Raw genomic sequence first — 115,343 nt, forward strand, 5'->3', positions numbered from 1 at the left:
CACCAACACGTTTTTTGCATGAATTTTTAAGCTCTAAAAAGGTACAGAGTCAACACACTAGGCAGAGCCTCACAAGCTGCATTCCCAGGTTCTACCTGGGAACGAGAAGGTGGAACCTGGGAACGAGAAAAACGATAAAATGTCTTTATATACCAGCAAATAGTACATCAAATTCTAATCAAGCCACATGACAATAAAAGAACAACTTCTACAAGAAATTGAAAAAGTACCCGAACCTCTCTTACAACAAGTGTTAGATTTTATTCAATTTTTGCAAAATAAACGGCAACAAGAAAAATTAGAAATAACTCTCTTAAGTGAATCTTCACTACAAAAAGATTGGTTAAAACCAGAAGAAGAGGCAGCATGGCAGGATTTATAAAAGCTGATGTTGTGATTGTGCCGTTCCCTTTCTCTGACTTAACCCAAGCAAAACGTAGACCTGCTGTAGTTGTTGCTAATATAAAGGAAAATGATCTGATTCTCTGTCAAATTACCAGTCAAGCAGTAAGTGATGAATACGCTATTCAGATTGAAAGTAGCGACTTTAATACAGGTGGACTGAATAAAACTAGTAATATCCGACCTAATCGTTTATTTACGGCTGATGAATCAATCATTCTCTACAAAGCAGGTCAGCTTAAACCAGAAAAGCTCGAAGAAGTCATCTTGAAAATAATTGAGATATTACAACAGCAGTAACTTAATATTTAATCTTCTTCAATCAAGAATTTTGTGCTGCGAAATATCCAGCTATTTTTTCTGGTGTAAAAGCGCTGGTATATTGTTCTGCTAACTCTGGTGTAGCTAATTCCAGCAATACAGCATTTTCTACCCAAAACTCAATTACCTCAAAGTTACCACGGCTACAACGCACGCATCGCCATTTTTCGCGATCGGCAATAGCTTCGATTTGGGATTGGTTTAGGGGGATGGAAATTGCAGCGTGGCAAGAGATATGTGTACACCGTAGCCGGATGCGGAGAGAGGCTTTAAAAATGCTGTTTTCTTATTCCCCTTCCCTACTAGGGAAGGGGTTAGGGGTTAGGTATTTATTAAACTCCCCAATCATCAATAGCAGCCATAAATTTATTTACCAAAGGATGATCGATCAACTCCTTAAAAGTTTCCACACCACCAACTTTTAATGCACCAACAACACGGCTTTTAAACTTAGAATTATTTTCAATTTGTTCCACAGCTTGAGCAACAACCATCATTTTTTGGGAATTAGTTTGACTAGGATTATCCTGCTCTAACTGTTGTAAAAGTATTTTAATTTCATTTGCAGTTTCTACAAGATTGTGCTGTTGCTCCGGTGTATTTATATTGTGGGCATTAGTCATTGTTTGTTGGTTGTTATTTCCCTGTGACGCTTGCATTCCACCGTACATTGTGCCACCGCTAACACCTTGAGAAATACCGCTATTAGATTTAGTATATTTAGGTTTTTCTGGTTTTACTGTAGATTTTTCTGGTATCTTCTGTGCCACGGCAGACAAATTTTTCCTCGCTTTAATTTGTGGTGTTTTTGACTCCGGAATTCCCTGTAAACTAATAGCTCCACAACCGAATTTAAACGAATCCCGATAGCTGCTCCCCGCCGCCAATGCATCATAAAAACCCGTGGCAAACTCGATTGCTGCTTTATCTCCTATGGCTTGATTCATGCCAATTACGCAGTCAATATGTTGAAAAATTGCCTCAGCCTGCACTTCTGAGTAACAAGCATTCAACACAACACATTCAACTTGCTCCTCAAATAACTCAAATAAACCAGCTAAAGATTCGCTACTAACAAGCTGCATTTGTCCCAAATTGTCTTCCAAGGCTAAACCATCGCTACCCGCACCATGTCCGCTAAAATGAACAATATGGGGTAGATTATCCAAGAGCGATCGCCGTAAGTCGTTCACCCGCAACGCCGACTCAGTAACAATTTCAAACTGTTGCCGATTTTTGCTGAGTCTGAGCGCATCTTTAATTTCTCGCACCTCTCCATCCAAGCGTAGTTGGTTAGTATTCTTGGGATTTGCCGATAATATTAAGATTTTTTTCATAGTCACCATATCTAATTTGGGTTTTTGGGTAAATATCAACCCTTATTATTTATGGGTGCAGGCAAAACCAACTTATGCACTTTTATACTTATAATCTCATCTACCTATATTTAAATATACATCAAAACAAAGCAAGACGTAGCACTGCGGAGCTCTCTACAAGATTTATTTATATTTAAAGCAGTAAAACATTATACTAATACTAGCGTTAATTGTTATACAATAAAATAAAGGATCTCTTCGTCATTAAACAGATGAAAACAAAGAGATGCTGTAATCAAATACTAATTTATCAACATTATCTTTTACAATTCAAAACTTTCATTAACAATCATATCTTCCAAACTAATTTGAATGCTAAACTTTTTCCCAGATTCTCCCTTGAAAGGTTTCAATTGAATGTAATTATCTTGGATTCTAGAGGTAACTTCTTGGAGGGTTTTACCAGCTTTAGAGATCAACAGTAATTTGATATTCTGCGGTAAATATTTTTCTCCACCCATTGGATATAGCTGAGCCACAACATGAATTTTTTCTTCACTGCTTTCATCTTTACTATCAGTAGGTTTATGGGGAGATATATTGATTAGAAGGGCAACTTTTCTATTAGCTAAATTTATTCCTAAGTCGATAATTTTTGCTCTCTTGGTATCTTCAACAAAATTTCTGGTGCTAAAAGCTAAATTTAATTCTGGGTTGTAAATCGAATCTATTGTTTGCCAACCTTGATTAACTACTCCTTGGAACCATTGACTTAATTTTGTAGTAGTTGAGCGGATCGAGTTCGATAAATTTTCGCTTAAATTAACTTGATTTTCGGCAACGGGTGCAGCAAATTCGGATGCTTGTACATAACGCTGATACACTAATAAATGATTTGGTTCCATATCAAATAGAGACAGCGGCAGTTGATAACAACCTTCACTTATGGGTAATTCTGTATTGCTTTTAATCTCGATTAATTGGTTGTAAGGTAAAAAGCCTCTAATTAAAACTTCCTCCTCTTCTTCCAATACCTCAAGCAATACGTAAAAATGTGCAGAATCAAAAGGGTTTTCGATTAGAGAAAGCGGTATATTGACAATCTCCGAAAGCAAATGCTCGGTTGCGATCGCGCAAAATTTGAATTCACCAACTTTGAGATTACCCGCAGTTTCAATAGAATTAGTATCTTTAGCAATTAGTTTATCGGGTAAGCGTTCCTGTAACCAGACCTCAAAAGCAAGTAGTGCTAATGTATTCAGATAAACTTGCCAATAATCATTAGTTTTTCTTATAACTGCCGAGCTTATTTGGTTCGCTTTGATAAAATGTTCGGGTTCCAACCAAACGGTTTCTGGTAAGAAAAGTCTGAAGTCTTGTTTAGAAATTGAATTAGCCATAATTTCACCGTGTTTATATAGGTAACTAGATGTAAGCAAACAAAGCTTATGCAGCTTTGATATAAATGCAAAGTTATCGAACATATGCATTTATATCAAAATCTTGTTTGCCAAGTTCAAATTAAAATAATATCGAGAAGTTATAGGGAAGAACAACCGTCAAAACGCTTCAACTTCAGAAACTGCCCCAAAAAGTTTAATCGCTACCTATGAAGAACAAAGTTTTGGTTGGAAATTGAACGATATTATGGCAACTCAAATTGTCTTCTTTTTAAGAGTATGTTTGAAAAGTCATAAATAAAAACCGTAAATTTTGAGATCCCCCTAAATCCACGCCACTTGCTACAACGGGGGGAACCCCCGGCTCCCCTTTTTGAAGGGGGACTTTAACCCCCCTTTTTTAAGGGGGGATGGGGGGATAATCCGATAATTTCGCTAAAAACTATACTTTTTAAACATCCTCTTAACACCTTGTTTTCTAGCTCAATTAAAATTAAGTTCCTATTTTGATATTATATGCATCTGTCTATTGGAAGATAAATTTTAAGTAATGACAAATTTTACGAGCTTTTAACTTCTTCTATTCTACTTAACTCCTGATTGGGCATAAATTCTTCAATAAAACAAAGAATTTGCTTTGCATAAGCGCTGTTCATCGTGCGATTTTTTCCCGTTCTAATTTCTTCGGCAGCTTCTTGAAAAATTTCTCCATCAACATAGGATTCAATTTGTTCTGTCAAAGCTATAAGATAATTTGGTTCTGGTGGAATTTTAGTTAAACCTTTTTCTGCGGCTTTTCTCAAAATACTTTCTAACATCTGCTCTACTGTTTTACTACGCACTTGTGATAAAAGTTCTCCTGGATTCAAAATTCGTCTTGCTTGGTCCCAACTTGTCATCCCCAACTTTGGAGCAATATCTTTTAAAGACATTGCCCCAAAGTAATACAAGTGCAATCCCTGAATATATTTTGCCGCGAAAGGCGCATATTTTTTACTTTTTTGTAATCTTTGAATATTAGCTTCTGCTTGTTGCTTAATTGTTTGAGTTAAAGTTAAATAAAGATGCTCGTGTAAAAACTGCAAAAAATCTTGCTCTTCTACATCCACTTCATCCAGAGAATCTGTAGGTAAATCGCGTCTCGGTACATAGGTACTGCTTTCGGCATCATATATATCTAAAGATTCTCTAGAACTCCAAATATCGTACTTTCTCAGCTGTACGGCTATCTGCTTGAGTTCTTCGAGCAACTGTACGGGAGTGTCAACCCAAACTTGGAATTGCTGCAAATAAACCAGCATTTCCTGCAATTGAGCATTAGTTGGATCTGGACATTTTTTGACTCCCCTACTGTGTTGTTGCTTTCTGTCTCGACGATAAACAGCATGAAAAGCTTCGACAACATAACCCGATTGCGCTGATAAGCCCTGAAGTTGTTTGCTTCTAGTTCTATTTAATAAAGCCCAATCGCTCAAATGTTTAAACCCGAACTCAGCTAAAAAGTTCTTCAATTCCGGATTTTGTTTTGTTTGCAAATATGCCCAATTGTCCAAGCTCATTCGAGATTGTAAATCGGCATCAAAGGTTTGCAGCACCTTTACAGAAAAAAACTTATAATCCGATACTTTCATTGTAGAATCGTCATCTACCATTAGTTGGGTTTTACCATCTGAATCTAAAACAATTAATTTTTTTCCATCATCATTGAGAACAAACGGTAACAAATCCCGATAGGTAAATTGCTTTTCACCACTAAATAAAGAGTCAATTTTTTTACATTCTCTTAGTATTGGCTCGGAAACGTAACATCTGAGACAAAGACCTGCTTGAGCGCGATATATTGGATCTATACCAGGTTTTTTGGCGTTAAAACACGATAATAAAAGATTTTGAGCGTTTGTCGTTTCGATATCCGATTGACTAATTGCAAACTCTTGAGCAGTTGGAACCCGAATTTGTTTGTACCCCGATTTTTCCGCAGCAGGATTAATTCTCCAAATTTTCCAATATCTTGATGAGGTATTCATACCTACTAATCGTGCTATCTTCACACCTTCTAAGGACTCAGTATCAGTTATTTTTTGCTTATTATCTTGATTCGAGATTTGAGCAAATGAAACACCGCGTTCACGTTTTTCTTTATTTTTTACATTTAAAAGATTAGCCGAACCAAAATTAGCGTAACTGAGATTCGCGTCTTTTAAGTTACTATTATTTAAGTTAGCATGAAAAAAATTTGCACCACTCAAATTAGCATTGCTTAAATCAGTATCACTTAGGTTAGAATCACTTAGGTTAGCATTCCTCAAATCGGCATTATTTAAAATTGCACCACTCAAATTAGCATTGCTTAAATCAGTATCACTTAGGTTAGCATTCCTCAAATCGGCATTATTTAAAATTGCACCACTTAGATTAGTTTTGTGTAACTTAGCGTAACTGAGATTAGCACCAGCAAAATTTGCGTTACTGAGATTATCTTCGCTAAGGTCTTCATTAGCGAAGTCAGCACCGATGTAATCCTCTGCTAAACTAAGACCAGCAGCCTTAGCTAATTCAGATAGTTTTAATGATGGTTGACTATCAATTTCAAAGAAAAGCTCACCAAGTTCTTTAGAGGATAGATGCTGGCTCATATCTGATAACTACCTTGCTTACATAATTTTCTAATTCAGGTTTTAAATACTTCAATAATAGTCCAATTTTAGTTTCTTTTTGTTTTTTATTTGTTCCATCATCGAAATCTATTATTTCTATATACATTCTATTAATACTAATCTTGAAACAAGCATTTAATTCACAACATTTATTTTTATCTAACAATTCTAAAATTCCCAAATATTGATTTTTATGTAGCCCATGTAACACTTGATTACTAAATTCAGCTTCTCGATCATTATTTTTTTTTATCATGAATTCCCATATGGGATATTCTTTTTTCCCAATAGGTTCTGCCTTCCAGCTATTCTTATCTATTTCAATTAGAAATTCTTTGCGTTTATCTAATAGCATAAATCCATTTTTTATTTTGATGCCTAATTCACCACGCTTGATACCGAATTTGATGTCTGTTGTGGAACTTCTGAACAAATTTTTTTGGGGAATTTTAATTTCAGGCATACCAAATGAAATTGTAGAATTGACGAGAATGTTGTTTTCATCGTTTACAATTTGATAAAGTTTTATTTCAATAGTCACTAACCTCCCATCATACTTATGGTCTTCAAGTGTTTGTTTTCCTACCGACTTTTCTTTTACCTCCTTCTCTGGTAATTTACCCAACTGCTGTGGAGGTAAGCCATTAAGGCTTTGAATTGGTGAAAGCCGGTCTAATGGTTCAGCAGATATTGAAGAATCGCCTTTGGTGCTATTGGGTGGCTGTTTGGATTTCTCTAATACATATTTCCATGCAGTATTTACTTTAAGGACGGGGGTAAGATGTTCTCGAATACCTTCAGATTGAATTGCATTGCAACCAAACTTGTAAGCATCTTCTACAGAGCGTCCACCACCCAAAGCATCATAAAAGCCAATGGAGAATTTAATTGCAGCTTTATCTCCAATGGCTTTATTCATGCCAATCACATAGCCAACGTGCTGAACAATTGCGCTTGCTTGGACTTCCGAATAACAGGCATTAAGTACAACGCACTCAATTTGACCTGCAAATAATGAGAACAAATCCGCCAAAGCTTCTGTAGCGACTAGTTGAGTATTGCCTTGTTCATTTTCTAATACTAATCCATCTGACCCAGTTCCATGACCGCAAAAGTGAAGGATTTGGGGTTTAGTATCTAACAAAGCTCGACGCAAGCCATCAATCCGCAATGCTCCTTGCTTTTCTAGTTGAAACTGGTGACGATGCTGAGAACGCCTTAGACCTTCATCAATTTCGCGAGCTTCTTCATTCAAGCGTAGTTTTGCTTGGTCTACAGGACTAGCTACCAGAATCAAGATTTTTTGTGGCTCAGTAGCTTGTTTGTTAACCATCTCTCACCTTTATGGATGTATTAAACTTTACCAGATTGGTTCAATGTAAATACTAATTTAAAGGTAAATTTAATAATTTCGGGAAAAACTTCTCAGTCCATAGCACAGTTGCAGAGTCGATGCAGGAATGGTATCCAAGCTGGGATTGGAATGATGAAGACAAAGAAGATTGTATGAATAATTATTTTTAAAACTCTAAATTAAATGCGAAAGTACAAATAGATTGATTTACTATCTGTACTTTTTAGTTTTATTGCTGCAACATGATTTCAAACTTCTTTGTAAATTTAATAGGCAACTTAGATTTATATGCTTTGCAAATTCCTTTGTTAGTCAGTTTGCAAACTAAAGCAAATGCATCATTAAAATCTAAAGCGAGCATAGTTTCAATATCTTTTATCAATACCTCAGAGGATGTTTGGAAAGTCAAAAAAAGCTCCAGTAACGGTAATCTGTCAGTAGATAAAAATGCGACAGCGTTACAAGAGCCATGTCTAAATCATATCCAAGTGACCTGACTGATGAACAATGGGAAGTGCTATCGGTTCTGCTCCCACACGAAAATCAAGGATGTCGTCCTCGTTGTGTTGATATGCGGGCAGTGATTAGCGGCATTTTCTATATTCTCTGTGCAGGTTGTGCTTGGCGGATGCTACCTCATGATTTCCCTAAGTGGCAAACAGTGTACTACTACTTCCGCAAATGGCGAATGGATGGTACATGGGAGCATATAAATCATAAACTCCAACAGTGGGTGCGAGTCTCTGAAGGTCGGGAACCCAACCCCAGCGCGGCTGCTATAGATTGCCAATCCGTAGAAAATGGAACGATGGTGTCACAAGAAGTTGGTTTTGATTCAGGAAAGCTAGTTAAAGGCCGTAAACGCCACCTTCTAGTTGACACTCTTGGGTTGGTTTTAATGGTTGTAGTAACTTCTGCCTATGAATCTGACCAAGCGGGTGCTAAAAAATTATTTGCGATCGCACAGGAGCGCATAGGCGCTCGTCTAAACCGTTTGGTTTTGATTTGGGTTGATCTGGGTATCAGGGTAAGGGGTTTATGAAATGGGTGATGGATACTTATCGTTGGATTTTAGAGGTTGTACGTCGTCCAACTGAAACCATTCCTACTCGCGCCCCAGTTCACAAAATCGCGTTGCTCCCTTCTTGAATACACTTGAATACAAGTACGAATAGCTTCAGCATAAGCGCTATTCATTGTGCGATTTTTCCCCGCTCTAATTTCTTCGGTGGCTTCTTGAAAAATTTCACCATCAACATAGGATTCAATTTGTTCTGTCAAAGCTATAAGATAATTTGGTTCTGGTGGAATTTTAGTTAAACCTTTTTCTGCGGCTTTTCTCAAAATACTTTCTAACATCTGCTCTACTGTTTTACTACGCACTTGTGATAAAAGTTCTCCTGGATTCAAAATTCGTCTTGCTTGGTCCCAACTTGTCATCCCCAACTTTGGAGCAATATCTTTTAAAGACATTGCCCCAAAGTAATACAAGTGCAATCCCTGAATATATTTTGCCGCGAAAGGCGCATATTTTTTACTTTTTTGTAATCTTTGAATATTAGCTTCTGCTTGTTGCTTAATTGTTTGAGTTAAAGTTAAATAAAGATGCTCGTGTAAAAACTGCAAAAAATCTTGCTCTTCTACATCCACTTCATCCAGAGAATCTGTAGGTAAATCGCGTCTCGGTACATAGGTACTGCTTTCGGCATCATATATATCTAAAGATTCTCTAGAACTCCAAATATCGTACTTTCTCAGCTGTACGGCTATCTGCTTGAGTTCTTCGAGCAACTGTACGGGAGTGTCAACCCAAACTTGGAATTGCTGCAAATAAACCAGCATTTCCTGCAATTGAGCATTAGTTGGATCTGGACATTTTTTGACTCCCCTACTGTGTTGTTGCTTTCTGTCTCGACGATAAACAGCATGAAAAGCTTCGACAACATAACCCGATTGCGCTGATAAGCCCTGAAGTTGTTTGCTTCTAGTTCTATTTAATAAAGCCCAATCGCTCAAATGTTTAAACCCGAACTCAGCTAAAAAGTTCTTCAATTCCGGATTTTGTTTTGTTTGCAAATATGCCCAATTGTCCAAGCTCATTCGAGATTGTAAATCGGCATCAAAGGTTTGCAGCACCTTTACAGAAAAAAACTTATAATCCGATACTTTCATTGTAGAATCGTCATCTACCATTAGTTGGGTTTTACCATCTGAATCTAAAACAATTAATTTTTTTCCATCATCATTGAGAACAAACGGTAACAAATCCCGATAGGTAAATTGCTTTTCACCACTAAATAAAGAGTCAATTTTTTTACATTCTCTTAGTATTGGCTCGGAAACGTAACATCTGAGACAAAGACCTGCTTGAGCGCGATATATTGGATCTATACCAGGTTTTTTGGCGTTAAAACACGATAATAAAAGATTTTGAGCGTTTGTCGTTTCGATATCCGATTGACTAATTGCAAACTCTTGAGCAGTTGGAACCAGAATTTGTTTGTACCCCAATTTCTCCGCAGCAGGATTAATTCTCCAAATTTTCCAATATCTTGATGAGGTATTCATAGTTACTGCACCATTCATTGCAAGTACCTTTTTAAACGGTTCTATTATGTATATAGGTATTGGTAGACAAAATTTATGCAAATTCTAAGTGTATAGTTTTAATATTCTTTTGGCTCTTGATTACATAGTATGCTAAATCTTCATTGACCAAAAAAACGGGATTTAAGCTTCGCATACGGCGACTTTGCTTATCAAGAATTGAATGTACAAAGCACATAACATATCTCTAGAGATCCATTGTGTAAATTACTACCATAGGAACTATAAAATCTTCATGAAAGCAAAGTATCGATATCGAGTCTACTCGAGTGCCCTTCAAAAAGTAGCACTTTCCCAGTTGTTTGGCTGCGTAAGGGTAGTTTGGAATGATGCCTTAGCTTTGTGTGTGGATAGTTATAAAAGCAAATCTAGTATTTTTTGTAATTTGGTATATAGCAACCCAAAGTACTGTTTTCAAAAGACTTAAAAAATTAATCAGTAAATTAATTGAGAGAGGCATTGTTCTCTTTTTGTTTGATACATTTCCAAGCAATATACAAAGCAATCGCAATATCATAACCAATACAAACTTTTGGATACCATCGAGGAATAAATCCTGTAATTAGCTTTCATCCCCGGCTTAAAAGCACGGGGTTTTAGTTTAACGACTCACTTCGTGAACAGCATTTTACTTATTAGTAAATCCCAAGCTGGATGAATTAACCATCCTATCGCTAAAAACCAAGCTGAAAATTTTACTCCCATAAAAGCAATTACGCTTGCAGTTATCAGTGAACAATAAAGAATTATATATAACTCCTAACTCCCAACTCCTAACTTTCTTATCCTTTCCTACGGCTTAACCAATTATCCACAGAAATTAAATTAAAACTACAGCCAGCTAGCAAAAGAAACAAGACAATATTATAAATTAATTGCGAACCTGCTGTATCCCATTTCTGTAGCAAACAAACCCCAAACATCAAAGTCATCATCAGCAGAAAATTAGCTATTAATGCTTTGCGGGTTTGTAGCCCTAAAATTAATAGCAAACCTACAGCAAATTCTACAATGGGAATTAGATAAGCGGGGCCTGCAATTAATAATGGAGGAATGGCAATTTCTTTGTAAAGTCCTACTTGAGATTCTACAAAACCACCTATATTAGGAAGTCTAACTAAGCCATGTACAAACATATTGATCCCGAAAACTAGCCGTAAAAACGTGTAAGCTAAAACGATATCGGAATTACGCAATTGAACTTTGGAATTATACATTTTTTCTATTAGACTCCGTAACGTAGGTGTCATCGTAGTCATTGGTTGCTGATGCTGCATCCAAGCTAACTGGACCAGTACCGTAGTAATATATGAACAACATTGCACCTACTAAACCGAAGTTTTTCAGAAAAGCATTTAATTCGTTAGGATCGGTGAAAGGATTGTGAAAAACGAATGTTGTAGGAACTAAAAAGATAATTAATAAAATTGCTCCTATACGTGCTTTAAAACCTAATAAGATGCAAAGTCCACCGACTAAAGTACAGAAAATATTACCAAGAAGTAACAAAGGTGGTACAGGTAAACCCCTGCTAGTCATCATTTCTACAATTCCTTGAAAACCAAGAGTATTCGCAACCGCAGCTTTAAGAAAAATCGCTGCGAGAAAAGCTCTACCAATTAACGGAATATATTTTTTGAAGCCCATAATTAAGTTAGTTGTTAGTGGTTAGTGGTTAGTGGTTGGGAGTTGGGAGTTAGGAGTTAGGAATAATTGTTCATTGTTCATTGGTAACTGTTCACTGTTCACTGTTAACTGTAGAAATAATAATCCTCGATGCACCTTCACCCAAGAAATAGTATTTTAACCAATTAAAAAGTACTCCTAAGCGATTGCGAATTCCGGGGAGGTATAGCAAATGAACTTCTAACCAGAGAAACCAAGCGAGAAATCCTTTAATTGCAAATTTATCAATTTTTCCGACTCCTGCGTGTTTGCCAATTATCGCTAAACGCCCTTTGTTGAAATAATCGAAGGGTTCAGGCGATCGCCCTTTCATTTGTCTGAGAATGTTGTCTGCTGCTGTTTTTCCTTGCTGTATTGCTTCTTGTGCTACCCCGTTGAATTTTTCTTTAGTATCGACGTAGGAAACATCTCCTACACCATATACATTTTTATGTCCGCAAAGTTGTAAGGTTTGCTCAACTATAACTTTGTCTTTTGCAGCGGTTTTTACCGATCGATTGGTTTCGGGTGTCGCGGCTAATACTCCCGCAGTCCAAATTACTGTGTCTGCAAATATAGATGTATTGTCTTCTAAATAAACGGCTTCTGGAGTGACTTTACTTACTTTTGAGTTGAGATGTACCTTGACTCCCTGACGACGCAAGTATTTTTCGGTGTAGTTTCCCAATTTTTGCGGATAGCTGGGAAATAACTGTTCTCCCGATTGTAAAAGCATGACTCGCGCCAAATTAGAATTTAAGTTTGGGTAATCTTTCTTGAAAGCGTTGTGTATCAATTCGTTTAAACTACCGGCTAACTCTATACCAGTTGCACCACCACCGACTATAACAAAAGTTAATAACCGTATTATTTCTTTTTCGTCGGTAACTTTGGCTGCCTTCTCGAAATTACTTAAAACTTGATTGCGGATGGCGATCGCATCAGTCAAAGTCCTCATTGGTAAACTGTTTTCTGGCGCTCCGGTAACGCCGAGGAATTGCGATTGGCTACCCGTAGCAATTACTAAATAATCGTAATCAATTGCTACATCTGCGCTATAAATTATTTGATGATCAAAATCAACTTTATTAACGTTGGCTTGCAAAAAATTTACTGTCGGAAAACCCCTGAACAAACTACGCAAAGGATAAATGACTTGATGCGGATAAAGCACGGCAGTGGCTACTTGGTAGAGCATCGGGATAAAGGTGTGATAATTATGACGGTCAATTAATAAAACATTGACTCCATGTTTACCCAGCTTTTTGGCAGCTTCTACACCCGCGAAACCAGCACCGATTATTACGACTTTTGGCTTGTGAGAGGGCTTCATCTCTCCTTCCTTAAGTGGTTTGGTATAGCTTGCATTTTTCGCAATAACCTGGTATACGATTTATTTTGATATAGATATCTATTTTAAAGAATATATTAACTATCTTTTTGAGTAATTTTAAAGACAAATCTAAAAATATAACTTTAGACCTAGTTCTACAGGAATAATTCCTTAATAGTAGTATTTTGAGAAGATTTATCGAATTAGATTTTTTCCTATATAAATACTGTAGCGATTGTAATAACACTAACTTATATTTTGATCGTATACGGTTTAATCGCTAGATGTTGGTAATTATGTATATAAAGTTTGTGTAAAGACTGCAATGTTATTCATAAAAGTGGTCTAACTAACGGGAGAATGATGCAGGGATTATTTTTTGTCCGGTTTTTATTTATTTGCTGATAGCTAAGTTGAAAAATATACAGGACTACCCAGTAAAATGTTTTGGGATTCTTGCAGATATTTTCATGTTGTAATTGTATAAATAAAAGAATTTCGCTTGACGAATTATCGGTAAGAAATAAATTGTAAAAATCTAGAAAAAATAATATTCCTTTGAAAGTATCAATAAACCAGGGAGAATTACTATGGCTGAACAAACAATCACTAAAATACCTGTTGAACCAATAGAGAAACCAATTCCTGTCGAACCTGATTTCCCCATTGGTGGGCCAACTCCGGAAGCAACAATTATAGTAGGAGACGGCACAAAAAGAGATACACAATTAAGCACTGATTCCATACTGCCAGCACCAAATCGCATTGTCGGAACTGAAGATCCAGATATACTTTTTGGTACACCCAAAAACGACCTTATTTTAGCTAAGGGTGGCAACGATACTATCTTTGGTAGTTTAGGCAACGATACAATCGATGGTGGTAATGGATTTGATACTTTAGACTACACCCTTTTAGGGCAAAAGATTACTCTACTTCCTCAAGGTTTAATCGGTAATGGAAGTACTCAAGGAAGTCAAATTCAGGGCATAGAGAGAATTGTCGGGGCACCAAAAAAAGGTAATACTATTGATGGTTCGGGTGGTAAAGGTCCCGTATTTTTCACTATCGATTTATCGAAAAACCAGTTAGTAGTAGAAGATATCCCCAAACTTGGTTCTGTAAAATTCGTAGTTGAAAACTTCGTTAACGTTGAAGGTACACAAAATTCGGACTCTATTATCGGTGATGGAGGTAAAAATAAACTATCGGGAAACGGTGGAAACGATAGTTTGGTTGGTAAGTTAGGAAACGATACTTTAATTGGTGGTTCTGGAAATGATACTTTAACAGGTACAGATCCCGGAATACAAAATGCTGGAGTCAGTGAGCAAGACGTTTTAACTGGTGGAACTGGAACGGATAAATATGTTTTGGGTAATAAATCTGGTTCTTTTTACGATGATTTAGGAAATAAAGATTTTGCCAAAATTACCGACTTTTCTTTCGGAGAGCAAATTAATTTAGGTCAAGGGGAAACATATAACATCGAGCAAAATAAAAATGGATTCAACATATTTGTAGTTGAAAATTTTGGTAGAGATTTGATTGCTAAAGTCGTAATATCTTCAGGAATTATAAAAGGAATTTCAAGCGCGAAAAGTGTAAGTACAGATAATGCATTAATGAATTCTACTCCCGATACTTTGCCAAGCGAATTTACTGGAGATTTTATGAGTATAACTTTGGACAACCAAGGTATTCTTAAACTCGCGTAATCAAGTCACTCAAAACAGTAACTAATTAGTAGAGTGTGTTACTAGGCTGTTGACTTTGTGCTTTTTTAGCGGATTAAAATTATGCAAAAAACGTGTTTACCCCAAAGATATTGCCCTCTCCCCCTCCCCTCTCCCAAGCTTGGGAGAGGGGTGCCGGAGGCGGGGTGAGGGATTGCCGGTTGCGATTGTTACCGGCATAAAAGTTGTATGAATAAAAAGCGCGGAAATCTTATCAAAGTCAACAGCCTAGTACCGCTTCGCGGAAGTAAGAAGTAAGAAGTAAGAAGTAAGAAGTTTGATTTTCTAAGCTTTTCAGCCATTTTTAATGGTTGCCTTATTTAAGCCGTGGTGTACTAGTATGTTACGGCATCAATATTACTGTATAAAAAATATATGATTGCAAAATCGTAACGTAGCATAATATTTATCGAAGTAACCCTTAGTCTTTCTATAAAGGAAGACTTTTTATTTGGATAGAAGCCAAAAATTATAAATTATAAATTAGGCATTTGATAATTGTTAATTGTTAACTGACTCAAACACAATTCCTTCATAAAACAATTCGATTGGAATCTCAAAATCAATGCTTGATAAAGTGACAATATCTCCTGCTAAATAAGGATAATAAAGCCACATTCTTCCTTCTCCCCGACAATAACGTTCAACGGAGATTTTTTCCGAATCAATTAAGATATATTCTTGCAAAGAAGGCATACTTAAATAGTAAGTAAATTTTTCTCCTCTATCCTTAGAGCTTGTACCGGGAGAAAGAACTTCAGCAATTAATTTAGGCTTTTTATAAAATTTGCGTGCATCTAAATCTTCAGCATCGCAACTAACGATAACATCAGGATAGTAGTAAGGACTTTGAGGTGTTACCTGCACTTTCACATCTGACACATTAGCCTTACAACCTTTAGCACGTAAATGTGGTCGTAAAGCCGTGTAAAAATTTAGAGCAATATCATTATGGGGGATTGTACCACCCGTCATCGCAAAAACTTCGCCGTTAAGGTATTCGTAACGAATTTCTTGCTGAGGTTCCCATTCGAGATATTCCTCGATAGTCATTTTTTGCGCTTCTTCAGGAATAGCTACCATATCAAGATTTTTGTTAAAGAGCTTTATTAGATTTTAGCTATTTTTAGAGGGGGGAGAGGGGGAGATGGGGAGATGGGGAGAGGGGGGAGACAAGGGGAAAATAATTTTTAACTCCTAACCTCTCACTCTTCACTCCTAACTATGACCAATTACCAATTACCAATTACCAACTCCTAACCGTTCCCTATTTTCTGTTCCCTATTCCCTCTTTTATTGAATTCAATCCATAACCAAATACTTTGCCATTTCTAAATAATTGATATCCCACAAATATTAAACCTGCCGATATAAGGAGAGCTAAAAAGTTAAATGAAGTAAATAGTCTACCGGAAAACAATAGTAATGCAGTTCCCAATCCGATTGAACCCCATCCCCAATTACGATTAATTGGCTGTTGAACAAGAATAAAAACTCCTCCAATCCATAATAAAATAGTTGGAAAACCAAGACTCAAACCAATTCGAGTATTTGCAGCGAAAATCAATATTCCTGCAACCATTGATGCTAAACCAACGAACTTGCTTTTACGGTCTACAACTTGTACTTCTTGCTCGTTATTGATAGCTTGAGGTTGGATAGTTGTAGCTTGTTTCGTGACAATAGCTGTTTGCTGACTTTGCTGTTTGTATTGAAATATAAAAGTTACTTTATTCTCGTTACCAAGGTCAATTTTATCTCCCAAATTAAGTGGATAGCGTGTATGATTTTCTAACTTATTATCGTTTAAGTAAGTGCCGTTAGAACTACCGATATCTATTAAATAGTAAGTATTTTCTTCTACAATAATTTCTGCGTGAACTCGCGAAACAATATCGGCATCAGGTAAATCCAAAACATCAATATCTATAAATACTTGTTCGTTAGGTTTGCCGATGCGAATAATAGGATAATTTGGCGGAATTTCAAACGAAGTATTAGTTTGAGTATGGAACAGTTCTAAACCCAGCCCTGTGATTTGTAAAGCGCGTAAGTTTTGCATTTTCAGGGATGATACTTGTATTTATTAACCTTGATTGTAGCGAGAAAAAAGGGAGTAGGGATAGGGAACGGGGAACAGGGAATAGGGAGTAGTTATGATTCTCAACTAGTAAATCTTTAACTCCTAACTCCTAACTCCCAACTCCTAACTCAACTTCTCCCCCTCTCTTCTGATGCAAGGGAATTTCAATGATAAATTCGGTGCCTTTACCAAGTTCTGATTCGCAACTTAGTTTACCGTGATGTTTATCAACTATTATTTGATAGGTAATTGATAAACCTAATCCGGTTCCTTTCCCTACGGGTTTTGTGGTGAAAAAGGGGTCAAATAACTTGTTTTTCACTTTTTCACTTATTCCTTTCCCATTATCTGCAATTCTAACTGCTACTGTTTTGTTATCAATTAGTTCGGTGTGAATGCAGATTTGCGGATTTTGCATATCATTATCTCTTTCCTCTTCCAATACATCTATGGCATTGTTAATAATGTTCATAAATGTTTGATTTAATTGTCCGGGATAGCATTCTATTTTAGGGAGCGGATTATATTTTTTAATGATTTCGATTTCGGTGCGATTTGGTTTGGATTTGAGACGGTTTTGTAAAATTAATAAAGTACTCTCTATTCCTTCGTGAATATCAACTTCTTTCATGTCGGCTTCATCGAGACGGGAAAAGTTACGTAAAGATAAAACTATTTCACGAATGCGAGTTGCTCCTATTTTCATTGAAGTTAGTATTTTGGGTAAGTCTTCTTTTACAAAGTCTAATTCCATATTGTCAAGTTTTTCTTCTATATCATCTCCGGGATTGGGAAATTCTTGTTGATAAAGTTCGATTAATTCTAAAATGTCTTCTATATATTGATTTACGTGATTAATATTGCCGTATACGAAGCTAACGGGATTGTTGATTTCGTGGGCAACTCCGGCTACCATTTGTCCCAAACTAGACATTTTCTCGGTTTGAATTAATTGCGCTTGGGTGCTTTTGAGTTCATTTAAGGTTTGTTCTAATTCCGCTTGCGCTTGAGTGCGATCGCTAACTTCGTGTTTAAGATTTCGATTGAGTTTGAGTAACTCCCCACTACGTTCGATAATTTCACTGTATGATTCGGTTAATTTTTCCGTCATGCGGTTGAATTCGTCAGCAACTTGCTCTAATTCATCTTTTGTACGAATATTAAGCCGATAATCAAGTTTACCAGCAGCAATTGCTGATGCTCCTTCTTGTAATTTGTCTAAAGAATTAATTAGCGGAAGCATAATTATCAAAAATTGACCGATAAAAACTAATAAAATAGTAATTATTATTAAATAGGTAACTTTTTCATAAGTGTGCTGCATTTCCTTCATTTCATCCTGAGTCAGGATAATTTGCTCGTGAGCGGTATCTGTCAGATCGCTCAAGAATAATTCAATGTCTTTAGCAAAAGAATTGATTGCTCTAAAATGCTGTTGAGAATCAACTAAATACGCATCATCAGAAATATTATTACTTTTCTTTAGTTCTTTCTCTAAGTTGATTAAAAATGCATGACGACGACGAATATCGTTTATTTCCTTGGCATCTGGAATTAAAGTTTCTAATCTCAGAAGGTTAGCTTTAAATTGATTTTGATATTTTTCTACCTTTGATTTTTGATTATTAAACAAGACATCATCTTTGAGAGCATTAATTTCGTTTTTTAAATCAACTTCTAATCTTAACGCTGCTTCAATCGCTTGACCAGATTGTTCTAATTTACGATTCATATTATCAGCAACTTGATTTCGCCATACAGAAGTTCCAACCAAGACAGCAGACATTAATCCCGCAAAGCAAGCAGAAGATGCGATAAATTTTGTGAAAATTTTCATCTCAGCCTCTTCGCAGATTTTTCTAAATACTTCGCCAGAGGTTCAATCATCCGCTGTTGTTCTTTGAAACTCTGAGTTGGTAGCACTCCAATTCTTAAAGGCTGAATCTTGTCATTGCTACTAGCAACCGCCAGAGGTATTATCAAATTATCATTAATAGAAATCTTGTTAGAACAGCTTGCATTAATAAACGCAACTATCGCAACTAATAAAGCTGCTGACGCACGACGGGAACGATTGTTTTTTTGCATGGTACCAAATATGATTAAAACCCTTTATCTTCGTAGAACTGTAGATGCATAACCCCCAGAGGTTATTTGTCCAGTCCATGCCTAAGTGTAGTTTTCCCAAAAGGGTGACGAAGATAACAGTTTGTGATGAAAATCATATTTGGGCATTGGTAATTGGTAATGGAATTATTAGTTCCCTAACTCCCTACTCTTAACTCCTAACTTATAACTCCTAACTCCTAACTATTCCCCATGCCCCATGCTTATTTATGCAATACTTCCTCTCTTCCGTGCTTCTTTGTAAGAAGTTCCGACGTTTTTCAAGCCAGCTTTAATCATTTGTCGTTCCAATAAACCGAAGAAACGCGATCTGTCTCCACCTCTGACAACTGCTTGGTTGTGGGATTCTGCTAACGCTACTGGATAACCATATCCTTTGTGAACTTGCGCTAGCATTAACCCCAAGGATTCCTCGAACATTTCTGTATCTTCTACTACCCATTGTGGAAATTCTACCCGTGCTATTTCGGTGCCCACATGAACGTAGCAAAAGTAAATTTGCTGGTCTTCATATAAATCTAAAATGCGCGAATTACTTTTCCATAAAGGACTCCGCTGTCCCGGTTTGAGTTGAGTTGACCACAAAGTACTATCTCGCAATCCCTCAAAAAGTTTACAGGGAATCTTTTCCATTTGATTCGGGCAAAAACTCATACAGTCTGGTGCTTTGTGCGGACAAGCCGACAACCGGAAAAAATTCATTCCTTCAATACTCCGAGAAGCACTTAGATAACCCATGATGGGAATACCAGCTTCCCGCAAATCCTTCCAAGACTCTAAAATCGGCGGTAAAATATGTTCCCTAGCATCGTAAGGTAACTGATCTAAAAACCAGTAAATTAGTGAACCATCTACCATTGCTAGTGTAGGTATTCTTTCTGAGGTCGTGAGAGAGGGGGAAGAGTGGGAAGAGGGGGTAGAAATTTCTTCAACTTTTTCCCCTTGTCTCCTTGTCTCCCTGTCCCCTTGTCCCCTTGTCCCCCTGTCCCCCTGTCCCTTACCTGTTGCAGCAATAGCCAACTCAGATAAAACTACCGCTTCACTTGTGGTGCGTCGGTAGCTCATCCATTCCTCGGTTCTAATTCCCCATTGACGAGACATATATAAATCTTCGGGGCGGTAGAATATCTCAGGGATACTATCTAGAATAGGGTGTTTATTTTGTCCGTAATGCAGTACTACTCTACCGATATTTAGTAAATAACAATAAGCAATTTCGTGGTGGTTGGGAGCAATTTGGGAACCGTCAGTAGCAATGACAGTATGAATTTTAGGAGGAACCATGATATCAATACAGGTGTGTAGCGGTTCCATCGGAGTTGCATTCGCAAATAAAATGCGATCGCGCCATTTTTGTTGAATTTGAACTAACTCATTTTGATTATCAAAAGCATACTCAAGATGTTTCATCCCCAATTGCAAACGTTGACGATTCGCTTCAGCTTCAGCCGTCAAATGTTCACTCAAACCACGCATTTGTCCGGCAAGTTTACTTAAATCAAGCATAATCAGTTATCAGTTATCAGTTATCAGTGAACAGTTATCAATTATCAATTATCAATTATCAATTATCAATTCCAATTGTTCATTAATAATTGATAATTGTTCATTGTTCATTGAAATTTGATTCAACTTTGCCATTCATCAAAGCTTTGAGTAAATTGAGCTAGCGATATTAAGTTAATTCGCATATCTTTTTGGGCATTTTCTCTTTCTGTGGCAGTATTATAACCCCAGTCGCCGAGAAATAATTCTACGTCTTCTAAATCTTCTTGCTGTTTAACTTTTTGTAACGTTTTGATTCTATCTTCTACAAACCATAGACTAACTGATAAGTCGTTAGATTCTTGCTTTAATTCTCGCAATATTTCGTATTTAGGACGCTTTTCTTCTTTACCAAAAATAGCTTCTCTGGGTAGATCGAAGCCTGCTTTTTGTAATAGTTCTTTGACAAACCGTCCTTCTTTAGTTGTTACTATATATAGTGCAGTTTGAGTATGATATATATTTTTAATTCTTTCGACTACTCCCGGATAAAATATATGCATATCCAGCCAACCATCTAAATCGCTAGCTATCCATTCATCGCGCTGTTTGTCTAATGTCTCGGCAATTTCTTGGGCTGAAAAATCACTTTGCCGGAGAATTTTTTGAGAAATATCGCTCCATTCTTGCAAAATTTTATCTTCTTCAAATCCTTCTAATAAAGCTTTAACTAAAACAGGCATTTCCCAGCCAGTTTCAATTACTGGACGAAGACGATAAAATTGATTAGTTAATTTTTCTGTTTGACTTTGATTAGCACAAGGCCAAAACTTACAGTGAGTACGCCAAGCTACTTGAAAGTATTCTATCAAGCCGTTACAGATTACACCATCAAAGTCGAGAGCTAAAATTGTCGGGCTAATTGCGGTCATTTTCTTAATGAGTGAAACTGCTTTTGTAAGCTTATCTAATTTGCGAAGGTTTTTTAATTTATTCTTGAAATTGTACTACCAGGAAAGAAGTTAGAATTAAGATAAATTCGTCTGATAGTTTAACAAAAAGTTATGAATAACCCTTTTCCAGGAATGAACCCATATTTGGAACAGCCAGAATTATGGCATCAAGTTCACAACCGCTTAATTGTAGCAATAGCCGATGAAATTACTCCCCAAGTAGTTCCTCAATATCATGTTGCGATCGAAGAACGAGTTTATAGCAGTGTTTCCGATAATTTATTGGTAGGAATTGCAGATGTAGCAGTTTCCCGACGTAATGATTCAAGCGAGGGGGTTGCTGTGATGACACAGGAATTAGTTCAACCCACAAAAGTATCCGTACCCGTACCTGAAGAAACTACAGAAAGATTTTTAGAAGTTCGTTCGACGCAATCTGGAGAAGTAGTTTCAGTAATTGAAATACTTTCACCCAAAAATAAGCGTTCTAAACAAGGTAGAGAGGCTTACGAAAATAAGCGCAACAAGATATTAGCTTCACGTACCAACTTTATTGAAATTGATTTATTACGTATTGGTGAACCAATGCTTATTATGGGAGCATCTATTACAGATTATAGTATTTTAGTTAGTCGAGGATACCATAGACCGGAAGCAGATTTATATGGCTTTAATTTAAAAGAATCTATTCCTACTTTTCCCGTTCCGTTAAAACAAGGAGAACAAGAACCTTTAGTAGATTTACAGAAGTTATTAAATGAAGTTTATCAAAAGGCTAGGTTTGATTTAGTCATTGATTATTCACAATCGGTAAAACCATCTTTGTCTGCGGAAGATAAAAATTGGGTAGAAGAGATTTTGAAATAATATTATATTCCTCTTGTGGTGCGGGCATCCCTGCGCGCACCTTCTAAAATTACAAGTAAGTATTACAACTCTTCAGTAATCTTAACTTCTTTAGAAAGATATTTAAACCAAGTAAAATACAAGGCAATTGAAAGCATAATAAACACCGCTAACAAAATACCAAAAGTATCCCAACGCTTCATCATGAAGGTGATTCCTAACATGAATAAAGTCAATTGCCAGGGAATTGCAATTAATGTAGAAACAATATCGCGACGATTTTCATTTTTAATTTTCTGCTGAATATTAGCTGGAAGATTTTTACGCACTATTCCCCAAAAACCAAATGGTCTGGTAACTTTATAGAAGTTATCTATCACTTGTAAATTGGTTGGTTCGGTAAAAAATGTGCCGATTAAACAGCCAATAAATGAGGAAATACTAGGGATAAGAAACAAAGAAATTTCCTGATACTGCTGATTTAAACTTGCAGATACAAATAGTTTAGTTAATATAGCTGCTAACATTCCCGCAACTGTACCAGCAGCAAATCCATAACCGTTAAAACGCCACCAATACCACCGTAATACTAAAGGAATTGATAATCCCGCACCCAATCCCAAAGTTAACCATCCCCAAATTTCGTTAATATTTTTTATCTGGTAACTAAACAGCATTCCTACAACTACAATTACCACCGATGCTAAACGACTTTGGGTAATTAACTGTTGGTTTGTTGCTTGGGGCTTTAGATATGCTTGATAAATATCTTTCACCCAATAAGCGGCGCTGGAATTTATAATAGAATCAAAAGTAGACATTGCTGCTGCCAGAAAACAAGCTATCAACACTCCTTTAATTCCTACCGGCACGTATTCGCTAATTACCGTGGGTAAAATCAATTCTGGATCTGAGATAACACCTTGAGTTGCGCCGTAATGAATGCCTAACATTGCAAAAGCAGTCACAAGTGGCCATCTGAATGAAAGTAAAAGAATCCAAAACAAGGAAAGTAAACCCGCTTCTCGATCGCTTTTAGCAGCAAAGTAACGTTGCACCATATAGCCGCCACCACCTCCAACACCTGCCATACATTCTTTTACTAAATAAAAGAAAATCACCCCACCGAATAAGTTAAATATAGAATAGTCTCCCGGTAATTCTAAAGTTAAGGATGGTGAAATACTGCTCCAATCTGCAAAATTCCACTGCTTTAATTCAAAACCATCGCCAGAAGGAATAGAAACTGAAAATGTTTCGGGAATAGTTGCGATTTGCAGCGCCAAAACACAAACGTAAATTATCGCCACAAAAATCAAAATGCCTTGAAAAACATCAGTCCAAACAACACCGTAAAAACCGCTAGCTGCCGTGTATATTAAAGCAAGACTAACTAAGGCAATCGAAGCAAGTTCATCGTTAATACCGAGAAATTGACCTAGAAATTTACCCCCAGCAACAGTAAAATAGCTCATCGCACCCACTGCAAACATTAAATTTGCGATCGCGCTGATAATTCGAGCCGTATTTCCTTCCCTTCCTTCACCGAAACGAAACCGCATCCATTCAGCTAAAGTCATCACCTGAGCGCGACGATTCCATTTACCCATAAAAATCATCAAAATCGCCATGATTAACACCACACCACCGCGAATTTCGATAAAAAAGCCTTTGGCACCCACAGCGTAAATCAAAGCGCTAATCACCATCGTACCCGCCAAATCGGTATTCGATGCCATTCCCGAAGCACCCAACACCCACCAAGGCATATTGCGGTTTCCCAAGAAATAAGAATCGATACCCGTAGAAGCTTTACGCTCCAAATAAAGCCCAAAGATTACTATAGAAATTAAGTAAACACCAATAATAAGATAGTCAACTAGCTGTAGCATGAATTTTTTAGCTTAACGCGAAAATAAGTAATAACAGGGAAGATACAGCAAACCCCTGTTTGCATCAAGTCTGTTATTTGACGGCTTGGGTTTCCGTGGGTTTAGAATAAAATGTCCTCACCCTCTACCTGAGACGCAAAATTATTAACATTCAAAAGGGTATAAGTATGGCGATATATGGCACGGCATCCCAAGTCACAGGTTTAGACTTGCTAAGAAGCGATAATCAGCAAACTACTACCTTTGATGGAACCTTCGACGGTGGAAGTATTTTAGCTTCCTTCATGGTTGTAGATGGAACTGTAGATGAAGCAATCAACAACAACGCAGAAGTTTACCTAAATGTTGGGTTTAAAGCCCCGCCGTTTTAGGGCGGCTTTTCTGGTATGCTAAGTATAGTGGAAAGGTAATTAACCACTTAAAAAACCTAGCCGTCGAAAGACAAAGCGCTGAACCTTGAAAATTAAATCTATGCGGATAAAGCTGCATTTTTCTAGTTTCCTCCTAGCAGTGGGTAAAAGATTTATAGGGGCTAGACAAACAGCATTTTGAAACTAATTTGTTTCAAGCTCAACAGGACTCGCAGTCATGCGAATAGGGTAGGGCATACCCAAATTAACGCCCTTAGAGAATCCCACCTCTGGGCTAAACGACGCAAGGAATTTAGTTTAAGTGGTTTCGTTGAGTCAAGAATCCCCGCGCCTTTAGGATGGGGAGTGTCAAACTTCTGGGTTTCCTTCCCGCTTGATTTGACGACATCTTTATATATCTAAAGATTTTGCTTAACTTAACCAAGATAGATCAAAACCTCACCTTTTGTCACCTTTTGATTGAATTGATTATTAATATTTCCGCTCCGATGTTAGTATCTTTTCTTTTCTTCCCTGCTCTGCATACCTCCGCGCAAACCTTCGTTCGGCTTTGCGTTGAAACCTTCGTACTAAAGTCCTCACTAGGAACCTATACTTCTTATATTCTTCTTTAAACAGCAGCAATCAGTTAATTAACTTTTATCTTTATAAATATTGCTACGATGCCCAACTTCGACAACACTAATTAATAAAACATCATCAAAAATATCATATAAAATACGATAATCGCCTACTCGAATACGATAACCGTTTTCTCTACCTTTAAGCTTTTTAACTTTATCTGGACGGGGTTCTATAGCTAACTCATCAATTTTATTTTGTATGCGCTCTTGTAATTCTGATGATAACTTTTTGATTTGTTTAGATGCACTCTTGGAAATTTTAATTTCGTAACTCACGCAACATCCTTTTTCATTCCTGATAACTCTTTCTTAACTTCTTCCCAAGATACAATGCCATTCTTTCGTATATCTTCCTTAGCTTCATCATAAGCTTTCAAATCATCTTCATCTTCCTCATCTTCAATTTTTTTTAGTAATCCAAAAATTTCGTCTAGGGTACTGTCGTATGCTTGATTTAACAGTACATTAATAGCATCAATTATTTGTTTTCTTTCGTTATCGGTTTTCATGTTTATATTTATGACTAAATTAAATTATTTTAATATTATTACTTTACCATCGAATCCCCAAAGCAGTTAGTAGATTGGCTCGCGGTGCATGAAAAATCGAAATATTCAACTAGAAATTAATCTGGGCACCGTAACCCAACATTAAATTGACGACACATAAAATATTTCAAGAAGATTCAAAGCCCACCAGACATCAAAGGGGATTCTTATATTAAAATGATGCAATCGAACACTAGTACTATTGTTGATGCTTTGCGGGAATGAGTGGAGATGGGGTAGATAATTTTGAATTCCTAACTTATAACTCCTAACTGATAATTGATAACTGTTAACTGAAAATGCGTCCTATTGCTGTAGATTTATTTGCGGGTGCGGGGGGGATGACTCTCGGTTTTGAACAAGCTGGTTTTGATGTGCTTGCTGCTGTAGAATTAGATCCGATTCACTGTGCTATTCATGAATTTAATTTTCCGTTTTGGTCTATTTTATGTGCAAGTGTAGAGAATATTTCGGGAAAGAAAATTAGAAGGCGCTCTTTAATTAAAAATAAACCAATCGATGTTGTATTTGGTGGTTCACCTTGTCAAGGATTTTCGATGATTGGGAAACGGGCTTTAGACGATCCCAGAAATGCTTTAGTATTCCATTTTTTACGATTAATTTTAGAGTTACAACCGAAATATTTTGTATTTGAAAATGTACCGGGATTGACTGTAGGAGAACATAGAAAATTTTTATTGGAAGTTATCGAAGAATTTGAAAAAAATGGTTATCAAGTAGAAGCAAATTATCAAGTTCTCAACGCAGCAAATTACGGAGTACCGCAAGATAGAGCCAGATTATTTATTTTAGGATGCCGTCAAGATTTAAAGTTACCAAAATATCCCCAGCCCCTGACAACACCAAAAATATCTAAGAAATCAAAATACATTGTAAATAATTCAGATTTACCCGCAACACCTACAGTTTGGGATGCTCTCGGCGATTTACCAGAAGTGGAAAATTATTCGGAATTAATGGATCGAGATTGGATAATTGCCGAATATGCTAAACCTAGCGATTACAGCAGTAAATTGCGCGGTATTTTAGCAATTGAAAATGACTACTCTTACGAGCGCTTATTTGATAATTATTTTCTAACTTGCAGTACACGTACAAAACATAGTCAGCAATCTATCGAAAGATTTCAAAAAACCGAACCCGGTAAAACCGAACCTGTCAGCCACTTTCATAAATTAGCCAGATATGGTGTTTGTAATACTTTGAGGGCTGGAACAGCTAGTAACCGGGGTGCTTTCACCTCTCCGCGTCCAATTCATCCTATAACCCCAAGATGTATCACCGTTAGGGAAGCAGCACGTTTGCATTCATACCCAGACTGGTTTCGTTTTCATGTCACAAAATGGCATGGATTTCGACAAATAGGAAACTCAGTTCCACCTTTACTAGCTAAGGCGATCGCTACAGAAATTATTCACGCCTTAGAAATAATTCCAGCAAAACCACAGCGAACACGGGAATTAGGCGATGATAGTTTATTGCAACTAAATATGTCTCAAGCTGCTGAAAGATTTGGTGTTGATGAAAATATTATTGAACCCAGGAAAAGGAAGAAAAGGGGGAGACGGGATGAGGAGGTGAGGAAATAACTTTTATTCCCATTACTCCATTACTCCATCATTCTCCTCCCAACTCTTAACTACTTCCTACTCCCTACTCCCTTCATTAAACAACCGCGACAACTGACTTAAAATTCTAGCCCTGCCATCTGTTGAGCTATTTTTTAAACCGTACAAATTAAGTTTAAGTAAAACAACCTCGATAATATTATCTTCCCAAAGATACTCTAATAAATCGCCAACAATATCTTCGTTGTTTTCTTTATTTGTAAGGTCATAAACATCTGTAAAATAATAAATCTGTTCTATGCCTTTTGATTCAAAGTACTGTACGAGTCGCCATGCATCAAATGCTTGTGGATAATCTACGAATCCAGAATGAATATCAACTATAATATAAGATTTTTCCGATTGAAAATAAACGCCAACTCCATGTTTGTCAAACGTCCATTTTTCTTCTTGTAGCGATAATAAACCTTGACGGGGACAATTCGCGGAGAAAGATTTACTTACATTAGGATATATCTGGCGAAATGCTAAATTAAGATTGTTTTGCAGCTCTACAAATTCTGAAATGATTTGTACTGCCTCAGCGCTTTTTATTGACGACTTCATTTACCGTACTCCTAGCCTTGATTTTGCCGATATATAGCCCAGAGAAGCTATTTTCAATAATAATAAGATTTTTTCCTTTTAGCTGTATCTTTAAGAATAATCAAATAATCTTGGGTGATACAAGAAGGCCGTAATTTTCTCCAAAAATCAAACAGGTGCTGCATACCTTATGCTCTGCAACGTCTCTACAATATTTATATATACCATATGTCTTTGCAAAACCGTGCAGGACAATTATTTTATATAATTTTACTAAAAATAACTGATTCTAAAAATATTTTTTATTGTTGTTAGCTGATAAAACCTAAATCAATATTTTCATTAAGTCTAAAATAAGGATTATCTATCAGCTATCAGATCGTAGTTGAAAAACACAGTGGAAAACTTCATTGTTATTCTCAACCAGGGAAAGGTACCGAATTTATAATTGGAATACCACTTTTTCAGTGAGCAGTTACCAGTTATAAATTTATTATTACCGATTACCAATTCCCAATTACCAATTCCCTATGGCTAATAATCAGCAAGAAACTCATTTAAACCGCGCTCGTGCTAGTCTCAGACAGGCTTTGTCATGGTATGGCAATTTGCGTAAACCGGGATTTGATTCTGAGTTAGCGGGTTTGGTTAAGCCGGAAATACAGCTTTTAACCGCTAATTTGAATAAACTCGATTACAACGTGATTCGTATCGCTGCTTTTGGGTTGGTAAGTCGCGGCAAATCGGCGGTTTTGAATGCGCTGATGGGACAAAAGATTTTGGAAACGGGGCCGCTTAATGGTGTTACTCAATACCCGCGCTCTATTCGCTGGAATCCTGGCGGTAAGGTAGAAGTAGAATTAATTGATACTCCTGGTCTAGATGAAATTGCTGGGGAAGCTAGAGGACAAATGGCGCGGGAAGTTACCCGGCAAGCCGATTTAATTTTATTCGTTGTCTCCGGTGATATTACTCGTACCGAATATGAAGCATTGCTTGATTTACGAAAGGCTCAAAAACCGTTAATTTTAGTGTTTAATAAAACGGATTTGTATCCAGATACCGATAAAACAGCGATTTACAAGAATTTACAACAATTAGCTGCGGGTAGCTCGATGAAAAGTTTAAAACCCGACGAAATAGTTATGGTAGCAGCAGAACCCGCACCGATGGAAGTTAGAGTTGAATATGCCGATGGTAAAGAAGATTATGAATGGGAAACTTTACCACCGCAAATAGAGCAGCTTCAACAAACTATTTTGAAAATTCTCAATCGTGAAGGGCGTTCCCTTTTATCGCTTAATGCTTTAGTACAAGCAAGAGATGCTGAAGAATCTATTGCATATAAAACAGTGGAATTGCGAGAAAAAGAAGCAGAAGATTTGATTTGGCAGTATACAAAATATAAAGCATTAGCTGTAGGTTTGAATCCGATCGCCTTCTTTGATATATGTGGGGGAATTGTCGCGGATTTAGCTTTGATTCGCTCCTTATCTCGACTTTATGGTTTACCTATGACGGGTTATAAAGCCGGAAAACTGTTAAAAACTATTATGGTAAGCTCCGGTGGTTTACTTTTAGGGGAATTAGGAAGCAGCTTTCTTTTAGGTTTTGGAAAAAGCGCGATCGCAATCTCTTCCGGTGAAAATCCCATGAATATTACCGGGTTTGCAGCAACCGCCGCCACGCAAGCAGGTATCGCCGGTTACGGCGCTTATTCCGTAGGAAAAGCTGCTCAAGCCTATTTAGAAAAAGGCTGCTCTTGGGGTGAATTAGGCGTTAGTAATGTAATAGAAGAAATATTGCGCGAAGTAGAACCGGATACTATTTTGTATCGTTTGCAGCAAGAATTAGGGAAGAATTGGTAATGGGTAATTCAGCTTAAAATAGTTATGCTCTAAAAATCTTGCACAATATTGCTTTAAGTAAGTAGTCAGGCGTAATTAAATATAAGATAGAGAACCTCACCCTGCCGACCGCTTCCCTCTCCTTACTAAGGAGAGGGATTGAGGGTGAGGTTTTATATTTAATTTGAACCACTTACTTATTACGTTATTGCTGTAATTAAGATTATTGTTTTAAGATGAAAATAAAATCAAGAAAGAGCAAATTTTGAATAACACATCAACACTGAAAGAAAAGCTACAAAGTCTCTTAGAGAAAATTACATCCGAAGATGACTCTCCCGTAACAAATTTGACTTTAGAGCAAAGCTTAGTTGAAGAAATTGAGCAATTAACAATAGAAGTAGAAGGAGTTAACCCCAATCCACAGCCTTTAATTAACGCAACTGCTTTATTAAATGGAAAATGGTTGTTGCAATACTCCACAGCAAGAGAAATCCGTTCTTTATCTTCCCTGCCATTGGGTTTAAAAATTGGTAGAGTTTATCAAGAAATTGATGTTGAAAACAAATCATTTTCTAATCTAGCTTTTGTTAAACATCCTTGGGGATTAGTATCCGGAAGCGTCAAAGTAACAGCAACTTTTGAGCCAGCAGAAGATGAAACCAACAAACGCATCAACGTAAACTTTGATAAAAGATTTCTTTCAATCGAGAAGCTTTTTGGTATTCAAACCCCAAAACTTAATCCATTTAAAGTTGTTCAAGCGAATAATCCTCAAGGTAGAATCCCCACACTTGACGTTACCTACTTAGATGAAACTTTGAGAATTGGCAGAGGAGGAGATGGAAGTTTATTTATTTTGAAACGTGCTTGATTAATTATTTTGTTAGTTATTAATTTAACTTCTAACTTATAACTATGAATACTAATCAACGCCAACGCTACCAACAAGTAATTTTATCCCACGCCAGAAAACCGCAACATAAAGGTAAAACTAATCTCATACATCGCCAAAATCAAGGTGAAAATTCTTTTTGTGGGGATAAAGTTGATTTAACGTTGATGCTGGATGAAACAGAAACAATAATAGAAGATATTAAATTTGAAGGTGCGGGATGCGCTTTATGTTTGGCTTCTGCTGACTTGATGGCAGGTGCTGTTAAAGGTAAAAATGCATCAGAAGCGTTATTAATGGTAGAAGATTTTCGTAAAATGGTGATAGGAGAAACTGAATTTCAAGCACCTTTAGAAAAGCTGAATATTATGCAAAGCGTGGCTAAATTCCCGATGCGGGTTAAATGCGTTACTTTGGCTTGGCATACTTTGAAGGGGGCTTTGGCTGGGGAAGAAAAAATATAAATGTTACAATTTAAGTATTTTTTCGCTACCATCTAAATAATTTTTACGACAAAGCGAGCCATGACAGGAAAGGTGCAGAAATTTCTTACTCAAGATATCTGGGAAGTATTTAAAAAACCAACCAGTGCCACAGAAACAGGTGCAGAAGTAGGTAAAACTGGCTTGGAATTAGTTGTCGCACTGGGTTTGCTTGGCTCTCCACTCGCACCAGCGGGAGTTGCGATCGCATCACTTTCTTGTGTCGGTTTGGCTACAAAGGGAATTAAGTTTTATGTAGATAAGACGCAAGAGCCGCCAACTTTGGAAGAATGCGTGGTAATAACATCTCGGTTGGCTTATTTGGAAAGTCTAGAAAGAATTATTGGCACGATAAAAGGAGAAGATTTACTTAACAAACTTCGAGATGTAAAAGTTTCCGAAGAAATCCAACAACGTACAGACGATTTACAGCTTACCGATACCGAAGCCAGAAAAGCGATTACCTGTTTTCGAGAAACGAAGTTAGCAGATGATTTAAATAGACATTTATCGTTTTACTTAAAAACAGCGGGAATAACTAAACACGAAGCCGATATTATCACCCAGCGAGTTGCTTGGAATACTCAGCGATATCTGAATCAAGCTTTAGCTGAAGTGGGAGATGCTGTTAAATCTTTGTCGGGGATATTTAGCGATGGTTATCGTCAAGAATTAGAAAAATATCATAGTATTGACGATTATTTAGAAAAGCATATTGCAACAAAGCCGAAAGAAAAAGTATTTGCAGAAACTTTTGCTTTCAAAGATATTTACGTACCTTTAAGAGCAAAACCTTTAGATAAAAATGGTGACGAAAACACAGAACAGCAACCCGTTGATTTAGAAAGTTGGGTAAAAGAATTACTGCAAAACCCACACAAAAAAGATAAAGTAATATTTATTCAAGGTGATCCCGGACGCGGTAAAAGTGTATCATGTCGAATGTTTGCCGATTGGGTAAGGCAGAATTTATATCCGATTTGGATTCCGGTTTTAATTCGCTTGCGGGATATAAGAACATTTGAAAAACAGTTTGAAAATACCTTAAAAGCCGCAGTTGATACAGATTTTGCTGTTAATGATCCTGGTTGGTTAACCGATAAGAATATCCGCTATTTGTTTTTACTTGATGGTTTTGATGAATTATTGATGGAAGGAAGAACCACAGGTGCTTTAGAAGAATTTCTCAAACAGGTAGGAAGTTTTCAAGAAAGCTGCAATAGAAACCCCGAAAAAGCTCATCGAGTATTAATAACAGGACGAACCTTGGCATTACAAAGTATTGAAAGAAATATGCCAGAAAACCTGGAAAGAGTCAAAATACTGCCGATGGATGGAGAAGTTCAGCAGCAGTGGTTTCGCAAATGGGAAGCGCAAGTGGGTACAGACGAAATCACCGCTTTCCAGCAGTTTTTGCACGATGATAACTGTCCCGAAAGAGTACGCGAACTAGCACAAGAACCATTATTACTTTATTTGCTCGGAGCAATGTACCGCGATCGCGAATTAACACCACAAACATTTGCTGGAAGTAGCGCCACCCAAGCCAAAATTTTGATTTATCAAAAGTCTTTGGATTGGGTATTAACAAAACAACGTCCGGAATGGTTACAGCAAAAGATAACCGAGCAAGAAACAGAAGGTTTACGCCAAATTCTTACCGAAGCGGGTTTGTGTGTAATCCAGTCTGGTGGGGAATGTGCGCCGATGTCAATGATTGAACAACGTCTTAAAGGAGATCAGACAGCGAAACAGTTTTTGGAAGCAGCAAGGGAACGTATCGGTGATAATCCGCTCAGGAATGCATTAGCTGCTTTTTATCTGCAACCAGGAAGGCAAACGGGTTCGGTAGAGTTCGCACACAAGAGTTTTAGCGAATTTTTATTTGCCGAACGTTTGAAAGAAAGTTTGGAAAGTTGGACGGAACTTGGAAGAAAAGGAAGGGGTTTTCTCATCCAGGAAGAACAGATGCATTGGGAAATTTACGATTTGTTCGGTTACGGTGGCTTGACACCCGAAGTGGTGGAATATTTGATGAGTTTGGTTACAAAAAGTGATGAATTTCGGCCAATTCCACTTCTTCAACGTTTAGATGACTTTTATCAACGCTGGTGTGATGGAGAATTTATTGATGCTTATACAGAAACTTTACCCCAGAAGAAATCGCTACAGCTACACGAGCAAGATATCGAATTAGGACAGCGGCAGGTTGATATTTATACTGGTTTGAACGCGATGATTTTGTTGTTGGAGTTAAATCGTTATGCAAGGGGAAGGGATGATTTGAAGGAGATTGTTTTTTATCCTTCGGGTGTACCACAAGATGCTAGGTTTAGAAACCAACTACTTCGCGTAATTAACTACAGCAATGCTATTAAACTCGGAACTTTTAATAATTTAGTTAAGCTATACCTCAGCGGCGCAGACCTTAGGGGCGCAGACCTCAACTTCGCAAACCTCAGCGGCGCAAACCTCAGCGGCGCAAACCTCAGCGGCGCAGACCTCAGCGGCGCAGACCTTAGGGGCGCAGACCTTAGGGGCGCAGACCTCAACTTCGCAAACCTCAGCCGCGCAAACCTCAGCCGCGCAAACCTCAGCGGCGCAAACCTCAGCAGCGCAGACCTCAGCGGCGCAAAACTCAGCAGCGCAGACCTCAGCGATGCAAACCTCAGCTTCGCAGACCTCAGCAGCACAGACCTCAGCAGCGCAGACCTCAGCAGCGCAGACCTCAGCGGCGCAAACCTCAGCCGCGCAATTCTCAGCCGCGCAATTCTCAGCCGCGCAAACCTCAGCAGCGCAGACCTCAGCCGCGCAATTCTCAGCGGCGCAAACCTCAGCCGCGCAATTCTCAGCGGCGCAAACCTCAGCCGCGCAGACCTCAGCGGCGCAAACCTCAGCCGCGCAATTCTCAGCCGCGCAGACCTTAGCAGCGCATACCTTAGCAGCGCAAACCTCAGCGGCGCAGACCTCAGCGGCGCAATCCTCAGCGGCGCAGACCTTAGCGGCGCAGACCTGGGCAATGAATTTTTAAGAGATATCCGTTGGGATGAAAATACAAATTGGGAAGGTGTACGCGGATTAGAAACGGTAAGGAATGTACCAGAAGCACTAAAGCAACAGTTGGGACTTTCATAATGAGTTGAACATCTCGTAAAAACCACATTCTCGCCTTGAAATCAATTTCAAGGCTAATAAACAAAGTACGTTAAAACGCACTAAAAGTATTACCCAGTCTGATTTATCAGACTTTGCATATGAGCCTGGGAATTTATTCCAAGGCGGATTATGGAAATGAGAGTCATTGCGATGAACCGCACCTGAGCCGCACCTCCGGTGAACAGTGAATGCTTCGCTCCACTCGCAATGACATATTACACTTCCCGCTCCAAAACTACCATACCTCTGTACCTCTTCCCTCCGCGCTCTCCGTGCCTCTGCGGTTTTTTTTCTCCCCATCCTCAAGAAAACTTATTCAAAAATCCCAAAAGCTTCCTCGTACCATCCGTCAATTTAGTCCGCTTATAAGCATCCGCAGCTTTCTTAATTGCTTCCGCTTGGGTAGGATAAGGATGAATTACCCCGCTTAATTTATTCATTCCAATTCCATTGACAATTGCAGTAGTCACCTCAGAAATACTTTCACCAGCGTGGGGAGAAACTATAGTTGCACCAAGAATTTGATCCGTACCTTGCTTCAAATGAATTTTAATAAAGCCTTCGGTTTCCCCATCGGTAATGGCTCTATCTACATCATCGTAGTCTATCTTAATAGTATTAACTTCTAAACCCTTTTCTTTTGCTTCGCTTTCATACATCCCCACATGAGCAATTTCTGGATCTGTAAATGTTACCCAAGGTACGACTAAATCGCTGAGTTTTTTACGTCCCAAACCAAAGGGAGCAAATAAAGCATTTTGAATGACAATCCTTGCTGTCGCATCTGCCATGTGTGTAAATTTTTCGCTTAAGCAAATATCTCCCGCAGCAAAAATCTTCGGATTTGTAGTTACTAAATTATCGTTTACTTTCACCCCTTTACTGTCATATTCAACGCCAACAGCTTCCAAATTCAAACCTTCTACATTGGGAGTTCTTCCCGCACCTACCAAAATTTCATCTACAGTAATAGAACCCTTTATCCCATTGCTGGTATAGTAAATTGTCTTCTCTTCCGAAGTACTTTCTACCCGCTCTATTTGAGAATTTAAAATTAATCCAACTTTTTCTTTTTGAAATACCTTTTGCACAATTTCCGCAGCGTCGCTATCTTCTTTATTCAAAATATGCGAACCCCGATGTAAAATTGTTACTTCACTACCAAAACGGTTGAAAGCCTGCGCTAATTCACAACCGATGGGGCCACCACCAATTATTGCCAAACGTCGCGGTAATTGAGTTAAATTAAATACGGTTTCATTAGTAAGATATCCGGCTTCTTTCATACCGGAAATATCCGGTTGAGTTGCTCTGGCTCCCGTAGCAATTACTGCTTTTTTAAAGTTAAGTTTTTTACCAGCAACTTCAATAGTATCCCCACTAGTAAAACTTGCCGTACCTAAAAATACATCCATCCCAATATTAGAAAAGCGCTCAACCGAATCAACTGGGCTGATATCCGCTCTTATTCGTCGCATACGTTCCATAACTGCGGGAAAATCCACTTCTACCTGTTTGGGAGCTACAACTCCGTATTCTTTTGCATTCCACATTTCACCCACAACACGAGAAGAACGAATTAAACTTTTAGAAGGCACGCAACCGACATTAGTACAATCCCCACCCATCAAATGCTTCTCAATCAATGCAACTTTTAAACCTACACCTAAACCCGCAGCACCCGCAGATGTTACCAAACCCGCAGCACCTGCACCAATTACCACCAAATCGTAACAATCGGCAGGCTCCGGATTTTTGCGATCGTTAGGATGTAAATTCGCAATCAATCTTTGATTGTGTTCATCCATCGGAGGAACAATTACTTTTTCAAACGCTGAATTAGACATAATTAGTTGTTAGTTGTTAGTTGTTAGTTGTTAGTTGGTAATTGGTAATTGGTAATTGATAACTGATTACTGCTCACTGATAGCTGTCGATTCTTCTAAAGCTTTTCTCGCAATTTTGGTTACATATAGAGTAACTGCAACTGTGGCAATAAAACCAATAATACGAATTGCCCAAACGACAGTCGGATTGCTCGGTTGTTCTCCGGTTCCAATTGTGGCGATGTTACCAGCTAAAGAACCCAAATAAACATACATAATGGTTCCGGGAAGAATGCCGATAGTTCCTAAAACATAGTCTTTCAAAGAAACTCCGGTAACGCCATAGGCATAGTTTAATAAGTTAAAGGGAAATACTGGAGAAAGTCTAGTTAATAACACAATTTTTAAACCTTCTTTACCCACAGCACTATCAACTGCGGCAAATTTTTCATTCCCAGCAATCTTCTTTGCAACCCAACCCCTGGCTATATATCGTCCAACCAAGAAAGCTGCGATCGCGCCAATTGTTGCACCGATAAAAACGTATACAGAACCTAGAAAAACATCAAAAACTACCCCCGCACCCAAAGTTAAAATAGAGCCTGGTAAAAAAGCAACGGTAGCGACAATGTAAAGTAATATGAAGGCAATTCCACCCACTGCACCTTGTTCATTAATCCATTCCAAAGCATTTTTTAGCCAGAGTTGAGGACTAAAACCTTGTGTATTATTTACATCTTGAGCGAAAGCCGGATTTGCATTTAACAGAATCACCATACTAAATGCAATTACAGCAAATAGACTAAACCGAGAAATTTTATTCATTTTTTTAGTTATTAGTTATTAGCTATTAGCTACTAGTTGTTGGTTGTTAGAACTTATGCGTTAGAAATTAGTTAATAATTCCAATCGCTAATCCTGCATTTCAAATTCCCCATGCCCAATCCCAAATGCCCCATATTATAATTAATTCGTACTTTCTTCCAAAGCTTTTTTCGCTACTTTAGAAATATAAAAAGTTGCAAAAACTGTAGCTATTAATCCAACTCCTTGTAACAACAATTGGATAAATTGTGTTTCCGGATTTTTTGGAATAGATGGGTTTTTCATCGCAATATCACCTATCAACGAACCCATGTAAACATACATTGCAGTTCCTGGAATCATCCCAACAGAGCCTAAAATATAATCTTTTAGAGAGACTTGGGTAACTCCGAAAGCATAATTTAATAAATTAAACGGAAAGATAGGAGATAATCGAGTTAAAAAAACTATTTTTAATCCATTTTTTGCAACTGCTTTATCTATCGCTTTAAAATTAGGTTTATTACCTATTTGCTTGCATACCCAATCGCGAGATATATAACGTCCAACCAAAAATGCAAATGTTGCTCCTATAGTTGCAGCAATCAAAACATATATTGAACCCCACAGAAAACCAAACAAACAGCCACCTTTTAAAGTTAACAAGGAACCTGGAATAAACAGTAATGTTGCAAGATTGTAGATAACTATGAATGCAATTGGCGCTAACCAACCAAGACTATCTACCCACAATAAAGATTTACTAAAAAGCGCTTGTAAATTAAAATGATTGCCAATAATAATTAGAATCGTAATAAAGCAACCTATCAATATTGGTTTAACAAAATGTTTGTACTGGTTTTTCATGTAAATGCCAATTTTGGCTGCTATTTTAAAAGTTGTAAGCTGTTAAAGGTCAAAATTATAAATTCCTAACTCTTAATTCCTATTTCTTAACTTAAATCATCAACCTGAGAATCGCGATTATGCTTAATTAGTTTTTCCCCACGATACCAGCTACGAATTCTTTGGGGTGAAACTCCTAGAAAATAAGCAATAATTACAATTTGATTTATTAAAGTAGTTTGCAAAATTCCTTTTTTCAGCCAGCGACGCGGTGAAGTGATGACTGGTACTGGAATGAAAGTAATTTTACCTAAGCTTTTTAAATTGCGTATTAGTTCAAAGTCTTCCATAATAGGCAATTCTGGAAAACCGCCAATATCATTAAATTTATCTTTAGTCATAAAAATAGCTTGATCGCCGTAAGGCATATTAAACCATTTTGAACGTAATTTTACTCCCCATTCGATCAATCGCAAACCTGGTTGTGTTGCATTGATTCGCAAAGCAAAGGCACCCGCTACTGTTAACGGTTGTTGCATTGCGGTACGAATCATCGCATCGAAATCGGCAGGTAAAACTGTATCGGCATGAAGAAACAGCAAAATATCACCCGTCGCATTCTTTGCACCCGCATTCATTTGACGAGCGCGATTTTGATAACCCGTTATAACTTTTACACCTAAAGATTCTACGATATCAACAGTATTATCTTTAGAACCACCATCGACTACAATAACTTCTACATTCGTGCTAATTTGAGTACTACTTAAAGTAGCTTGAATATTTTTTGATTCATTAAGAGTAGGAATAATAATCGAAATTTTAGCCGTAGCTATGCTTCTATTGCCATTTCCCCAAAGCAAATATTTTTCTTTTTTCAGAGTATCTTGATACATCATTTTAGTAAATACATGAACAAATTATCAATAAAATGCCAATATAAGGCTACATATCGCTAACGTCAAAAATTTATTTACAGATTTTTAGCCAAAAAGCTGCTGTTATTCCCCAAATACAGTTGAAAAATATGACAAATATTGGCGTAAGACTTCCTAATTCAACACCCATTATTCCTTTATTAGCTTTCAGAGGAAACACAACAAAAAGTTGAATTAAAGTTGGTAACAAACTCAAAAAAACACCTTTATACAGATATTTTCTTGGGAAGAAAGGTAAAAGAAACACAAAACCCCAAATTCCACCCCAAACAATCCGAGGATATAGCCAAGATGCCGTCAAAGTAAAAGCAATTTGCACGTTAAATAGTGCTGTTATTCCAGCTAAACCGAACAGCCAAACCGCAATAGAATTAACAAATCCGCCAAGACAGCCAGAAGCAAAGGTAAAACTTAAATTTCTGGCAATAATTTTAGCAATATCTTTCTTTTGCTTGGGAGTTGATATTGTACTGTTTTTCATTATTTATAATTAAGATGCACAACTAATCTATGATTCATTATGAATTACAATCCTGAAAATAAGATGAGTCTGCTATTAGAAATTGATGAATCGGCAAAATATAATACAAAGTTTACTAAAATACTTATCATTTAAAAACTCTGCGTTCCTTTGCGCTTTCCTTTACATCCCTCTGCGTTTCAAAAAAATTATCAATCTTTTTCCTCCCAATCTTCCACCCTTTCCCTACAACCTGGCAACGGACATTTATGAATATCACAAAAACGACAAATATATTCTTCTTGAATTTCAGTATTACTATATTCCCATGCCATTTTAGATAAAAAACTCAATAACAATTGCTGCTCCTCTTTGTTCAATGGCTTAAGTAATTTTGATACAGCCTCAATCTTAGCCTGCTGAATTTTATCAAACATCGCTTTTCCATCTGAGGTAAGCTGTAGATGAACAGAACGACGGTCATTTCCTTGATGACGCTCCACCAAATTTTGATTTACCAGACGCTTTACCAACCTAGCTGCACCAGATTGAGAAAGCTGTAAATACTGTCCTAATAAATCTACTGTAATTTTAGGATAGCGCTCAATAATCACTAGTGCAGCCGGGAAAGAAGCCGTATTTCCCGTAGTTTGCTCAGCAGCTTTTTGGATACTGTCGGAAATGGCGATCGCACTTGCTCCGATTAAATTTATCAGTTGTGAATTCATTACTAATTTATTATATGATTGAGTCATGTATTTCTGTTTTTTAATATTTTAAAGAATTTACTAACAATCAAGGGGCAAGCAATCATGAGTAAAAAAGTTATTGTTGTAGGTGCGGGGCCGGGTGGATTAGCTACAGCGTTACGGCTAAAAGGTCAGGGCTACCACGTAGAAATATTTGAGTCTGAAAGTCGCGTTGGTGGAAGAATGCGCGGTTTTCAAGATGGTGCTTATGCTTTCGACACCGGCCCAACTATACTGCAATTACCGCATCTCTACGACGATTTATTTGCTAGTGCCCAACTAAAACGGGAAGATTATATAACTTTCACTCGTTTAGAACCTTATACAAAATTACGCTTTTGGGACGATTCTACATTAGAACTTACCACCGATTTTGATAAATTAAAGCATCAACTAGCGGCTTTTCGTAGTGATTTACCAGCAGCTTTTGAACGTTGGTATGCGGAGGAAACAAAGAAGTATGACGCGGGTTACGAACCTTATCTTAGTCAACCCGCTCGTTCTATTTTGGGATATATGCGACTCGACGAACTGGGTACGGGTTTGAGATTTCGACCTTGGGAAACGCTTTATCAACACTTTTGGAATGCTTTTCAAGATGAGCGATTGGTTTATGCTCTTTCGTATCCAGCCAAATATTTGGGAATGCATCCAACCTTAAGCGCCAGCGTATTTAGTTTAATTCCCTATATCGAAATGGCGTTTGGTGTTTGGCATCCCCAAGGAGGATTTCGCGCTTTAGCTCAAGCAATAGCCCAAGGATTCCAAGATTTAGGGGGTAAAATCCATCTAAATACACCAGTAAAACAGGTATGGTTGGAGAATCGTCAAGTGCAAGGAGTAGAACTTGAAAATGGAGAACTAATAAAAGCAGATACTGTAATAGTAAACGCCGACTTTGCTCGTGCGGCACAAACTTTAATTCCTCAAACAGCACAAGGGAAATACACCGAAAATTTCTTTGCTAAAAAACAGTTTTCTTGCTCTACCTTCATGCTGTATTTAGGTATTAATAAACGCTATGATAATTTACCCCATCACCAACTCTATTTATCCGAACATATTCGTAAACAGGAAAAACCGTTTGTGAATGACTCAGCCTTAGATGAAATTGATCCACCATTTTACGTATGTAATCCGACTCCGGTAGATTCGAGCAACGCACCCGAAGGACATTCTACTTTATATGTTTTAGTACCAATTCCCCACACTGGATATGGTATTGATTGGGAGAAAAAAGCCAAAAGTTATCGAGATTTAATTATTAAAAGGTTGCCGTTATTGGGTTTTGATGGAGTAGAAAAACATCTAGTTAGCGAGACTTGCTATACGGCTAATAACTGGCAGAATGATTATTCAGTATATTTAGGTGCTGTTTTTAATCTGAGCCATAATTGGTTGCAGCTTGGCCCATTTCGTCCTCCAATTCGTTCGGAATATATCGATAAACTTTATTGGGTTGGTGGAGCAGTGCATCCCGGTAGTGGATTGATGACGATTTTGGAATCGGCTAAGAATACGGCGAAGTTTGTTGAGGAGGATTTGGTTAAGAAATAGTTTTTTAACGCAAAGGGGCGCGGAGGTAAACGCAGAGGTGACAGCAAAGTTTTTGCCGTTTACTGCTATAAGTAAAAAATAAAAACTATTGCTATTTCAAACCCTTCACTTAAAATATAGGCTCAATCTAAAATCCAAAACAAAAACATCCGTTGTTAAAATCTAAAATCGAATGACTCAAGCACCTTCAAAGCAAAAACTATTAACCATTCAGGAGTTTCTGGAGCAAAAACCCGATGGTAATCGCTATGAGCTACATAATGGAATAATCATTGAGATGGCACAACCTTCAGGTAAACATGAAAATGTAACAGGTTTTTTAGGTTTGCAAATTGGTATCGAATTTACCCGATTGAATCTTCCATATAATATTCCCAAAACGGCATTAGTAGGTTTTTCTGATGGAGAATCTAATTTTACCTACTGTCCCGATGTACTTGTTATCAACCGCAACAATTTAAAAAATGAAGAGTTGTGGGAAAAATGCTCTACCGTACAGCAACCAGAATCAGTTCCTTTACTAATCGAGGTAGTGAGTCAAAATTGGCGCGACGATTACTATAAAAAGTTTGCTGATTATGAAAGGATGGGCATTCCTGAATATTGGATTGTAGATTACGCAGGTTTGGGAGGACGAGATTTTATTGGTAATCCCAAGCAACCTGCTATTTTTGTTTGTGAGTTGGTAGATGGGGAATATGTTAAAACTTTATTTAGAGGAAATAAGCAAATAATATCTGCCTGTTTTCCAGAATTAAACCTTACCGCAGAGCAGATTTTTAACTCGGCACTGAACTAATGCTGAGCAGAAGTCATAAACGGTGACGCACGGAAATCTCACTATATTAATTTGTTACACAGCCTGTTATTACTCTATATGAGCAGTGTTATTAGAAAACATTTATCGAATGATAAGTATACATCTTTCCCAAACTGTATAGTTGGGAACTACCTTTTTTAATAATCGCAAAAATTTTGGTCTACTGATGGTAGCGAAATTCATTCACTGCTATTGAGCCTAACCCAATTGCGCGACCGCTTCTTGAATCGCAGTGGCAAATACTCCATCTAGCATTGCATCAGGAAGCTGCTGACCTTGTAAAATGAGCAGATGTTTGAAAATATCATCTTTTTCTGCCTCACTCAAAAGCACTTGCTTAATCAGCTCCGCCTGAGTGAGTGCTGTTGTCGCCACTTTTTGTCCCTGGAGTTGAGTTCTCATATTCCTGACGCTGGTTGTGATTTCCACTGGGTTGGAACTATTCGCAACGATACTGCGAACTTGTTCGGCGGCTTCATCGTATTCTATTTGTCCAGAACCAGCGAGGTTAGTAATGGTACTACCTGTAATGGAGAAACTATTACCAAATGGACGTTTGCTAAATTCTTTAATGGTCTCTGCTTGGTTCCCAGCAATTCCTAGTAGTTGATTAATTTGCTGTTCTTTAGAAGCAAGCAATTTTTGTAACTGTTCGTAGGAAGAATTGAGGCGTTTCTCTACTTCATGGTTAGAAACATTCTCATTATGAATTACCTTAACAACCCATAAATCTCCTCGTTTCTCGATTCCCTTTAGTTCTAATCCTAAACCGTCATCTTCTATTTGGAGTTTTTGTAAGGTGAAGGCGAAAGCACGCCAATTTAATCCTTCTTTGAAAACTAATTCAACAACATTACCGACTTCTTGATAGAGGGATTCAAATTCTCTAGGTTCAAAGTTGCGGTCTAATGGGTAGCGATCACATGGCTTTCCTTTATCATTTAACTTGCGGTAAATGTAATCACACTGGACGTTAGTAAAGCAGGTTTGATTGTTGACACTCCAATCTTGGATACATATTCCGGTCAAATTTGCATCTGTAAAGTCAACGTCTACACATTGAGCGCGTACCAAAATCGCATCTCGTAAATCAGCACCACTTAAATCTGCTCCGTTGAGATTCGTGTTAGTAAAGTTAAAGTCTCGCAAAATCGCATCATCTCTCAAACATGCTCCTTGTAAATTTAAATAACTGAAATCAGTATTATTGCTACATCCTTCTATTAGTAGTTTTTGTACCTTGGGATTATCTAAATCTATGTAACGATTGTCTACTCTAGCTCTATCTAAACCTTTTACATTTCTTAAACAAGTTCTGTAAAATTTATTTGCTCTTAAGTCAGTATTTGTTACTATAGCACTAGTAAAATCTATACTGCTCAAATCTAAATTATAAAAAGATGTACTCCCCCAAGTACTTAAGGTAATCGCCCATTTTTTCAAAAATAAGAAATTGGGGTTGACTTTATGACTAAAATTAGTCACTTTATAACTTGCTTTTACAAAAACAAATCCAAATATCATTCCAGCCAGCATTTTTGTGATGGCAAAGTCATCTAAAGTTAATACCCCATTATTGGAAGGAGATTGATTAAAAAAGTAAGCAACTACAACAGACAGAATTATTATTATCATAATAATCGTCATTTTTCTGAAATGTTGATGGCGATTTCCAAATAAAGAAAAAAATAATGCAAAAGATAAACTAGCGGTAAAGGAAATAAAAGCCGATAGTGCTAAGAAGACTAGATTAAAGGATAAGAATAGAGGTAAAAATTCAAAGATTTTGATAACTCCTATTTTGACAATTGCTAATGAAACAGCAAGTATTGTTAAAGTACTGGCACTAGCTTTCCATAAACCATTACTCACACTGTAATGACTTGTCTCAAGGAGCCAGATAATTGAAACTAAAACTGCAAAAATCATATAAAAAGAATTTTTATCTCCTTGCAGTAGTAAAACGAAAGAGCGACCTAACAAACCACTGAATACACCTAATGTGCTGCCTGATAATATGGCAAGCAAAATCATGAAACCTGAAATTATAAATCTATAGATTCTAGACTGTCCGCAAACTGCTAGCTGAAAATTAGAGCTTAGAGAAGCTTGGGAAAACTTTTTTCCGTAGACATAAGAGTAATTATTCATCTTATTTAAAATCCACAATTGAGCCCAATTAAATATTTTTGCAGGAAGAAAATTATATGAAAATTTACAGATTACTAAATATAGCACTTAATAATTATGAGACATTCACAAAAGAAGTTTGTGAGCGGGTGGGTGATGGAATAGTTTGTAGATTTATTACTGAAAATATACCAGAAGCAGGAGAACTTATAAGTTTCTCGTTGGAAGAAGAAAAAATAGATAATCATAAGATAGTTGAGATAATTAAAAAACGCAAAGCTGTAATCAAAAAGTTTCCCTCTTTATCAGTTGGTAGTCCAAATTATCTCCCATTTTCATTTTTACAAGGTGCTTTGAGATGTAGTGCAGCAGTGTGCTTAATCAAGAACAAGTATGAAATTGAAGATATAATTAAGCGTATTAAAAATACTAATACCAAAGCCTTTCCTTCAATACTTGATGTTATTTCAGATGAGCTTGATTTGGATGAGAAATTCTGGGAACCCTATACGACAGTTTCAGAAGCTATTGAAGATGAAAATTTTCAAAATCAGATGAAAGATAAAGAGAAAAATACAGTTTGGGTACCAATAGGTACAGGTTTTTTAGTAGGCAGAAATTATTTATTAACTAACCATCATGTCTTGCCTAATAAGGCAGAGGCAAAATCTTGCATTGTCCAATTTAAATATGAAAAAGATGAGTTCGGACGGGATAGAAAGCCAAGAATAGAATATTATCTCGATCCTAGCTTTTTCAAGACCAGTCCAGAATCAGAACTTGATTATACTATTGTCAAGCTTCATCCGTTTAGTTTTGATAAATCCACTGAACCAGAAAAAAAGCAGAAGAGGAATGAATTTAATCTAGCCTTCGAGGAAGCAGGTGATAATTTTGGATGGCTACCAATGCTCAAAGATGATGATTTGATATCACCACCTTTAAACTTAGAAGATTCAGAAATTTTTAATCGTCTTTCAGAAGACTTACAAAAAAGTGCTATTAAACTTGGTGGATTTGCTGGAGAATCTGTAAATATAATTCAGCATCCACGAGGTAGACAGAAGGAAATAGTCATTTCTGACAATAGAGTACAATCAATATATAAAAATTTTATCCAATATACAACCGATACTGATTTTGGTTCATCAGGTAGTCCTGTTTTTAATAACAGATGGCAGTTAGTTGCCTTACACCATGGAATGTTAGTTGAATATAAAGATGATGATGTCGAAAAATCTTTAGAAAAAAAAGTTATCGTTGGGGGAAATTTAGGTGTACGAATTAATCAAATTGTTGCACACTTAGAAAAACAGGAAGATACAGAGACAAGAAAGTTTTTAGATGATTTTGTTAATCAACAACCAACAATAAAAAGGAAAATATATATTTTAGCAGGTCGTGAGAGAAGAAGATTTAAAGATGAGATGATAAAAGAAGCTGAACTAACAAATTATATAGGTGAAAAAATTGGAGAATTACTGGAAAATCCCGAAACTCTGAAAAAAATATTTAACAAATTAAGTTCTACAAATCAATCTATTGAAAACTTTAACTACAATTTTCAACCAGAATATGTCCCACAAGAAAATAGGAAATATCTCCGAGGAGAAGATACGACAACCTTAGATAAGTCTATTAGTTGGATTCAACAAGAAACCAATAAACAAGTAATAGAGAATAATTATCAACTTGGAGATGTGGCAATAGAAATAGTAACAAACTATTATTATCAAAATACTAATGATCTAAAACCTAATGAAGTAGGAGGAGCAACCGTTTACTATGTAAACCTTCCAAATTACAAGGATGGGCGAAAAAGTGACGCTAAAACACTGTTGACTTCACTTTTGAACAACGTAAACAACCTACCTCCCGTACCTCCTGATTTAAATGATCGAGGTACACAGCCAGATACAGCAGTTCGGAATCAGGGTTTAAGATTTTGTCGTGACGTGATTATCCCCTCCCTGGTTTTGTATGTAGGGTACTGGACAAATCCGAAAGAACGTCAACTATTGGAGAATCGAAAAGACGAAATAGCTGAGGGAATTGTTAAAGGAATTGTGGAGTGGAGTAATAGCCTTTCTCCATGGATTAACCAAGCAAGTTAAGTAAGCAAATATTGTCTTCCAAGATTTACACTTGGCATTCAGGAAAATGCTGTGTTAACAATTTTTAACAAAAGTAACTATGAATAAAGAGAAAATTAATATTCTCATCTTGGCTGCAAACCCGAAAAATACAAACAAATTGCGCTTAGATGAAGAAGTACGGGGAATCTACGAAGCCTTAGAACGGGCAAAATTGCGAGATCAATTTGAAATTATCTCGCAGTGGGCTGTACGCCCTAACGATTTAGTATCCGCCATCGTCAAGTATAAACCGCAGATTGTTCACTTTTCCGGACATGGAGCAGGAATTGAAGGATTAGTCTTAGAGAATGACTTAGGAGAAGTGCAGTTTGTCAGTACAGAAGCCTTAGCGCAGCTATTTAAACTTTTTAAAGATAAAATTCAGTGTGTTTTGCTCAATGCCTGCTATTCAGAAGCTCAAGCTGAGGCAATTCATCAGCACATTGATTATGTGATTGGCATGAATAAGGCAATTGGCGATCGCGCAGCCATCAAGTTTTCCCAAGCATTTTATCAGGGTTTAGGGAATGAGCTATCCATTGAGGATACTTATGAACTCGGACGAATTGCCATTCAGCTAGTAGGTATTCCTGAGTATCTCACTCCCATCTTGAAAACAAAGGGGAAATCTGCTGCTAAAAGTCCAACCAGTTTTGAGCCAGAGCAAAAACCAGATAAACCACAAGAAATTTTACCCTATAGCAACGTATTTAACATATCAGAAAGCAATATCAAAAACGTTAGCGGCTCAGGAACAATTAATTACGAAGAATCCTCTGGTTAATAAGGTTCCATTTGCAACAGATTTGGGAAAAGTATATTTGTCAATAAGTTGCAAAACTTTACCTACACTTAGTATTTAAATTGTTCACAATTATAACCTCTACTGTATTGTCACGGTACAAAGCATCACTTTTAGAAAGTACTACAGCATTTAATCACCTGCTTTTCTAGCAATTGTAATTGTAGGAATTAAGGGAATATTTTTCTCTAGAAATACTCGCAAGCTCTTAAAAATATCTTATACTCCCAAAAAAATATCTAGCTTTTGGTTCTACAGCTTGAACTTACTTTTACCTTACTTTCACCTGTGAGAATTTCCAGAAATTATTACTAGTGATATAATCTCCCCATCTCTCCTACAAACCTCTAGCCTGACGAAACTCGCTGACAACTTCCTTCACTTTGCGTAACTCACCTTCAACTTCATAATTTAGTTGCTGCATTTCATCGGCAGTAAGAATTCCAGCTATCTGAGATAAAGGTTTTTGCAACTGCGGATATTTTTTTAAAGTCTCCTTACGCACAATCGGTGCAGCTTCATAAGGTGGAAAATATTTCTTATTGTCTTTTAATATCACCAAACCCAAACGAGCAATTTGTCCGTCGGTAGAGTTATTAACTACTACATCCACCAAGCCTTGAGTTAATGCTCGATATATCAAACCCAAATCCATACTTTTGGGCCTTCCCTTAAACTTTAAATTATAAGCTTTAACTAATCCTGGTAAACCATCTTCTCTTTCAGCAAACTCATAACCAATGCCAATATCCCACTTAGGTGCATATTTCGCAGCCTCTGAAATATTTTCAATATTGTATTTCTTCGCATCTTCACCGCGAACTATAACTGCATAAGTATTTTCAAAACCCAAAGGTTGCGTCACTTCTAAATTAAACTGTTTCTCGTAACCTTGTTTGACCGAATTGTAAACTTTTCTTGGGTCATCAATGACCTTTTTCTTCAAAATAGTCGTTAAAGCCGTTCCCGTATACTCTATATAAGCATTAATACTTCCAGCAACAAGAGCCTCATGACAAAGTTTAGTACCTTTCAAGGTTCTACGGTCAACTTTTAGATCGCTGGTTGCCTCAATTTGCTGCGCTAAAAGTTCTACTAAAATATCTTGTTCGGTAAAGCCTTTTGATGCTATTACGATATCTCCACCGTTACCATTCGAGGTAATACCACACCCAGCAAACCCCAAACTCACACACAAACAAACAATTAAAAGTGTAAAAAATTTCTTCATAGTAATTAGTAGTTAGTTGTTAGTAGTTAGTTGTTAGTAGTTAGGAGTTAAGAATCTAAAGTTCTCCCCATCTCCCAACTAAGTCTTTCCCTTAGTCAAACTACGTTCGAGCGCTCCAATCCCTAAGTCTGCAATCAGCGCAATGAATGCAGCAGGAACTGCACCAGCTAGAATCAACTCATTGTTTACCAAAGAAATTCCGCGAAAAATAAAGACTCCCAAACCACCAGCACCAATCGCTGCTGCAATAGTTGCAATTCCGATACCAATTACCATTGCAACTCGTACACCCGCCAAAATCACTCCTAATGCTAAAGGAATTTCTACCTGAAACAATAATTCCTTATCTGTCATTCCCATCCCGCGCCCAGCTTCGCGAATCGCCGGATTTACATTCATGATGCCAGTGTAAGTATTTCTAATTATGGGCAAAAAAGAATACAAAGTAAGTGCGAAAATTGCCGGAACCGGACCAATTCCGCCAATAATAGGAACTGGAATCAGCAAACCCAACAAAGCCAAACTAGGAATTGTTTGGAGAATATTCGCAATGCCTAAAATAGGCTGACGAAGAGCTTTATTACGAGTAATTAAAATCCCTAATGGAATACCTATAGCTGTGGCGATCGCGATCGCAATAATCACTAACACCAAATGTTCAATGCTGCGTTCTATAATTTCCGAACCGTATTTAATTAGAAAAAAATTATTCATGCTTGTAAAATAATATTGGGAATAGGGAATAGGGAATAGGGAATAGGGTATTGGACAAAGAGATGAAAAACAATCTAAAATCCAAAATCCAAAATCCAAAATCAAACAGCTGTTTCCAAACATTTAAGAAAAGCAACAGCTTCTGGATGCGAAGTACTTTTGAATTCCTCTGGAGTTCCCAAAAATACCAGTTCTCCCCCGTACATTAAACCAATTCTTGTTGCTAAAACAAAGGCTTCTTGAATATCGTGAGTTACAAAAACAACGGTTTTACCTAATTCCTGCTGCAACCGTTTAAACTCTTGCTGAAGTTCTAATCTTGTAATTGGATCTAATGCACCAAAAGGTTCATCCATTAATAATACCGGAGGATCGGCAGCTAATGCTCTCGCTACACCTACCCGCTGTCTTTGTCCACCAGAAAGTTCGTGAGGATATCTCGAAGCAAATTGCTCGGGTTCTAAACCTACCAACTTCAATAATTTAAAAACTCGTTCTTTAATTTTTTTAGAATTCCAACCTTCCAATGAAGGAATTAAACCTACGTTACGTTCGATTGTAAAATGAGGAAACAAACCTGTCTCTTGAATTACATAACCAATTTTGCGTCTTAGCTTGATTTCATCCCATTGAGTTGTTGGCGTACCTTCAAATATTACCTGACCTTCCGTAGGACGAAACAGGCGATTTATCAGCTTCATTGTTGTAGTTTTGCCGCTACCACTACGTCCTAAGAGTACTAATGCTTCTCCTTCACGAATTTTAAAACTTAGATTTGATACCATAGGACGTTGATTGCGACTGAGAGTAACATCACGGAACTCTACAGCGTATTCATTTTTCTGTGACATGGATTTATTTTAGCTGAGCGTATGCTTAATGTACTTCATTAAGCTTCCGACTGTTGGCTAAGTATAGCGAAATTTGTTTAGAGAGAGGGAGATATGGGGGAAGAGGAGAGGGGGAGAGGGGGAGATGGGGGGATGGTAAGCCACTGCGTTGCGGAGGTTCCCGCAGTACGAGCAAGTGGCGCAACCCGAAGGGGGAGACAAGGGGACAAGGAGAAATTTTACAGCCGATTTCCTGCACAGTCAGGTACAGCACATATTGAATCATTCAAGAATTATTATGCTTTATTCTCCTACTCCCAACTCCCTACGATTTTGATTGACTGATACCTGAGAAAATTCACTAAAATCAATCAATTTTAACATTTGCGTTCACTCTGAATTTGTTCGGGATGTATCTTTAAGTTTGGCAGTCTCGATGTTAAATCGGGTTTAGGATTCGATAACCCAAAACTTTCCTGAGAATAATTGTGCATCGGGAAATTTAGTGACTCGAACATAGTTTGAACGCTTTCAAGAAAACCTTCCGAGCCGCAAACATATACATTACGTTCCCCAAAATCGGGAGCTATTTCCCATAACATTGTCTCATTCAATTTGCCTTTATACCCCGACCAAGTTGAATCAAATTCATCGTTCGTTAAAGTAATAGCCAATTTAAAATTAGAATTTCTCGATGCCATCAACTCTAACTCTTCTCGGAATATAATATCGGATTGCGTGCGATCGCTATAGATGAAAATTACGTCGTAATCGGCTGTGGTATCGTAAAGCCAACGAGACATAGACATCAAAGGTGTAATCCCGCTACCAGCACAGATAAATAAAAGTTTTTTGTAAGAATTTTCAAAATAATTAAAATCGCCCATTGGGGGACTAATTTTGATTTTATTTCCAACTACAAAGTTATCGTGCAACCAATTGGAAACAAAACCTGTTGAAACCCGCTTAACGGTGATTTGTAAATTATAAGGTCGTGAAGGGCTTGAGGAAATAGAGTAAGTACGTTTAATTTGTTTACCGCCAATTTCCAAATCCAAGATGACAAACTGCCCCGGTTTGTAATTAAACGATATATCGTTAAATAAAATTGGTGGTTCTGCAATCAAGCAAAAGGTTTTGACATCATGGGTTTCTTGAATAATTTTAGAACATCTAACTATAAATTCTTTCTTCTGACACAATAAATTTTGAGTTGGAGCGATAGCGGTATCTAAGTTTGTGTCTTCAAATTCAAACAATACAAAAAAATCACCAACTCGAATAACGTCACCGAATTGTAACAGAAAGCTTTGGTTTACTTCCACATCTTGATTATTAATGCGAGAACCATCGGTGCTAGCAAGATCGATATAATAATACTTTTTATCCTGATATAGAATAATACCATGTACGCGACTGACTTCGGGACTATTAAGAATAAAATCGCAATTGGGATGTCTACCAATTAAACAACAAAAAAGATTTTCTTCAACAGGTACAATACTTTTCTCTTGGAAACTGCCTGTGATATAATGAAAAGCTTTAACTTTCATATTTTTTAACTACAATAATTATTTCCAGATTCGCAACTCTCTTTGGAAGGAAATTGCTTTTAATAACAATAATGAAATTCCGTAAATATAGAATTTATGCATTATAGATTTATCTAATTAGACCATCCCGAAATTGCAAAATTATTTTTTTGTAGTGTGAGCCGGAAAGCTCGCTATTTATAAATTAGTACAAAATCTCAATTTTCATCACAACAATTAAATATAATTAATCATTGCTCTAATTTTGTTTACGTCTAATTAACGTAGGTAAGTCAGCTTGTGTTGATATATCGTTAGATTGAATAAAATTTATAGCAGTTCGAGAATTTGTTTGATGTTGAGATGGAAGTCTAGATGCATAACGATAACGATAAATTAGATTTTTTCGTCCATCCCATTTTTTCTTTTCTACGGTTTTTACTTCTCCATTGTTGTCGAGAAAATCTAGCCATTCATATAAGGTTTGATGAGAAGATTTTAGACAAACAAAAATCAAATTATAATCTTGTTTGAGAGCTAATTCACAGATTGGTTGATGAGAGTATAAATCATCCCCCAAAAGAGTTACACGACTTCCATATTTATTTTTAGGGTTCTTTCTTAACCACCTTTTTAGTTCCAAAAAAGAGGGAGATTGAGTGAAAAAGACTGATAAAGCAGATATCACGGCATCTTCTATCTGATACTTAGTATTATTCCCTGGTTTTCTTATATCAGGTAAATCATATACAGCATATTTCATTTTTATAAGGTAGATTCTGGCGAGCAGGGATGCCCACCCCACAAGAGTTTTATGATATGAGGTTGTACCTGATTTAACTGCAAAGTGCTGTAATTCTTGACTTAAGAATTTTATTAATTCCGGGATTTCTATAGAAGCGCTCCAATTCGATAAATATAGCGGTTTTCGCCAAATCCACAATTGTTATCTGTAGGATTTACAATAAGCCCCCAAATTAGCGGGGTATTGGAGGATCTTAATGCCGAGAATATCCACAATTTTATCTGCCTTACGGGAAGTGCTGCACTAGGGTGTTGACTTTGGAGGGATTTCTATGCTTAAAGTTCATACAACTTTTATGTCGGTAACAACCATAATCTTTCTCCCTTACCCCGCCCTAACGGGCACCCCTCTCGCAAATTTGGGAGAGGGGAAGGGGGAGAGGGCAATATATAAGGGGCAAACACATACATTTTTTGCATGATTTTTTATCCCTTAAAAGGACACAAAATCAACAGCCTAGTGCTGCACGCTTCGTTGCGGCTACCTAAGTCCATTTATTTACTTATAATGCCAACTACCTATAAGCATTAAACAATAAATAAATTTTAAACTCCCCAGGCAAGATTCGAACTTGCGACCAATCGGTTAACAGCCGACCGCTCTACCACTGAGCTACTGAGGACTACGATTACTAATAGTAAAGCTAAAAAGAAAATTTGGCAAGTACTTTTACAAACTTTTTTTAAAGTTTTTGACAGCCCTTTTAGCAATACATTCGTACCAACGCTCGTTGGCTCTGTAGTTAGTAGATGCCCTTGGGGTTTCCTATAGGTATCTATTTCAAACCCATTCGCAATTCAGCTAGCTTTTGACGCGATTTAGCATCAATAGAGTTAGCTAAGAATCTACCGTTGGTCTTTTTACGCGATTTGTACTTTTGTCGCGTTCTACAAACGGTGGCTTCTATTTCGTAACAGAGTTGTTGTGCAGATATCCACTCCGCTCCATACCCCTGTACCGTTAACTGTTGCGCCCGGTCTGAAGTGGCTACAACTACTCGCGATAATAAACGCTCTCGTACTTTCTGACGCAATGACGCGCAAAGTTTTTCAATGTAAGTGTCTGCCGTTTGCCCGAAATCTGTATAAAAAGCCGAGACAAGTTTGGTCACAACTTCTTCATTGCTGCCATTCTTTTGAAAATGGGCATCGAACACTACTTGGGTTTGATGACCCGTAAATGCACTGTAACCCACGAGGGCTTCAAGCAACTCATTACGTGCAGTTTCTAGTCCAAAGTTATCGCAAGTCTTCTTTAAACAAGACCAAGCGCCAATGATGTTATAACCGTCTACGAGTAAAACGGCTGGGGTAAATGAAGGGGACATGGTTTTGAATCACAGTATTCTAGATTTTACAATTTTCATTCATAACTCTTATAGTAGTTCAAGCATTACTTGTAACACTATGTTACATAAGCATAAAATCCCAGCAATACTACGAAACCCTTACCAAATAAAGGTCATTCGATTTGATATTTTTGATTGACTAATTTGGATTGCTCTTTTGTTTACTTTCGCAAAAATCATCAGATAGGGCAGAAAATCAAATAAAATAAAAGCTCCACCGCTCCACGTTAGCAATTAGATGGGGATTTAAACCCTAACAAGACGCAAAGCTCGCCAATTGACGGCTTCGGTATTAAACCCGTTAAAAGCTAAAAGCTGGATAAAACCAAATAAAATAAACGCGCCTATTATTAGTAGACGCGCTAAAATATTTGATAGATAGTAAATAATTACTACTTGAGATAGAAGACATTAAGAAAGAAAAATAATCTTAATTTCCTCCTTGCAATTCCATTAAAACTTGTTTGAGACGAGCAGGCTCTCCTTTATCTATTAAAACTCCTTGCTCAAGTAGGAAAGCACCGTCGCAGTAATTTAATTCATCTAAACGATGAGTCACCCAAAGGGCTGTAATACCTCGACTTTTTACCAAACGATGCACACCAGCCACTAATTCTAATTGGCTATCTGGATCGAGTAAGGCAGTGGGTTCATCTAACAATAACAAAGCACAACGACGGGCGATCGCACCGGCAATGGCTACTCGTTGTTTTTGTCCCCCACTTAAAGCATAGATAGGACGACGTTGCAGTGAAAGTAAGTTGACTGCGCTTAGTGCTTCTTCTACTCTTTCTCTAACTTGCTTTTGCGGTAATTGTTCTTGTACTAATCCAAAAGCCACGTCAGCACCAACAGTAGGCATTACTAATTGATGATCGGGATTTTGGAATACAAAACCAACTGGGTGTAAAACTCCTATTTCGCCACTTTTAGGAGTTAATAGCCCCGCGAGCAGTCTAAGTAAAGTCGATTTCCCACTACCGTTTGTACCTAAGAGCATCCAAAATTCACCTCTAGGTACTTCTAAAGAGCAAGATTTGATTACTTGCACTCCTGAGGGCCAATCAAAGTTTAAATCTTTTACTGAGATTCCCGGTTCACTCGTTTTGTGTTCCACCAATGTTTTATTCCGAAGTTAAAGCAAAGAAACCAGGAGTTTTACCACCTCCACCAGCTGCACCTTCTCTCTGAGTTATCTGAATACCAGAAATTTCAGTAGCACGAATCGCGATTTTTTTCTCTACCTTACCTTCAGACTCAAGCTCAATAATATCTGGATTACCAGAACGCATTGCGGATAAAACTAGCTGATAGATAGCTTCAGCATCTTCTTGAGTCTTGCGCTCAACGGATGCGGGGAAAGCTGTATTTCTTACTGTTAAATCGATAGTAAACATGGAACCTTAATTAAAATTAACTGTTTTGTCTAATTTTAGCGTCAGCACTACATTAACAGCCCGAACTGAATTATGAGAATGAAAAATTACTAAATCTAAAAAAAATATTAACTATTCGCAACCTGTAACTATTACCTGATATAGGACTCTTCGCATACCCAAGCATTCAGGTACAGTCGCAAAAAAAAATCAGTTTTTTTTAAAACCCACTGGAAAAATTACCTATTTTTCTATACAATAAGATTAGAGACAGTAAAAATTTGTAAACTAGATTGACAATCTAGTTGCTTTTCTGCTTGAGGACGGCAATGAGATGCCAACCTCAAATTTGAAAAAAAAACTGTAATTATAACTATTTGGAGATTTGATCTCATGACCATCGCAGTTGGACGCGCCCCTAGCACTAGAGGCTGGTTTGACGTACTCGATGACTGGTTAAAACGAGACAGATTCGTTTTCATCGGTTGGTCGGGTCTATTGCTTTTCCCCTGTGCCTACATGGCTCTAGGTGGATGGCTCACAGGTACAACCTTTGTATCTTCCTGGTATACCCACGGTTTGGCATCTTCTTACTTAGAAGGTTGTAACTTCTTGACCGTGGCAGTATCCACACCCGCAGACAGCATGGGACATTCCCTATTGCTTTTGTGGGGCCCTGAAGCTCAAGGTGACTTCACCCGTTGGTGTCAGTTGGGCGGATTGTGGACGTTTGTTGCGTTACACGGAGCTTTCGGTTTGATTGGCTTCATGTTGCGTCAATTTGAAATTTCCCGTTTGGTGGGAATTCGTCCTTATAATGCGATCGCGTTTTCTGCACCTATCGCAGTATTCGTCAGCGTATTTTTGATGTACCCCTTGGGTCAATCTTCTTGGTTCTTCGCACCTAGCTTTGGTGTAGCAGCAATCTTCCGTTTCTTACTATTCTTCCAAGGTTTCCATAACTGGACTTTGAACCCCTTCCATATGATGGGAGTAGCAGGAGTATTGGGTGGTGCGCTGTTGTGTGCAATTCACGGTGCAACCGTAGAAAACACCTTGTTTGAAGACGGTGACGGTTCCAACACATTCCGTGCATTTGAACCAACCCAAGCAGAAGAAACTTATTCAATGGTGACAGCAAACCGTTTCTGGTCACAGATTTTCGGTATTGCATTCTCCAACAAACGCTGGTTGCACTTCTTTATGTTGTTCGTACCAGTTACCGGGTTATGGATGAGCGCAGTAGGTGTAGTAGGCTTAGCGCTGAACCTACGTGCTTATGACTTCGTATCTCAAGAATTGAGAGCGGCAGAAGATCCAGAATTTGAAACTTTCTACACTAAGAATATCTTGTTAAACGAAGGTATCCGTGCATGGATGGCTCCTCAAGACCAGCCACACGAGCAGTTTGTATTCCCAGAGGAAGTTCTACCTCGTGGTAACGCACTGTAATTTTGATTTCAGATTTCAGATTTCATAAAATCTTGATTCTCAGCTAAAAGAGAAGCAAGAAACTGATTTCATCCCCGTCAAATGGCGGGGATTTTTATTTTAGATTTTGATTCTGAAAAACTAATTGCAATCTAAAATCGAAAAAATAGACATTATTGTGGATATTTTGTTTAAAGTCATGCTATAGTAGTAGCATACAAAGAAAGGGCAAATTGCTCTGACTCTTTTGAGATTAAAAGCCGCTTAGGCAACAAGGAGGTGATGCCCATGATAGAAAGTAGTATACGCATGGGTCGTCAAGTTGTAGCAAACCGGCTGTGCGCCGGAGCTGTGCTCTAAGAGTTACTTTAGTCTTTTTAAAGGCTAATTTATCTTAAGCGACAAGGCTGAATTGGAGTTCCTTCCGGCAGTCAGGTTACAATTTGAAGACCCAACTAGACCGCTCTTAGATTAAGTCATCTGGCTTAACTAAGAGCGGATAGTTTTTTATGGGTACTTTTAATAAAATCTCACGGTTGATTTTGATTCTGTAGCAGCGATTTTAACCAACAAGCGAACTATTAAGTTAAACTTTTTAAATATCTTTTAAGGCTTGAAGAGACTGAAAAACCCGAATTATTTGTTTTTGGTTAATCTCAGGTTTAGCGTTCCCTATTGCCTTTTTTTTCAATTTTTCTAAATTACTCCCTCCTGATAGCTGCGATTACTTATAAAAATTCCTTTTGCTCTCCCCACTCTTCCCCCTCTCATTCAAATAGGTAATGTTCCAACGGCACAAGAATATCTATTGAATTTTGTTCGCATCGAATGTTGGTCTTAAACTAATTAAATCTTCAATATTTCGCTTCATCGTATCGCAAATCGCGTCTAACGGTAAATCGTTATTATCAAAACCGAAGGGATTTTCAATTTCTAGTCCAATTGCTTCGATACCAAATAGGGTAAAGCTAATTACCCCAGTAATCGCACCAGTTGCCCATCCAAGATTCTCCACCAATTGAAAAGGTAGTAGCAAGCAATAGAGTATTAACAACTGTTTCAAATGTATCGTATAAGCCAAAGGTATAGGCGTTTTTAAAATACGCTCGCACGCTCCTAAATTATCTACCATGCTATTGATTAATTCTTGCATCGTGATTAACTGATAATTATTTAGGCGATCGCGATTACACTGCTGTTGTAAATAATCTCCTATCCAAAAAGCTATTTCTAGAGGAGGATGATTCATAGTTAGCAATGTCATGTATTTTGATTCGAGCATTAACTCTTCTAATTCACTATTTACAGGTAAAGAACGTAAGTGTAATTTAGTTGCCACTGCGAAAGCAACTAGTAAACGCAATGCTGCAACTTTCTCTTTTCTATCTTCCGAAAATTTTTCATCTACAGATACCAAGATTAATCGCGCCAAATTTCTGACATTATTGACAATATCCCCCCATGCTTTTCTACCTTCCCAAAAACGGTCATAAGCTGTATTCGTGCGAAACACAAGTAATAAACCTAGTACAATGCTAGGGATAACGCTACCTAAAATAGGTTGGGATACAGGAAAATTAAAATAATAAAGTAGAGAAACAAAGCTACCAAATAATCCAAAAAATATAACTCGGTAGTAAATTGTTGTAATAACTGTACCTTTAACTTGGAAAGCTAATCGCAACCGTCTTAGTCTCTGTGACCCCATGCAGGTACCCGAATAAATATTAATTTTTGTTTAAGATATAAACATTTAGAGTATAAATTAATATGCGTCGGATGGTATTCATTTTATTGATACTTTGACTAAAATAATGTGCTTATACAAGCGTCTCACTAACTTGAGTATTGACAAATCAACTCTTCCCCTTTATAGTTACTACCTCTACCTAAATCAGAAAAAAATTACTTCGTTTAAGTGCAGAATTATCCATCCTAAAGTAAGATGTCGTTAAGAATAAGTTAAGTTAATTTTAATGTGAACTTTTCAATAATTTTAGAATTAACTCGGAGGTTGCGAGCAAAGGTAGTGTAAAACATCAAGTAAGACTTGAAGTAAAACAGATAAAGTTGTTTATCATCAGCTTTTACTTTTTTATCTCAATTGTGTGACAGTTAACAATCTGACCATATGATTGCGTTCTATTTTACTTGTCTTATAATTAAAGGCTATAAAGGATATGTTTTTGCATAAGTTAATTACATCGATCTTTATTTAAATTTAGTCGGTTATTAGCTTAGCAATAATTAAAATTGTGTGTGGGGTGATTGTGCCTCCTAAACAAGTTTCACTATCTAAGTGGATTAACGATCAAATTTGCAGCAAAGTAGATTATCCGTGTAAGGTGTGAGGAGAAGAGGAATAATGTCTAATTTTTTGTGGAAATCCTTGGCGTTAAGTCAGGCCGTTTTCGGAGCTTCATTGTTAGTTTCAACAACTGCGATCGCGGCTCCCAGTACTACTGAATCTGAAGCTGTTAGTACTGAAGTATCTCAATTCGAAAAGTCGGGAACTGAAACTCCATCTGTATTTTCAGCTTCTTTAGAATCTCAAGAAACACAAACGTTGGCTCAAGCTCAACAAACTGAAGACAACGTTTTACAAGAAGTAAACCAGTACAGTAGTGAAGGACAAGAGAATGGAAGTCAATCTCAGGTAACTTCCGTTTCTCAGTTTTCCGACGTACAGCCAACCGATTGGGCTTTCCAAGCTTTGCAATCATTGGTTGAGCGTTATGGCTGTATAGCTGGTTATCCTAACGGTACCTATCGTGGAAACCGTGCTTTAACTCGTTATGAATTTGCAGCAGGTTTGAATGCTTGTTTGGATAGAGTTAACGAATTAATAGCAACTGCTACTGCTGATATTGTTACCAGAGAAGATTTAGCAACTTTACAGCGTTTGCAGGAAGAATTTTCTGCTGAACTAGCTACTTTACGCGGACGAGTAGATGCTTTAGAAGCGCGTACCGCTGAAATCGAAGCGAATCAATTTTCTACAACAACCAAACTAGTTGGTGAAGCGATTTTCGCCCTAACCGATGGTTTTGGTGACACTGCTGACGACCTTAACAATACCGTCTTCCAAAACAGAATTCGCTTGGACTTGCAAACCAGCTTCACTGGTAAAGATGTTTTGCATACCCGTTTAGCGACTGGTAACGCTCAGCGTTTGAATACTGGAACAGATGTTGATGGAGATGGAATTGCCGATGTTAGCGGTGAGAACTTCCAAACCTTTAACTTAACTGGCGATCCAACTAATAGCAATGACGTTTATTTAGACTGGTTAGCTTACTATACCAACCTCGGTCCTGCACAACTTTATGTTTCTGCTACCGGCGGTATTCATAGCGATTATGCTGCTACAGTTAATCCTTACTTCGAGGATTACGACGGTGGTAATGGTGCCTTGTCTACCTTCGCTTCCGAAAGTCCCATCTATCGTATCGGTGGTGGTGCAGGTGCGGCGCTGAATATCAAATTTGGTGCAGGTAACAGTATTCTCAGACCAAGTTCTTTAACAGTTGGTTACTTGGGTTCAGAACCTAGCAATCCAGGAATTGGTTCTGGTATATTCAACGGTAACTATGCCGCTCTGGGACAGTTGAACTTTAACGTTAGTAACCGCATTGCATTAGCTGCAACCTACGTTCATGGCTATCATGGTGCAGGTAGTACCTTGTTTGATGCTGGTGGATTTGGAGGTACAACAACAAGAGCAGATGGTTCAGTTATTCCTACTCCTGTAGTTGGTACCACACAAGCAAACTTGATTGAAAATCCGTCTTCAAGTAACTCCTACGGTTTAGCAGCAGCAATTAGACCAAGCGATAAGTTCTCAATTAGTGGTTTTGTTTCTTACCACGACGTTACAGGCTTTGGCGCTGACGATGACTTTGAAGCTTGGAGTTGGGGTGCTGGTATAGCTTTACCTGACTTCGGTGGTAGAGGTAATGTTTTAGGTGTCTTCGCTGGTGCTCAACCTTACTCTTTAAATAGAGGCTTAGCTACTGATGGTCGTAATGATGCTGATATTCCTTACCACATCGAAGGATTCTACAAGTATCGCGTCAACGATAATGTTTCCATCACTCCGGGCGTTATTTATCAGACCTCTTCTGGACAGAATGATGATAGCGATGATACGTTCATCGGTACTCTCAGAACAACCTTTACGTTCTAGAGAACTAACGAAAATCTAACAGTTTGATATAAGTTGCTCCCTGTTAATTAATGGGGAGCAATTTATTTGTAAAGAGAAAGCAGCAAACCCCAGTGGAGAACCGGAGTATACTAAAGAAAGTTAGGAATGATGGGTTAGGAGTTAGGAGTTGTGTCAATTTGAATCTGACATTGGTAAGTAGTGCGATCGCCTTGGTCGCTGGCAGTGTCAATAATTCTGCTAGGTTCGTAGTAGCGCCGTCTAGCCTATGGCACGCCTGACGGCGAACGCCTCCGGATTCCGGAATTCGGATGCGCTGTAAACGAAGTTTTCTCGTTAGCGAAGCGTCTCCCTCCGGGAGATAGAGTAGCGCTACTACGAACAAATGATTACCCCACAAAATTAATGTGGTGGAGTACTAGAAACAAGATAAAGAAATATTTTTGAAACCTTTAATATCACAACTCCAAACTCCAAACTCCAAACTCCAAACTCCTAATCCTTAACTTTTATCAAAACAGCTTGTGGAACTATCGTGTAAATCAGAATATGCAATTTTGGCGTTATTGGAATTAGCAACCCATTACCAAAAAGGGGAGCCATTGCAAATTCGGCAAATTGCAGCTAAACAAAATATACCCGACCGTTATTTAGAACAACTGCTGGCAACGTTGAGACGTGGTGGACTTGTTAAAAGTCAACGTGGTTCTAAAGGTGGCTATTTCTTGACGCGAGAACCTTGGAAAATTACTTTATTTGATGTTTTTGTATGTGTGGAAGGGCTTGACAAATTACAAAATTGTGAAGAAGACAGTACTAAAACTTCAGATAGTGCTGTTGTAGAAGATATTTGGGAAGAAGCACGTCAAGCTGCTAATTCGGTATTACAAAAATATACGCTTTTAGATTTGTGTGAAAAGCGAGACTCCCACAAGCATTTGGATATTATGTATTACATTTGATGGGAATTGGGCATTGGGCATGGAGCAAGGTATATTAAATTAATTATTTAACATTTGGTTATAAGTTGATGATTAGGTTGGCTATTCATAAGATATATATAAGCATTTGATTCACATACAATTCAAAAATATAATTCTTGTAGGACAGGCGAGACAGCTTGTTCCCAATGCCAAATTACTAATTACCAATTACCTTACTCCCTACTCCCTATTCCCTATAAAAAAAATGCGTATTGCTCGTAATATTACAGAACTTGTTGGTAGAACTCCTTTAGTACAACTCAATCGCATTCCGCAAGCCGAGGGTTGTGTCGCGAATATTGCGATGAAGTTGGAAAGTATGAATCCTGCGGCATCGGTAAAAGATCGAATTGGCGCTAATATGATTAATGCCGCCGAAGCAGAAGGTTTGATTACTCCTGGAAAAACGCTTTTAGTGGAACCGACTTCTGGAAACACAGGAATCGCCTTAGCGATGGTAGCGGCGGCTAAAGGTTATCAATTAGTGTTAACAATGCCAGATACGATGAGTTGCGAACGAAGGGCAATGTTGCGAGCTTATGGGGCGGAACTACAGTTAACGCCGGGTATTGAAGGCATGAGCGGAGCAATTCGACAAGCCCAAAAAATTGTTGATACTACACCTGGCGCGTATATGTTGCAACAGTTTCGCAACCCTGCAAATGCGAAAATACACAGAGATACTACCGCAGAAGAAATATGGCAGGATACAGACGGTAACGTGGATATGGTTGTAGCTGGGATAGGAACCGGGGGAACAATAACGGGTATCGCCGAAGTCATTAAAGCACGTAAACCAGATTTTAAGGCGATCGCCGTTGAACCAGCTTCGAGTCCCGTGTTGTCGGGAGGAAGGCCTGGATATCACAAAATCCAAGGAATTGGAGCGGGATTTGTTCCTCAGATACTAAAAGTAGAATTAATTGACGAAGTAATTTCTGTTACCGATAGTGAGGCGATCGCCTACGGGCGAAGATTGGCTAGAGAAGAAGGATTATTGTCGGGTATTTCAACGGGAGCGGCTTTATGTGCGGCAATTCAAGTTGCTAAACGTAAGGAAAACGAAAAACGTTTAATTGTATTGATTCAGCCCAGCTTCGGAGAAAGATATTTAAGTACGCCGCTGTTCCAAGATTTGGAAGATAAGCCAGTTAGTAGCATCAACTAACGATAAATCGGAATAATGCCAAAATCTAATCACTACGAAACTCTTAATATTGATAGGAATGCAAGCCAAGCGGAGATAAAACAAGCTTATCGCCGCTTGGTAAAGTTGTTTCATCCCGACGTGAATCAACAAGCAACAGATAGGGAAAAAATTATTCGTATAAATGCTGCTTATGAAGTTTTGAGCGATACTCAAAGTCGTCAGTCTTATGACAGACAAATGCATTACAGCTTTGAGAAAAGGAATAGCAAAAGACAACAACGGACTCAAACAGCGCAACAACAAGAGAAAAAGAGACGCAAGACGAGACGAAATGCCGACGAGCAGGTTGAGGAATGGCTGCGCTTTGTATATCAGCCAGTTAATCGCTTTGTATGCGGTATTCTTGATTCGTTAGACGAACAAATCGAAAAATTAGCAGCAGATCCATTTGACGATGAGTTGTTAGAAGAGTTTGGAGATTATTTACAAAATTGTACGGAAGAGCTAAAGCTTGCACAAACTACTTTTCATTCTTTTCCTAATCCTCCTAGCTTCGCCAGAGCTGCGGCTCATCTTTATTACACTTTGAGTCAAATTAGTGATGGTTTAGGAGAGTTAAAATATTTTCCTCTCAATTTTGATGAAAGTTACTTGCACGCAGGACAAGAAATGTTTCGCATTGCGACTCAATTATATTATGAAACACAAGATTCTATGGGTGCTTACAAATAAATAGCAGTAATTTTTTGCGGGAAATTGAATTTACGGACATAATAAACAAGATTTTTGAAAAAGAAAACCAATTTATTTCGATGCTAGTCTCAGTGAAAAAGTCTTGTTAAGATAGTATTCTTTAATTTTTAAGAAAAGACTTGTTTTTCGCTACATATTAAAATATTATTTATTTTCTAAGAACTATCGGATTATTGGTGTATTCAAAATCTAACTGCTTTTGCTGTCAAAAAATATTTTTCAGACTTGGATTGTTCGCAGTAATGAAAATTAACCGGCTAGCATATCTATTTATTATTAAGATAATAGGAGATTAGACTAAAATTGTTTAAAATAATGATGCTAAAGCCTTTTTTTTTGACAAATAATAATTATAAAATTGTTATATCTAAGTAAATACTTCGATAGAAGGGGCATTTTCCTTCCAAGCGCAATCAAGTTATTCAAAGCCCAGAGAATGGAAATACAAAAAAACCTAATTTTAATTGTTGATGATAACATTGATAACCTCAATATCTTATCTGATGTGATGCAAGTACATGGACATTGCGTGTCGGTTGCTAGTGATGGTGAAAGTGCGTTGAACGAACTAAAAGCTATTTCTCCCGACTTAATTTTATTAGATATTATGATGCCGGGGATGGATGGATTTGAAACTTGTATGCGGTTGAAAGCGGATGAAAAAACAAAGGATATTCCAGTAATTTTCATGACGGCTCTTGCAGATACAGCAGATAAAATTAAAGGATTTAAAGTTGGAGCCGTAGACTATATTACTAAGCCATTTCAGCATGAGGAAGTAGTTGCGCGAGTCAACGTACAGTTAAAATTACGAAATTTGAATCGTCAACTACAAATATCCCAATTCAAATTAATGCAGGCTGAGAAAATCTCATCTTTAGGGCAATTAGTTGCTGGTGTTGCCCATGAAGTAAAGAATCCTGTCGGCTTCATCGGTGGTAATTTAGAACATACAGGTAATTACGTACAAGACTTAATTAGTTTATTAAACCTTTATCAAAAATATTTGCCAAATACACCAGAAGAAATTACACATAAAATTCAAGCAATCGATTTAAATTTTATATTAGAAGATTTACCAAAAATGATTGTTTCAATGAATCTAGGGATTGAGCGAATCGGCGACATTATGCAATCGCTACGTAAATTTTCACGTAAAGACGCAACATATAGAAAAAGTGCCGATATTCATCAAGGAATTGATACAACTTTGATGATTTTATCTCATCGATTGAAAGCTAACGAAGTTCATCCCAAAATTGAAGTTATTAAAGAGTACGGCGAGCTACCTGAAATTGAATGTTTTCCGGGACAACTTAATCAAGTATTTATGAATTTGCTCGCAAATGCTATTGACGTATTTGAAGATAAAGCTAAAAAGAATGAATTTTTTATTCCTCAAATTCGTATTAGCACACAATTAATCAATGATAATAGCCTAAAAATTATAATTGCTGATAATGGCTATGGAATGTCTGAGGAAGTGCGAAATAACTTATTTAATGCTTTCTTTACTACTAAACCAGAAGGGAAAGGTACTGGTTTAGGGCTTTCAATTAGCTATCAGATTATTACAGAAATTCATCATGGTACTTTAGAATGTTTCTCTTCGCAAGGTGAAGGTACGGAGTTTGTAATTCAGATTCCGGTGAAATTAGGGTGATGGGGAGATGGGGCGACAAGGGGAATTTTAACTATTAACCTTTAACCTCAATTACTCCTTACAGAAAAACGAGTTGAAAGCCCTTTGTTTTTAAACAAGGGATGAAAACGAGAAATGATAGTTTTAACTATCCAATGACATGGTACAATATATCTAGTTTTATAGCAAAACAAATGTATGGATGTCAGCAAGTTTTAGTAAAGCAAAATAAAGACTTGGTTGCAATATTAGAATTTTTATGTTCAGAGTCTCATAAACTCACAAACATGGGAATATACTATGCAAGACAGTTATATTTCAAAGCTAAAAAAGGAATTGGGAAATATGATTTAGAGAAGATATATAAAGACAATAATCATTATCAAGTATTGCACTCGCAAGCAGCACAACAAATATTAAGAACAGTCGCTGAATCATTTAAATCTTTCTATGGTTTAATCAAAGCATACAAAGAAGGAAAAATAACTAATAGACCCCGAATACCGAACTATAGAAAAAAGAGAGGTATGGCTACAGTTAGTTATCCCAAACAAGCACTGAAATTAAAAGATGGTCAAATAAGAGTTCCGTTGGGTAATACTTGTAAATGTTGGTTTGGAATGGATAGTTTTCATATACCAATACCAACAAATATTAATTTTGTGGACATCAAAGAATTAAGAATACTTCCTAGAAACAAATGTTTTTATATTGAGTATGTCTATAAAAAAGAAATAGATAAAACTGAATTAAATCAAGATAATGTGCTGGGAATAGACCCAGGTTTAACCAATTGGTTAACTTGTGTATCTAATGTTGGAACCAGCTTTATTATTGATGGCAAGCAAGTTAAATCTATGAATCGTTGGTACAACAAAAAAGTATCGACGATAAAAGATAATAAACCCCAAGGTTTTTGGAATCATAAATTAGCCGCTATAACTGAAAAACGCAACCGTCAAATGCGTGACGGTATTAATAAAGCAGGGAAAATAGTAATCAATCATTGCTTAGAAAACAACATAGGGACTATTATTTTTGGTTGGAGTACAGGAAAGAAAAATCAAATAAAATTGGGTAAAAAGAATAATTCCGAATTTGTCCCCATTCCTACAGCTAGACTCAAAGATAGAATATATCAACTGTGCGAACAATATGGAATTACATTTATAGAAACTGAAGAATCTTATACAAGCCTTTCATCGTTTTTAGATGGCGACTATCTGCCGAAATATGGTGAGAAACCCAGTGATTGGAAGCCGTCAGGAAAAAGAACAAAGCGTGGTTTGTATAGAACATCAAATAATTTTTATATCAATGCGGATGCGAATGCTTCTGCCAACATCATCCGCAAAGTAAGCAGGACGTTAAAGTTAAACCTTGACCAACTGTGTAGGGGCGTTTTGACTAGTCCCACCCGAATAAATCTTTGGGTGACAGCTAATAAAGATAAAAAGTGTAGTGAAGAGGATTTATCCCTTCATGGAGCATCCTTATTAGAATCTCCTCGACTTTAGTCAGGAGAGAAGTCAATTCCTTAAACGTACTTAATACAAGATTTAGTTTATGCTGGAAGCAGTGAAACGTTAAGATATCTTAAATACTGTTTTCTAGATACTCATGCAATGCATTGTAAATCGCCGCGCTCAGTTTTCGGCAAGTCATCGGTATTGGTTCCCCGAATTAAGCATGGCGGCGAATATTGAAAAATTTGGTGCTTGTGCTAATTTTCCTGGGCACGGACATAACTATGTTTTATTTATCTCTCTTCAAGGGGAGTTAAATGAATATGGTATGGTACTCAATTTATCTGACGTTAAACAGGTAATAAAACGGGAAGTCACCAGTCAATTAGACTTTTCCTATCTCAACGATGTTTGGGAAGAGTTTCAGCAAATTTTACCGACAACTGAAAATATTGCACGGGTTATCTACAAAAGATTATCGTCTTATTTACCTATAGTTCGCGTGCAGTTATTTGAACATCCTCAACTTTGGGCCGATTATATGGGAAATTCAATGGAAGCTTACCTTACTGTAAGTACTCACTTTAGCGCCGCTCACAGATTAGCTAGTCCAAAGCTGAGTAAAGAGGAAAACTTCGAGATTTATGGTAAGTGCGCTCGCCCTAACGGACACGGACATAATTACCATTTGGAAATTACCGTTAAAGGTGAAATTGCAGAGCGTACTGGTATGTTAGTCGATTTAGGTGCTTTGAATAAAGTCATAGATGATTATGTCATTGAATCATTCGACCATACTTTCCTCAACAAAGATATTCCTTATTTTGCCGAAGTAGTTCCTACGGCCGAAAATATAGCGCTGCATATCAGTAATTTACTGCGTAAACCGATCGCAGAATTAGGAGCAAATTTGTCCAAAGTTAAACTTATCGAAAGTCCGAATAACTCCTGTGAAATTTACTGTGAGAATCAAGAATCTAACTTAAGTATGATGACACAAGATAAACCTGTTTTAGCACGGTTGTAAATTACTCATAAGAAAGGTTTTACAGCCTTTCTTCGTCATTTTTTGGACATCGAGCCTTAAAAAGTTTCTTATAAGTACTATTATTACTTGTTAGGTTTTTTGCTTTGATTTCATCTGTAAAATAATAGTAAACCCAATACTCGACTTTATCCGATTATTTTGTTAAATAAAATACATTTTAATTCTCTACATAAACTGAAATTGTTGATTTGAAAATATATTGCGACCGTTTAAAATTTTTAACTTTGACATATTTTTTGAACTTCAAATAAAAGTATTTTAAAATATATCTTTAGACGTTACTACTTGGTTAATTAAATATTTATAATTAAAAACAAGCGATATGATATAAGTAATTTTGCTCATGATTCTTACGGGATAATTTACTATCAACTTATATTAGTATTGAATATTTTTAACGGTGCTTTCAGTCAAAGTTTTTTTAAGGTAGAAGTTATTGTTCGGCATGAACAAATATCCGAGATTTATCTTCAATATGCTTTGATTAACTTCTTCTATCAATATTCACTTATTCAAAATTAGCAATTCAAGTTCAAGTTATGTCCTTACAAATGGATTCTCAACAGGCTTTGGTTAGCGTGATTCTGCCGGTTTACAATCGCTCAATCTATTTAAAACAAGCAATTCAAAGCGCTCTCAATCAAACTTATAAAAATATTGAAATTATTGTATCCGATGATTGCAGCCCAGAAAGCCCGCAGAAGATAGTAGAATCTTTTGATGACCCAAGAATTAGATTTCGTCGTAATTCAACTAATTTGGGAGTAGCAGGCAATATCATTACTACTGTTAAAGAAGCACAAGGAAAATATATTGCCAGTTTGAACGATGATGATGTGTGGAATGAAAACTTTTTAGAAAAACTAGTTCCGCAGCTTGAGAATAATCAAAATTTGGTATTGGCTTTTTGCGACCACTACATAATAGATGATGATAGTAATATTGACGAAACAGCCACAGAGGAATGCACTCAAGCCTGGAAGCGCAATCAATTAAAAGAAGGAGTTTATCAACCCTTTTATCAAATTGCATTGATCGATCAAGCCGTACCTAGCTCTGTCGCAGCAGTGATTCGGAAAGATGCTATTGATTGGGACAAATTCTCCCCTCAAGCAGGACCTTTTTGGGATTTATATTTAACTTATATGGCTTGCCGCAATGGTGGTGGAGCTTATTATTCTCCAGAAAGATTGAGTCAATATCGCGTCCATGCACTATCTGAAACCATGAATATTGGTGGTAAAAATACCAAAGCTAAAATCCGAGGTGCAAAGGCGACAATTTTCTGCTTTCGTCAATTCATGGAAGATGAAGCGTTACAAGAATTTAAAAGTTACTTTCGCAAGCAATGCTTACACGCACAGACTACTTTAGCCATTGGTTTATTGCGTAACAACAACATAACAGAAGCAAGACCTTTACTTCTAGGTGCTTTGATTCAACAAAAGTTTAATCCAAGAACGATCGCAGCATTCTTGATTAGTTTTATCCCCAAACCATTAGCACGTAAATTACTGATTGGGCATGGAGTGTAGGAAAGTTAGGAGTTAGGAGTTAGAAAATTTTAGATTTTGGATTTTGGATTAATATCTTCTTGTCTCCTTGTCTCCCCATCTCCCCCTCTCCCCCCCCATCACTCTAATCCGCAACTCTGGCTACCACAGTCCGATGACGTGGGCTGCTGGGAGTAATTGTAGGAGTTTGGAAACCGGCTTCAATTAAGGCTTGTTTGATGTCTAAGGTAAAGTAATCATCTAAATACGGTTCGGTACTCTTGAGTAAAGTAAATACATAACGTGGCATTTTTAGATAAGCTTCGGATTCGGGATTCATGCATTTTATTGCTAAATGACCGTCTTGTCGCAATACTCGTCTTGCTTCTGTAAAGATTTGTCGAGTTGCTGACTGGGGTAATTCATGACAGGTTAGATAAATTGAAACTAAGTCAAATGTTGCATCCGGTAAACCTGTAGATTCTGCTGCGGCGTGAACCCAGTTAATATTAGCTTGTCGCTGCTGCGAACGATAATTAGCCACCGATAGGAAATAGGGAGATAAATCTAAACCCGTAACTTTGGCTTGGGGATACATTTCTTGTAGAGCAAAACTACTTAAACCGACACCGCAAGCCATATCTAAAATATCTTGTGGTTCGGGAATTTCTGAAGCAAGGATATTGTGATAAGAAGCGCGTAGTTTTGAATCTCCTGCTAATTCACCAGCTTGATCAAAAATTGTCGAGTGAACTGTTAAAGCTGCAACTTCTAATTCCAACGCGGGTTTCCAACCAAGATTACCTTGTTCGTAAGCGTGGAATGAAGTGAGGTAATAGTCGGGATAAGCAAGACTGGGATTTTCTACTTTTTTGATTTCACTTTCCCAATCAACTGTTTTCATCTCTTCCACTTGCTTTTTCCAGGGAACACCAATTCTTTCCCCGCGTTTAACCATCATTTGACGGGCTTGATGCTTTGCGATTCCGTACAGTGGCTTGATTCCCAGCAATCCATTTATCAAGCGTGTAGAGAATGGAGTAGTATTTTTTGTAGCGATAACCATCAGTAATATTAACTAATTAAGTTGTTGATTTTGGAATTAGGAAAAAATTTGCCTGTAAGAATAATAAGCCTTGAATCCTATTTTGCTTTAATTTGAAAAGAATATTTAACAGAAGATAGGAATTGGGAATTGGGCATAGGATAAGGAGAGGTGGTAGGGTGTTGACTCTGTGCTTTTTTAGGAGATTAAAAATCATCCAAAAAACTTGTTGGCATTAAAGATAAAGCCCTCTCCCCCTTCCCCTCTCCCCTTCTCCTGGAGAAGGGTGCCCGTAAGGGCGGGGTGAGGGAAGGTAGTATGAAGAAAAAACGGAAAAATCCTATCAAAGTGAACAGCCTAGTAGAGGGGGTAGAGTGGGTAGATAAAATTAACTCTTAACTGCTTACTGGTTACTGCTTACTGGTTACTGTTCGCTGTTCTTTTTTAACGCTAGCAACATTTCCATTTGGGTTAGGGAATCCGACGGGCTGGTTGCGGTAACGCCGATTCCACGAATTGAGTTGAGGATAGCGGTTGCTTCTGGTGTTTGTGGTGAAAAACGAGTGACGAATGGTAGGGCTTTAGTCATGTCTAGGTAGAAGTAACCACCGTTTTCTTGTGGTAATGTTCTTGTTATTCCCTGGAAACTTTGGCTGTCGTTGAGGGGTTTAAACTCTTTTTTAGCAAGCGTTTCAGCTATGGAACCGCCAACGGCTAATAGTGCTGTATTGTCCGAGAGCCAACCGTGAGCTAGTAATGCACCTTGTCCGGGAATTTGCCATTCTGTGATTTTTTTGCCGTCGATGTCTTTTTGAGCTATTTTGATTGATTGCCCTTTGGCAAGATTGTCTAATTTATCAAATGTGGCTTCTGCTGTTTGGCGATCGCCGGTGTGAAATAGGAATGCACCACCGAAACCAATTTGCTTTAATAATCCTTCATTTATAGGAATTGCGGCTATACCAAACTCGCCATCCATCCAGCCAAATACCTCTTTATCTAAGTCAATATTGAGTTGTTGTAATTGTCCGCGTGCTTGTTGAAGTACTACGTTAAGTTCGGGGGTGTCTTTTGCTTGTTCTGCAAAAACTGTCCACCATTTACTAATACCTCCTCCACTGACTAAAGCTATTGTATCTTGGGGGACTTGGGATAATACTTTACCAGGTGTATTTTCGTATTGAAATTTTACTCTTTGCGCGTCTAGGTTGGTGTTTGCTTTGACTCGTAATCCCGAATCATCAACGCCGATTCCGGCAACAACGGATTTTATCTGCTTCAACTGTTCTAAGGTTTGTGGCGGCAGCTGTTGCGCTTGGGGATTGGTAGCAATTAACTCTTTTACCAAACTTGAATAATCGGGTACGTAAACCTGTGCGAGGGTGTTCTCCAAATTAAGGTTATTTCCGATAACTTGAGTGGCACCTGTTTTAGTTAAAAATGAAGGTTCTCCTTTATAAGTGTCGATCGCCTGCGTTACAGCATTCTGAGAAGGAGAAAATAATACGCGATCATTTAATATGGTGCTGTATGTAGGACTTCCTTTACCTTTAGTTTCTTGAATTTTCTGACCTTTATATTGTATCTCTTTGATTTTGACGTTTTTCTGCTGTTTAAGCTTGGTGGTGAAATTTAAAGCTTCTACTTTATCTTTTATTCCTACCACCATTAGGATATTTGGTTCTGGTGATGATTGAGGCTTATTTTGGGCGGGTTGAACGGCTGGTGGAGGTAATACGGCTACCATGACACCACCAACCCAAGGTTTTAAGTCTTTATCGTAAGTAATGCTGTCATCGCTGGAAAAATTTTCATTCAAGTTTTTTAGTCCCGCAGCTACCAATTTTTGTGCTTCGGGAGTACCAAATTGTTCTAACTTTGACCAAATGGCGGGATCTGTGGCAATATAAGTTGCCATCATCGCATCATCTGGAACTAGTTTAGCGCTAGCAGCAGCATCAGAAATACCTCCAGATGGGCCACCTTTCAAATATAAATAAGTAGCAATACCGCCAACAACCACTACAGCAGCAGCAATCGCGGGAATTAAAAATTTAGGCTTAAGTTTAGGCATTACAGTATTTTCTTTAATATAACGATAACGATAACGATTAAATCAAAAAGTTAGGATTTGGGCATTGGGCATTGGGCATGGGTAATTGGTAATTGGTGAAACACTGCGTTGGGCGGGTTCCCCGACTTGTAGCAAGTGTTGAACCCCAAGGGTAATTGTTATTTATTCTTCCCCCATCCCCTTTTCTCCCCATCCCCTTGTCCCCCTCTCCCTACTCTCTTCTTCAGCTTTTATACTTCATATTCCACATAACACATTATCGGTATTTACTGATAAAACTAGTAATTATACATAGGATGGGGTTTAAAATTTGACAAAACTTACGTCAATAAGATAATGCATTAACAGCTATAAAATTAACAACTATAAACCTTTAAATGTTTTTCACCTCTATAGGACTAAAGTGTAACGGTGACAAACAATTCTAATCTATATAAATCTTGCTTAAAGTATTTTTACTCGGAAAAAACCAGATGAGAATTAAAATAAGTAATGCGCTTAAGAGTAAACGGGGTTTGTAAACACGCATATTGCACAAAGAAACTGGGTTTCACCAAACTGAAAACATTATTATCTCGTGCCTGCTATTTGCAAGAAACCCGGTTTATCGTTGAGGTGCCGTAGCTATTGATAAAGCAAGTTCACAAAAAATTGTTATTTTTTATTAATTAAATTGAGAGTTTTTCCAATTACAAGGTCAAAATAAATCGATGTTGCAGTCATATTTCGATACCGAAAATCAGCGCCAAAAATCTTTTGTTTCACCAGGTGCAAAACCGCAGTACAATCCGGATAGACCCGGACAGGTAAAGCATATTTTTCTGGATCTTAGTTTGGATATCCCAAACCAAACTGTTCGCGGCACCTGTAAAATAACTTTGGCTCCGATAAGTAACGGTGTAGAACGCTTACACTTGGATGCTGTTAATTTAACTATTGAGTCGGTTTTTATTGGAGAAATTTCACAAAAGTTTGATTACGATGGCGAACATCTAGATATCGAACTTAATTCTCCAACTCAAATTAATCGGCGACTTGATATTATTATCGCTTACTCGGTGGAAAAACCGACTCGCGGTATTTATTTTATTCAACCGGACGAACATTATCCCGATAAACCTACTCAAGTCTGGACTCAAGGAGAAGACGAAGATTCGCGATTTTGGTTTCCTTGCTTTGATTACCCCGGACAATTATCTACTTCGGAGATTCGGGTAAAAGTTCCTAAACCTTTGAAGGTTATTTCTAATGGTGAATTGATAGACAACGAGGAAGATGGAAAAAATAAAGATAATCTTGTCTATCACTGGCTGCAAAAGCAGGTTCATCCCACTTATTTAATGACTCTGGCTGTAGGTGATTTTGCTGAAATTAGCGACCAATGGCATGATAAACCCGTTACTTATTACGTAGAAAAAGGACGGGAAGCAGATGCTAAACGTACTATGGGTAAAACTCCTCAAATGATGGAGTTTCTCAGCGAAAAATATTCTTACAATTATGCTTTCCCTAAATACGCGCAAGTCTGCGTTGATGATTTCATTTTTGGGGGCATGGAAAATACTTCTACTACGCTGTTAACTGATAGATGTCTGCTCGATGAAAAAGCAGCGGTTGATAACCGCAATGCCGAAAGTTTGGTTGTGCATGAATTAGCACATCAGTGGTTTGGCGATTTAGTAGTAATTAAACACTGGTCCCATGCTTGGGTTAAGGAGGGAATGGCTTCTTATTCTGAAGTAATGTGGACGGAACGCGAATATGGTTCTCAAGCAGCAGATTACTATCGTTTGCAGCAAGCACGACGCTATATTAATGAAGATAGCAGTCGCTACCGTCGTCCGATGGTAACTCACGTTTACCGGGAAGCTATCGAGCTATACGATCGCCATATTTATGAAAAAGGTTCGTGCGTTTATCACATGATCAGGGCGCAGTTGGGAGAAGAGTTGTTTTGGCTGGCTATTGCTACGTTTGTTAACAATAATGCCCATCAAACTGTAGAAACTATAGATTTGTTACGAGCAATTGAAAAAGCTACTGGTCGTAATTTAACGTTTATTTTTGACCAATACGTTTATCGTGGCGGACATCCCGATTTTAAAGTTACTTATGCTTGGGATGGGGATGCGAATTTGGCGAAGGTGACGGTGGAGCAAACTCAAGTAGCTGGGGACGATAAAAATAAGGAAAGTTTCTTCGATTTAAGAATTCCCATTGGTTTGGGCTATATAGATCGAACTCATGAATTGAAAGTTTTTACGGTAAAGGTTTCGGAAAAAGAGCAGAGCTTTTACTTTCCCTTGGAGAAAAAGCCCGATTTTATCAGCTTTGATGTAGGGAATCACTACCTAAAAACAGTTACTTTAGAATATCCCATCCCCGAATTGAAAGCACAGTTACTTCACGATGCAAATTGCGTTTCGCGGATTTACGCAGCCCAAGCTTTAGCAAAGAAGAATAGTTTAGAAGCTGTGAAAGCACTATCGGAATCTTTGAAAAATGATGATTTTTGGGGTGTACGGGTAGAGGTAGTCAAACAGCTAGCGGAAGTTAAGTTAGACCAAGTTTTTGATATTTTAGTTGAGTATCTCTCAGATGAAAACCCTTACGTGCGTAAGGCTGTAGCGCAAGCACTTGGTACGATTAAAACTAATTCTAGCTATGAAGCTTTGAAAAAATTGTCTCAAAATGGAGATGATAGCTATTATGTTGAAGCTGCTGCTGTTGCTTCTATCGGTTCGATTGCTGCCACAGTGGGAGAAGACAAACCCGATGAAGCAGAAGTAATCAAGCTGTTTGAAGACATTTTGCAATCTAAAGCTGGCTGGAATGAAGTTGTCAGAAATGGCGCGATCGCAGGTTTATCTGAATTAAAAACCAGCGAACAAGCTTTAAATTTAATCCTGGATTATACCAAATTAGGCGTTCCGCAACCTCTGCGTTTAGGTGCAATTCGTGCTTTAGGAAAAATCTCTGTTGGGCAAAGTAACCTCAATTTAGAAAGAATTTTGGAAAGATTGAGCAACATATCTCAAGAAACTTTCTTTTTAACTCAAATTGCTGTAGCAAGCTCGCTCGGACAAATGGAAAATAAAAAAGCTATTGGAATTTTACGTACTTTAGCCGAACAAACTCCCGATGGGCGCGTGCGTCGTTATGCTGAGGAAGAAGTTGACAAATTGGTTCGGAAGACTTCATCTAATAGTGCCGTAAGTGATTTACGCTCCGAAGTAGAACAGCTTAAGCAACAAAATCAACAACTTAGAAGTCGTTTGGAAAGTTTAGAAGCTAAATCGAAGTAATGCAACATCAAGCTGTTAATAACCTCCTAATTGCTTCATAAGTAATAAACCGAAAAAATCATCTTCACTGCTGAAAAGATTGTAGTGAAAATGATTTTTTTGCTAAGGATAAATATAAATCTAATTAGACAGAAGTTCATACTATAAATAAATTATAAAGCTATTGTAAAGTTTAGGTAAAACATCCGAAAATAATATTACTTTGTATTAAGCATGGTAAAGTTATTCGATAGTTACCATAGATAACTAAAAGAAATTAAAAATTACTTCCTTAAACAATTAGGGAAACTTCAGATTCAAAAAAACTTCTTTCAAGCATTCAAGCAAGTTAAGGAGCAAGTTGTTGGTGCAAAAACCTACTCTAACAATTTTTTATCAATTCAATCCTTGGAATCCGACTATAGGAGGAATTCAGACATTGATAAAAATATTTATTAAATATGCTCCTAGTGAATTTGAGGTGCGACTGGTAGGGACGGGAGACGATCCAAGTCAGCCCGTAGGTAAGTGGGTTCAAACTGAATTGGCAGGTAAAGAAATCAGTTTCTTACCTTTGTTTAACTTACAAAATGATAACCATAGAAATCTAATTCCCACTTCAGTAAAATATACTGCTGCACTGATAGGACGGAACTTTGCCTCTGATTTTATGCATTTTCATCGTCTGGAGCCAACCCTATTTACTCGGCATTGGCAGGGAGAGAAAATGCTGTTTATTCACAATGATATTCAGATGCAGATGAAAGCAGCGGATAAACAAAAGTCAATTTTGTGGCGAAGATTTCCCCAAGCATATTTTGCCTTAGAAAAACTTTTAGTGGGGCAGTTTAGCCAAATACTTTCATGCAATACTGATGCAGCAGAATTATTCCGACAGCGCTATCCGAATATTGCAGAGCGTGTAACTTATATCAAAAATTCATTCGATCCAGAAATTTTTTACCCATTGACTAAAGAAGAACAAGTTGCTCAAAAAACTAAACTTTCAGTTAACATGGGTTTAGCAGAAGAAACAAGTTTTGTTTTATTTGCTGGTAGATTGCATCCCCAAAAAGACCCAATCCTTTTACTACGTGCATTTGCATCTCTTAAGGACTTGTCGGTTCATTTGTTGATAGCAGGCGATGGAGAATTAGCAACAGAAGTACGTGCAGAAATTAATCGTTTGGGTTTATCAGAACGTGTGACAATGCTTGGTGTTCTTAATCAAAAAGAATTGGCACAGTTCCATCAAATTAGCAGTGTTTTTGTTCTTAGCAGTGCATACGAAGGTTTACCTTTAGTAGTGCTAGAAGCACTTGCTTGCGGAACACCAGTAGTTACTACCAGATGTGGTGAAACTCCAAAATTATTGACTCCAGAAAGTGGATTAGTCTGTGAAGAACGAAATCCAGTTTCCATAGCAGATGCTTTACGCAGAGTTTTATTAAATCCAGAAGATTATCCTATGGAATTTTGCGTGCAAGCTGCATCTCCATATGCCGCAAATACTGTAGTTAATCAAGTTTACAATCAAATGTGGCAAAGTTGGGAACAGCGCAATAAGTCAAATGCCATTCGATGAATTTCAACAATCAAAATTTATTCGTATAATTTGTTGCTAGTAGATATCGGTACTAATTAAATGCTTAAATATCGCATCAATAAAAATTGATTGTTTATTAGTACTCAGTTTAGAATTATTGCCTTACCTATAAAAAGGGGTTGCAAAAAATGTAGCATTTTCGCGTCAATTTATATTTTTACTCGATTTATACGTAGAAACTAAAAATATGAGATGATTGCTACTTTGATTTAACAACTTCAAAAATGGTATACCCTTATATTTATATAATTAAAAAATGTAAACAGCTGTAAATCTCACAAGAATTGGTTGATAAAAATAAAGCTTTGAATAAAGGAGCATACTAATGAAAAGCCGTTAAAAAACAGTTAAAAGATGAAAAAATGGTAATATAAGCAGAAATATCGCTGAAATTAAGAAGCGTTCATCTTAAAACTCCGTTCGCTGTAGAAAAAAATTTTGAGTGATTAAAAGCAGTAATTCTACTAAGGGATGATGAAACAAGGAGAGTACTTGCGACACATATAGTTTTTAAAGAACCTACAAGGCAGTATTTATAGGAAAGTAATCATATTTTCGGTAAGGAAAAACCAACCGAGTTGATTACATCAAAAGAAAATCAACAAGTCTCAATCCTATTTGCGATCGCCTATTTAAGAGCTTTGAAAGAACTAAGGAGGGTTTTGTGTATTGGCTCTGTTAATATTTCATCTTTTTTAATAGCTGTGTAAAACTCGAATGGTGCTTCTTTCTCGAAGAAGTGTAACTGGCATTTTTTAGTCTATGTGGCTAAATCCTATCGACTTTAAACTTTTACTCATCTTCCCTAATAGAATTTGAATTTATATGAAAATTGCTGTAATTGGTGCAAAAGGTCTACCTCCGAAACAGGGTGGCATTGAACATTATTGTGCGGAAGTCTACCCTCGGATGGTTGCACGGGGTCACAAAGTAGACTTGTTTGCTCGTTCTTCCTACACCGACACTCCTTACTCGAATCGGTATGAATCAAACGGTGTGAAAGTGATCTCTTTATCAGGCGGAAAAATTAGAGGTATAGATGCTTTGATTACGTCTATGGAGGGAGCCGCGATCGCAGCTGCGAATAAGTACGATATCGTTCATTTTCATGCTCTAGGTCCATCTTTGTTTACTTGTTTACCTAGAATTGCTTCTTCTGCAAAGATTGTAGTTACCTGTCACGGGTTAGATTGGCAGCGGGCAAAATGGGGGAATTTTTCTACTCGCTTAATAAAAACGGGAGAAAAGGCAGCAGTAAAGTTTGCCCATACTATTGTTGTGGTATCTGAGGCACTGCAAGACTATTTCTGGCAAACCTATAACAGAGAAACGATTTATATCCCAAATGCGCCAGCAAGTTACTCTGACTCAAACTCAAATTTTAGTTACGGAGCTTCTCTTGGTCTTACAAAAAATAAATATATCCTATTTTTGGGGAGACTCGTACCAGAAAAACGTCCCGAATTGTTGCTTGAAGCTTTTGAAGCTCTTAAACTTACTGGATGGAAACTAGTCTTAGCTGGTGGAATTAGTGATGCCAGAGCTTTTTCTGCCGAACTTCTGCAAAAAGTAGCAGCAAATCCACACATCGTATATGCAGGGGAACTTAGAGGAAGTCGTCTAGCCGAAATTGTTCGAGGAGCCGGTTTGTTTAGCCTACCATCTGATGTGGAAGGAATGCCCTTAGTAATGTTAGAGGCAATGCGAGAAGGTATTCCAGTATTAGCAAGTGATATTCCACCACATAGACAATTGCTAGCCCAACACAGAGGCATATTATTTGAAGCAGGAAATATTGATTCTTGTATTCGTTCTTTGGAATGGGCAATTAATAATCATACTGAAATCACCTTAAGAGCAATAAAGGCACAGAAATACGTCATGCTTAATTATTCTTGGGAACGAATTACATCTGATAATTTGAATCTTTATAGCAAAATGTTGAACATACCCAACTCATTAGATAGATTGCAATCCAGTTCTGACAAACTGGAGAAAATCTACATGAAAAATCGATAAACCCTTTTCAGTTTGGATGTGCCTTTTTGGAAGAGTATACGTAATGAACAATAGCATTGTATCTATCCTTACAATTTTACGGCGGCGGAGTTTACCTGCTATAGCTACATTTGCTGCTGTCATTACTGGGGCAGTATATTATCTCAACGTAACTCCACGTACTTATGAAACGTCGGCGCGATTGATACTAGATAATAAATTAGCTAGCGTTTCCGAGTTAGGTCGCGATTTGACACAATCATCAGGAGGTTCTGTCGGCTCCAGCCCCCTTGCAGATCAAGCAGAGTTAGCGAAATCACAGCCAGTTTTAGCAATAGCGATCGCCAAGGTTTCTGCTAACAGTAAACTGAATTCATCTCAAACAATACCCGCACCTAACGATCTCAAAGCTAATTTACAAGTAAAAATCGTTCCTGCTACCAACATTTTAGAACTGAATTATGAAAATCAAAATCCAGTTCTAGCTGCCAAGCTGCTGAATGCGATTGCTGAGGCAATGGTTGAAGAAAATATGACAACCATCAAAGCAGAAGCTACTAAAATCAAAGAATTTTTAGAAAAATATGAGCTTCCTAACGCTCGTAAAAGGCTGCTCGAAGCTGATGCTGTAGAAAAGACATATAGGCGCGAAAGCGGCATTGTCTCCTACGATCAACAAAGCGAAAGTTTAGTAGAAAGTTTAGCCTCGTTAGAAGAGCAAGAGCGTAATCTTTCAGTCCAACTACAAGAAGCGCGATCGCAAGAAACATCCTTGCAACAGATTACAAAAACACAAAACCCTGCTAATGCTTACGCGGCAGTACGTAGCGGGCAAAATGAAGAATTGAAGCAACTGCGAGAGAAGTTATCAGAATTGGATCGGCAGTTGGCTGAAACTCGTTCGCGTTTTACAGAAGAACATCCCAACATTACATCACTGATTCAAGAACGCGATGCAGTACAGAGATTGTATCAACAAGAACTCGATAAAGTGTCTTCTAACAATCAAGCTGTTCTTGCCAATGAGAATATTGCAGCCGAAAAATTGAGTCAAGACTTGACTTCTCAACTAATTACTAATCGAATTCAAAAATCAGCAATTGAAAATAAGCTTAGCACCGTACAAAATGAGCTAGCCAACCTGCAAAAACGGCTCACAGAACTTCCAGTAAAACAACAAAATCTTGCTAGTATCGTCCGTAAGCGAGAAGAAGCCGAGTCATCCTTGAAGTTTCTTCAAAGCAAACTAGAGGAAGCTCGAATTGCAGAAGCTCAAAAAATCAGCAACATTCGGATTGTAGAAACAGCAACAGTACCAACTTCACCAACTTCTCCAAAACCAACAGTCACCTTAGTACTTGCGATAGTATTTGGAGGCGTTTTAGCAACAGGGGTAGTGATACTACTAGAAGTAATGGATAATACTCTTAAAAACTCTACTGAAGTAGAGGAATTGTTAGAATTACCGCTATTGAGTGTATTACCTCCTTTGCCTACCAAGAAGCTCAAACTTAATTCAGCAGAAATTTTAGAACATATCAGTTTTGTTGAGCCTTACCGTAACCTTTTCAAAACCTTACAAATCAGCGGGATTCAAAAGCCTCGGTTGATTGTGATTAGTAGCACCATTTCGGGAGAAGGTAAGTCAGTAGTAGCCGCTCACTTAGCTGCCGTTTCCGCCATGTTATCTCGACGCACATTAATTATCGACGCAAATTTTCAAAAACCCGTGCAGCACAAGGTGTTTAACTTAGAACCTACAGCCGGAATGGCAGATGTCATTGATGGTAAAAAATCATTAATGGAAGCAGTGCAGCCAACAAATATCGATCGCCTTGATGTATTAACCTATGGAAAACCGCAGAACCGCTCCTTGCAATTACTGGAGTCTGCGGAGATAGATGCCGTGCTAGCAGAAGCAACTAATCACTACGATTTAGTCATATTAGATACATCATCACTGTGTGATTCACCGGATGCCGCAATTTTAAGTAGAAATAGTGACGGACTAATTTTAGTTACACGTCCGGGTTTCACGCGCAAAGAAATACTCCGAAAAACTGTATCAGAATTAGTTAAAAGCCGCGTACCTCTTTTGGGAGTAGTAATAAATGACCAAACGCTCTCTGTAAACGAAAAGTATTACCATTCCTCTGCGATCGCAAGTTATCCGCCGTTAAAAAGTTTAACCAATGAAGAAATCAACAGTAAAAAACCCGCCAATACAGTTAACGGTTTGAGGGATAATTAAAAATGTTTACTAATCAACCTTTCAGTCCTGGATCTCGTCTGGCACTCTTCGTAGGATTGCTAGGGATGGGAATTGGTGTATTTGCAGGTTTTCTGGTTGGTGCTAATCCTCAGTTGCTGGGAATGGGTTTAATCGCAGTGGTGCTGATGATTTGGTTTTTTGCCAAATTTGAGCAAGCGGTGATTAGTCTATTAATACTGCGATCTTCCCTTGATATATTTTACGCTCAACAAATACCAGCGGCATTTGCGATCGGTTTAGATGCTTTGACTTTACTTTATGTGACTACACAATTATTGACGGGTAAAGCTATAAAAGTGGATAAATTCTGGTGGTTCTTTGCTAGCTGGGTGGCTTTGCAAGGAGTTTCAGTAATCTTATTATCCCTCGGTGGATTGGGGCTAGATAGTTCATATTTTCCAGAGGTGATCCGGGAGTGGGTGCGTTTGTTTTCCTGGTTAATGGCATATCTGCTGATAATGCAACTGCAACAGCGTATGCATCCCAATAAAATAGTCAATGCCCTTTTCCTAAGTCTTGTAGCACCACTTACAGCAGCCACGCTGCAATTAATTCTGCCCTCTTCCTTACTCCCACCTTTATTAAAACCCAGAGCACTTGCCTTAACTGATATTGAAGGAGCTTCTCGCATCAATGGAACTTTAGGTCACGCGAATACATTTGCGACTTTTTTAATATTTTTCTTGGGTTTGACCTATTGGAAGTTAGAAAAGTCGCAGCGGCGCTGGCCTTGGTTTTTATTACTGAGTGTAATTATATTTTTTATCGTAGCCACTAAAGCTCTAGTTTGTTTAGTCATGGCATCTGTCTTAATTATGGTTTTGATCGCGCCCAAATTCAGCCCAGTTAAGCTGATTGGCGGCATTCTTCTGTTTACAGTCATCATTGGGTTGTTCGCTAGTACAGACTTTGGCAGAGAACGTCTAGCTTCTGTTTTGGAGACACCGTTGTTTAATCCCGATATGGATATATCGCGTTCGATATTATTGTCAAACTCAGACGGCAATAGCTTTAACTGGCGGCTTGCTCACTGGGATACTTTACTAAAAGCTTGGAGACAATCGCCAATTTTCGGTTATGGGCTGGGGACAACATCCATTATTGGTGGGAATGAAGCTCACAACGACTATGTGAGATGGCTGGTTGAGGGAGGAGTTGTAGGTTTGGGCTTGTTTTTAACTTTTCTTGGCGCTAATTTTGTCCGTCTAGCTAAATTGTGGTTTTCTTCACCTCAAGGAAGCCCTAAAAAGGATCTGGCTTTAGTATTATTTGCAACTTTAATGGCAATATCTATAGGTATGATGACTGAAAATATCTGGAGTCATACCGCTCTTTTTTACTATTGGCTAACGACTTCAGCAATTGTTGGTTGGGACTGGAATAATTCTCAGATTGTAAAAAGTAACAATAAATAATAACTAAATTTTTAAGAATTGCTTTTAAAAAACATCATTTATCTATCTTTTGTGTAAATTATCTCGTAAAGGTCACAATAAAATGCCAAAAATATCTGTTATAGTTCCCGCCTATAATGCAATGTGTTATCTACCAGATACTTTAGATAATCTTCTCAAGCAAACATATAATGATTTTGAAGTAATTATTGTTAATGATGGAAGTTCAGATAGCATTGAACAATGGTTTTCTCAACTCCAAGATGAACGAATTAAGCTGATCTCTCAAGAAAATCAAGGAGCGGGGATAGCAAGAAATACAGGTATCATTAATTCTAGAGGTGAATATATAGCATTTCTGGATGCAGACGACATTTGGGAACCAACAAAGCTAGAAAAACAAGTACGTATTTTAGAGGATAATCCAGAAGTTGGATTAGTATATACCTGGGTCGAATATGTCAATGAAACAGGTCAATCTACAGGTAGAGTTTTAAAGCATACTGCTGAAGGTAATGTTTGGGAAAAACTGATAGAATGTAATCCGATTGAATGCGGTAGTGTCGCTATGGTTCGTCGCAGTTGCTTTGATGATGTAGGCATATTCGATGTGAATGTAGGGTCGTTTGTTGAAGATTGGGAACTGTGGCTACGTATTGCTTCCCGTTTTCCTTTTAAAGTTGTTAAAGAAGTTTTAATCTATTATCGACAACACTCAAATAGTGCTTCTAAAAATTGGCAAGCAATGGAAAAAGGTTATAACATAGTGATTGAAAAAGCGTTCTCTTCTGCTCCAAATAAATTAAAATATTTACAGAATAAATCCTATGCGTATGCTTACTTTTGTTTAGCTTGGAAGCCTTTACAATGTTGTACTCAAGACTATAAAACAGCGATTGATTTTCGTGATTTAGCAATAAAATATTACCCTCGCATATGTTTCTCTAAAGAATTTTTCAGACTGAGTTTAGCAATTGAAATCCAGCGTTGGTTTGGAACTGAAGGTTATCAAAAATTTATTAAGTTGCTTCATATGGTACGGCGACATAAAACAGTAATTGGCGGATAATATTTGATTCCTTGTCAAATTTACAAACAAAAAATAAACAGTAAAAAAGAAAAAATATAATATACTTAATAGGTCAAACAATGCCTGAAATTTCTATTATAATTCCAGCTTATAATGCTGAAGAAACGATTTTAAAAACGATAAAATCGGTTCTTGAGCAGACATTCCAAGATTTTGAAATAATTGTTATCAACGACGGCTCAAAGGATAAGACAGTTGAAATAACTGAAAGTATTCAAGATAAACGAATAAATATTTTCTCTTACGAAAATCGCGGAGTTTCAACAGCACGCAATCGGGGAATTGCTCGTTCTACTGGTGAATTTATTGCATTTCTCGATGCTGATGACTTATGGACAAAAGATAAGTTAGAAATGCAGCTAAATGCTTTAAAAAAAAGTCCAGAAGCAGGACTTGCATATAGTTGGACTTGTTTTATGGATGTTGATGAAGGAGGAGAAGCAGTATCGTTCCTTCCATCTCCTGAATATGCTTTTACAGGTGATGTTTATCAACAGTTGTTAATCGGTGATTTTATTCACAGTGCTTCTAATACTTTGATTCGTTCCCAAGCTATTCAAGCCGTAGGAGAATTTGAACCGATTCTTAAATCCTGTGAGGATTGGGAATATTGGTTAAGAATAGCAGCACGCTTTGATTTTGTAGTAGTTCCCAATTATCAGATTCTATATCGTCGAACTCCTGGTGGACTGTCATCCAACGTTGAGGTGATGAAAGAAGCATCTTTAATTTCGATTGAAAGAGCTTATAATGTAGCTCCAAAAGAACTGCAATATCTGAAAAAATATACTTTGACTAACTTTCATCGGTATTGCGCTAGTCTTTATTTGCAACATCGCAATGACAATCTGGGAATAGCTGAAGCTCGACAACATTTATTATCAGCTATCAGTTTACATCCCAAAACTTTGTTAGATAGCTTGACTCAAAAATTATTAATTAAGCTGTTATTCAAACAATTATTTCCTCAAAAACTGTCTAGTTCTCTGATTGAATTAATGAGAAAAAAAATTATTACTATAAACGATCCAAGGTTACAAGCATGATTCAACCTTCAACCGTAAAGCCATTAGAGCAGTTAGACGCAAAGAATTATCATAACTATGAGTCAATTAATAAATCGCAACCAACTATTGCTTTACTACACTGTTACGATTTGATTGATGATTTCTTAGATAGTATCAACATTTCCTTTGAAGATTATTGTCAAGAATTTATCGGTAGCTGGACTTTTGGATACATTAATGCTCTTAAAGAGGTTGGTGTCAAAACAATATTATTTTGCATTTCAACCACTGTTGACAAACCAACTCGTTTTATTCATCAACCCACTGGCACCGAGATGTGCGTACTGCCTCCTTCTCGGATGTATCATGCTTATCGTTCCTTGCGACGCAAATCCCTAAATATGTATGGTGCGAAAGAAAATCAATCTTTTAAAGATGTAGAAGATAATAACAGCAGTCGTCGTTCCTTCCTTACACCATTAAAGGATTTAGCCAAAAGTTTCGGAACTTATTTATGTACGCCTTTAAGCTTGCTAGCAGAAGAACTAAAACGTGAAAACTGTCAAGCTATTTTATGTCAAGAATACGAATATGCTCGTTTTGATACTTGCGTACTCTTAGGCAAATTAATTAATTTACCAGTCTTTGCAACCTTTCAGGGAGGCGATAAAACTCAAAGTATTTTAGAAGCATCTGTAAGACGGCTTTCTATTAATACTTGTGAGGGTTTAATTATTGCCACGCAAACCGAAATTGAGCGCGTTCGGAATGATTACAACATAGCTTCTGATAAAATAGCTCGCATTTTTAATCCATTAGAAATTAACACATGGCAGGCAATTGATCGCCAGCAAGCAAGGGCGATTTTAGGAATTCCTGCTGATGCGAAAGTGGTTGTTTGGCATGGAAGGATTGAAATAGAGCGGAAGGGGCTTGATGTTCTATTGGATGCTTGGCAACAATTGTGCGATCGCTGTTCAAACGAAAATTTTCAGCTACTAATAATAGGAACTGGTTCAGAAGCAAATCGCTTGCAGCAGCGCATTACAAATATGAAACTGCGCGGGGTGAAGTGGAGAAACGAATTTGTTAGCGATCGCACTGTGCTGCAACAATATCTTTCAGCAGCTGACGTTTACGCTTTCCCCTCGCGACTAGAAGGTTTTCCCCTTGCACCCATCGAAGCTATGTCCTGCGGTTTACCCGTGGTAGCCGCTGATGCTCCCGGTGTCCCCGACATTTTTGAAGGTGGCGAGGCTCACGGTGGAATAGTTGTACCTCGTGGAGATAGTAAAGCCTTAGTATCTGGGCTGCGTCGGGTATTAGAGGATGAAACTTTAAGAACTCAGTTAAGTCGCAATGCTCGCCGTCGCGCTGAAAATTGTTTTGCTCCTAAAACTGTCGGTAAGAAATTACGGGATGTCCTCTTAAACACAGATGAAATGTTAAAGGTTAAAGGTTAAAAATCAATGCCCCATTCCCCATTCCCACTTTCGTTAAAATGCTGAACAAAAAATTAACAACCAACAAATTAAAACAAATATTATCAGGTCAATATATCCGTAATGTTGGTTGGCTTGGTGGAGCAGAACTGGTAAATCGTGTCTTCCGCTTGGGAACAACGGTTACTTTAGCTCGGATGTTCAGCCCAGAAGACTACGGGTTAATGGCAATTATTTATACAGTTTTTGAGTTTGCTAATGTCTTGATGCTCAGAGGTGGAATTGGAGCCCAAATTATTCAAGCCCCGGAGCAAGATGTCAAAGCGATATGCAACACATCGTACTGGTTAAATTGGATTTTGTGCGGCTCGATTTTTATCATCCAATGTCTTGCATCCTCTTCTATTGCTAAGTTTTATGGAAAAGAACAATTAGTCTTACCAATTTGTGTAGCAGCAGTCACATACTTGATGTTTCCGTTATACATGGTTCATTTAGCCATAATTGAACGAGAAAATCGCTTAAAAATTACAGCTTTATGTAATGCTTCTCAGTCATTTGTCAGCAATACAATTACTGTGATTCTTGCGCTTTTAGGTATGGGGATATGGTCTATAGTTTGGGCTATGGTTTTAACAACTCCAGTGTGGATTATAATTACCTGGAAAAATCATAATTGGCGACCACCTAAATATTTCTCCTTAGAAGGATGGCGAAAGATTGTTAGTTTTGGAGGTAATTTACTTGGTATTGAGTTGTTATACAAAATTAGAGGAAATATAGATTACCTAATAATTGGAAGATTTTTAGGAGTTGAAGCATTAGGAATTTATTATTTCGCTTTTAATGCTGGATTGGGAATTAGCATGAACGTAATTAACACATTCAACTCAGCTTTATTCCCTTATTTGTGCGAAGTACGAGATAACACAACTTTACTCAGAGAAAGATTTTTTAGCAGTGTAAAAAAGATTTGCATAATTGTATTTCCCTTGATTATTCTCCAATCAAGTTTGGCTCCATTTTATGTACCAATTATTTTTGGACAAAAATGGACATCTGCAATTCCCATATTAGTAATCATTTGTCTCTCCGCTTTACCTATACCAATTGATAATGCCGTTTATCACTTACTAAATTCAGTAGGTAAACCTCATATAAGTTTGTATTGGAGTATAATCAAAACTTTGATATTTTCAACATTAGCTTTATTTGTTGTGAAATGGGGAATTTTAGCGGTAGCAATATTAGTCTTAACTTTTCAAATTGTTACTGTACCCTTATATAGTGTTTGGGCTATCAAATACATATTAAAACAAAGAGAATAAGTACTATTAGATATATCTTTTATTTATGCTTCAAATACTTAATAGTTTGGCATCACAGCTACTGTAAATTTATATTTTTTCTTGATCGTACTTTGCAGTTGTTTTTATCAAGGAGTTTATTCGTGAAAATTCTAATCGCAGGTTGGTTTAGCTACGAATTATGCAATGTTACCGCTGGTGACTTAATGGCGCGAGACATAGTTTGCGAATGGGTCAAAAGTGCTGGGTATCCTTATGATGTCGCTGTAGTTCCCCCCTTAGCAGACGGTGTTAATTGGCGTTCGGTAGATCCTAAAAACTATTCACACGTTATCTTTGTATGCGGTCCTTTCCCTTATATGAAATTAACTACTGAATTTGTAGAATACTTTAATTCCAGTAGACTTATTGGTATTGACCTTTCCATGATTGAGTCAATTGATGCTTGGAATCCTTTTGATGTACTAATAGAACGAGATAGTTCTGCCACTTCACATCCAGACATTACCTTGATTTCTCAGCAGAAAAAAGTACCAGTTGTAGGTGTTATTTTGGTTCATCCACAAGATGAATATAAAAATAAAGGTAAACATCATATTGCCAACGAAGCGATTAATCGACTAATTGCTTCGCGAGAAATGGTAGCAGTACCTATAGATACAGGTTTAGATCCAAATACAACAAATCTTCGTACTGCTGCCGAGATTGACTCGCTTATAGCTCGTATGGATTTTGTTGTAACTACACGGCTACATGGTACTGTATTAGCTCTTAAAAACGGAGTTCCAGCAATAGCTATAGATGCAATTTCTGGTGGTGCTAAAGTGCTGCGTCAAGCCCAAACAATTGGTTGGTCTTGCGTGTTTTCTATTGATAATCTTTCAGATGAGGATTTGCATCAAGCTTTTGAATACTGTCAAACAGAAGAAGCACGAATTAAAGCCTTAGAATGCCGCGATAATGCGATCGAGGTTATTGAACAAATACGAGATAAATTACTTTGGAGTTTGGATAAAAAAAACTTGCAAAGTGCAAGAGTTTGGCGCAAAGAAGCCCTTGATAATTCATTACTAGAAACACCAAAACCAAGTATTACAGAATTAGCTTTACATCAAGCAAGAGAACTGAAAAAAGGGACTATAAAGTTTCTTGTAAAACAAATCCAATAATTTTAATTAATTAATTAATCTTGAATATATATTTACTCCAGTTAGTATGTAACGTAATGCCAACTATATCTGTTGTAATTCCTGCTTATAATGCCGAACGCACTATTATAGAAACTATCCAATCCGTTCAGCAACAAACATTTTCTGACTTTGAAATTATCGTAATTAATGACGGTTCTATAGATAGAACAATAGAACTATTAGGAACCATTGCAGATCAAAGAATAAAAGTTTTTTCTTATGAAAATGCTGGACTTCCAACAGCCCGCAATCGTGGTATAAAAAATGCGGGTGGAGAATTCATCGCTTTTCTAGATGCTGATGATATGTGGACACCTGACAAATTGCAATTACAACTTGCAGCTTTAGAAAATCATCCAGATGCAGCGGTTGCTTATAGTTGGAATTATTTTAAATACGAAAAAGAAGAGGATTCATATGCAGATTGTTCTAGTTTTTTTGAGGGTAATGTTTATGAGGATTTATTAGTCAAAAATTTTGTGCAAAACGGCTCTAATCCTTTAATCCGTAAGCAAGTAATTGATACTGTAGGTTTTTTCGATCCTACACTCAAATCTTGTGAAGATTGGGATTTTTATTTGCGGTTAGCAGCTAAGTGGAATTTTGCTTTAGTACAAAAACCTCAAGTTATCTATCGTCAATCTTCCAATTCCATGACATCTAAAATAGATGTGATGAAAAAGTATATGCTGATTGTGATTGATAGAGCATTTACAGAAGCTCCCAAGGAATTACAATATTTGAAAAAACAAAGTATTGCTTGGGTACATAACTATATTGCCCATCAGTACTTAAAATACACAACAAACCGGACTAAAGATTTAAATTTGGCTGGTTACGAATTGTGTAGCGCTATTTACATATATCCAAAAGTGGTACTAGAGCAGTACACTCAAGGGCTAATTCGGCACTTTTTAAAAAAATGCTTAGCCGTGCAATTTGATATTATTTAGTTGTACCTAATTATTAGTATTATGAAAATGGAAGTGCCTAAAATATCTATAGTCATTCCTGCGTACAATGCCGAATCTACTATTACAGAGACAATAGAATCGGTTCAAAAGCAAACCTTTTCCGATTTTGAAGTAATCATAGTCGATGATGGTTCTACCGATAAAACAGTTGAAGTTATAAATAACATTCATGATGAGAGAATAAAGGTTATCTCCTATGAAAATGGGGGGAATGCATTAGCTCGAAATCGTGGGATCAAAAATGCCAAAGGAGAATTCATTGCTTTTATAGATGCTGATGATATGTGGACACCTGATAAACTGGAATTGCAACTTGCAGCTTTAAAAAAGTATCCAGAAGCAGGGATTGCATATAGTTGGACTTATTTTAAATACGAGAAAGAAGAAGATTCTTATGCAGATTGTTCTAGTTTTTTTGAAGGTAATGTTTATAGAGACTTATTAGTTAAAAATTTTTTGCAGAACGGATCTAACCCCTTAATTCGCAAGCAAGTAATTGATAGTATAGGTTTTTTCGATCCTACACTCAAATGTTCTGTGGATTGGGATTTTTATTTGCGGCTAGCAGCTAAGTGTAATTTTGTTTTGGTACAAAAACCTCAAGTTATCTATCGTCAATCTTCCAGTTCTATCACATCCAAAACAGATGTGATGAAAAAATATATGCTGATTGTAATTGATAGAGCATTTACAGAAGCTCCCAAGGAATTACAACATTTGAAAAAGCAGAGTATTGCTTGGGTACATAACTATATTGCACACCAGCATTTAAAATATAAAACTAACCAGATTAAAGATTTAAGTTTAGTTGGATATGAATTATGTCAAGCTACTTACATATATCCAAAAATTTTATTAGAAGCATACACTCAAAGTCTGATTAGGCAATTTTTAAAAAGGTGCTTATCCGTACAATTTGATCTTATTTAGTTATACCTGATTACTAGTATTATGAAAATGAAAGCACCTAAGATATCTATTGTCATTCCTGCTTACAATGCCGAATCTACGATTACAGAGACAATAGAGTCGGTTCAAAAACAAACTTTTTCTGATTTTGAAGTAATTATTATTGATGATGGTTCAACTGACAAAACCGTTGAAATCATAAATAAAATTGATGATGAGAGAATAAAAGTTATCTCCTATGAAAATGGAGGAGTATCCACCGCTCGTAATCGGGGAATATCTCATGCAAATGGAGAGTTTATTGCATTTATTGATGCTGATGACTTGTGGACAATTGATAAATTAGAACTTCAACTAGCAGCTTTAGAAAAGTATCCAGAAGCAGGAGTTGCCTATAGCTGGACTTATTTTATGTACGAGCAAGGTAAAGTTATCAAACCAGGTCATCCGGTATACTTTAAAGGTGATGTATATTCAAATCTATTAGTAGAAAATTTCCTTGCTCACGGATCTAACCCTCTAGTTCGTCGTGAGGTTATTGATTGCGTTGGGGGATATGATTCTAACTTTCCCCATTGTGCAGATTGGGACTTTTATCTGCGTTTAGCTTCATATTGTCATTTTGCTTTAGTTCCTAAGCACCAAATTTATTATCGTCAATCTTCTGGTTCAATGACATCAAAAATTGATGGTATCGAAAAACAGTTGTTGATGATGTTTGAAAAAACTTTTAAAGCTGCCCCACCAGAATACCAATATCTGAGAAATCGCAGTTTAGCTTGGGTTTATCAATATTTTACGCACCAATATTTAGAATATAGTACCGATCTGAGTGGGATTAATCAAGCTAGGAAAAAACTGTGGAAAGCTATCCGTCTACATCCACAAATTTTGTTCGGAGTTTATGCCCAAAGTTTGATTAGGTGGCTAATTAAAAGATGGATAAAAATGCAGCCTATATTCTTAATAAAGCAGGATAAGCACTGTTGAATTTTATATTATCTTCTCAAATATCTTGCAAAATGAACTTCACCTACTCGCGGGGGCACGCAGTAATTGCAGTAGTAGGTTGGGTTAGACGCACAAGTAATCTTTATAGTTGATGAAGAGTTTAAGTTGCGTCGTAACCCAACATTTACGTTTAGGTTTTATATCATAAGCCAGGGAGCAAGATATTATCAAAGCTAGGGAGCAAGATGCTCCCACTACCAATATTTTTATAAAACTTATACAGCTACAGCCTCGAGTAATTCATCTTCTACATTCGATTCATCCCTAATATTGAAGTAATAATAGAGATTTGCAACCGTTAAATCGGAAGCTTGCTCTAAATTATCTGTAACCAATATTTTATAACCAGCAGCTTTTGCTTGTAGATTTATGTAATTTTCGTAATCTCTACGCAAATCTGGCTGAAACATAAATCTTAATTGATCCCGTAAAGAGTAATAATGCGATTTTTCGCTTAAGTTTTCGTATATAACTTGTTCTGGTGGTACAGATAAAGAAGTTGAAGTTGATGTAATTTCTTCAGTTTCCGAACTATTGAAATCGCTACTATTCAAAAGTTCAAGCTCGGAAGTAGAAAGATTTCGCATCCAATCAATTTGATTTTGCCAAGTTTCAACAACAGCTAAATCGTGATTGCGAATACGGCTCATTTCTGGGAAAAGGAAATTTAGCTCGTCTTTCGAGGTACAAGAATTAATAATTGTGGAAGCGTTTTCGCAAATGTGATTTTTGAGGTGATAAAGGCGATCGCTAACTGCGGACATTTCATTTTGTAGTTGATAGGTAGTAACAATCGCTTGCTCTATAGCCCAAGCGCATTCTAAACGACGAAGTTGTCCTGCTGCACAAGTTTCTCCTAATAATTGAGGGTTTGTGTAGCTTGCTAATGCTTGATATAACATTCCTCGTACTGCATCGATTTCAGCGTTTCTGCGGCTGTCATCTTGTATTTGCATCGCAGAGCGAAACCGTTGCAAAGCTTGAGTAAATAAGCCATAAGCTTGTACCAAAACTACGCGATGTTGTTCAAATTTAATATCTTGAGCAACTTGTTCAATAACTTGTCTAATTTCTGCACCTTGATCTCTGAGGGCTTGTTTTAAGTCGATGAAACCGTTTTTGACTTCCAAGCGCATTTGTTTTACGTCTTCGCGAAGCTTCAATGTTTGCTGTAAATTAATCGCTGATAGTGCGATAGTTGCTACCGTTCCCACTCCTATTAATGCGGTGGTTGCTTGCAAAACTCCTACGCTTGTTTGTAACGCGGCTAATCCGGCTTTTACTACAGCAATTTGTCGATAGGTTTCTTGAAAACCCATATGGTTCTGAACCATACCCGCTCCTTGGGTTGCAATTCCTGCAACATTAGTTGCTTGGACGACACCTAAACCTTGCTGTACTATTTTTACACCCGTTTTTGCTGCATCGAACTTCTGTTGAGTTTCTGGAAGATTAATATGGCTATCAAGTGTATGTACTCCTTTGATTAAGAACTGAAGAGGCGTAATCAAAGGGGATAAAGGAGTATCTTCTAATTTTGCACCAATCGCACGAGCAACGAATTCATTAGTCTCCTTATCCCGTACTATTCCGATAGGTCCTTGTTTAGTTACAACTAACATAAATTTACCGGCATCAATTTTATCTTGAACGTCACGTGGAAACTCAAAATTCAACATATAATTTTTCTCTTCTTAAAAAATTCATCATTAATTTAAACCTAGCTGCTACTGATCGAAGCAAGTAACCGTATTTACACAGTACATAGATAAATTTTGCTTAAAACTGGGAATACTAAGTACGGAAAAGCTTAATCAAAGTTAGTTCTATGAATACATCAGTTGTCGGCAAAGAAGCAGTTGACTTACTCTCGCGCATTACAGAAAAAAATCTCAGTCACAGAGATGTAACGCCACCAATGATATTTCTCGCGAGCTTAGTCACAGTACTTTTGGGTGTAATATTTATCGATGGCAAAGTCGCAGAGGAAGAGAAAAAGATTTTACTTGCAACGCTATATCGTTTTAGTACTCCAGATAGTGAAGTGCGTAAATTAACGCATTTGATGATTAAAGGTGTTAAAGAAAATCAGCTATATAGAAAAAGCAACGATTTATTAACGTTAACAGCTTCACTAACGGAATCTCAACGGCTGTTATTGATTGGTTTCGGCTATGAAATGTCTGCTGCTGATGGGGAAATGGATTCCCGTGAGAAAAGTTATTTAGAGATGCTGAGCAAGCGTTTAAATATTAATTCTCAGCATTTAGCAGTTTTTGAAGCTGCATTTACTCATCAAGAAAATCTAGATTCAACAATTTTAGAAGAAGTACGGTTTCTACTCGAACCCGTGCGCTTTCAAGAATTAGATACTGTATTTGTCAAAGCAGCGCGGGATATGCTGGATATACTACCGGCTTTACCTGAAAAGAAATCAACTCAGAAACCTATTGCTATATCTTACGATGAATTAAAAAAGTTTCAAGAACATCGTTTGCAATTAGATAATATTTGCAATCAATTCTTTCAAATACTTCAAGACTGTCAAAAGCGTAATTTTATCTCTGAAACCTTTATAAATGAAGCAAAAGCAATATGGAGAAAAAATCAATCGGAGCGGTTTCGAGTTGCAGTAGTAGGTGAATTTAGTCAAGGTAAGTCAACTTTACTTAACGCTTTGTTAGGTGAAGAAATCCAGCCAGCACGAGAGATTCCCTGTAGTAGCACGGTAACGGTTTTAAAATATGGCAAGCAAAAGCGAGTGATTTGCGTTTATAAAGATGGTAGAGAAGAAGAAATTTCATTTGATGCTTACCAACAAAAAGCAAGTCTTTCTGAAGATGCAGCCATTGATTGCTTAAGCGACGAATTAGCTCAATCGGAAATTGAAGAAATTATTTTTGAACATCCAGACTTAGAGTTATGTAAAAGCGGTGTCGAAATTGTAGATTCTCCAGGATTAAACGAACATCCTCAACGAACCGCGATTACTCAAAAATTACTTAAAGATACCGATGCAGCAATTTTTCTGACTAACGCTTCACGTCCTTTAACACAAGGAGAACGTGATTTACTACACGAAATAAGAGTTTATCTCAACGGTGGTAAAGATGACAAACCAGCAGATAATTTATTTATCGCTTGCAATTTTATAGATTTAATTCGTACAGCAAAAGGTAAAGAACAAATTCAACAACGGATTACAAAGTTTGTTCAAGCTGATAATCCACTAATTGCCGGGGAAAATCGCATTCACTTTATTTCTGTTCAAGCCGCACTCGATGCAATTATCAATGGCTCGAAAGATGCATATTTGTCAGATTTTAACCATTTTGTTTCATCTATCGAAAACTTTTTAAGATTTGAACGCGGTGAATTGAAGCTGAAACGTTTAAATCTAATTCTCAATACATTTCATCAAAAATGCGATAAAGTTTTAAACCAAGCGCAGAATACTATCGAAGGTAAAATAAAAATTTCGGAAACCGATAAAAAAGAAATAATAGAACAAATTGGAGAAATTAGCGGACGCGATATCAAAATTTATACCCTTGCCAAAACCCTCAAAAAAGAGGCATCCGCAAAAGCAATTAAATGTCGCAAGGAATGGTATGAAACATTGCGCGATCGCATATCTACAAAAAGCAAGTCTTGGCACTCGGAACACAGCCCTGTTTGGAGCCAAAATCAATTGATTAAAGACTACACAAATCAATTTATTCGAGATTTATCATTAGAAATAGATGAATGGGGAACTAAAGTTCTTAAAGATGTGATTCTGCAAAAATATATTAAATTTTTCGATGCCAATATTAAGCATGAATTAGATGAAATTCAAGCAGATTTTAAAAATTTAGATATACAGGTTCATTCAGATTTTAGCTCCCAGATGCAATTATCTATTGATGGCATCAACGATGATTTTAAGGGATTTATGGGAATTGGCGGTGGAATCGGAATCGGTGGAGCTTTAGCTGCTGGTTTATTAGTATTTACAGGTGTTGGTTTTATCGCAGTTATTGTAGCCAGCGTTGCCGCAACAATTGCAGGCTCCTTCGGCTTAGGAATGCTCGATATGGATGGATTGCACGACAAAATTAAGATGAAAATATTAGAGGAAGGACTCAAAAAATTTGATGATTCTATAGACAAACTTGATAGCAAAATCAATCAAATTGTTAATAAAGTCTTTGATACTAAAGTTGAATCAGTTAATAAAATAATTGCTCAAGCTATTTCCCTTTACGAAAACCTTTTAGAGCAGCAAGAACACGTTTCCTCAGAAACTATAGAACAACGTCTTGCCGATAAAGCATGGATTTCTCAAAAGCGTGGCGAACTCGAACGGATACAGCAGGATATTAAATCGATTGTTGAGGTTTCTTAACCCAATCTACAAACGCTATTTAATAAAACAAAAAAAATGAGTAGAGAGTATCTAATTGCTGAAATTAGTTACCCATCTACTCAAAATAAAACTGACAATTTGCAATCTCTTGATGTTGGGAATAAAAAAAGGAAAATTACTTAGATTCTCTTCCATAAATAATACATATTATAGCAAATGTACTGAAAAAAATGTAGGTTGGGTTAGACGCAGGAATAATTATGGTTGATGAAGGATTTGATATGCGTCGTAACCCAACATTTTCATTTCGGTGCAGACTATGTTGGGTTGTGCCGTTCAGCTTTGCTGCGGCTCAGGCACACCTGCGGTGTTCACGTTCACGAAGTATGCCCGAAGGGCTTAGTGTAAGCGAAGCGCTACGTTCCTCAACCCAACCTACAAGCTAACAGGACATCATATTTCGGAATCCGGAGGCGCTTAAGCGCTACTACGAACTATCAATTACCAATCGGTGGCGCAAGTGCTGCACGAGGAGTTCCACCACCACCAATACTATTAGGACTATTATTATCGACAATATATAATGCCTCAAACAGCTTCATAAAATCGTCGTAAAATTTTCCGCTTTCACTCTGGAATTTATACCCATATTTATGACGAAATTCATCGGTAACTCCTTTCTCTACTGCAAAATAGTGAGCATCTCCGGCTGAGTCATCTACGACGTAAGCACCATAATCTTGCAAGGCATCAAATAGCTTTTTAGCTGCTGGAGTTTGTAAATTCAAACTTTCCTTTGTAATTCCTGGCCCAATTGCTAGCAATGAACCCTGTACTAAAGCATGATTGCTACCACCGTAATTTTCTGCTGCATAATCATCAGCACGATCTGCTGGCCAGCGATATCCGGGTATTTTCTTATCGTAAAATAGATATTTATCTGCCCAAATCACAACTTTCAAAGCATGACGAATCGGTTTATCGTTGGTAAGTTCGCCTTTACGAATTGAACCGCCAATTGAAGACAACCCCGAACCAAAGTGTGCCCCTCCTATTCCTTCTCCATAGATATCTACGTTTTCATGTCGCCAACCGTATACCGGACTTTGTTCGTCACAACGAGCTAAAGGTGAAAGCTGTACTAATGTTCTACCATCCGGCATCAAGAAGGCAGAAGCATTATTTGGTGTACGGAATGGTTTTTTTGTCGCGTCTGGAATAATCAAATTATCGGGAATAGGTATGTCAATATCCATATATTTTTTACCCGTACAGCGCCCTTCTCCCCAAGCACCGGGAGCATAAACCGAACGGTGTGGATACTTATCTTTTAACCAGAAAAAATATTCTTCGTCTGCGGTTGCATATTTGGATTTACCAATATTTGCCTTGACGTAAACTGCATCGGAACCTATCGGCATATTCCAAATTGATGTAGATAAAAAGGGCTGCAAAAACTTGTCTCTAGTGGGGGTTTTACCAAAACTACTCTGACAGCCCCATCCAACAGCCATAATTACGCCAATTAAGAAAACAACCAAAATACGCAGCCATGCCGTACTTGTAAAAAATGAAAGGTTTTTCATTCTATTCAAACAATCGCATCAATTTACATTTTCAGGAAAAATAGTCAAGAAATAATAAAGCATTTACTTAACTAACGGCCATTATAATTAAGTGCCACATTTAAAACTTTATATAGCAATCTTTAGCTTCACTTGCCTATCATTCCTTGATTTTTTATAAAAAAAAATTTAGAAAAATTATAGATTATATGTATTTATTTACTTTGCGCTCTTAGCTATGAAAAAGCATAATTCGCTGAGGAAGATGTTTTGGTTGAGCCTATAAATCAATCTTGTTCATTTACAATACCTTTGGATTGTACCAAGAGGCGCAAAGCTCTCAAACAGGCTCTGTAACTGTGTAATCCCGTTCGCTTCGACTTCTAGCTAAAACCGTTGCAATCTCAATGCAAAATAATCCTGTCTCAATCTAATTGCCAGCTAATTACCAGAAGATTATTAACCGAAATCATTTTGTGGTATTTACTGAAGTTTAGTTGATAATTATTGATTGCAAAGTAACAAAAATGACTCGTAATTTACTCTGGTTGCTTATCCTAATCGTCCCTCTATATTACAGCTTGAGATAAATAGAATTATGGCGATCGCCTAACTCTAACAGCGGGTAAATAAGTACTTTCATACATATAGGCTTGCGAGTTTCCAACATTTTGATTACTCAGCTAAGTATTTATACTTTTATATAGTAATATAAAATAATAAGAGATAAAAAGTAACTTTTAATAAACTTTGGCTAAAAAGTGCAAAGTTGGACGGGAAAACATCATTATATTGTTTGTTTAACTAATGGGTGCCCATAACCGCTTTTTTTTTTTGAAGATTGAGTTTGATTGCAATTTTTATAGGTAAAGAGGTACAAAAGGGAAGTGAATTCACAAACCCTCACACAAAACAGTCGTAAGTACGACGCACGTCAAATAGCGCGATACCATCGCCTACGTCCTTGGCTAGCTTGGGGACGTGCAATTACAATTGTCTGGAATTTCGTCTGGTTTATTCTGGGTCTAAAGTGGGATGATTGGCAGGGAGTAGCCGAACGCAACAAGTTGAGACGAGCGGTTCATTTACGAAAACTTCTGGTGCGTTTGGGGCCAGCATTTATTAAAGTTGGTCAAGCTTTATCAACGAGACCGGATTTAATTCGCAAAGATTTTCTTGAGGAACTGATCAAATTACAGGATCAATTGCCACCGTTTGACAATGCTCTTGCTTTGAGACAAATTCAAAGCGAGTTAGGTCATCCAATTAAAGAAATATTTAGCGAACTTTCCCCCGCTCCGGTTGCTGCTGCAAGTTTGGGACAAGTTTATCGGGGTCGTTTGCACACGGGTGAAGAAGTTGCCGTAAAAGTACAGCGACCAAATTTACGTCCGATTCTTTCGCTTGACTTATATTTAATGCGTTGGGCTGCGGGTTGGTTAGCTCCTTGGTTGCCTTTGAATTTGGGACACGACTTGACATTAATAGTAGATGAGTTTGGTACCAAATTATTTGAGGAAATTGACTATCTAAATGAAGGTCGTAACGCTGAAAGATTCGCTACTAACTTTCGCAACGACCCCCAGGTCAAGGTTCCGGCGATTTACTGGCGCTACACTACAACTCGCGTTTTAACTTTAGAATGGCTCAACGGATTTAAGCTCACCGATACCGAAAGTATTATTGCAGCAGGTTTAGATCCGCAAGCAGTGATTGAAATTGGGGTAACTACAGGTTTACAGCAGTTGTTGGAACATGGTTTCTTTCACGCAGATCCCCATCCCGGTAACTTGTTCGCCATGCCAGATGGTAGGATGGGCTACATCGACTTCGGTATGATGGATCAGCTTGATGAAACTACCAAGGAAACCCTTGTAGATGCGATTGTTCATCTAATAAACAAGGATTATACCGACTTAGCTGGCGATTACGTAAAGCTGGGTTTTCTGACGACCGATACAGATATTCGTCCGATTGTACCGGCTTTAGAAGCATTACTTGGAGATGCAATTAATCGTAACGTCGGCGACTTCAACTTCAAGACAATAACCGATGAGTTTTCCAAACTCATGTACGAATATCCTTTCCGAGTCCCTGCCAAATTTGCTTTAATTATTCGTTCCTTGGTGACTCAAGAAGGTATTGCCCTATCGTTAAACCCCAACTTCAAAATTCTAGAAGTCGCATATCCTTATGTAGCGCGGCGATTGCTAACGGGTGAATCCGCGCAATTGCGACGAAGATTGATTAACGTGCTGTTTAAAGATGGTACATTCCAATGGGAACGATTGGAAAACATGATTGCGATCGCGCGTACCGATAACAGTTTTGATTTGTTACCGACAGCACAAATGGGTTTGCAGTATTTACTGAGTGACGAAGGTCAGTTTCTTCAGCAGCAGTTAGTACTCGCACTAACTGAAGATGACCGCTTACACGCTGAAGAAGTGCAGCGCTTATGGAATATGGTCAAAGACGATTTAAACCCATCTCGCTTATTAGGTGCGGCTTTTGGAGTTTTGACTCAGTTTTCCAGAGAAAGAGTTGCAGCAATATTACCTCCTTTGGGCACCTCAAATTCGGTGAAAAACAATTATTCATGACCTCTCGCCATGAACGCGGAGCGTTTTCTCGTAGAGTACCTCTCTCCTAAAAGGAAAGAGGCTTTTAATTTTTCTCCGATCCCCCTTCTCTTGTAGGGAAGGGGTTAGGGGTTGGGTTTACGAAATTTCAAGTTAAATGCAATACTTATTAAATAACCTCTGAGAAAGCAGCATATAAATTAGGAGTTTTCATGTATTATTATCCTTCCGATCCCCCATACTTAATCTTAATTTTGGGATTTTTTATCGCCGTAACTTCCGGTGCTGCATTAGGCGGAACTTTAAAAGTAATTTCAAAAACATGGCGCAAAAAAGGTGCTGAAACTTCTGCTCCTCGTTTCTCCAATAAACAGTTAGTCGTACCATTTATCGGTATTACAATTGGTACTGGTTTATTTCTTTGTTCGGGTTTAGCGATATTTGGTTTTCCAAATTGGCTAGCTTGTGCGGTTGGTATACCAGTTACTCTTTTAACTTGCATTTTAACTGCTTTTCAACTAGGAAGTATGATGACTTATGCTGAAAGCCGAGGATTTAAATCTTTGGATTTAGATTCTTTTAGTTAAAAGTAATAAATTTAAACTTAATTTTTCGCCGTTTGTAAGTTGTTTTTTAGAAAGCAATTTATGAACGGCGAATATTTTTTTAGGGTGAAAGGAGATAAAAACCGGAGAGACGCGGAGTACGCAGAGAATGATAAGAGAGGTTTGTAGTTGTGCTTCAGCGCCTCTTATCGGAAGCGCTGAAGCGCAACTACGAACCTTACTACTTCAAGGAACGCAAAAAAGTTTTAGCTTCATTCATAGTTTTTTGCCAAGAAGTTGGTTTAGGCTTTTCTGGAAATACTGGTGGTGGTAATTGTGGGTTCAAGTTGCGATAATGTTCCCAAATTTCCCAGTAAGGACAACCTGGTTCGATACGAATGCCTGCCCAATGTAAATACTGTAAAGTTTGGTTGACTGTTGGGTCTACTAATTTATGTCCTTCATGTAAGAAGTGAGATGTTCCTCCCCAGTTCCCCGGTGCTTTTCCTTCTCTATTAACTATGTTGAAACGGTTGGGAATCCGTTTGAGCAACATATAATTAATAATTGGTTGATCCGATGTTTTTTCCGAGAAATCAAAGTATTCTGGATGTTGGGCACATTCTGCGAAAGTTTCGTATAAATCCTGTTCGGATATCAGGTTTTTCTTGGAACCCCAAAAGCCACCGTTGAATATGTCTTTGACTTCGCTTTCGGTAAATACTTTTTCTTCTAATACTGTGGAACTAAATACGTTTCTTATTCCACCCAAATGTTGGTAATCGCAGCAAATAAAGTCGGTATTTTGTAAGTAGTTGAGATTGTCAATGATTTTTTCAAAGACGACAATATCCGTATCTATATACAAAAACTCATCGAAGGGACCAAACCAACAAGCTTGTTTACGAAATTGATTCGGACGAGCAAAGAATTTACCACCAAATGTTTCGTATAATTTGTTAGACAAACGGTCTATAAATTCTAAATCTTGGTAAACTTCTACTCCATAATATTTATCGAGAGTAGCAGCAATTTTGTGATAATTATCATCATAGGGAATCATCACAATGGGGGTTTCGTTATCGTGGAGACGAATGCTATTTAGTAAAGCAATAGCGTGATCTGTCACCTTATCATTCGCAATTATATAAATTCCTTTAGTCATGGGTTATGCTCCAGCTTTTATGCCTAATTTTTTTAAAACTCGCGTGCTTAAACTTGGTGGTGCGTTGTAAGCTTTTGGTTTGGTGGTGAATTTTGGTCGCTTATCTGGTTCGTGTAGGTAGCGGTAATGCAAGAAGGTTTCGCGGTAAGGAAAATCAATATTTTCTCCATTACAAACCTGCTCGAAGAATTTAGAAGATAAGCCGATATAGTGCAAATAAGTTAAGCAATTATCTTTGTCATATACCAAATTATCCCGTTCTTCAAAATGGGGTGATGTAACGCAACACCCGGTGATTTCGCTTTGTGGTAAATTATGAGCAAAATTATAGCTAGAAACTTCCGACCGCATTACCATGTAGTTAAGAATGGTTTGGTCGGGAGCATTTTTGTATAAGATTTCTGCTTCTCCGGCTTGCAATTGCGATAATAGATAATTGCGTTTTTCTACGTCAAATAAATGTTTTTTTGTACCGTAAAAACCAGAACAAAATATTTCATTATCAAGGCGAGATTGCGGAAAAATATCTCTTAGTTTATCTGAATTTACATCGTATACGTGACTTAAGTCTTTATGCTGAAAATCATAAACAACAAAGTCATTACGATTTAGCTGCTCGAATATGTAATCTAATGAATTAATTATCAGAACATCGGCATCTATATATATGAATTTGTCGTAAGCACCTTCAAAACCGGCAAATCGATGATGCGTTCCACCACGATACAATCCGGACACTCCCTTTGCTTGCCATTCTTTAAAAGCATCAGGATGTGCTTGCCAAACTTCTGTAGAAAAGTCTTGCCAAAGTTTAATTGCGTCAGTATCAGGAAATATTTCAACGTTGCTTCTATGTTTTACTTCCTCTCGGACTTTTTCTAATTGGTCATTATAAGGAATAATAGAAACAGGATATTTACCGGCATTTACTTCAATTGAATTGAGTAAAGCTACTAATTGGTCGTATACTACATCGTTTGCAAGAATGTAGAGTCCTTCAGTCATTTAAACCTCCATAAACTCTGAAAATAATGTGAATAATTATCAAAAATTCTTGACATAATCTGAAAGCCACGAGATTAAATTTAGTTTATGTAAAATAATTTGTCTGGCTTCGGCGATCGCCTCTTTAGCTTCATACCAAGCATCTGGTGTGGATGTAACTTCTTTGATATACTCAAATCCTTTTTCATCCATGCTTGGTAATCTTAAAAAGCTTCCGGGAGGTAATAATTTATCGGCAGCAGGGCCACCATAATATATAGGTAAACACCAAGCGAGTAGAGCATCCCAAAGTTTTTCGCTGACGTACCAATCATTATCGGCGTAGTTCTCAATTGATAAGTTGTAATAGTAAGGTGCCATGCCATACCATTTATTACTAAGTTGTCCGTTTCCTGCTGACCAATCTGGTAAACCACGTCCGTATAAATCAAATTCTAATTCTTGATCTTGCAGCATTTTTAAAAATGCTAAACGCTTGCGATGATTTTCGGTGCGATTAATCCCAGATGTGATCCAACTTAAAGGTCTATCTTTCACTGGTGGCGGCATTTCATTTAACTCGCTGTAGGAATTAGATAAATACCAAATTGCGGGCATATAATCGGGATTGGGTGCGAAATCGTCGGGGCCTGAAACGTAACTACAGTAATTTTGAGCTAGTTTATAAGACTTTTTATTAGTTTCAACAACTTCTTCTAAAGGAGGTTCGCGCAACAGATAAATTACCTTTTCTTTAGGCATTCCGCGCAGTTTTTCTTTAAAAGTTTGCTGTGCCTGCTGATATTGTGCTTGCGGCTGTTTATTTTTCCAAAACAATAAATGCTTGTGTGGTGGTGTAGGAAAACTCGTGTAATTGTACATCAACAAAAAATCTGGTTTTGGATGCGTTGAAATCAGTTGAATATTATCCCAAACACCAAAATGTTCCGGAGTTTGTTGCCACAGCCAATCGCTTCTGTTATCTAAAGCGCCATAGCTGCTCATCATACCAATTTTGATTTTGTTTGTTTTCATATATTTGAATTAGGGAACGGGGAATAGGGAACAGAGGAGGAGAGGGGGAAGAGGGGGAAGACAAGGGGACAAGGAGAAATTACTCTTAACTCCTAACTCCTAACTCCTAACTGGTAGTAAAGATTCATCGACGTAGCTGAGAATTTTTTCGGCTCGCTTTTCCCAGGAAAATTGTTTGACGAAATCAATGCTATCGGAATAACCATTGATTTTTCGGGGATGGGTTTCTAAAACTTTGGCTACCGATGCGGTAAATTCTGCTGCGCTATCGGGATTGCACCAAGCGTCTATCGCCTTGGTGTTTTCAAATTCGGTTAGGGAAGGAATTCTTGTGGCTACGATGGGTGTTCCGGAAGCAAAATAATCAAATAGCTTCAAGGGGGAAGTAAAGGTTGCAGCTTTTCCGGAGCAGTGGGGATGAGCTAAAATATCGGCTGCTTGCAATAATGATGCTAATTCTTGTTGTAAGATAAAGCCGAGAAAGGTAATATTATCAACTTGCTTTTCTTGGGCTAGTTGCTGATAGTGGATTACCTCTTCTTCCTTGCCTCCCGCACATACAAATTGCACGTAAGGTAGCTGCTTCGCTACATCAATTAAGACGTTAATTCCTTTAAAATGTTTTAATGCACCAGCATAAACTACTAATTTTTCTCTGCCATTTTTTAGTAGTTTCTTACGCCATTCCGCTGCTGCTTCTGGATGTCTTTCCATAAATAGGCGATTATAACCGTTGTGCAACTTAACAACTTTTTCCGGCGGCATTCCATTAGCAATCATGCTTTCTCTTACCGTATCTCCTACGGTTACGGCAATTTGAAATAGTGGATTTTTGACTATTTCTTGTGCAAACGGTTTATCTTCGTGGTGGTGGTGTTCGTAAATTGCCGGTACGCCATTTTTTACCGCAGCTTCGATAAAATTCCAGTCGCGACTGTGAACTATTTGAGTAGTAGGAAGAATATGGAAGCGAAAATAATATTTTGAAGCAATAGTATTAGAATTAGTAAATTTAGTTTTAATATAATCTATCGGGAAAGGCATTGGTAAAGGAGAAACTTTTAGCTTTTCCTGAAGATTGTAATATCTAACAAGTTTTTCAGGTATTTGTCTTGGTTGGAAAGGACGAATTAAATTAACCGGGTTTAAAGCCTCTCTTCCTTTTTCAGGATATATCAATACTGTGGAGTAACCTAAATTCGCAACCGCATTAGCTGCATTTGTAGATTGAACTAAATGAGCTTCCGGTAATGGTAATTCTTCTTTTATAAAGTAGATATAGTGTTTTGGTTTAGTGGTTTTCATAGGGAGTAGGGAGTAGGGAGTAGGCAGTAGGCAGTAGTTAGGAGTAAGTAAGTCGGCAACCTACCTACGCCCGTTATTTCAATTTTTTAATCAGGCCGTTAATCATTCTACTTTCTTCATGGAGCCAAGAAATAATTAATTCTATCTCTTTTTTATTAGTTAATCCTACCCGTTGAGATAAAATAAGATGTGTTTCTAATTCATTGATTGAACCTTGGGCGATATTAATAAATCTAATATAATCACCTGTGCTTCTTCTTCCATATCCTTCTGCGATATTAGCTGGAATAGAAACCGCAGACCTTCTTATTTGTTGCACCATGCTATATAATTCGTCTCGGGGAAATAGTTTGGTTAAGAAATAGCATTTTTCAGCTATATCCATACCTTTTTGCCAAATTTTTAAGTCTTTAAAATTAATTATTTCCGACATTCAAAATTCTCTTCTTAACTACATCTAAGTAGGTTGGCGTTGAAAATTGTCATCATGATTAGGGAGTAGGCAGCTTTGTTGTAGGAATAAGGAAATGACGCTTATTTAGATTTTGTTATATAGCTGTAGAAGGTTTCTGCCGACTTACTTACTCCCTACTCCCCACTCCCTTTCAATCTTTCAACTTATCCTCAAACTGCTTTAACTGATTTAATAAATTTAAAGCTGATTGATAAGCCGTAGAAATTATTTCATCTTGTGATTGATTGCTATCTTCTTTTTCATTAATTAGCGAACCCAACGAATTAAGTATTGATTCAGTATTATTTCTGAAATCATTAGTTATCTCTTTTAATGTCTGTTCTTGAGTAACTTCACTACGATTTACCCCTACAGTGGTAACTAGCTGCCAGTTTTTCTGTAAGCTAGAAACATCTTCAAAAACATCGACAAAGCTAAGTATTTTCCAAGCTGATTTGTAAGATTCTTCTAATAATTCTTGCTTTTCTTTTGCATTTTCGGCTGAATTTTCTAGCAATAACAGCAGAAAACCAATTGTAGAATTTAACCGGGTTCGCATTTCATAAGATACCCGCACCAAACTTTGCGTTGCTCCATTTTCTGTTTCCCCTTCGGAGCCAAACTGCATTGAATAAAGTCGTTTATAATAACCGTCTTTCTGCAACAGTTCATTATGAGTTCCGACTTCCATGACGCTGCCTCGATCTAAAACCGCGATTTGATCGGCTTTTTGCACGGTGGAAAGACGGTGCGCGATTACTAAAGTAGTGCGATCGCGACTCAAATCATCGATGGCTTCTTGTACTAATCTTTCGGAAACGGTATCTAATGCGCTGGTTGCTTCATCAAGAATCAGTATTTCCGGGTTTTGTACCAAGGCTCTGGCTATGGCTAATCTTTGCCTTTGCCCTCCAGACAACATGACTCCGCGATCGCCAATTACTGTGTCGAATCCTTGAGGTAATTTGGTGATAAATTCGTAAGCATTGGCGCGTTTGGCTGCGGAAATAACTTCTTCATCGCTAATTTCAAATTCTCCGTAGGCAATGTTATTTCTTACGGAATCGTTAAAAAGAAAGGTGTCTTGAGAGACGATTCCCATTGATTTTCGCAGCGACTGTATACTAAATTCTCGTAAATCGGTATTATCAATAGTAATACTACCGGAATTTGGGTCGTAAAATCTTGGTAAAAGATCCGCTAAGGTGGATTTACCCGCACCGGAGCCTCCTACTAAAGCCAAGGTAGTACCACGAGGCAAATATAAATCTACGTCTTTAAGTATTAGTTTGTCGTGCCCTGGGTAATTAAAAGAAATAGAATTGAAATGTATTCCTTTTTCTAGCTTGCTAAAACTGAGATCGCCGTTGCCCATAAACGGTTTATCTGTTGTGTCTAAAAACTCTGTAACAATACTGATGCTAGGACTAATATTAGCAAGGTTACTGCGTAATGTATTTAATTGAGACATTAACGGCAGTACTCTTAATAAAATCAACAAGTAGGTCAGTAGTACTGCTGAAACGGTAGAAAGTTGGGCACTAAAAATAACGCGGCTTAAAAAGACAATTCCTAATAAAGCTGAAATACCCATTACTTCACTAATCGGTGCAATAGCTTCAGAGTTTAGCTGAGATCTAAAATCCGCCTCTTCTCGTTCTTTAATCAGCTTGGTGATTCTTTTAATTTCTTTATTTTCATTACCAGTGGATTTAACTAAACGTATTCCATTCAAAGTTTCTAGCATGGCGATAGAATATCCTTTCGATATTTCGCTTAACTGCTTACCAAACTTTTTGGAACGAATAATCGCATACTGATTTACTATGACTACTAAAGATAATAATACCGTCGCCGCAATGGTTAATTGCCAAGAAATTGAGATTAAAATTGCAGCAAAAACTAAGATTGTAATTGCCAAAGTCACTAGATTTATAAGCAGGCGCACGGCATTAGCAGCACGGCTAGTTTCTCCACCAAGCCGGTTGATTAAGTCACCAACTTTCATCTTGGAGTAATAATCAATATCAATTTCTAGTAATAGCTGTATTCCTGCCTCACGGATATCTGTAGTTATCCGGCGCGTCAAACTACTAGATGTTAATGCACTGGCATAATTTGCTAAATTTTTTAAAATAATTGTTAATAGAATTGTCCCTGCCATTAGCGCCAGTCGATAATCTTCTGAAAGATTATCAAACGGATTCAAAATCGCTTTAATAATTGGAGGCGCACCAGTTAAATTTACTTCTTGTCCGACAATCTTTAAAATTACTGGGACAATTAGTGTGGTACCAACTCCATTAAATAAAGCTCCCGAAAATCCTAAAATTATTGTGAGGATAATCCAGCCAGGATAAGGTTTAGCAAATCTAACAAGTAGCTTATTTGTAGACATGGAGCAATAGAATAAGAAGTTATTTATTACGTGTGATTTGTTGCCAACCTTGATAATTATAGACTCGAAATTAGCTGAGATAGTGTAGATGCCATAGTTTCTAAACTATATTTTTCTACACACTTTTCTCTTGCCCGCTGACCTTTTTGAGAAGCTTGTTCTAAATTATTAAATATTAGTTCAATTTGCTCGGCAATTTGGTCGGGAGAATTTGGGTCTACTAAATAACCAGTATCGCCTAAAATATCGGGAATATCACCTACGCGAGTCGATAATACAGGTTTAGCCATTGCCATTCCATCTGATAGCTTCAGCGGAAACTGAGCGTGAGCTGTTAAAGTATCTCGTTGCGGAACAACCACGACGTGAGCCGCTGCTACAATTTCAGGCATTGACTCAACCGGGGACTTTGGCAGCTTGATAATCCAACGTCCCCACTTTTCAATTAGGCGATCGTCATAATCATCGTATGGACTTCCGCCCACAATCACAAGCCTTAAATCCGGCTGATTCAACTTGTCCAACGCCATTAAAACGTCTTCAACACCTTTATGGGGTCGTGGTGCCCCAGGAAACATCAAAACTCGGTATCCTTCTAAGCCGTAACGTTTTCTACTAGCCTCCGCGTCATACTTATGAGGTGAAAACATTTCGGTATCTTTACCATTTGGTACGTAAACACCTCCAAAGCGTTGTTGCAGAAATTGAGTATCTATAGTTACGGCATCTGCATTTGGCACTAACCTTTCTATCCACTGAAGATACAGCGGATGATCGGGAAATTTTAATGCTCCATTCTCCTTAAAAATATCTCGGTAAAATTGCTTAGGACTAGGACGATACTTCCATTCATCACCACCGTACCAACTAAGTTCCCAGTCATCCATATCCAAAATTAAAGGACGACGACGGCGACCAAGTTTCGTCAATAAAGACACACCAAAACTCGTAGGCTTGGGTTTTACGGCATAAATAATATCGCCATCTAGCTTTTGCAAAAGTTGGCGAGTTGAGCTAAAAAACTGGGGATAATCTGTACCTGGAACCGAAATAATTGATATTCTTGAGGGGGGTAAAGCATACAATTCCTTACCGAATAAAAACCCTACAACCTCAACATCATAATCAATTTTTTTTAATACTTGTGCCAGTAAAAAAGCCCGAACGCTTCCGCCTCCGGCTAAATCGCTAACTACTAATGAAACTTTTTTTTTCATTATATTTTACTGTTTTTTACGTATGCTATAAGATTACTATTTGAATGTAGGAAAAACACGAGCGTACATTCTCTGTTCCCTATTCTCTTGCCCCAACAGTCTTTACTTTACTACCAAATAACTGATTAAAATTTGAGATAATTTTTTGAGATCGCGGTCCTCTGGCTTTCTCATAAATTAAGAAGCTAGGAGTGATTAATCTGAGTAAATATAATAATTTGATGACGGCTACATGGTGAATCTTAATTCTTTTATTCAATAACTCAAAAGGAGGAAAAATCATTTTAACGAGTCGAGAAAAATTCTGATGCTCTTTGTCCCTAATTGCTTCTTTGAGAAGAAAATCGATTCCAACTTGACATAAAGGAATCAAATTCTTATGCTTTAAAATCACCGTCTCATAGAACAGAATATAATAACCTTTCATGTAAGACCAGTTATTAGTTCTATTAGACTGATGTTTCGTATAATATGCTCCCACAATTGGGGTATATACAAAATTTACACCAAGTACGAGCAAGTCTACTGTAAAATCTCTATCTTGGAGAGCTTTAAGCTTTTCATCAAACATTTTCTTTTCCAAAACACTTCTATGCATCAGCAAACATTGCTGAAGTAAAGGAAACGATGAATTAGCTAAAAAGTCTGGAATAAGCAAACGTTTAGTTAATTGTTCTGAGCTTAAAGAACCAATAATATTTTCCTGTCTATCAGTAATGTTTTGCTCTTTATCTATAAATACGCGCTCATAATCTGCATAAAAAGCAGTATTCTCATTATCTTTTTGAGAAGAATAACTTAACTGAAATCTAATTTTATCTTCGTGAATCCAGTCATCTCCATCTAAAAACTGAATCCATTCACCTTGTGCTTTTTTAAAGCCAAAATTCCGCGATGAGGATACCCCACCATTTTCTTTATAATAATAACTAACTCGTGAATCTAAATTTTTTAACTGCTCGGCTATCTTTTGGGTGTCATCGGTAGAGCCATCATCGACAATGATGCATTCTAAGTCTGTAAATGTTTGTGTAAGTACGCTTTTTACCGAGCGTTCTAGAAAACCTGCTTGATTAAAGCAGGTAACAACGATTGAAACAACTGGAGTCATTGGTTAAATTTTACGATTAAGAATATTCCGATTGCTACTAAGTAGAAAGCCGGAACTTGTTTATTATAGTTAGGTAATTGTCGATGCACCACAAAACGTTGGGGTTATTGCCTTCGGGTTATTTGCTGGCAATAGTCGGTTCTTTGATTGAGATATTGGCACGCTCTAAATAAAACTTGAGTAGCGCCGTATATATGCGATCGATTGATGGCATCTGATATGGTTGTCTTGAACTCCAGATGACTGCAAAAGGATTAGGTTCCCAAACAACCATGTTTCCCTCTGCATCGTAGCTGTAATCAAAAGCCATGTAATCGAAACCCAGCGCTTTGCGTGCTTGCTGTAATTTTTCGTGGTTTGGATCTTCACCACTAAAATAAGCAATTTCTTCTGCCTTTTGTTTTTCAGCTAGTACCCGCTGATTATTGCGTACTTCCCAACCGTGAGAAAGCATCAACGGACCTGGAATACCCATATCGCCGATCGCAAAGTAGCGGTATTTACGATACAAACCTTCTTCGTCCTTAGTATCAATAAATTCTACTGCAATCGGAGCAATAAATTGATCGAAAGGAACGCTATCTAATTCATCGCGATTTTGGACTAAAAAGCTTTCACTACCATGCACCCAGTCTTCACGAATTAGGAAAGGTGTTGATAATCCTCCTAATGTTTTTTTGAAGTCTTCTACGTCGGTAATTTTTATTGTTTCTGCCGTGCGAATACCCACATCCCTAATCATTTTCGCCGCAACTGATTTGATTGAGCTTGAATGTGTATCTATGGGATTAATAATCGGAATATTACGCGATAAGCATTCAGATTCTAATAGTTTCGCTTCCTGATAAATATGAGGGAATCTTTCTTTTAAAGGGTCTTGTAACCAAGGTAAGAACAACGCATAGCGGTCCCAATTAGTAATCTTGCAACCTGGAAGATACTGAACTTCAAATAGATTCGCCGCTTCGGGAAAGTTTTGGCTCACCCAATAAAGAAAATAGTCATTGTATGTTGACTGATGGTCGCTTTGTCGAGCAATTAAAATCCGTTTTGGGTAACGAACATTGTTGATAAGTTGCTTAAGCGTCTGACGAACTTGATTATACATATAGCTTTATCTTTTATTAACTAAGAAAATTTAAGTCGATTTAATATTTAGTTTATATTATGACTTAAAGTTTTCGTATTTTCTCGGAGTTTGATAATTCAAAATTACCAACTTAACTTAACTTGAGTTTTGCAGCTTTTCCAGAGAAATATCACTGAAAAATTAATTCAGATGCCACATTTTTACGCAATAACTTATGTGCAAACACTGACAAAAAATCGTCAGTTTCGTGTTAAAAATTGAAACTTTTACAATTTTCTACTGAGTACTAGTTCTGACTTACTAATAACTGAACTTAGAAAGTATCAAATATCTTAACGGTAGAGCAAATATTGAAGATGTTTTAGTTCAGATGTAAAACGGAAAATTCAATTCATAGTCTAACTTTGCATTTGCAACTTATCCTAGAGCGAATTTACCGATCGTTCTAGAACAACTGAAAAGATTATATTCTTCATTAAGTATTATTACGGTTAGATTATTTGCTATATGGCTATAGCTAGATAAGCAAGAGGCTCTTTATGAAGGAGTTTAGAAGCGTAAATAAAGTTATCTTAATTACCTACATAAGATTACTGAATTTTGTTCGCAGAGCGTGAAAGGTATAAAAGGTTCAGTATATTTTCTGTTCACTAGCCACACGGTTTAATATATTTGTTCTTTGATTGAATATTCCAGTTAAATCACGCAAGTAATATTACGTGTGCTTTAAAGAAACTTTATATAACTTACGTAAGATTTACTAAATTTATATGCATTCTTTATAAATCTTCTGTTAGATATGGTTCATGTATTAATCTCTATTTAAGGAAAAACTCATATGACAGCTTTCGGTATATATACTCTTGCAAACGATATTGTATTCGACCAGTTAGTTGCACTTCTAAATAGTATTGAAGCTAACATTGGCTCCGATATTCCTGTATGTGTAATTCCTTTTGACAATCGTTTAAATAAAGTTAAGCAGGAAATCGGTTCGCGTGAAAACGTTACTTTATTTGAGGATACGTCTTCAATTGAACGTTGGGAAAACTTTGCTCTTCAATTTGCTAGCCTTCACCCAGAAGCACAACGTACCGATCGATTACATCCGCGATGGTACGCAGGAAAGCTGCATCGTAAGTTTGTCGCGTTTGATGGATCTTTTGAAAAGTTTGTCTTTTTCGACGCAGATAGTCTAGCTATGAAACCGATTGACGATATCCAAGAAAAATTACAGACTTACGACTTCGTTTTTGATGATTGGGAACATACCAAATCTCAAGATAAGGCAGCGTTAAATATTCCTTTAATTGAAGCAACTGGTATGTTTACACAAGCGGAAATACAGCCAAAACTACACTGTTCAAGCTTCTTCGGCTCAAAACGTGGAATCTTCAATATTGAAGAATTAAATATATTGCTCAAGCAGATGATTGAACAAAATGAAGCAGCTTGGGTTAACGCGACAGCTTGGTGGGATGATGCTTTCTTGTTTAACTACATGACTCTGAAATCCAATCGCTCGCAATTCAACTTTACACTCAGCCCCGATGGTAATGATAGAAGTGGTAACTGTGCTAATGCAGATCCATTCGTTGCGATCGACAATGTTTTATTTAATCAAGAGGGACTTAAACCTATTCACCGAATACATTATATGGGCTACCCATCAATTGACTTTACAAGATTGTCTAGAGGAGAAGACGTTGATATCCGCTTTAAAGATATCTTTTTGCACTATCGCTTTCTCAAACAACCTCATTTAAAACCATTGCTTCTGAAACCACCTACTTTTCAAGCTAAGGCAAATCGATCAATCAAAAAGTTAGTTAGTAAAATCGGTAAAATCGCAAGTTTAAAGGGAAAACTGACTACATCTTTCCCTAGTTAAGTAGAAATAAACTGTTCTCAGTTTATGTACGAGTGGCTATGAGTTGTAATAACCGAAAAGCTATACAAATCATTTTGCCCTATGGCGATAGCTTCGCTTGCTCATAAAGGCGATCGCCAATCCGTACAGTGACCTTTTTCTAAAAGTGATATTAAAATTCTTTCACCAGATATTATTGTTCTAAATTTAACATTGATTTCATGTTAATTATATCTACGACAGTTTTTACTGTGTTATTCTCTGTTCATAAGTCAGTATAAACACTAGCTTTTTAGAAAATTACAAAATTTTTTATTGATTTTAAATTTTCTAGAAACGATTAGTTCCGCAGGTTGCATTCTTTCCGCACGTGAATAAGGCTACAAATAAATATTTAATGGCGATAGAGGCTGTATAGCTGAACCCTTTTATATATTAGTTTTTAAGCTTGGGCACAAAAGCTACCAATAAAAGTCGTATATTATCGTTAGGCGTATACTTATTATGTCCAAAATGCTAATAAAAAAAAAGTTCGAGTGCTTTCTATTGACTTTATATTTTGGCATATTTGGTACGAGAAAAAATTACATTATTTTTATAATTTAATTTAATTTAATTTAATTTTTATCGCATAATAGTTTAGTTTTAATTAACCTATTAAACAGGTTTGATTAAAATTTGGCTAATAGGAACTAATAAGTTCAATTAAATAGATATATTGCAGCCTTTTTTAATGCATTTAAAGGTTGATTAATTTTAGTATCATTAGGCGTTATTGCCCTAAAAGATACTGAAAATATAGCTTGAGTTGGAACAATTACTGTAGGGTGCCAGCAACGCAGAGCCTTGTTAGCAGTTTACTTGACTGAAAATGAGGAAAAGAATCGAAAAAAGTTAGAATTCCTATTTGATTTTTTGTATAGCCTGCGTTTGAATTTTTTTTTAATTCCACTTTCATCCCTGTTTACGGTTTCTGATTTATTTCATAACTTTAAATTACGTTATATCCAGATAAACCTGGTTTATTCGAGCCTATCGATAATAGTGCAAACGTTAGATTTATCGAACTTTGATATGGGCTAATAGAAAATTCTTTATAGTCCAAAGTTCTAATTTTTTAGTGTGAATTAATACAAAAAAATTCAACATAATCGTTGAAGAAAATCGGATGCTTCTAAGTCAGATTGAAGCAAATAAAGAACTATTTATGAATTAATTAGAGGATAAAATGGCAGATACTACAAACAACAATAACACTGCAAAAGCTTCATTTATAATTAACCCTGGCGGCGATAGCATCAATAGCAGCACTTATGCTAGTGGAAGTTTTGTTATTACTAATAATTCCACCAACGGTGAAAAGATTAAGAAAGTTACTCTTGATTTAAGTACTAGTATTTTTCCAGATTTAGTATTCGATCCTGATGGTATTGCTGGGGACCCGGTTGGTAAAAAATTTACTCCCGATCGCCAAGGAGGAACCGGATTTGTTAGTAGTAATTTTATTAAACCTCATGATGATGGTTATGATGCAGTAGAAATATATTTCAATGATTTCGATCCTGGTGAAACATTTACTTTCTCTGCTGATGTAGATCCCACAAGCGTCAGGGGTTTACCTCAACCAGGCCCCAAAGATTCTGGAAGTGTATCGGGATTGGAATTAATCGGATCGGAAGTAACAGTAGATTTCGATAATAATGCCACATATACCGGACAAACCTACAGAATCCCCGGTAGTTTGGATGGCTCGAAAGCTGT

At 37.3% G+C, this 115,343-nt stretch carries 90 protein-coding genes, 1 tRNA gene and 2 pseudogenes (1 of these 93 running past the window's edge); 44 read left to right on the top strand and 49 right to left on the bottom strand.

Translation table 11 applies throughout. From position 1 onward, the window contains the following. Positions 1–187: 187 nt before the first annotated feature. Entirely contained in the window at positions 188–382 is a 195-nt protein-coding gene (locus ACM03V_RS19020; RefSeq protein ID WP_414622366.1) for a DUF2281 domain-containing protein, read from the top strand. Beyond that, positions 367–702: a type II toxin-antitoxin system PemK/MazF family toxin gene (locus ACM03V_RS19025; RefSeq protein ID WP_414622367.1), complete on the top strand. Its 336-nt coding sequence runs from the start codon at positions 367–369 to the stop codon at positions 700–702. Before ACM03V_RS19020 ends, ACM03V_RS19025 begins: the two co-directional genes overlap by 16 nt. A 22-nt stretch (positions 703–724) precedes the next feature. Here the strand turns inward: ACM03V_RS19025 and ACM03V_RS19030 are convergent, their stop codons facing one another. The 3 genes from ACM03V_RS19030 to ACM03V_RS19040 all read right to left on the bottom strand — a co-directional run bounded on the left by ACM03V_RS19030 (position 725) and on the right by ACM03V_RS19040 (position 3,442). Next, positions 725–877: a hypothetical protein gene (locus ACM03V_RS19030; RefSeq protein ID WP_414622368.1), complete on the bottom strand. Its 153-nt coding sequence runs from the start codon at positions 875–877 to the stop codon at positions 725–727. A gap of 178 nt (positions 878–1,055) precedes the next feature. Next, a complete protein-coding gene (locus ACM03V_RS19035; RefSeq protein ID WP_414622369.1) occupies positions 1,056–2,060 on the bottom strand; it encodes a CHAT domain-containing protein in 1,005 nt (334 codons plus the stop codon). A gap of 305 nt (positions 2,061–2,365) precedes the next feature. Further along, positions 2,366–3,442 carry a DUF1822 family protein gene (locus ACM03V_RS19040; protein ID WP_414622370.1) on the bottom strand — a complete coding sequence of 359 codons (1,077 nt, stop codon included), beginning with the start codon at positions 3,440–3,442 and terminating at the stop codon, positions 2,366–2,368. Between the two features lie 142 nt (positions 3,443–3,584). Between ACM03V_RS19040 and ACM03V_RS19045 the strand changes: the two genes are divergently transcribed. After that, positions 3,585–3,743 (top strand): c-type heme family protein, encoded by a 159-nt coding sequence (locus tag ACM03V_RS19045; RefSeq protein ID WP_414622457.1) that lies wholly within the window; start codon positions 3,585–3,587, stop codon positions 3,741–3,743. A 259-nt stretch (positions 3,744–4,002) separates the two neighbouring features. Here ACM03V_RS19045 and ACM03V_RS19050 read toward each other — a convergent pair whose 3' ends face one another. Further along, positions 4,003–6,078, bottom strand: coding sequence for a pentapeptide repeat-containing protein (locus ACM03V_RS19050; protein ID WP_414622371.1), 2,076 nt, complete (start codon positions 6,076–6,078; stop codon positions 4,003–4,005). Further along, entirely contained in the window at positions 6,056–7,432 is a 1,377-nt protein-coding gene (locus ACM03V_RS19055; protein ID WP_414622372.1) for a CHAT domain-containing protein, read from the bottom strand. Before ACM03V_RS19055 ends, ACM03V_RS19050 begins: the two co-directional genes overlap by 23 nt. A 490-nt stretch (positions 7,433–7,922) precedes the next feature. Between ACM03V_RS19055 and ACM03V_RS19060 the strand changes: the two are divergent. Then, positions 7,923–8,542: pseudogene (locus ACM03V_RS19060) on the top strand (IS5 family transposase); the annotation flags it as partial. On the opposite strand, the gene ACM03V_RS19065 reads toward ACM03V_RS19060, so the two are convergent. Next, complete coding sequence (locus ACM03V_RS19065) at positions 8,525–10,021, bottom strand: hypothetical protein (protein WP_414622373.1); 1,497 nt, start codon at positions 10,019–10,021, stop codon at positions 8,525–8,527. The pseudogene ACM03V_RS19060 and the gene ACM03V_RS19065 overlap by 18 nt on opposite strands. 274 nt (positions 10,022–10,295) lie before the next feature. Between ACM03V_RS19065 and ACM03V_RS19070 the strand changes: the two genes are divergently transcribed. After that, entirely contained in the window at positions 10,296–10,487 is a 192-nt protein-coding gene (locus ACM03V_RS19070) for a helix-turn-helix domain-containing protein (protein WP_414622374.1), read from the top strand. Between the two features lie 355 nt (positions 10,488–10,842). Here the strand turns inward: ACM03V_RS19070 and ACM03V_RS19075 are convergent, their stop codons facing one another. From ACM03V_RS19075 to ACM03V_RS19085, 3 genes are all read right to left on the bottom strand, one after another. Then, entirely contained in the window at positions 10,843–11,277 is a 435-nt protein-coding gene (locus tag ACM03V_RS19075) for a DoxX family protein (RefSeq protein WP_414622375.1), read from the bottom strand. Next, on the bottom strand, positions 11,270–11,707 hold the full coding sequence (locus tag ACM03V_RS19080; protein ID WP_414622376.1) for a DoxX family protein: 438 nt from the start codon (positions 11,705–11,707) through the stop codon (positions 11,270–11,272). Before ACM03V_RS19080 ends, ACM03V_RS19075 begins: the two co-directional genes overlap by 8 nt. Positions 11,708–11,798: 91 nt before the next feature. Beyond that, positions 11,799–13,058 (bottom strand): NAD(P)/FAD-dependent oxidoreductase, encoded by a 1,260-nt coding sequence (locus tag ACM03V_RS19085; RefSeq protein ID WP_414622377.1) that lies wholly within the window; start codon positions 13,056–13,058, stop codon positions 11,799–11,801. Positions 13,059–13,648: 590 nt separating this feature from the next. Between ACM03V_RS19085 and ACM03V_RS19090 the strand changes: the two genes are divergently transcribed. Further along, positions 13,649–14,776, top strand: a complete 1,128-nt coding sequence (locus ACM03V_RS19090; RefSeq protein ID WP_414622378.1) for a hypothetical protein — start codon at positions 13,649–13,651, stop codon at positions 14,774–14,776. 519 nt (positions 14,777–15,295) lie between these two features. Here the strand turns inward: ACM03V_RS19090 and ACM03V_RS19095 are convergent. From ACM03V_RS19095 to ACM03V_RS19120, 6 genes are all read right to left on the bottom strand, one after another. Then, positions 15,296–15,877 carry a Uma2 family endonuclease gene (locus ACM03V_RS19095; RefSeq protein ID WP_414622379.1) on the bottom strand — a complete coding sequence of 194 codons (582 nt, stop codon included), beginning with the start codon at positions 15,875–15,877 and terminating at the stop codon, positions 15,296–15,298. Between the two features lie 184 nt (positions 15,878–16,061). Beyond that, complete coding sequence (locus ACM03V_RS19100; protein WP_414622380.1) at positions 16,062–16,856, bottom strand: FHA domain-containing protein; 795 nt, start codon at positions 16,854–16,856, stop codon at positions 16,062–16,064. A gap of 130 nt (positions 16,857–16,986) precedes the next feature. Continuing rightward, positions 16,987–18,714 carry an ATP-binding protein gene (locus tag ACM03V_RS19105; RefSeq protein ID WP_414622381.1) on the bottom strand — a complete coding sequence of 576 codons (1,728 nt, stop codon included), beginning with the start codon at positions 18,712–18,714 and terminating at the stop codon, positions 16,987–16,989. Then, the gene (locus ACM03V_RS19110; RefSeq protein WP_414622382.1) at positions 18,711–18,965 is read right to left on the bottom strand and encodes a hypothetical protein; all 255 of its coding nucleotides are present in this window, start codon (positions 18,963–18,965) and stop codon (positions 18,711–18,713) included. The genes ACM03V_RS19105 and ACM03V_RS19110 overlap by 4 nt, the downstream gene beginning before the upstream one ends. A gap of 246 nt (positions 18,966–19,211) precedes the next feature. After that, positions 19,212–20,510, bottom strand: a complete 1,299-nt coding sequence (locus ACM03V_RS19115; RefSeq protein WP_414622383.1) for a DNA double-strand break repair nuclease NurA — start codon at positions 20,508–20,510, stop codon at positions 19,212–19,214. 122 nt (positions 20,511–20,632) lie between these two features. Next, positions 20,633–21,421, bottom strand: a complete 789-nt coding sequence (locus ACM03V_RS19120; protein WP_414622384.1) for an HAD family hydrolase — start codon at positions 21,419–21,421, stop codon at positions 20,633–20,635. Positions 21,422–21,553: 132 nt separating this feature from the next. Here ACM03V_RS19120 and ACM03V_RS19125 point away from each other — a divergent pair, with 132 nt between their 5' ends. Continuing rightward, positions 21,554–22,309, top strand: coding sequence for a DUF4058 family protein (locus tag ACM03V_RS19125; protein ID WP_414622385.1), 756 nt, complete (start codon positions 21,554–21,556; stop codon positions 22,307–22,309). 62 nt (positions 22,310–22,371) lie between these two features. Here the strand turns inward: ACM03V_RS19125 and ACM03V_RS19130 are convergent, their stop codons facing one another. Continuing rightward, positions 22,372–24,180, bottom strand: coding sequence for a sodium:solute symporter family transporter (locus ACM03V_RS19130; protein ID WP_414622386.1), 1,809 nt, complete (start codon positions 24,178–24,180; stop codon positions 22,372–22,374). A gap of 167 nt (positions 24,181–24,347) precedes the next feature. Here ACM03V_RS19130 and ACM03V_RS19135 point away from each other — a divergent pair, with 167 nt between their 5' ends. Further along, entirely contained in the window at positions 24,348–24,551 is a 204-nt protein-coding gene (locus ACM03V_RS19135) for a hypothetical protein (protein ID WP_414622387.1), read from the top strand. A gap of 632 nt (positions 24,552–25,183) precedes the next feature. Here ACM03V_RS19135 and ACM03V_RS19140 read toward each other — a convergent pair. Further along, positions 25,184–25,450, bottom strand: coding sequence for a type II toxin-antitoxin system RelE family toxin (locus ACM03V_RS19140; protein WP_414622388.1), 267 nt, complete (start codon positions 25,448–25,450; stop codon positions 25,184–25,186). Then, positions 25,447–25,683: a hypothetical protein gene (locus ACM03V_RS19145; protein WP_414622389.1), complete on the bottom strand. Its 237-nt coding sequence runs from the start codon at positions 25,681–25,683 to the stop codon at positions 25,447–25,449. Before ACM03V_RS19145 ends, ACM03V_RS19140 begins: the two co-directional genes overlap by 4 nt. Before the next feature lie 338 nt (positions 25,684–26,021). Here ACM03V_RS19145 and ACM03V_RS19150 point away from each other — a divergent pair, with 338 nt between their 5' ends. Beyond that, a complete protein-coding gene (locus ACM03V_RS19150; RefSeq protein ID WP_414622390.1) occupies positions 26,022–27,332 on the top strand; it encodes a DNA cytosine methyltransferase in 1,311 nt (436 codons plus the stop codon). Positions 27,333–27,389: 57 nt separating this feature from the next. Here the strand turns inward: ACM03V_RS19150 and ACM03V_RS19155 are convergent, their stop codons facing one another. Beyond that, positions 27,390–27,917, bottom strand: coding sequence for a DUF6896 domain-containing protein (locus tag ACM03V_RS19155; RefSeq protein WP_414622391.1), 528 nt, complete (start codon positions 27,915–27,917; stop codon positions 27,390–27,392). 509 nt (positions 27,918–28,426) lie between these two features. On the opposite strand from ACM03V_RS19155, the gene ACM03V_RS19160 reads away from it, so the two are divergent. The 4 genes from ACM03V_RS19160 to ACM03V_RS19175 all read left to right on the top strand — a co-directional run bounded on the left by ACM03V_RS19160 (position 28,427) and on the right by ACM03V_RS19175 (position 34,255). Continuing rightward, the gene (locus ACM03V_RS19160; RefSeq protein WP_414622392.1) at positions 28,427–29,764 is read left to right on the top strand and encodes a GTP-binding protein; all 1,338 of its coding nucleotides are present in this window, start codon (positions 28,427–28,429) and stop codon (positions 29,762–29,764) included. A gap of 244 nt (positions 29,765–30,008) precedes the next feature. Beyond that, on the top strand, positions 30,009–30,617 hold the full coding sequence (locus ACM03V_RS19165) for a PAP/fibrillin family protein (RefSeq protein ID WP_414622393.1): 609 nt from the start codon (positions 30,009–30,011) through the stop codon (positions 30,615–30,617). Positions 30,618–30,661: 44 nt separating this feature from the next. Then, complete coding sequence (gene sufU, locus ACM03V_RS19170; RefSeq protein ID WP_414622394.1) at positions 30,662–31,102, top strand: Fe-S cluster assembly sulfur transfer protein SufU; 441 nt, start codon at positions 30,662–30,664, stop codon at positions 31,100–31,102. A gap of 60 nt (positions 31,103–31,162) precedes the next feature. Then, a complete protein-coding gene (locus tag ACM03V_RS19175) occupies positions 31,163–34,255 on the top strand; it encodes a pentapeptide repeat-containing protein (protein WP_414622395.1) in 3,093 nt (1,030 codons plus the stop codon). A gap of 323 nt (positions 34,256–34,578) precedes the next feature. On the opposite strand, the gene ACM03V_RS19180 is transcribed toward ACM03V_RS19175, so the two are convergent. The 6 genes from ACM03V_RS19180 to ACM03V_RS19205 all read right to left on the bottom strand — a co-directional run bounded on the left by ACM03V_RS19180 (position 34,579) and on the right by ACM03V_RS19205 (position 39,905). Beyond that, complete coding sequence (locus tag ACM03V_RS19180) at positions 34,579–36,123, bottom strand: mercuric reductase (RefSeq protein WP_414622396.1); 1,545 nt, start codon at positions 36,121–36,123, stop codon at positions 34,579–34,581. A 66-nt stretch (positions 36,124–36,189) separates the two neighbouring features. Beyond that, positions 36,190–36,879 carry a TVP38/TMEM64 family protein gene (locus ACM03V_RS19185; protein ID WP_414622458.1) on the bottom strand — a complete coding sequence of 230 codons (690 nt, stop codon included), beginning with the start codon at positions 36,877–36,879 and terminating at the stop codon, positions 36,190–36,192. Positions 36,880–37,068: 189 nt separating this feature from the next. Continuing rightward, positions 37,069–37,773 carry a TVP38/TMEM64 family protein gene (locus tag ACM03V_RS19190; RefSeq protein ID WP_414622397.1) on the bottom strand — a complete coding sequence of 235 codons (705 nt, stop codon included), beginning with the start codon at positions 37,771–37,773 and terminating at the stop codon, positions 37,069–37,071. 86 nt (positions 37,774–37,859) lie between these two features. After that, entirely contained in the window at positions 37,860–38,651 is a 792-nt protein-coding gene (locus ACM03V_RS19195; protein WP_414622398.1) for a TIGR04283 family arsenosugar biosynthesis glycosyltransferase, read from the bottom strand. Between the two features lie 70 nt (positions 38,652–38,721). Further along, positions 38,722–39,171, bottom strand: coding sequence for a hypothetical protein (locus ACM03V_RS19200; RefSeq protein WP_414622399.1), 450 nt, complete (start codon positions 39,169–39,171; stop codon positions 38,722–38,724). 191 nt (positions 39,172–39,362) lie between these two features. Further along, a complete protein-coding gene (locus tag ACM03V_RS19205) occupies positions 39,363–39,905 on the bottom strand; it encodes a MarR family winged helix-turn-helix transcriptional regulator (RefSeq protein WP_414622400.1) in 543 nt (180 codons plus the stop codon). 57 nt (positions 39,906–39,962) lie between these two features. Here ACM03V_RS19205 and ACM03V_RS19210 point away from each other — a divergent pair, with 57 nt between their 5' ends. Then, on the top strand, positions 39,963–41,456 hold the full coding sequence (locus tag ACM03V_RS19210) for a phytoene desaturase family protein (RefSeq protein ID WP_414622401.1): 1,494 nt from the start codon (positions 39,963–39,965) through the stop codon (positions 41,454–41,456). A gap of 172 nt (positions 41,457–41,628) precedes the next feature. Continuing rightward, entirely contained in the window at positions 41,629–42,255 is a 627-nt protein-coding gene (locus ACM03V_RS19215) for a Uma2 family endonuclease (RefSeq protein ID WP_414622402.1), read from the top strand. Positions 42,256–42,474: 219 nt separating this feature from the next. On the opposite strand, the gene ACM03V_RS19220 is transcribed toward ACM03V_RS19215, so the two are convergent. Further along, on the bottom strand, positions 42,475–44,427 hold the full coding sequence (locus tag ACM03V_RS19220; protein WP_414622403.1) for a pentapeptide repeat-containing protein: 1,953 nt from the start codon (positions 44,425–44,427) through the stop codon (positions 42,475–42,477). A 56-nt stretch (positions 44,428–44,483) separates the two neighbouring features. On the opposite strand from ACM03V_RS19220, the gene ACM03V_RS19225 reads away from it, so the two are divergent. Together ACM03V_RS19225 and ACM03V_RS19230 are read left to right on the top strand one after the other, a co-directional pair. After that, the gene (locus ACM03V_RS19225; RefSeq protein ID WP_414622404.1) at positions 44,484–46,520 is read left to right on the top strand and encodes a trypsin-like peptidase domain-containing protein; all 2,037 of its coding nucleotides are present in this window, start codon (positions 44,484–44,486) and stop codon (positions 46,518–46,520) included. Positions 46,521–46,599: 79 nt separating this feature from the next. After that, entirely contained in the window at positions 46,600–47,325 is a 726-nt protein-coding gene (locus ACM03V_RS19230) for a CHAT domain-containing protein (protein ID WP_414622405.1), read from the top strand. Positions 47,326–47,680: 355 nt separating this feature from the next. On the opposite strand, the gene ACM03V_RS19235 is transcribed toward ACM03V_RS19230, so the two are convergent. The 9 genes and pseudogenes from ACM03V_RS19235 to ACM03V_RS19275 form a co-directional block, all read right to left on the bottom strand. Then, positions 47,681–48,574 carry a glycine betaine ABC transporter substrate-binding protein gene (locus ACM03V_RS19235; protein ID WP_414622406.1) on the bottom strand — a complete coding sequence of 298 codons (894 nt, stop codon included), beginning with the start codon at positions 48,572–48,574 and terminating at the stop codon, positions 47,681–47,683. Between the two features lie 78 nt (positions 48,575–48,652). Continuing rightward, positions 48,653–49,288, bottom strand: coding sequence for an ABC transporter permease (locus ACM03V_RS19240; protein WP_414622407.1), 636 nt, complete (start codon positions 49,286–49,288; stop codon positions 48,653–48,655). A gap of 101 nt (positions 49,289–49,389) precedes the next feature. Next, positions 49,390–50,139 carry an ATP-binding cassette domain-containing protein gene (locus ACM03V_RS19245; RefSeq protein WP_414622408.1) on the bottom strand — a complete coding sequence of 250 codons (750 nt, stop codon included), beginning with the start codon at positions 50,137–50,139 and terminating at the stop codon, positions 49,390–49,392. A 356-nt stretch (positions 50,140–50,495) separates the two neighbouring features. Beyond that, complete coding sequence (locus tag ACM03V_RS19250; RefSeq protein WP_414622409.1) at positions 50,496–51,671, bottom strand: FHA domain-containing protein; 1,176 nt, start codon at positions 51,669–51,671, stop codon at positions 50,496–50,498. A gap of 322 nt (positions 51,672–51,993) precedes the next feature. After that, positions 51,994–52,395: pseudogene (locus ACM03V_RS19255) on the bottom strand (ISNCY family transposase); the annotation flags it as partial. A gap of 610 nt (positions 52,396–53,005) precedes the next feature. After that, a tRNA-Asn gene (locus ACM03V_RS19260) sits at positions 53,006–53,077 on the bottom strand. Positions 53,078–53,230: 153 nt separating this feature from the next. Next, positions 53,231–53,782, bottom strand: a complete 552-nt coding sequence (locus tag ACM03V_RS19265; protein ID WP_414622410.1) for an NYN domain-containing protein — start codon at positions 53,780–53,782, stop codon at positions 53,231–53,233. Positions 53,783–54,233: 451 nt separating this feature from the next. Continuing rightward, positions 54,234–54,920, bottom strand: a complete 687-nt coding sequence (locus ACM03V_RS19270) for an ABC transporter ATP-binding protein (protein ID WP_414622459.1) — start codon at positions 54,918–54,920, stop codon at positions 54,234–54,236. Positions 54,921–54,927: 7 nt separating this feature from the next. After that, on the bottom strand, positions 54,928–55,200 hold the full coding sequence (locus ACM03V_RS19275) for a hypothetical protein (RefSeq protein ID WP_414622411.1): 273 nt from the start codon (positions 55,198–55,200) through the stop codon (positions 54,928–54,930). A 372-nt stretch (positions 55,201–55,572) separates the two neighbouring features. Here ACM03V_RS19275 and psbD point away from each other — a divergent pair, with 372 nt between their 5' ends. After that, complete coding sequence (gene psbD, locus ACM03V_RS19280; protein WP_414622412.1) at positions 55,573–56,631, top strand: photosystem II D2 protein (photosystem q(a) protein); 1,059 nt, start codon at positions 55,573–55,575, stop codon at positions 56,629–56,631. 784 nt (positions 56,632–57,415) lie between these two features. Here psbD and ACM03V_RS19285 read toward each other — a convergent pair. After that, positions 57,416–58,318 carry a bestrophin family protein gene (locus ACM03V_RS19285; RefSeq protein ID WP_414622413.1) on the bottom strand — a complete coding sequence of 301 codons (903 nt, stop codon included), beginning with the start codon at positions 58,316–58,318 and terminating at the stop codon, positions 57,416–57,418. A gap of 657 nt (positions 58,319–58,975) precedes the next feature. Between ACM03V_RS19285 and ACM03V_RS19290 the strand changes: the two genes are divergently transcribed. The 8 genes from ACM03V_RS19290 to ACM03V_RS19325 all read left to right on the top strand — a co-directional run bounded on the left by ACM03V_RS19290 (position 58,976) and on the right by ACM03V_RS19325 (position 69,352). Next, positions 58,976–60,796: an iron uptake porin gene (locus tag ACM03V_RS19290; RefSeq protein ID WP_414622414.1), complete on the top strand. Its 1,821-nt coding sequence runs from the start codon at positions 58,976–58,978 to the stop codon at positions 60,794–60,796. A gap of 503 nt (positions 60,797–61,299) precedes the next feature. Continuing rightward, positions 61,300–61,737: an RrF2 family transcriptional regulator gene (locus tag ACM03V_RS19295; RefSeq protein ID WP_414622415.1), complete on the top strand. Its 438-nt coding sequence runs from the start codon at positions 61,300–61,302 to the stop codon at positions 61,735–61,737. Between the two features lie 226 nt (positions 61,738–61,963). After that, positions 61,964–62,926 (top strand): cysteine synthase A, encoded by a 963-nt coding sequence (gene cysK, locus ACM03V_RS19300; protein WP_414622416.1) that lies wholly within the window; start codon positions 61,964–61,966, stop codon positions 62,924–62,926. A 15-nt stretch (positions 62,927–62,941) separates the two neighbouring features. Continuing rightward, a complete protein-coding gene (locus ACM03V_RS19305; RefSeq protein ID WP_414622417.1) occupies positions 62,942–63,640 on the top strand; it encodes a DnaJ domain-containing protein in 699 nt (232 codons plus the stop codon). A 457-nt stretch (positions 63,641–64,097) separates the two neighbouring features. Then, positions 64,098–65,324 carry a sensor histidine kinase gene (locus ACM03V_RS19310; RefSeq protein ID WP_414622418.1) on the top strand — a complete coding sequence of 409 codons (1,227 nt, stop codon included), beginning with the start codon at positions 64,098–64,100 and terminating at the stop codon, positions 65,322–65,324. A gap of 134 nt (positions 65,325–65,458) precedes the next feature. After that, entirely contained in the window at positions 65,459–66,820 is a 1,362-nt protein-coding gene (locus tag ACM03V_RS19315) for an RNA-guided endonuclease InsQ/TnpB family protein (RefSeq protein WP_414622419.1), read from the top strand. A gap of 103 nt (positions 66,821–66,923) precedes the next feature. Next, positions 66,924–67,796: a 6-carboxytetrahydropterin synthase gene (locus ACM03V_RS19320; protein WP_414622420.1), complete on the top strand. Its 873-nt coding sequence runs from the start codon at positions 66,924–66,926 to the stop codon at positions 67,794–67,796. A 560-nt stretch (positions 67,797–68,356) separates the two neighbouring features. After that, entirely contained in the window at positions 68,357–69,352 is a 996-nt protein-coding gene (locus ACM03V_RS19325; RefSeq protein ID WP_414622421.1) for a glycosyltransferase family 2 protein, read from the top strand. A gap of 103 nt (positions 69,353–69,455) precedes the next feature. Here the strand turns inward: ACM03V_RS19325 and ACM03V_RS19330 are convergent, their stop codons facing one another. Both ACM03V_RS19330 and ACM03V_RS19335 read right to left on the bottom strand, forming a co-directional pair. Beyond that, positions 69,456–70,376 (bottom strand): class I SAM-dependent methyltransferase, encoded by a 921-nt coding sequence (locus ACM03V_RS19330; RefSeq protein ID WP_414622422.1) that lies wholly within the window; start codon positions 70,374–70,376, stop codon positions 69,456–69,458. Between the two features lie 403 nt (positions 70,377–70,779). Next, on the bottom strand, positions 70,780–72,429 hold the full coding sequence (locus tag ACM03V_RS19335; RefSeq protein ID WP_414622423.1) for a DUF3352 domain-containing protein: 1,650 nt from the start codon (positions 72,427–72,429) through the stop codon (positions 70,780–70,782). A 710-nt stretch (positions 72,430–73,139) separates the two neighbouring features. Between ACM03V_RS19335 and ACM03V_RS19340 the strand changes: the two genes are divergently transcribed. From ACM03V_RS19340 to ACM03V_RS19400, 13 genes are all read left to right on the top strand, one after another. After that, the gene (locus tag ACM03V_RS19340) at positions 73,140–75,734 is read left to right on the top strand and encodes a M1 family aminopeptidase (protein ID WP_414622424.1); all 2,595 of its coding nucleotides are present in this window, start codon (positions 73,140–73,142) and stop codon (positions 75,732–75,734) included. Between the two features lie 346 nt (positions 75,735–76,080). Continuing rightward, positions 76,081–77,298 (top strand): glycosyltransferase, encoded by a 1,218-nt coding sequence (locus tag ACM03V_RS19345; RefSeq protein WP_414622425.1) that lies wholly within the window; start codon positions 76,081–76,083, stop codon positions 77,296–77,298. 846 nt (positions 77,299–78,144) lie between these two features. Next, positions 78,145–79,338, top strand: coding sequence for a glycosyltransferase family 4 protein (locus ACM03V_RS19350; protein WP_414622426.1), 1,194 nt, complete (start codon positions 78,145–78,147; stop codon positions 79,336–79,338). A gap of 43 nt (positions 79,339–79,381) precedes the next feature. Then, positions 79,382–81,568: a GumC family protein gene (locus ACM03V_RS19355; protein WP_414622427.1), complete on the top strand. Its 2,187-nt coding sequence runs from the start codon at positions 79,382–79,384 to the stop codon at positions 81,566–81,568. Positions 81,569–81,570: 2 nt separating this feature from the next. Continuing rightward, a complete protein-coding gene (locus tag ACM03V_RS19360; RefSeq protein ID WP_414622428.1) occupies positions 81,571–83,004 on the top strand; it encodes an O-antigen ligase family protein in 1,434 nt (477 codons plus the stop codon). 82 nt (positions 83,005–83,086) lie between these two features. Further along, positions 83,087–84,052 (top strand): glycosyltransferase family 2 protein, encoded by a 966-nt coding sequence (locus tag ACM03V_RS19365; protein ID WP_414622429.1) that lies wholly within the window; start codon positions 83,087–83,089, stop codon positions 84,050–84,052. Positions 84,053–84,132: 80 nt separating this feature from the next. Next, positions 84,133–85,119 (top strand): glycosyltransferase family 2 protein, encoded by a 987-nt coding sequence (locus ACM03V_RS19370; protein ID WP_414622430.1) that lies wholly within the window; start codon positions 84,133–84,135, stop codon positions 85,117–85,119. After that, entirely contained in the window at positions 85,116–86,543 is a 1,428-nt protein-coding gene (locus tag ACM03V_RS19375) for a glycosyltransferase family 4 protein (protein WP_414622431.1), read from the top strand. Before ACM03V_RS19370 ends, ACM03V_RS19375 begins: the two co-directional genes overlap by 4 nt. Positions 86,544–86,581: 38 nt before the next feature. Beyond that, positions 86,582–87,850, top strand: coding sequence for a lipopolysaccharide biosynthesis protein (locus ACM03V_RS19380; RefSeq protein WP_414622432.1), 1,269 nt, complete (start codon positions 86,582–86,584; stop codon positions 87,848–87,850). 122 nt (positions 87,851–87,972) lie between these two features. Next, positions 87,973–88,998, top strand: a complete 1,026-nt coding sequence (locus ACM03V_RS19385) for a polysaccharide pyruvyl transferase family protein (protein ID WP_414622433.1) — start codon at positions 87,973–87,975, stop codon at positions 88,996–88,998. A 56-nt stretch (positions 88,999–89,054) separates the two neighbouring features. Beyond that, on the top strand, positions 89,055–89,972 hold the full coding sequence (locus ACM03V_RS19390; RefSeq protein ID WP_414622434.1) for a glycosyltransferase family 2 protein: 918 nt from the start codon (positions 89,055–89,057) through the stop codon (positions 89,970–89,972). 27 nt (positions 89,973–89,999) lie between these two features. Continuing rightward, positions 90,000–90,923, top strand: coding sequence for a glycosyltransferase family 2 protein (locus tag ACM03V_RS19395; RefSeq protein WP_414622435.1), 924 nt, complete (start codon positions 90,000–90,002; stop codon positions 90,921–90,923). Positions 90,924–90,950: 27 nt separating this feature from the next. Further along, entirely contained in the window at positions 90,951–91,892 is a 942-nt protein-coding gene (locus ACM03V_RS19400; protein WP_414622436.1) for a glycosyltransferase family 2 protein, read from the top strand. Between the two features lie 236 nt (positions 91,893–92,128). On the opposite strand, the gene ACM03V_RS19405 is transcribed toward ACM03V_RS19400, so the two are convergent. Beyond that, positions 92,129–93,592, bottom strand: coding sequence for a hypothetical protein (locus ACM03V_RS19405; protein ID WP_414622437.1), 1,464 nt, complete (start codon positions 93,590–93,592; stop codon positions 92,129–92,131). Positions 93,593–93,741: 149 nt separating this feature from the next. On the opposite strand from ACM03V_RS19405, the gene ACM03V_RS19410 reads away from it, so the two are divergent. Continuing rightward, positions 93,742–96,300, top strand: a complete 2,559-nt coding sequence (locus ACM03V_RS19410; RefSeq protein ID WP_414622438.1) for a dynamin family protein — start codon at positions 93,742–93,744, stop codon at positions 96,298–96,300. Between the two features lie 458 nt (positions 96,301–96,758). Here the strand turns inward: ACM03V_RS19410 and ACM03V_RS19415 are convergent, their stop codons facing one another. Then, on the bottom strand, positions 96,759–97,847 hold the full coding sequence (locus ACM03V_RS19415; RefSeq protein WP_414622439.1) for a hypothetical protein: 1,089 nt from the start codon (positions 97,845–97,847) through the stop codon (positions 96,759–96,761). An 866-nt stretch (positions 97,848–98,713) separates the two neighbouring features. Between ACM03V_RS19415 and ACM03V_RS19420 the strand changes: the two genes are divergently transcribed. Continuing rightward, positions 98,714–100,429, top strand: a complete 1,716-nt coding sequence (locus ACM03V_RS19420) for an ABC1 kinase family protein (protein WP_414622440.1) — start codon at positions 98,714–98,716, stop codon at positions 100,427–100,429. A 191-nt stretch (positions 100,430–100,620) separates the two neighbouring features. Then, complete coding sequence (locus tag ACM03V_RS19425) at positions 100,621–100,995, top strand: hypothetical protein (protein WP_414622441.1); 375 nt, start codon at positions 100,621–100,623, stop codon at positions 100,993–100,995. Between the two features lie 199 nt (positions 100,996–101,194). On the opposite strand, the gene ACM03V_RS19430 is transcribed toward ACM03V_RS19425, so the two are convergent. The 9 genes from ACM03V_RS19430 to ACM03V_RS19470 all read right to left on the bottom strand — a co-directional run bounded on the left by ACM03V_RS19430 (position 101,195) and on the right by ACM03V_RS19470 (position 111,730). After that, complete coding sequence (locus tag ACM03V_RS19430; protein ID WP_414622442.1) at positions 101,195–102,118, bottom strand: Npun_R2821/Npun_R2822 family protein; 924 nt, start codon at positions 102,116–102,118, stop codon at positions 101,195–101,197. Positions 102,119–102,121: 3 nt separating this feature from the next. Further along, positions 102,122–103,123 carry an Npun_R2821/Npun_R2822 family protein gene (locus tag ACM03V_RS19435; protein WP_414622443.1) on the bottom strand — a complete coding sequence of 334 codons (1,002 nt, stop codon included), beginning with the start codon at positions 103,121–103,123 and terminating at the stop codon, positions 102,122–102,124. A gap of 39 nt (positions 103,124–103,162) precedes the next feature. Continuing rightward, positions 103,163–104,137, bottom strand: a complete 975-nt coding sequence (locus tag ACM03V_RS19440; protein WP_414622444.1) for a glycosyltransferase family 10 domain-containing protein — start codon at positions 104,135–104,137, stop codon at positions 103,163–103,165. Between the two features lie 99 nt (positions 104,138–104,236). After that, positions 104,237–105,442, bottom strand: a complete 1,206-nt coding sequence (locus ACM03V_RS19445; RefSeq protein WP_414622445.1) for a glycosyltransferase family 4 protein — start codon at positions 105,440–105,442, stop codon at positions 104,237–104,239. 73 nt (positions 105,443–105,515) lie between these two features. Then, the gene (locus tag ACM03V_RS19450) at positions 105,516–105,875 is read right to left on the bottom strand and encodes a four helix bundle protein (RefSeq protein ID WP_414622446.1); all 360 of its coding nucleotides are present in this window, start codon (positions 105,873–105,875) and stop codon (positions 105,516–105,518) included. A gap of 172 nt (positions 105,876–106,047) precedes the next feature. Further along, the gene (locus ACM03V_RS19455) at positions 106,048–108,294 is read right to left on the bottom strand and encodes an ABC transporter ATP-binding protein (RefSeq protein WP_414622447.1); all 2,247 of its coding nucleotides are present in this window, start codon (positions 108,292–108,294) and stop codon (positions 106,048–106,050) included. 56 nt (positions 108,295–108,350) lie between these two features. Further along, positions 108,351–109,511, bottom strand: coding sequence for a glycosyltransferase family 4 protein (locus tag ACM03V_RS19460; RefSeq protein WP_414622448.1), 1,161 nt, complete (start codon positions 109,509–109,511; stop codon positions 108,351–108,353). Between the two features lie 79 nt (positions 109,512–109,590). After that, the gene (locus ACM03V_RS19465) at positions 109,591–110,622 is read right to left on the bottom strand and encodes a glycosyltransferase family 2 protein (protein ID WP_414622449.1); all 1,032 of its coding nucleotides are present in this window, start codon (positions 110,620–110,622) and stop codon (positions 109,591–109,593) included. A 118-nt stretch (positions 110,623–110,740) separates the two neighbouring features. Then, positions 110,741–111,730, bottom strand: a complete 990-nt coding sequence (locus ACM03V_RS19470; RefSeq protein ID WP_414622450.1) for a hypothetical protein — start codon at positions 111,728–111,730, stop codon at positions 110,741–110,743. 820 nt (positions 111,731–112,550) lie between these two features. On the opposite strand from ACM03V_RS19470, the gene ACM03V_RS19475 reads away from it, so the two are divergent. Together ACM03V_RS19475 and ACM03V_RS19480 are read left to right on the top strand one after the other, a co-directional pair. Further along, on the top strand, positions 112,551–113,603 hold the full coding sequence (locus ACM03V_RS19475) for an Npun_R2821/Npun_R2822 family protein (RefSeq protein ID WP_414622451.1): 1,053 nt from the start codon (positions 112,551–112,553) through the stop codon (positions 113,601–113,603). Between the two features lie 1,207 nt (positions 113,604–114,810). Beyond that, positions 114,811–115,343: the 5' portion of a malectin domain-containing carbohydrate-binding protein gene (locus ACM03V_RS19480; protein WP_414622452.1), read on the top strand. 3,853 nt of this gene lie beyond the right edge of the window; the window shows 533 of its 4,386 coding nt (coding positions 1–533); the start codon lies at positions 114,811–114,813; its stop codon lies off the right edge, out of view.

The organism is Calothrix sp. CCY 0018 (genome assembly GCF_963920925.1).
In the GTDB taxonomy this organism is placed as follows: domain Bacteria; phylum Cyanobacteriota; class Cyanobacteriia; order Cyanobacteriales; family Nostocaceae; genus Rivularia.

What these genes read in the sequence shown, in the direction of transcription:
- ACM03V_RS19095 (WP_414622379.1), bottom strand. Translation starts at nt 15,877, where the DNA reads ATGGTAGCTATTCCTGAAGAAGCGCAAAAAATGACTATCGAGGAATAT.
- ACM03V_RS19365 (WP_414622429.1), top strand. Translation starts at nt 83,087, where the DNA reads ATGCCAAAAATATCTGTTATAGTTCCCGCCTATAATGCAATGTGTTAT.
- ACM03V_RS19340 (WP_414622424.1), top strand. Translation starts at nt 73,140, where the DNA reads ATGTTGCAGTCATATTTCGATACCGAAAATCAGCGCCAAAAATCTTTT.
- ACM03V_RS19105 (WP_414622381.1), bottom strand. Translation starts at nt 18,714, where the DNA reads ATGAAAATTTTCACAAAATTTATCGCATCTTCTGCTTGCTTTGCGGGA.
- ACM03V_RS19370 (WP_414622430.1), top strand. Translation starts at nt 84,133, where the DNA reads ATGCCTGAAATTTCTATTATAATTCCAGCTTATAATGCTGAAGAAACG.
- ACM03V_RS19305 (WP_414622417.1), top strand. Translation starts at nt 62,942, where the DNA reads ATGCCAAAATCTAATCACTACGAAACTCTTAATATTGATAGGAATGCA.
- ACM03V_RS19245 (WP_414622408.1), bottom strand. Translation starts at nt 50,139, where the DNA reads ATGTCACAGAAAAATGAATACGCTGTAGAGTTCCGTGATGTTACTCTC.
- ACM03V_RS19445 (WP_414622445.1), bottom strand. Translation starts at nt 105,442, where the DNA reads ATGAAAACCACTAAACCAAAACACTATATCTACTTTATAAAAGAAGAA.
- ACM03V_RS19415 (WP_414622439.1), bottom strand. Translation starts at nt 97,847, where the DNA reads ATGAAAAACCTTTCATTTTTTACAAGTACGGCATGGCTGCGTATTTTG.
- ACM03V_RS19080 (WP_414622376.1), bottom strand. Translation starts at nt 11,707, where the DNA reads ATGGGCTTCAAAAAATATATTCCGTTAATTGGTAGAGCTTTTCTCGCA.
- ACM03V_RS19425 (WP_414622441.1), top strand. Translation starts at nt 100,621, where the DNA reads ATGTATTATTATCCTTCCGATCCCCCATACTTAATCTTAATTTTGGGA.
- ACM03V_RS19115 (WP_414622383.1), bottom strand. Translation starts at nt 20,510, where the DNA reads ATGCTTGATTTAAGTAAACTTGCCGGACAAATGCGTGGTTTGAGTGAA.
- ACM03V_RS19320 (WP_414622420.1), top strand. Translation starts at nt 66,924, where the DNA reads ATGCAATGCATTGTAAATCGCCGCGCTCAGTTTTCGGCAAGTCATCGG.
- psbD (WP_414622412.1), top strand. Translation starts at nt 55,573, where the DNA reads ATGACCATCGCAGTTGGACGCGCCCCTAGCACTAGAGGCTGGTTTGAC.
- ACM03V_RS19265 (WP_414622410.1), bottom strand. Translation starts at nt 53,782, where the DNA reads ATGTCCCCTTCATTTACCCCAGCCGTTTTACTCGTAGACGGTTATAAC.
- ACM03V_RS19055 (WP_414622372.1), bottom strand. Translation starts at nt 7,432, where the DNA reads ATGGTTAACAAACAAGCTACTGAGCCACAAAAAATCTTGATTCTGGTA.
- ACM03V_RS19050 (WP_414622371.1), bottom strand. Translation starts at nt 6,078, where the DNA reads ATGAGCCAGCATCTATCCTCTAAAGAACTTGGTGAGCTTTTCTTTGAA.
- ACM03V_RS19130 (WP_414622386.1), bottom strand. Translation starts at nt 24,180, where the DNA reads ATGCTACAGCTAGTTGACTATCTTATTATTGGTGTTTACTTAATTTCT.
- ACM03V_RS19310 (WP_414622418.1), top strand. Translation starts at nt 64,098, where the DNA reads ATGGAAATACAAAAAAACCTAATTTTAATTGTTGATGATAACATTGAT.
- ACM03V_RS19195 (WP_414622398.1), bottom strand. Translation starts at nt 38,651, where the DNA reads ATGATGTATCAAGATACTCTGAAAAAAGAAAAATATTTGCTTTGGGGA.
- ACM03V_RS19070 (WP_414622374.1), top strand. Translation starts at nt 10,296, where the DNA reads ATGAAAGCAAAGTATCGATATCGAGTCTACTCGAGTGCCCTTCAAAAA.
- ACM03V_RS19085 (WP_414622377.1), bottom strand. Translation starts at nt 13,058, where the DNA reads ATGAAGCCCTCTCACAAGCCAAAAGTCGTAATAATCGGTGCTGGTTTC.
- ACM03V_RS19035 (WP_414622369.1), bottom strand. Translation starts at nt 2,060, where the DNA reads ATGAAAAAAATCTTAATATTATCGGCAAATCCCAAGAATACTAACCAA.
- ACM03V_RS19135 (WP_414622387.1), top strand. Translation starts at nt 24,348, where the DNA reads ATGGCGATATATGGCACGGCATCCCAAGTCACAGGTTTAGACTTGCTA.
- ACM03V_RS19020 (WP_414622366.1), top strand. Translation starts at nt 188, where the DNA reads ATGACAATAAAAGAACAACTTCTACAAGAAATTGAAAAAGTACCCGAA.
- ACM03V_RS19435 (WP_414622443.1), bottom strand. Translation starts at nt 103,123, where the DNA reads ATGACTGAAGGACTCTACATTCTTGCAAACGATGTAGTATACGACCAA.
- ACM03V_RS19360 (WP_414622428.1), top strand. Translation starts at nt 81,571, where the DNA reads ATGTTTACTAATCAACCTTTCAGTCCTGGATCTCGTCTGGCACTCTTC.
- ACM03V_RS19460 (WP_414622448.1), bottom strand. Translation starts at nt 109,511, where the DNA reads ATGAAAAAAAAAGTTTCATTAGTAGTTAGCGATTTAGCCGGAGGCGGA.
- ACM03V_RS19150 (WP_414622390.1), top strand. Translation starts at nt 26,022, where the DNA reads ATGCGTCCTATTGCTGTAGATTTATTTGCGGGTGCGGGGGGGATGACT.
- ACM03V_RS19230 (WP_414622405.1), top strand. Translation starts at nt 46,600, where the DNA reads ATGAATAAAGAGAAAATTAATATTCTCATCTTGGCTGCAAACCCGAAA.
- ACM03V_RS19400 (WP_414622436.1), top strand. Translation starts at nt 90,951, where the DNA reads ATGAAAGCACCTAAGATATCTATTGTCATTCCTGCTTACAATGCCGAA.
- ACM03V_RS19180 (WP_414622396.1), bottom strand. Translation starts at nt 36,123, where the DNA reads ATGTCTAATTCAGCGTTTGAAAAAGTAATTGTTCCTCCGATGGATGAA.
- ACM03V_RS19205 (WP_414622400.1), bottom strand. Translation starts at nt 39,905, where the DNA reads ATGACTCAATCATATAATAAATTAGTAATGAATTCACAACTGATAAAT.
- ACM03V_RS19375 (WP_414622431.1), top strand. Translation starts at nt 85,116, where the DNA reads ATGATTCAACCTTCAACCGTAAAGCCATTAGAGCAGTTAGACGCAAAG.
- ACM03V_RS19470 (WP_414622450.1), bottom strand. Translation starts at nt 111,730, where the DNA reads ATGTATAATCAAGTTCGTCAGACGCTTAAGCAACTTATCAACAATGTT.
- ACM03V_RS19325 (WP_414622421.1), top strand. Translation starts at nt 68,357, where the DNA reads ATGTCCTTACAAATGGATTCTCAACAGGCTTTGGTTAGCGTGATTCTG.
- ACM03V_RS19200 (WP_414622399.1), bottom strand. Translation starts at nt 39,171, where the DNA reads ATGAAAAACAGTACAATATCAACTCCCAAGCAAAAGAAAGATATTGCT.
- sufU (WP_414622394.1), top strand. Translation starts at nt 30,662, where the DNA reads ATGAATACTAATCAACGCCAACGCTACCAACAAGTAATTTTATCCCAC.
- ACM03V_RS19110 (WP_414622382.1), bottom strand. Translation starts at nt 18,965, where the DNA reads ATGCAAAAAAACAATCGTTCCCGTCGTGCGTCAGCAGCTTTATTAGTT.
- ACM03V_RS19290 (WP_414622414.1), top strand. Translation starts at nt 58,976, where the DNA reads ATGTCTAATTTTTTGTGGAAATCCTTGGCGTTAAGTCAGGCCGTTTTC.
- cysK (WP_414622416.1), top strand. Translation starts at nt 61,964, where the DNA reads ATGCGTATTGCTCGTAATATTACAGAACTTGTTGGTAGAACTCCTTTA.
- ACM03V_RS19455 (WP_414622447.1), bottom strand. Translation starts at nt 108,294, where the DNA reads ATGTCTACAAATAAGCTACTTGTTAGATTTGCTAAACCTTATCCTGGC.
- ACM03V_RS19220 (WP_414622403.1), bottom strand. Translation starts at nt 44,427, where the DNA reads ATGAATAATTACTCTTATGTCTACGGAAAAAAGTTTTCCCAAGCTTCT.
- ACM03V_RS19275 (WP_414622411.1), bottom strand. Translation starts at nt 55,200, where the DNA reads ATGTTTACTATCGATTTAACAGTAAGAAATACAGCTTTCCCCGCATCC.
- ACM03V_RS19215 (WP_414622402.1), top strand. Translation starts at nt 41,629, where the DNA reads ATGACTCAAGCACCTTCAAAGCAAAAACTATTAACCATTCAGGAGTTT.
- ACM03V_RS19450 (WP_414622446.1), bottom strand. Translation starts at nt 105,875, where the DNA reads ATGTCGGAAATAATTAATTTTAAAGACTTAAAAATTTGGCAAAAAGGT.
- ACM03V_RS19250 (WP_414622409.1), bottom strand. Translation starts at nt 51,671, where the DNA reads ATGAAAGTTAAAGCTTTTCATTATATCACAGGCAGTTTCCAAGAGAAA.
- ACM03V_RS19410 (WP_414622438.1), top strand. Translation starts at nt 93,742, where the DNA reads ATGAATACATCAGTTGTCGGCAAAGAAGCAGTTGACTTACTCTCGCGC.
- ACM03V_RS19465 (WP_414622449.1), bottom strand. Translation starts at nt 110,622, where the DNA reads ATGACTCCAGTTGTTTCAATCGTTGTTACCTGCTTTAATCAAGCAGGT.
- ACM03V_RS19155 (WP_414622391.1), bottom strand. Translation starts at nt 27,917, where the DNA reads ATGAAGTCGTCAATAAAAAGCGCTGAGGCAGTACAAATCATTTCAGAA.
- ACM03V_RS19475 (WP_414622451.1), top strand. Translation starts at nt 112,551, where the DNA reads ATGACAGCTTTCGGTATATATACTCTTGCAAACGATATTGTATTCGAC.
- ACM03V_RS19330 (WP_414622422.1), bottom strand. Translation starts at nt 70,376, where the DNA reads ATGGTTATCGCTACAAAAAATACTACTCCATTCTCTACACGCTTGATA.
- ACM03V_RS19040 (WP_414622370.1), bottom strand. Translation starts at nt 3,442, where the DNA reads ATGGCTAATTCAATTTCTAAACAAGACTTCAGACTTTTCTTACCAGAA.
- ACM03V_RS19315 (WP_414622419.1), top strand. Translation starts at nt 65,459, where the DNA reads ATGACATGGTACAATATATCTAGTTTTATAGCAAAACAAATGTATGGA.
- ACM03V_RS19380 (WP_414622432.1), top strand. Translation starts at nt 86,582, where the DNA reads ATGCTGAACAAAAAATTAACAACCAACAAATTAAAACAAATATTATCA.
- ACM03V_RS19125 (WP_414622385.1), top strand. Translation starts at nt 21,554, where the DNA reads ATGAATAACCCTTTTCCAGGAATGAACCCATATTTGGAACAGCCAGAA.
- ACM03V_RS19025 (WP_414622367.1), top strand. Translation starts at nt 367, where the DNA reads ATGGCAGGATTTATAAAAGCTGATGTTGTGATTGTGCCGTTCCCTTTC.
- ACM03V_RS19430 (WP_414622442.1), bottom strand. Translation starts at nt 102,118, where the DNA reads ATGACTAAAGGAATTTATATAATTGCGAATGATAAGGTGACAGATCAC.
- ACM03V_RS19175 (WP_414622395.1), top strand. Translation starts at nt 31,163, where the DNA reads ATGACAGGAAAGGTGCAGAAATTTCTTACTCAAGATATCTGGGAAGTA.
- ACM03V_RS19285 (WP_414622413.1), bottom strand. Translation starts at nt 58,318, where the DNA reads ATGGGGTCACAGAGACTAAGACGGTTGCGATTAGCTTTCCAAGTTAAA.
- ACM03V_RS19225 (WP_414622404.1), top strand. Translation starts at nt 44,484, where the DNA reads ATGAAAATTTACAGATTACTAAATATAGCACTTAATAATTATGAGACA.
- ACM03V_RS19145 (WP_414622389.1), bottom strand. Translation starts at nt 25,683, where the DNA reads ATGAAAACCGATAACGAAAGAAAACAAATAATTGATGCTATTAATGTA.
- ACM03V_RS19120 (WP_414622384.1), bottom strand. Translation starts at nt 21,421, where the DNA reads ATGACCGCAATTAGCCCGACAATTTTAGCTCTCGACTTTGATGGTGTA.
- ACM03V_RS19185 (WP_414622458.1), bottom strand. Translation starts at nt 36,879, where the DNA reads ATGGTGATTCTGTTAAATGCAAATCCGGCTTTCGCTCAAGATGTAAAT.
- ACM03V_RS19350 (WP_414622426.1), top strand. Translation starts at nt 78,145, where the DNA reads ATGAAAATTGCTGTAATTGGTGCAAAAGGTCTACCTCCGAAACAGGGT.
- ACM03V_RS19405 (WP_414622437.1), bottom strand. Translation starts at nt 93,592, where the DNA reads ATGTTGAATTTTGAGTTTCCACGTGACGTTCAAGATAAAATTGATGCC.
- ACM03V_RS19190 (WP_414622397.1), bottom strand. Translation starts at nt 37,773, where the DNA reads ATGAAAAACCAGTACAAACATTTTGTTAAACCAATATTGATAGGTTGC.
- ACM03V_RS19240 (WP_414622407.1), bottom strand. Translation starts at nt 49,288, where the DNA reads ATGAATAATTTTTTTCTAATTAAATACGGTTCGGAAATTATAGAACGC.
- ACM03V_RS19210 (WP_414622401.1), top strand. Translation starts at nt 39,963, where the DNA reads ATGAGTAAAAAAGTTATTGTTGTAGGTGCGGGGCCGGGTGGATTAGCT.
- ACM03V_RS19235 (WP_414622406.1), bottom strand. Translation starts at nt 48,574, where the DNA reads ATGAAGAAATTTTTTACACTTTTAATTGTTTGTTTGTGTGTGAGTTTG.
- ACM03V_RS19355 (WP_414622427.1), top strand. Translation starts at nt 79,382, where the DNA reads ATGAACAATAGCATTGTATCTATCCTTACAATTTTACGGCGGCGGAGT.
- ACM03V_RS19160 (WP_414622392.1), top strand. Translation starts at nt 28,427, where the DNA reads ATGGCTAATAATCAGCAAGAAACTCATTTAAACCGCGCTCGTGCTAGT.
- ACM03V_RS19065 (WP_414622373.1), bottom strand. Translation starts at nt 10,021, where the DNA reads ATGAATACCTCATCAAGATATTGGAAAATTTGGAGAATTAATCCTGCT.
- ACM03V_RS19390 (WP_414622434.1), top strand. Translation starts at nt 89,055, where the DNA reads ATGCCAACTATATCTGTTGTAATTCCTGCTTATAATGCCGAACGCACT.
- ACM03V_RS19335 (WP_414622423.1), bottom strand. Translation starts at nt 72,429, where the DNA reads ATGCCTAAACTTAAGCCTAAATTTTTAATTCCCGCGATTGCTGCTGCT.
- ACM03V_RS19100 (WP_414622380.1), bottom strand. Translation starts at nt 16,856, where the DNA reads ATGCAAAACTTACGCGCTTTACAAATCACAGGGCTGGGTTTAGAACTG.
- ACM03V_RS19075 (WP_414622375.1), bottom strand. Translation starts at nt 11,277, where the DNA reads ATGTATAATTCCAAAGTTCAATTGCGTAATTCCGATATCGTTTTAGCT.
- ACM03V_RS19395 (WP_414622435.1), top strand. Translation starts at nt 90,000, where the DNA reads ATGGAAGTGCCTAAAATATCTATAGTCATTCCTGCGTACAATGCCGAA.
- ACM03V_RS19090 (WP_414622378.1), top strand. Translation starts at nt 13,649, where the DNA reads ATGGCTGAACAAACAATCACTAAAATACCTGTTGAACCAATAGAGAAA.
- ACM03V_RS19440 (WP_414622444.1), bottom strand. Translation starts at nt 104,137, where the DNA reads ATGAAAACAAACAAAATCAAAATTGGTATGATGAGCAGCTATGGCGCT.